The organism is Sphingobium sp. (genome assembly GCF_036170395.1).
In the GTDB taxonomy this organism is placed as follows: domain Bacteria; phylum Pseudomonadota; class Alphaproteobacteria; order Sphingomonadales; family Sphingomonadaceae; genus Sphingobium.
Window position 1 is genome coordinate 219,878 of record NZ_JAVHPD010000007.1, and the last position, 104,367, is coordinate 324,244.

Sequence of the window (104,367 nt, forward strand, 5' to 3'; positions counted from 1 at the left end):
GAGCGACGCGGAGTGGCGACGGGCGCCTTTCCGCTGCCGTTCGGATCGAGCCAGGTGCGGTGGATACCGGTCAAAGATCCGTCATCACTGCGGACTGCTGCAATCAATGCTGGGAACGCGCTCGGCGTGCCGGGTGGATCGTCTTCGTCGGCGCGATACCAGCAGCGGGGGTGGAACCGCAGCGAGCCGCACGCGCGCAGGTCGATGATGCCTCGCTGGCGCAGATAGGTCTCGGCAAGCGTGCCATGGATCGGCTGCGATATCGCCCACAGCCGTCGCGCAGCTTCCGGCGATCCGGTCGGTACGGGCGGCAGCGGTTCAAATGCCTCTGGCTCGGGTGGCGGCAGAGCGAGAAAGCGCCGCGCTTCATCGAGCGTGTCGGCGAGCGAGGCCAATCGCTGGTTGGCAGCAATGAGATCGAGCAGGTCTCCATGCTCGCCGGTGGCCGCATCGGTCCATTTGCCCGCAGCGCCCTTGCCGCCGTCGGGTCCGGTCAGTCGAACGAACAGGCTGCGCCCCGGCGTGCCTTCGATATCGCCAATGAGCCAGTAGCGGCCCTGTCGGCGGCCTTGGGGAAGGTAGTGGCGGCAGACGCTCTCGGCATTGCGAGCAAGCTGCCGTGCAAGGTCGGATGCATCGGGCATCTGATCCTCCTGAGACAAGAAGAGGGTCCGCCGGGGGAAACGACGGACCCTCAGTTGCGAGCGGGTCTGGGGAGCGCGACCTACTCGGCGGCGACGGCGAAGGGGGTGTCGCCCTCGGCCCCGGCATTGTCGTCGATCGGCGCTTCGTCCGCCACGGACCGTGCGCCGTCGTCTCCCGCCGACTGCGCTTCGCCAAGGCCATCGGCATCGACAATGGCCTCATCGATGGGCGACTCGAACGCGCTTTCGGTGGGTGTTGGTATGGCGCGACCCGGCGTGCGGAGCGGTTCGGGCAACCAGCCGCTGCCTTCGAGCAGCACAGCCGCGCGTGCCGCCATGTCGGGCTTCTTGAGGTGGGCGATGCTCTCGGCCGCCCGTTCGCCCTTTGCTTCGGCCACTGCCTGAACGATCCGCGCCTTGGTCACTCGGCCGAGGAACGTGTCGGCTGTCGGCGTCCAGCCCGCCGCCGCCATGTCGAGATCGACCGCCTTGGCGAGCATATCGGCATGGACGAGCGCACGCGGCCTGCGGTTGTAAGCCTCGAACGTGGCGTTGACCGTGCAGGCGATGCAGTGGGCGAACAGCGCCTTCTGCTGCTCGCCGTCCATGTCGCCAAGCGCATCCCACAGTGCCTCGGGCTCAGAGGGCAGCAGATCGGCAAGCGCTTGGTGCCGCGCATCGATTGCCTGTGCCGACGCCGTATCGCCAAGGCCGGGCGCTTGCTGGCCGAACCCGACATGCTTGGCGTCGAGTTCGAGGCAGCTGTCGAGCGCGTAGCGGTAGAACAGCCGCAAGACGAGCGCATGGAGGCAGGCGTGGAATGCGACCTCGGGCGACCGGGCCACGGCATCGCGCAGCGCCAGCGTGCGGTGCGCAGTCAGTTCGGACATCAGCCGGTCAGGAATCGGGCGCAGGCCTTCATCCTCTTCCGGCTCAGCTGCCACCTCGACATTGTCGCTTTCGATATCGACCTGAGCGCCTTCGTGGCTGGTGCCATTGTCGGCGTGGCTGTTATCGTCCCCGCTAACGGCGCCCTGCTCGGGCTCTATGGGCAGTTCGTCCTCGGGCCGAACGAACCCGCGTTCGATCCGCAAGCTGCCATCCGGCGCAATGCTGACGAACGCACCGGCCCGCGCAACCTCGTCGGCGTCATAGGTGAGCGGTCGCTGGTCGAGCGCCTCGATCGCAGTCTCCAGTTCGCCGAGCCGTTCGTCGACCTCGTCGGGCAGCTCGGGCAAGTCCTCGTACTCGGCGGCCAGTGCGTCATATTCGGCCTGGAGCGCGTCGCGTGTGGCTTGCTCTTCGGCAGTGATCTCCACGGGCGTACCGCGCAGCTGGCGAAGCCCATAGGTGTGCCCGTACGGGAAGTCGGGCGCAGCATCGATCCAGTGCCAGCCTTCGGCCTGCGCCTTGATCGCCTCCTCGCGCAGGCGCTCGGAGACCATCAGGTCAACGAGGCCGACATCCTGCAGCCAGCCGCCATCATCGCCCTGGAACAGGTCACGCATGACGCCGCCGCCCGCCTCGATATAGGCATCGACGTCGATGAACCGGGCGCGCTTGTCGCAGGCACGTACCGCGCCTTCGGTCAGCATGCGCCGGATGGCGTATGGCTGGCGGTCGTAGGAGCCGGCGAGCCGCTCATAGACCTGCTCCTGCCGCTCATGATCGCCATTGACGGTGAACGCCATCAGCTGGTCGAGCGTGATCTCATCCTCGGCATAGGCGTCGAGGATCTTCGGCGACACGCTGGCGAGCTTCAGGCGTTGCTTGACCACCGCGACCGATACAAACTGGTGGGCGGCGATCTCCTCCTCGGACTGGCCCTTCTCGCGGAGCGCCAGAAATGCACGGAACTGGTCGAGCGGATGTAGCGGAGCGCGCTGGATGTTCTCGGCCAGGCTGTCTTCCTCGGCATCGCCTTCGGTGCGGATGATGCACGGCACCGGCGCGTTGCGCGGCAGCTGCTTGCGCTTCACCAGCAATTCGAGCGCCCGGTAGCGGCGACCGCCCGACGGCACTTCGAACATGCCGGTCTCGTTGCCATCGGCATCGACGACGACTCGCACGGTGAGCGACTGCAACAGCGTGCGCCGAGCTATATCATCAGCGAGGTCTTCTATGCCGACGCCCGCCTTGATCCGGCGGACGTTGGCCTGCGACAGCACCAGCTTGTCAAACGGGATGTCGCGCGAAACGCTGAGCGCGAGCTTGGGATTGGACTTGGGCATGATACTTCTCCGGACAGCTCGGCCGGGAGCCACTCTCCCGACACCTCGAACCGTCACGAAGCGAAGCGCCGCCCTCTTCCTTTCGAAGAGAGCGACGCCGCGTATCGGAACGACCGTGGAGACGAAGACTTACGCCGTGACCCGGTCGAACAGCTTCTTCGCGCGACCCTCCAGATCGAGGCGCGCGTCCTGCTGCGCCTTGCCGCGCGCGAAGGCGGTGATGCCCTGAACGAAGTCGAACACGGACTCGGGCGGGCGGCCTTCTTCGGCGAGTACCGTGTCGATGATCTTCGCAGTCTCGGCCTTCCCGAACCCGCGGTTGCGCAGGAAGTCGGTGCGATCTTCGTCAGAGCGCGCGACGATGCGCTCGCGCGCCTGCCGGATGCCGTTGACGAACGGTAGCGGCGAGGAATCGGCGAACCGGGTTAGCGCTGGTGCCGCCTCATGCGCAAAGCGGTTGGCGGCGTATTTGCTATGCCGGATGCTGATCTCCTCGAAGTCTTCGACGCCCCAAAGGTTGCGGTTCTGGCAGACGGCGCGAAGGTAGAAGCTGGCGATGCCGAGTGTCTTGGCTCCCACCTCGCTGTTCCAGCAATAGAAGCCGCGGAAGTAGAGGTCGGGCGATCCATCGGGCAGCTTGCCCGCTTCGATCGGGTTGAGGTCGTCGACCAGGAAAAGGAACACGTCGCGGTCGCTGGCATAAAGCGTGGTCGTATCGTCGCTGATATCGACCATGGGGTTATAGATGCCCGTCGACCAATCGAGCACGCCAGGCACTTTCCAGCGCGTATCGCCGGTGCCGTTGCCAGCGATACGCTGCACGGCGGCAACCAGTTCATGGTCGTAGATGCGGCCATAATCTGGACCGGTGACGGCGCGCAGTTCCATGCGGCCATCGTCGGTTTCCAGCGTCTTGATTTGTTCAGCGCGGTGGTTGGTCAGGCCATATTGCAGGTTGATGCCGGCGAGCGGCGCAGGCAACTGGCGCAGATATGCCGCTGGCGCGCCGACCAAAGCTGCCAGCTGGCCGAAGCTCCAATGCGTCGGTGCAATTGGCTGTTCCGCACCCGGCAGGATCAGGTCGAGCCGTTCGGCATTGTCGCGGCTGGCTTCGACCCGGACGGCGGCGCTCTCTACCGTCCGCGTTCGGCTGCGTTCGGCGCGGCCTTTCACCGATGCCATCAGCGCATCGAGCGACATATAGCGCTCATCGGCAGGCCGGCTGAACCATTCCGATGATACCCGCCCGACCCGCTGGCCACGACCGACATCCACCTTGTAGCCACCGCTCCGATCGGGGCTCGCGTCGAGAACTTGAACTTGTGTCATGACAGGTCTCCGCGACGGCCCGGCCGGGAGCCTCTCTCCCGACACTCGAACCGTCACGGCGACAGCCGCCGACCTCTTCCTCTCAAAAGGAATTCAGCGCATCCTGCGCCACGGTGTGACACACGTCGTGCGCTCTCCTATGCTCTCGGGCACGCCAAATGCCGCCACTCGTACGGGAAACGGTGATTACCCGGTGATTACTCTCGCGAAGGCTGCTACGACAAACCAGAAGATTTGTACTGATATATCAATATCTTATGCGGAATTAGCCATTAAGGTGTGGTACTTCCGATACCGCCGCCACTGACAGCGCGGGCCTGAAGCGAACAGCGAGTGGGACAGCTGTTTGGCCTTTTTGCATGGCTTTGATGATATAGCTGCTTGATAGGACATGATCCTATGATACATCTATATCATGGAATCATCCGACCCGCCCTGGCTGGCGCTGCTTCATCAACTGCCGGCGAAGCCGCCCTATCTGCGGGTGCGGATATGGCGGCGGTTGCAGGCGATCGGCGCGGTGCCGCTCAAGAACGCTGTGCATGTCCTGCCGCCCTCGCCGGAGGCCGAGGAAGCGCTGCGTGCGCTGTTGCGGGAGATTGAGGAGAGCGGCGGCGAGGCGACGCTGATCGCGGCGCGGCTGATCGCCGGGCAGAGCGACCAGGATATGCGCCGGCTGTTCGATGCCGCGCGCGACGCCGATTATGCCGAAATAGCGCAGAACGCCCGCCGGCTGATCGATACCGGTCCGGCCAGCGGCGTGGAGATTGCGCGGCTGCGCAAGCGATTGGACGAAGTCGGGCGGATCGACTTTTTCGGCGCGCACGGCCGGCAGCAGGCGGAGGCCGCGCTCAGCGATCTCGACCGGCAGCGCTACAGCCACCCCGATGTCCGCCGCGATACGCCGGCCCCCGCCCCTGCCCCCGCCGACCTCAAGGGCCGCACCTGGGTGACGCGCAGCGGCGTGCATGTCGACCGCATCGCCTGCGCCTGGCTGATCCGCCGCTTCATCGACGGCGACGCGCGTTTCCGCTTCGTCGACAGGCGCAGCCATGATCCCGCGCCGGGCGAGCTGCGCTTCGACATGGCCGACGCGGAGTTCACCCATGAGGAGGATCGGTGCAGCTTCGAGACGCTGCTGCTGCGCGCTGGCCTGACCGACGACGCCGCTCTGGTCGCGATCGGGGAGATCATCCATGATCTCGACATCGGCGACGACTGTTTCGGCCGCCCCGAGACGGCGGGGGTCGGCGCGATGCTGTCCGGCGTGTGCGCCGCGACCGAAGACGATCTGGAGCGCATCGCCCGCGCCGGCGCGGCGCTCGACCAGTTCCATGCCCATTTCAGCCAGAAGAAGAGGGACAGATGACCGAGCTTGCCGCCGCGCCCGCAGCACCCCGCGACCATGGCATATCGCTCGCCGAAGCGACGCGCGTCTGGGCGCGGATCGCTGCGCTCAGCTTCGGCGGGCCGGCGGGGCAGATCGCGGTGATGCACCGCATCCTCGTCGAGGAGAAGAAGTGGATCGGGGAGTCGCGCTTTCTCCATGCGCTCAATTACTGCATGTTGCTGCCGGGGCCGGAGGCGCAGCAGCTCGCCGTCTATATCGGCTGGCTGCTTCATCGCACCAAGGGCGGGCTGATCGCCGGCGGGCTGTTCGTGCTGCCCGGCTTCCTCGCGATATTGGCGCTGAGCTATGTCTATGTGCTGCTGGGCCATGTGCCGCTGATCGAAGGGCTGTTCTTCGGGCTGAAGGCGGCGGTGCTGGCCGTCGTGGTGCAGGCGGTCGCTCGTGTCGGCGGGCGCGCGCTCAAGAACAATGCCATGCGCGGCATCGCGGCGGCGGCGTTCGTCGCCATCTTCTTCCTCGACGCGCCCTTCCCGCTGATCGTCATCGCCGCCGGGCTGATCGGTTATATCGGCGGGCGCAGCGGCCTGCCCCAGTTCAAGGGCGGCGGCGGGCATGGCGCGTCGGGCGGCGCGGTGGTGCAGGATCGCGACACCGCGCTCGGCGAAGCGCTGCCCGACCATGCCCGGCCCGATTATGGCTGGTCGCTGCGGATCTGTTCGGTGCTGCTGCTGCTCTGGCTGGGGCCGGTGCTGGCGCTGTTCCTGATCCTGGGGCCGGACGATGTGTTTTCCCGCATCGCCGGCTTCTTCAGCCAGATGGCGGTGGTGACCTTCGGCGGCGCTTACGCGGTGCTCGCCTATGTCGCGCAGGCGGCGGTGGACACGTTCGGCTGGCTGCGGCCGGGCGAGATGCTCGATGGCCTCGGTATGGCGGAGACGACGCCGGGGCCGCTCATCATGGTGACGCAGTTTGTGGGTTTCCTCGCCGCGTTCCGCGACGCCGGGACGCTGCCGCCGCTGGTGGCCGCGACATTGGGGGCGGTGCTGACGACCTGGGTGACATTCGTGCCTTGTTTCCTGTGGATTTTCGCGGGTGCGCCCTTCATCGAGCGGCTGCGCGGCAATCAGGCGCTGTCGGCGGCGCTGACCGCGATCACGGCGGCGGTAGTGGGGGTGATCCTGAACCTGGCGCTGTGGTTCGCGATCCATACTTTGTTCCGCCGGGTGGTGGCGGCGCCGACGCCGACCGGGGCGATCGACCTGCCTGTGCTTGCCTCGATCGACTGGCCGGCAGCCTTGCTCTCGGTCGGCGCGCTGGTCGCGGTGTTCCGCTTCAAGGTAGGGGTGCTGCCGGTGCTGGCGGCCTGCGCCGCGATCGGCGCGGTCTATGTGCTGGCGGTTTGACCTAATCGCCGCCGCCGCATCCGCCGCATCCTCCACCGCCATCGCCTGAGCCGGAGTCGCTGCTGCCGCCGCCGTCCGACCCGCTCGCGCGGCGCAAGGCGTGATAGTCCGACCAGGTGGAGCCGGCGAGGACGGCGGTGCCGTAGAGGGCGACGGCCAGCCCCATTTCCTCCGTCAAGGGCGCGCGGCGCAGGCGGCCGCTGTCCGCCTGCGCGCGGTCGAGCGCCTTGATGCCGGCCTGGGTCCGGCGGTCGAGCGCGAAGAAGCGGATCACCGCCGCCACCAACGTCAGCAGCAACAGGAAAGTGAGAATGCCCACCGGCTTGTCGCGCATCGTGCCGATGTCCCATTTGATCGCGCCGAAGAGCAGCGCGGCAAGCAGGGGCAAGGTCTGCCAGAAGCGCAGGCGCAGCGCCTCGCCGGCGTCCATCAGCAGCCCGTCGCGCGCCAGCGCGCGCTCGACCGGATCGGCATAGTCGCTGGCGGTGCGCTCGATTTCCGCCCAGCCGAACTCGCCGGGCAGCCGCAATATGGCGGTCTCCGCCGGGCTGTGGCCGCCGCCCTGCCCTTGCGCCGACAGCTTGCGGCTCGGGGAAACGGCAAGGCGCCCGGCGGTGAGCAGGCGGGTGACAAGGGCGTCCAGGAAGCGCGTGCGCCCGCCGGCGAGGTAGGCGAGCTGGTCGGGATCGGTGACGCGGCGTTCGCGCCCTTCGGGCCGCAGCCAGAAAGGCAGGCCGATGGCGGCGGTCAGCGCCAGCAGCAGCAGGCCGGAATAGAGGATGAGAAACGGTCCGCCGCTAAGGTCAAAGGGACCAAGGGGCATAAGATGCAGCCTTTCCGATGAGAGGAATGAGCAACAGCAGAAGCAGCAGGGCGGCGACGAGGACAGTCCGACGCCGGGGGAGGATGAAGGCGTCGGCGGGGTGGACCCGGCGGGCCTTGGGGTCGTGGAGCAGGCGGCGGGCGGCGGAGGGCCAGATGTCGGCGGGGGGCGGATGGCCGAACATGGCTTCGTAGCGGTGCAGCGTGCGCGCATATTGGGCGAAGAAGCGGCCGCGCTCTACCGGGCCGCCGGCGGTGGGATCATGGTGGAGGGGACGGCCCAGGACTTGCGGGCAGAAGCGGTCCCAATAATCGCGGCTGTAGGTCAGGTGGAGGTGCCAGGCCTGATCCACCGCGTCGGAAGGGGTGACGGGCTCCGCGCCGGTCGCGGCGAGGAAGCAGAAGCGGCGATATTCCTCCAGCACCCGGTCGGCGAAGGCGGCGGTCCAGCCATTTTCGCGGGCGAGCCGGGCGGCGAAGGACAGGGATGCGTCCGCCGGGCCGATCTCATAATCTGCGATCCTGGCCCAGATCGGGTGGTCCTGCGGCGGACCGGAAGGACGGGATGCGGCTTGCATCTGCTATCTCTACTAGCATGGTAGAGTAGTTTATGCAAGCAGCGTCTGGTCAGGCGTCCTCCAGTTCCTCGAAATCCTGGTCCTGGAGGAATTTTTCGACGTCGAGCGCGGCCATGCAGCCCATGCCCGCCGCCGTCACTGCCTGACGGTAGATTTTGTCGGTGACATCGCCCGCCGCGAATACGCCGGGGATGGACGTGCGGGTCGTGCCCTTTTCCACCAGCAGATAGCCTTCGTCGGTGGGGAGCTTGCCGGCGAAGAGTTCGGTCGCGGGGTGATGGCCGATAGCGACGAAGCCGCCGTCGGTCGGGATATGGCTCTTTTCGCCCGTCACCGTATCGATGAGGTCGACGCCTACCAGCCCATCGGGCGTGCCGCCGCCGACGAAGCGCTCGACCGCCTTGTTCCACACCACCTTGATATTGGGGTGGGCGAAGAGACGCTTTTGCAGGATCTTTTCGGCGCGCAGGCTGTCACGGCGGTGGATCAGGGTCACGTCATGGCTGTGGTTGGTGAGGTAGAGGGCTTCCTCCACCGCGGTGTTGCCGCCACCGATCACCACCACCTTCTTGCCGCGATAGAAGAAGCCGTCGCAGGTGGCGCAGGCGGACACGCCCTTGCCCTGGAGATGCTCCTCGCCCTCCACGCCCAGCCATTTCGCCTGCGCGCCGGTGCAGATGACCAGAGTGTCGGCGACATAGAGCGTGCCGCTGTCGCCGCGCAGGCGGAAGGGCCGCTCGGAGAGGTCCACGTCGACGATCTGGTCATACATCATCTGCGCGCCGACATGCTCGGCCTGCGCCTGCATCTGCTCCATCAGCCACGGCCCCTGGATGACATCGCGGAAACCGGGATAATTTTCGACATCGGTGGTGATGGTAAGCTGCCCGCCCGGCTGCATCCCCTGCACCACGATCGGCGCGAGGCCCGCGCGCGCGCCATAGATGGCGGCGGACAGGCCAGCGGGGCCGGAGCCCAGGATCAACATGCGGGTGGAATGGGTGGCGCTCATCTCGGGCTTTCGGTTCGTGCGATTCGGGTTGGGGATGAGAGATAGGGACCGGGGGTTAGGGTGCCAAGCGATGGATTTGCATGGGGACGGGGAAGATGGGGTTTGGTTGGGGTCCGGGGTGTGGGTGCGGGTTTCCTACGAAGTATACAGTGTCGTGGGGGTTTTTGAGGCGAAGCGGCTGCGAGGCGCTCGCGACGCGCTCGCGACGCGCCTTCTGGGTCACGGGTGGGTCATTGGTGGGTCACAATGGCGTGGCGGGTAAGTCGCGGGGGTGCGGCGGCGGGGGTGCGGGTTGGCGCGCGTGGAGGGGTATGGGCGGGTCTTCATCGGGGAGGATAGAGCATCGGAAGTCCTATTAGGGAAGAGCGGTTCGCCCGAAGGCTGATTTTAAGATACCCGATGGGCGCCCCATCTCGTCACCCCAGCGAAGGCTGGGGTCTCAGGCGTCAGGGCACAAGGTCGGAGAGATCGCGCCATTCGGGATTGCCTTCCTCGATCAGCCGAATTTCCAGCCCCGCTTCCATGCCTTCAGCGCCCTTTCCCGCGCGATGGCAGAGCCGATGTCGTCATGCTGTTCGACCAGAACCAGGCGGGTCAGATTATACCGCTTGCAGAAGGCCGATCCTGTGCCGCTGCGGTGCTGCGCGACGCGCGCGGCGACATCGGCGGTAACGCCGATATAAAGGACGCCTCTTGGCTTGTTGGCCAGGAAGTAGGTGTAGCCGCCTCGCGCCATGCCCCACCGTGGCGCGCCGCCGCCTGAGATGCCAGCCTCCGCTGGCATGACGAGCAAATTTGGGCAACGCCCATGAAGAGCGATAGGTCGGCTTGTGGTTTGCGATACGGCCAACTGGCTGGCGCTCTGCTAAGGCGGTCTCTTTCTCTTGTATCTCCCGGTCACAATGCTATCTTACCTCCGCCTTACCATTGGAGCATAGCATGGGCGTCCATGACCGCATCACCACCACCGTATCGACCAAGGGGCAGGTCATCCTGCCCAAGGCGATCCGGGACGGGAAGAATTGGGCCGCCGGGACAAAACTGTTAGTTGAAGAGACGGCGGAGGGCGTTTTGCTCAAAGCCGCGCCGCTATTCTCCGTGACCGAGATGGATGCCGTGTTTGGCTCGCTGCGGTCGGACCGGGCGGCCTTGTCGGTCGAGGAGATGGACGCCGTGATCGCGCGGGAGGCGGCGCGGCGTGCGGGGGATTGACACCAATATCGTCATCAGACTGCTGACCGCCGATGACGCGGCGCAGGCCGAAGCTGCTCGCCGCGCGATCGAGGAGGGCGAGATTTTTCTGGGGCTTACCGTCGTGCTGGAGGCGGAATGGGTGTTGCGCGCGGGATATGGCTTTGCGCCGGAGCGGATCGCGGACGCGCTGCGTGGGCTGGCGGGGTTGCGGCAGGTCCGGGTCGAGGAGCCCGCCGTTCTGGCTCAGGCGCTGGACTGGATGGAGGGCGGGATGGACTTCGCCGATGCGCTGCATCTGGCGCGGTCGGCGCATTGCAGCGCCTTTTTGACGTTCGACCGGAGGTTCAAGAAGCGGGCGGCGGGGATGGAGGCGGTTCCGGTGGAGGTGCCGGGTTGAGGGACGGTTTGATCGGTTAGACTTTGCGCGACTGGTTTTAGGTCAATCACACCCAGTTCCGTTCGACCCTTCCACAAACTCGGCGAAGCATGTTCTTCAAAGAAGGAAGAGCCCTTCGACAGGCTCAGGGCGAACGGCTCTATTGGGGCGCGATGATCTAGGTCCGTTCTGTCGGGTTACCTGGCGAAGGCCGGGGGTCCAGTCGAGAGGGCGGGACTGGGCCCCGGCTTTCGCCGGGGAACAAGGGGTGCTGTGTCGCTCCTTTCAATCCAGCACGTTGGGCAGATCCTCGAAGCCTTTGCGCAGCGCTGCGCCCCAGCTTTGGGAAATGCGGGCGAATTCTTCGTTGTCGGCTTCTATGCGGGTGCGGACGCGGAAGTCGAAGATGTCGCGTTGGATGACGGTCAGGTCCAGCGGCATCCCCACGGACAGGTTCGAGCGCAGGGTCGAGTCCATCGAGACCAGTACCGCCTTGGTCGCGTCCTCCAGGCTGGTTTCGCGCTTGATGATGCGGTCGAGGATGGGCTTGCCGTACTTGTGCTCGCCGATCTGGAAGAAGGGTGTGTCCTCGGTCGCCTCGATGAAATTGCCGGCGGAGTAGATGAGGTAGAGGCGCGGCTTGCCGCCCTTGCGCTGGCCCGCGATCATGATCGACGCGCCGGAGGAGGCGGAGCCGCCCATCTCGATATTCTCGCGATAGCGCTGCTGCATCGCCTGCATCGCCGTGCCCACGATCTGCGCAACGCGGTGCATCGTGTCGCAGTTGAGGATGGTTTCGATGCCGGGGTCAAGCGCCGACTCCTTGATCGCCTTGCTGAGCGTCGCCTTCACCCCCTGGGTGATGGAGAGGTTGCCCGAGCAGAGCATGGTGATCGCCCGGTCGCCGGGGACATGATAGGTGAAGCTCTTCCGGAACCGGGCGATATTGTCCATGCCCGCATTGGTGCGGGTGTCGGACAGCATGACCAGCCCCTGGTCCACGCGCACCGCCACACAATAGGTCATGGCCCCCCGGCCCTCCCGCAATATAGAATCACTTGTCGATCAGCGGGGTAGTCTGTTGCTGCTGGCGCTGCAACTGCCGTTCCTCGACGCCGTCCTGCGCCTCCGCGATGCGCACGTCGGCGTCGATGCTGATGTCGCCCGCGACCGTCACCGATCCCCGGATCGGCGCGGCCTCGTCCGCATCAAGGCCGCTCGCGACGCGGAGATAGCGTTCGGTCACGCAGACGCGGTTGGACGGATCGAAGCCGATCCAGCCGAGATCGGGCAGATAGGCTTCGGCCCAGCCATGGGTTTCGTGCAGCACATCGTCCCCGGCCGCGAGCAGATAGCCCGAGACGTAACGGGCGGGGATGCCCAGGCTCCGGGCGGCGGCGATGAAGATCTGGGCATGATCCTGGCAGACGCCAGCGCCCAGGGCGAAGGCCTGCGCGGCGCTGGTGTCGGCATGGGTGACGCCGGCGCGGTAGGTCACGGCGTCTATGACGGCGGCGGAAAGGGCGTGGAGGCGGGCGAGCGGGCCGCCGCTGTCGGGCTGGGCGCTGGCCATCGCTACGATCTCCGGCGAGGCGCGGGTGAGTTTGGTGTCGCGCAGAAAGTAAGCGGGCGGGACGGCGGAGCGGATATGACCGACGACCCCGTGGGTCTCGCGGGTTTCGACCAGCCCTTCGGCCACGATCACCGCATGGTCGAGCCGGTCGTGCCGGACCCAGATCGCCTCGCGCTCGCCATAGCTGTTGGGGTAAAAGCCGGGGAGCGGATCGTCATTGATGCTGACGCGCCAGTCGTGGACGGTCTGGGCGGGAGTATCGACCGGCATGAGTTTCAGGCGCATCGCGACGCGGCCGGCGGTGGCGGCGTAGCGGTAGATCGTCTGGTGGCGGACGAGCAGTTTCATCAGCTGGTCCCCTCCCCCGCCCCGCGCTCAGCCGAAATGATAGGTCTGGGCGATCTCGAAGCCCAGCTGGTTGGTCATCTTGAGGCCGTGCTGCACGGTTTCATGGAGACCGCGGCGGAAGATTTCGCCGCTGTCGAGGCTCTCCTGCTCGGTCACCATCTGCTCGATCGTGTCGTGGCAGGCGCCGCGCGCGTCGTGCCAGCCGGCAAGGCGGCCGAGGCGGTAGGACAGCTGGCCGTAGCAGAAGGCGACGCTGCGCGGGAAGAGCGTGTTGAGCATCAGGAAATCGGTGATCTGCCAGGGCGTGTAGGTGCCGCCATAGACATGATGGTAAGCGCGCGCGCCCGACAGCGCGTAGAGAACCGAGGTCCATTGATAATGGTCGCGATTGCCGCCGACCACTTCGGTTTCGGGCAGCAGGACATAATATTTGACGTCGAGCAGGCGCAGCGTCATCTGCGCGCGTTCAAGCGCCGCGCCGGTGCGGAGGAAATCATGGCCTTCGTTACGGAGCTGGCCCGAATCCGCCGCGCCGCGAAAGGTCATCACGCGGGTCTTGACCCAGTCGATCAGCGCGGGGAGCTGTTGCCGCGCTTCGGCGAGATCATAGCTGTCGAGCTTGCGCCAGCCCTCGTTCAGCGCCTCCCACATATCCTGGGTCAGCATGGTGCGGGCGGACTTGGCGTTGGCGCGGGCTTTGAGGAGGCAGGAGCGGATCGAGCTGGGATTGTCGAGATCGAGCATCAGCCAGGAGACGACGTCGCTTTCGGTGACGGTCTTGCCTTCGGGGAAGCGATGGTCCGCGCCGGTGGCGCGCGCGACCGAGCGCCATTCATCGCGATGATGCGCGCCCGGCAGGATCGCCATCCGCTGCCCCATGGTGAGCAGGCGCGCGGTGGATTCGGCGCGCTCCATATAGCGCGCCATCCAGAAGAGATTTTCGGCGGTGCGGCTTAGCATGGGAGGGGTTCCCCACACATACGTACCGTTCGGGCTGAGCGAAGTCGAAGCCCTGGTCTGAGCGGAGGCGAAGACACCTCCCTCCGGTCGGCGCAGCCCTTCGACAGGCTCAGGGCGAACGGATATTTGATCTTACAGTCCATCGCCATCAATCCTGCAACACCCAGGTGTCCTTGACCCCGCCGCCCTGGCTGGAGTTGACCACCAGCGACCCTTCGGTCAGCGCGACGCGGGTGAGGCCGCCGGGGACGAGGCGGAGCTGCTTGCCGACGAGGCAATAGGGGCGGAAATCGGCATGGCGGCCGACCACCGCCGCCGGGCCGAGCGTCGGCACGGTCGACAGGTCGAGCGTGGGCTGGGCGATGAATTCGTGGGGGTTCGCCTTGATGCGTTCGGCATAGGCGGCGACTTCGTCCTTCGTGGATTTGGGGCCGATCAACATGCCGTAGCCGCCCGACCCATGGACTTCCTTGGCGACCAGTTCGTGCAGATTTTCCAGCACATAGGCGAGTTCCTCGGGCTTGCCGCATTGCCAGGTCTGGATATTGTCGAGGATCGGCTTTTCGCCGAGGTAGAAGCGGATCATTTCCGGCACATAGATATAGACCGCCTTGTCGTCGGCGATGCCCGAGCCGGGGGCCGACGCCAGGGTGACGCCGCCGTTGCGATAGACGTTGAAGATGCCGGGGACGCCCAAGAGGCTGTCGGGGCGGAAGACGAGCGGGTCGATATATTCGTCGTCGATCCGGCGATATATGACGTCCACCGCCTTCGGCCCTAGAGTCGTCTTCATCCAGACCCGGTCATTGTCGACGAAGAGGTCGGCAGGCTCGACCAGTTCCACGCCCATCAGGTCGGCGAGGAAGCTGTGTTCATAATAAGCGCTGTTGAGCGAGCCGGGGGTGAGGACGACGACGACGGGATCGCCCTTGCACGCGGGGGGGGCGACTTCCTTAAGGGACTTGAGCAGCTCGGCGGGATAATCGTCCACCGGCGCGACCACCCCGGCGGCGAACAGCTCGGGGAACATGCGCGTCATGATCTCGCGATTTTCGAGCATGTAGGAGACGCCCGACGGGGTGCGGCAATTATCCTCCAGCACCTCGAAACTGCCGGGGCCAGTGCGGACGATGTCGATGCCGACGATATGGCTGTACACTTTGCCGGGCGGGGTGAAGTCCGCCATTTCGGCCAGATAGGCGCTGTTGCGGTAGATGATGTCGGCGGGCATGATGCCGGCCTTCACGATCTCGCCGCGATGATAGACGTCGTGGAGGAAGGCGTTCAAGGCGCGGGCGCGCTGGCGGATGCCCCGGTCGAGAACGCGCCATTCGTTCGCGGTGAAGATGCGGGGCAACAGGTCGAAGGGGATCAGCCGTTCGGGATCGCCGCCTTCGCCATAGACGGCGAAGGTGATGCCGATGCGGCGGAAAATCGCCTCGGCCTCGTCCATGCGGCGATTGAGCCCGGCGATGCCCGTCCGCTCCACCCATTTCTGCACTTCGTCATAACAGGGGCGTATCGATCCGTCAGGCTCAAACATCTCATGGAAGGGCAAGTGGACGATCCTCCCTCGGCCAGGACGGCCGGTTGTGCGTTGCAATATTCATGCGCTGCGGATTGGCGATTGCAAGCCAAATATCGCAGGCGGGGCGCTGCGTTCCGCAAGCGGTTGCGCGGGGAAGGAAAAACAGGCGGTTGTGGCGGATGGTGCGGGGCGGTTGAAAATTTTGGGCGGTCGGCGCGCGCGCCCCGTTGACCCGCCCGCCCCGCCTGCGTATAGCGCGCGCTCACCGCAGGGAACGCCCCTGACGATGCCCATGGGGCGGAGTAGCTCAGCCGGTTAGAGCAGCGGAATCATAATCCGCGTGTCGGGGGTTCGAGTCCCTCCTCCGCTACCAACCCGGATTGTCCACCAGTGACCCACTGAGGCCACTGGCAGACATTTTTCGAGGAAAATCAAATATTTTTCGCGTCCCGTTGCGTACGCCGGCGTCCCGGTGCGACCGGCTGCGGCCACCCACGGCGATTTGGATTGGGGGTATTTTGGGGGTATTTTTCGGCTGTCCCCAAAACAGGCGATACCCCCAGATGGCTTTGAAAGAACTTGAGGTCAAATACGCCACCAAGCGGCAGCGCCCCTACAAGCTGTCCGATGGAGAAGGCCTGCACCTGCTCGTCCAGCCGAACGGATCGAAGCTCTGGCGCCTGAAATACCGCTTCGACGGCAAGGAAAAACTGCTGAGCTTCGGCAAATATCCGACCGTCACGCTGGCGATCGCCCGCGAGAAGCGGACCGAAGCCAAGCGGCTGCTCGATCAGGGTGAGGACCCCGCCGAGGCCAGGAAGCGGGCGAAGAAGCAGAGGGCCGCGCTCAAGCTGTTCGAAGAGATTGCGCGGGCCTGGCACGCCAATCGTATTGAAGGGCTGGACTCGGCCCATGCCCTGCGCGTCATCAACCGGATGGAGCGCGACGTCTTTCCGGTCATCGGGAAGCGTCCGATCACGGAAATCGACCCGCCCGAGATTCTCGAGATGATCCGCGCGGTCGAAGCGCGCGGCGCCCTCGATATCGCCCGTCGCCTCAAGCAGAACGTCAGCCAGATCTATCGCTTCGCGATCGCGAGCGGCTGGGCGACCATCGATCCGACGCTCGGCCTCAACGATGCGCTCAAGCCCAAGCCGCCCGTCAGGCACATGGCGCGCGTGCCGCTCGCGGAGTTTCCGAAGCTGGTGCGAGCGATCTTCGCCTATGACGGCGAGGACACGCCGCGCCGCCGCGAGATCACCCGTGACGCGCTGCTGTTCACCTTGCTCACATGGGTCCGAACCAGCGAAACCCGCTTCGCGGCCAGGGACGAGTTCAAGGATCTCTATGGACCGAACCCGCTATGGCGTCTGTCGCCGGAGCGCATGAAGATGGAACGTGAGCATCTTGTTCCGCTGTCCCGCCAGGCCGCAATGATCGTTCAGCGCCGCTTGCAGGCGACGAACGATGCGTTCCTCTTTCCCGGAGCCAAGCCTGGAAAGTCTATTTCCGAGAACACCATGATCTATGCCTGTTATCGGATGGGGTATCTCCATCGGCAGACGGTACATGGGTTTAGGGGGCTCGGCTCGACCTGGGCGAACGAAGCCGAACGCTACAAGCCGGATTGGATCGAGATGGCGCTCGCTCACGAGGACGAGGATGAGGTGCGCGGCGCTTACAACAGTGCGCTCTATCTCACACCGCGAAGGCGGATGCTCCAAGACTGGGCCGACGTGATCGACGCGGCAACCGCAGTGTCGAATGTCGAGAAGAATCCTATCGAGTTCTCACAATTCATGCGCTGTTCCGCTCCCATCCAGCACCTGCCACCAAGCGACCAGAGACAGCCGTATTGGCAACGCCCCCTTCGGGCGGCTTCGCGATGAGCCTCAAAAGTCAGAACCGCCGATTTAGAGGCGCGGTTTTCTGCCATAGTTGTTAGAAATATCAGCTACTTAGATGCATCCGCGAATAGTAGAATGAACTCCAAGAAACCGTATCTCACTACATCTCATCATAGCTGATTCCCCTTGCAACTCGACAAGGGAAACCGCCGGGACCGCCAATTACGCCGATACATCGTCTGGAAGGGCTCGATTGGGGCGAGCAGAACGCGCGCATCCGTCCCGATGGACGCGCTCAGCGTGACTAATTCAATGAAATATATGGGGTTATTTGCGTCGCCACGAAGCGTCAGCGGTGCAGGCTCATCAGTCCTTAATCAATGAGTGGGAGGAATAGTTCGCCAACAAATTGAATTGGACGATGAGCCCCAAGGCGCGGCAAATGGCGCCAAATCAAAAAATGCCGTGGGGAGGACAGTCATGGTCACAGCCTTTAGGACAAATTTGCTTTGTGCCACCGCGCTATCGATCGCGTGTGCGCTTGCAGTGCCGGCACATGCCCAGGACGCTGCATCGCAGGGCGAAAAGCCCGAGGCGCAGGAAGGTGGCCTTGAGACAATCGTCGTCACGGCGCAGAAGCGCGAACAGAATTTGCAGGATGTTCCAGCCGCCGTTTCCGCCATAGGCGGCGAGACGCTGCGCACGCGCGGCATCACGGAGACCTCAGACTTGATGGGCGCGATCCCCAGCCTGCAAGTCACCACTCCCTATGGTCGCACCCAACCGAATTTCTCGCTGCGCGGGATTTCAGTGGCGAACGAATTTTCCGCCTCCACTGCGTCGCCGGTTGGCGTCTATGTCGATGAAGTCTATCAGAGCTTCCGGGCGAGCCATGGCCTGCAACTCTATGACATCGACCGGGTCGAGGTACTGCGCGGACCGCAAGGAACACTCTACGGTCGCAACACCACGGGTGGCGCGATCAGCTTCTTCACGCGCAAGCCGGATCTGGGAGAGGCCAATGGCTATCTGACCGCCGGCTATGCCAATTACGACACTTTCACGGTGCAGGGCGCCGCTGAAGCGACGCTGGTTCCCGACATCTTGGGCGTCCGCGTCGCCGGTACTTTTGCAAAAGGGGATGGTTGGCAGCGCAATGTACTGCCTGGGAATGAGCGCGACCTAGGGACCACCGATACGATCGGCGGTCGCATCTCGATCCGCTTCCGGCCCGATCCCGATCTCGACATCAATTTGAAGCTCTATGCCGCGAAGGACGATCCATGGGGCACCGCGCCCTATGCAGGTGGTCAACTCGCGGGCGGGCAGGATGCGCTCGGCTATTCGCGTTACGATCCGCAACCTTTCCTAGGCGGGCGGTTGCTGCGTGACAATGAGGTCGCAGTTGATCGGGTAGGTAAGAACATCAGCAAGTCGAAAGGGATAGCCCTCAACATCAAATGGGATGTCAGCGACCAATTCTCCGTCACCTCGATTACCGGCTACGACACCGGCGACTATATCAACAATCCTGATGATTGCGATGGCGGCCCAGCCGATCTCTGCTCGATCGGCTACACGTCGACGAGCAAGAATTTCAACCAGGACCTGCGTTTCAGCTATTCGAACGACCGCCTCGATATCATTGCCGGCCTTTATTATGGCAGGGACAAGGTCAAGACGGTCAACTACCCGGACTTTTTCGGGGCGCTGAGGCCGCTGCTGCTTGGCGCCGGTCTTCCGGGCAGCTACAATAACGCCGCAATCGGAACGCCCGACGCGATCCGCTATATCCCAGCCTTTGCCGCCAATCCGGCGTTGGGGCCTGGCGATGCCGGATTCTGCGACGCGATCGAGATCAATCCCAACGGCTTCCTTGATGCACGCTCGCTGATTGCACTCCAGACCGACATCGCGATCAATAATACGGGCAATGGCGGCATGGGGGGTAGCTTTTCGGCGGGCTGCGCCGGGGCAGGCGCGCCTCCGTTCACCCCGATCCTCGGCGAACAGCGTTTTGACGTGTCGCGCCCCTCGAAGGCGATCTACGGCGACGTAACCTGGAAAGCGACCGAGCGGCTGACCGTGGCGGTGGGTGCACGCTACACCCAGGATAAGGTCAATTACCTTAACGGCAGCACTTTCCTCTATGCGCTCGACGGTACGACGCCGGTTGTCAACCTGATCCCCTACAGCAATCCATACAACCCCAATCTCGCGCCGCTTGAGCAGCGCGAAAAGGCAAACAGGCTAACCGGCCGTATCAATGTCAGCTATGAGTTCGCCGATGATATCATGGGCTATCTCCAGTACAGTCGCGGTTACCGCAGCGGCAGCTTCAACGGGCTTGCCTATCAGGGCGTCAATCAAGTCTATTATATCCAGCCTGAAAAGGTGAATGCATATGAGGCGGGGCTCAAAACCCGGCTGTTCGATCGCCGCGTCCAACTTAACCTCGCGGGCTTCTACTACGAGTATTCGAATCACCAAGTAACGCAGGTGGTCGGCGCTACAACCTTCACGCGCAGCGCCAATGGTCGCCTGTTCGGTGGCGAGGCCGAACTCGCCTGGCAGGTGGCCGATACGTTGCGTTTCGATGCTTCGCTGGGCTATCTCAACAGCAAGTACAAAGGCAATGTGATCGATCCGGCAAACCCGGCCAGCCCGACATTGAACGTCAACGGCAATCCCTTCCCGAACGCGCCGGAGGTTACGTTCCAGGCCGGATTCGACTGGGATATGATCGATGACGGCACCAACAAGCTGACCTTGCGCGGTGATGCGTCCTACATGGGCAAGTACTATTTTGATCCGTTCAAGAATTATGGGCAGACACCGTGCGATACACCCCCAGCGGGATCGAACATAACGCTCGCGGGTAAGGCGATTACATGCGCAAATCCGGGCTACTGGCTCGCCAATGCGCGATTAACCTATGCGCACGACAATATGTCGGTTAGCTTGTGGGCGAAGAATCTGTTCGACAAATATTACTACACCTACGGCCTCAACCTCAACGTGTTCGGCTACGATTATCTGAACCGCGGCATGCCGCGCACTTATGGCGTCGAAGCGACAGTCAAGTTCTGATCGCTGCTGCGACGGGGGCGGCGGGCATCCTCTCCCGCCCGCTGCCCCCGATTTTTTCGACCTGACTTTCAGACCGAGGAGCATCCATGATACGTTCCACCGGCAACGGTCCCTCATTCATCGGCACGGCGTACAGAATCGAGCGCGCTGTGATCACTGAGATCGGCGCAGCTGAAAGCACCGCCCAGGCGAGCAGCGCCGAGCGGCCAGCGCGCCTCCGGACGATTTAACGTGGATGCGTCTCGGAACAGAACTGAGCTGGAACGAATTTTCGCGACCCAACGCGAAGGGACGCGTGAGCAGGTTTCGCGCAGCTACGAAGAACGCATGGACCTGCTCGGGCGCCTTGGCCGGATATTTGAGCAGCACAGAGACGAATTGGTCGATGCCGTTGCCGCCGATTTCGGCATTCGATCCCGCTACGAGACTATCCTGCTCGACCTGATGCTTGGCATATCGGAAATTAAATTTGCGCGCCGCAATCTGAAGACGTGGCTGAGGCCGCGGCGGGTGAAGACTGACATCTTCGGCCTTCCCGGTTCATCGCGCCTGGTCCCCCAGCCCCTAGGTGTGGTGGGCGTTCTCGGCACGTGGAACTATCCGCTCGGCACCATATTCGTTGGCGCGGCCGGTGCATTGGCGGCCGGCAACCGCGTGATCGCAAAGCCGAGCGAAGTTTCCGCCAACGCCGCCGAAGCCAGCGAGCGGCTTGTGCGCCGGTATTTCGCCGAAGAGGAATTCGCGATTGTCCAGGGCGGGCCCGACATGGCACAGGCGATGACGGCCCTACCTTTCGACCATATTCTCTTCACCGGTTCACCCGCGGTTGGCCGCAAAGTCTATGAAGCGGCGGCTGCCAACCTTACACCTGTTACTCTGGAACTTGGCGGCAAATGCCCTGCCATCGTGGGCAAGGGTGCATCGCTTGCACAAGTCTGTGAAAGCTTAGTGTTCGGCAAGCTGCTCAACGCCGGCCAGACCTGCATCGCCGCTGACTATGCCTTCGTCCATGTCGATCAGATGGAAAGCTTCGTCGCCGCACTCCGCGCTCAGGTTGCCAAATGCTACCCCAACGCGGCAAGCAACCCCGATTTCACCAGTATCATCAATGACCGACAGTTCGCGCGGCTCCAAGGTTTGCTCGATGATGCCGAAGCCAAGGGCGCGACGGTGCTCAACCTCTCGGACAACGGCGATGGAACGCTTCCTGAACGGCATCGGATCGTGCCGTTGGCGGTTCTCGACGTTACCGATGACATGGCGATGATGCAGGAGGAGATTTTCGGACCGATCCTGCCGATCATGCCATATCGCTCCGAAGACGAGCTCATTCGCTACGTAAACCGGCATGAGCGCCCGCTGGCGCTCTATTATTTTGGCGACGAAAGTGAGGAACGGCGCAAGATCATTTCCGAAACGCACGCTGGCGGCGTGACTCTCAACGGCACGGTCATGCACGTCTTCCAGCGCCGGCTGCCTTTCGGTGGCATCGGACAGAGCGGCATCGGTGCCTATACCGGCGTCGCCAGTTTCGAGCGCTTCACTCATTACAAGCCGGTGTTCTCTCAGCCGAAACTCAGCCTGCTTGGTCAACTTCTGCCACCCTATTCGAGCAAGACCGAAGGACTACTCAACATCTTCGAAAAGATCCTCTGACGTGGCTGCGGCGGTTGATGCTGGCATGTTGCATGACGCCGGGTCGCCAGCATGGGTCGAATGACAAGGGAAGCAAATGGCTGACTATGTAATTATTGGAGGTGGGTCGTCGGGCGGCGTTATCGCCAGCCGGTTGTCCGAGGACCCCGATGTCACCGTTTGCCTGCTCGAGGCAGGCGGCCCAGGCACCTCGCCGCTTGTGTCCACGCCCGGCGCTTTTGGGGCGCTGATCCAAGACTATCGGATCAATACGCTCAACTGGCGGTTCAACACCGACCCTTCAAAGGCGCTCAACGACCGCCGCCTCTACAATCCGCGCGGGAAGATGCTGGGTGGATCGAGCGGTATGAACGGGATGGTCTATATCCGCGGCGACCGGTCGGATTTCGACCACTGGGCCGAACTCGGCAACGACGGCTGGGGTTACAACGATGTCCTGTCCTATTTCCGCAAGGCTGAGAATAATGAGCGCGGTGAGGATGAGTTTCACGGCTCGTCGGGACCGCTTCACGTATCCAACGGCAAGCGCGAATTCGATGTCTATGATGCTTTCATCGAGGCGGCGACTGGACTGGACCATCAAGCCAATCCGGACTTCAATGGTGCCAGCCAGGAAGGTGTCGGCATCTATCAGTTTACCGTGAAGGACGGGAAGCGCGCCAGCGTGAAGGCGTGTTACCTTGATCCGGTGATGGGCAGGCGCGGCAACCTCCGCGTCGAAGTACATGCCCGCGTCCATCGTATCAGGTTTGAGGGCAACCGCGCGGTGGCAGTCGAGTATTCCCAGGACGGGCAGTTGAAGACGATCCCGTGCGAAAAGGAAGTCATTGTCAGCGGCGGCGCCTATAATTCGCCCCAACTGTTGATGCTTTCCGGTATCGGACCGCGTGATGAGTTGGAGAAGCATGGAATCGAAGTGATTCATGATATTCCCGGTGTCGGCCAGAATCTTCACGACCATCCTGACCTGATGCTGGTCTACCAGTCGAAGAAGCGGCTCGGGATCGCACTCAATGTCGTTGGCGCGCTCAAGACCGTGCGAGACCTATTCCAGTATCTCACGCAAAGGAAAAGCTGGCTGGCATCGCCGCCCACGGCTGCAGGCGGTTTCTTGCGATCCGCGCCGGGGCAGAACCGGGCGGACTGCCAGGTCCATGTCGTGCCGCTCGCCTATCGCGACCATGCGCGCGACTACAAGCTGATGACGAAATGGGGCTATACGATCATTCTCAATATTGGGCGCCCAAAGAGCCGCGGCTGGGTTGCCTTACATGACTCAAACCCCGAATCCGATCCCAAGATGGACCTCAATCTCTTGAGTCATCCCGACGACCTCAAGACGTTGCGCAATGCCTTCCGTGTCGTGCAGGAGATCCTGCATTCGGATCGCATGAAGGCGATGATGAAACGGCCTCTCTATCCTGACCGCTACCTTGAAACTGATGAAGAGATCGACGCCTATATCCGGGCAGAAGCCAATCATGCTTATCATCCGGTGGGAACATGCAAGATGGGCACCGACGAGATGGCGGTGGTCGACAACCGCCTGCGCGTTCACGGCCTCGCAAATATCCGCGTGGCCGATGCCTCGATCATGCCATCAATCGTCAACGGCAACACCAATGCAACCTGCATCATGATCGGCGAGAAAGCCGCCGACATGATCCGGCACGATAATATGAGCAGCAAGAATAGCATCGCAGAATATTGAATTGGACGATTGGATCAATGCTGCAGACACAGATGCTTACGAAAAGAAGTCCGGAGAGGCCTATCGCATGTCAGTTTATTATGTGTCGACTGCGCCATTGTGGGCGAGCGCCTTAGAGGAGCGCGGCTGATGGACGTCCGTACGCAAATACGTCGCGCCGCACGTTATTTCGCCCAGCAAGAGGCTCTCGTTCACGGCCACAGGCGGTTGACTTTCTCGGAAGCCTGGTTGCGCGGCGTGAAGCTCGCAAATGCTCTTGCGGAGTGCGGCCTTCAACCGGGTGACCGGATTGCTACGCTGGAGAAGAACTCCATCGAGGCCGCCGACATCATACTGGCGGCTGCCATTGGAAACTATACGCGTGTTCCTCTCTATGCGCGCAACCGATGTGAAGCGCACGCCCATATGATCGCGAGTACCGGATCTCGGTTGGCGCTGGTCGATGAGGCATTGGCTTCGGAGTTGGCGGGGCTGGATGCCCAAGCTCCGACGCTTGAGCGGATCATTATCCGCGATCACAACTATGAGAATTGGTTGGCGACAGCCTCGGACCGGGATCCTGATCCCGTCGTCGCGCCGGAGGACTATTGTGTCATCCGCCACACCGGCGGCACGACGGGCAAACCCAAGGGCGTTGCCTATCGGCACCGTTCATGGATGACGATCTCCGCCGCATTTTTCAGCATCGGCCCCCAAGTGGCCCCAGGGGATGCCATTCTGCATGTCGGCCCGTTGTCCCATGCATCGGGCTTCCTGTTCGTGCCGGCCTGGTATTGCGGCGCCCGCAACGTGATGATGGACGGCTTCGATCCAGCGTCCTTTCTTGACACTCTCGAGCAGGAACGGATCAGCCATGCCTTTGTAGCCCCCACCATGCTCAATGCCATAGTGCATCACGACGGGGCATATGGCCGCCACTTTCCGAATTTGAAGTTTCTGCTGAGTGCTTCAGCGCCGATCTCCGAGCCGACGCTTCGCAAGTCGTGCCAGATATTCGGGAATCATGTTCTTCATTCGGGCTATGGACAGACCGAAATCCTGCCCATCGCGTCTATGGGGCCCAACGAGTGGTTCGGCGAATTTGAAGGTTCTGCCCCAATTCGGGCGGTCGGACGTCCCATGAGTGGCGCCGATATCGAAATCCGTAACGAGGACGGAAAGGTGCTGGGACCAAACGAGCCCGGCGAGATCGTCGCACGGTTCGAAAATGGCCAGATGGAGGAATTCTGGAACGATCCGGAGGAAACCGCCCGGCGCATGGAAGATGGCTGGGTCAAAACCGGCGATGTCGGCATGATCGACACAAACGGATTTTTGTATCTGCTCGATCGCAACAACGACATGATCGTGTCAGGCGGCTTCAATATCTATCCCACCGAAATCGAAAACGTAATTGCCGACCATCCCGGTGTACTCGAGGTCGCGGTCTTTGGCGTGCCCCATGAAAAATGGGGTGAAACGCCGCTTGCAATGGTGCGTGTCAAGCCCGGAGCACAAATCACGGAGACCGAGATAATAGATTTGGTGCGCCAGCGTCTGGGCTCCGCAAAAAAGCCAAGCAAGGTCGTTTTTACCGCCGAGCCACTGCCGTTGAGCAATGTCGGAAAGGTGCTTCGTTCAAAGCTTCGAGAGCCCTATTGGGCGGGCCAGGACCGGCGCATTTCGGGGGCATGACCGACGCAGCCATCCTAGCCACATCCTCTATTCCGGTGACCGCCTGCCGGCGCGCGGGAGACTGCAATGGACTATGAATACATCCTGGTTGAGCAACGCGGCCCAGCGCTTTGGGTGACCCTCAACCGGCCGGCAGCGTTGAACAGTCTGTCGTTGGCTTTGGCCGAGGAACTCGCCGCAGCGATCGAGGCAGCGGAAGCAGATGCGACGGTGCGCGCTTGCATTCTTACCGGCGCCGGACGGGCGTTTTGCGCTGGCGCGGATCTGCTCGCAATTGGCGATGGAACAGGCGGACAAACTCTCGCCGAACGCTTAAATCTGTTTCTGCCGCCGCTCGGTCAGGCTTTTAACAGGATCGAGACGTCGCGCCTTCCGATAATTGCGGCGGTCAACGGCCTTACGCTCGCCGGCGGCTTGGAACTGGTGTTGTGCTGTGATCTCGTCATTGCCGCGCACCCGGCCAGATTTGGCGACGCCCATGCAAATTACGGCCTGTTGCCCGGCGGTGGAGGGTCGGTTCGACTCCCTAGGAAGATCGGCGAAGCGCGTGCGAAACATCTGATGATGACCGGCGGGACCATCTCGGCTGCCGAGATGAAGGAAGCCGGACTCGTGACCCAACTGGTTGCTCCCGAGGATCTCATTGCGGCAGCGCAAGCGCTGGTAGAATCTCTTGCAGAAAAGAGCCGGCCAGGGCTCGCCTACATGAAGCAGCTAGTCCGCGCTGCGCAGGATAGCTCGCTCGAAGTCGGGCTGCGTCAGGAACTCGAAACCATGGCTGCTTACGCCTTGTCCAACGACATTGTCGAAGGACTGGCGGCATTCCGGGAGAAGCGGAAGCCCGATTTTTCCGACCGGTGAGACCTGATCGGATGCGGAACACATTGGAAGAATGGATCAACGAATGACCGACATATTCGTCATGGGGGTTGGGATGACCCCGTTCGGAAAACAGTTCGACAAGAGCCTGAAAATGCTCTGCGCCGAAGCTTCGTCGCAGGCCTTTTCCGACGCAGGATGCACCGCCGGCGATGTCGAAGCCATCTTCTTCGGCAATTGCGTCCAGGGGCATATGGAGGGCCAGGACATGATCCGCGGCGAAATCGTGGCGCGAGCGATGGGCATCTCAAGCGTTCCCGTGGTGAATGTCGAAAACGCATGTGCGACGGCTTCCACGGCCTTGCACATGGCCGCCGCCTATGTTCGATCGGGGGCAGCGGATGTCGTACTCGCGCTCGGCGCGGAGAAGATGTACTCGCCCGACAAGGCGCTCATGTTCAGTGCATTCGATGGCGCTTGGGACGTGCATGAAACCGAGTCGGGCCGCGCGCAGCTGCTGGCCATGGGCAATGGCGTCGATGTTCCGGAAGGAACGACATCGAGTCAGCCTTACAGCGTTTTCATGGATGTATACGCCGCGATGGCACGCGCGCACATGAAGACCTACGGCTCGACGCAAGCGCAAATCGCGGCCGTCTCGGCGAAAAATCACATGCATTCGACGCGCAATCTGCTTGCCCAGTATCGCCTCCCATATACCGTCGAAAGTGTACTCGCTGCGCCTCCGATCGTTTACCCGTTCACACTGCCGATGTGCTCCCCGATCAGCGACGGCGCCGCCGCTGCGATCATCTGCAGCGAAGCCGGTCGGCGCAAACTGTCGGCAGCCCCGGACAGGGCGCTAAGAATCCTGGCGTCTGTGCTGCAAACCGGCGCCGCGCGCGATCCCTTTGATTATGACCACCATGTCAGCCGCCTTGCGGCGAACCGGGCCTATGCGATGGCCGGCGTGGGGCCAGAAGATATTGGCGTCGCGGAGGTGCATGACGCCACGGCGGTTGGCGAGATCATTGAAATCGAGGCGCTCGGCCTGACGCCGCCTGGCGAGGGCGGACTCGCGGCAGAGCGCGGTGAGACGGCGCTGGGTGGGCGTATTCCGGTAAACACGTCGGGCGGGCTTGAATGCAAGGGACATCCGATCGGCGCCACCGGGCTCGGCCAAATCTACGAGCTTGCGCTGCAATTGCGCGGCGAGGCGGAAGATCGACAGGTTCCGAATGCCCGGTTCGCGATCGCGCAGAACGGCGGAGGTGTCATCGGGGTGGAAGAGGCGGTGGTCGCCGTCACGATCCTGGGCCGGTAGTTGTCAGAGCGCGCCTAGGGAAACACGGGGTCACGATATGAACTTTGAGCTGTCCGATGAACAACGCATGGCGGTGGAAACCGTCCGCCGCTTTCTCGACAACAAGCTTGAGCCGGAAATCCGCCGGCATGGGGAGCGATTCATCCCCAAACCGCTCATGAAGGAATGGACTCAAGCACTGACCGGCTATGGCCATATTACCGCACCGCATCAGGAGCAATGGGGCGGGCTTGATATGGGATGGCTCACTCATCTGCTCATTTTCGAGGAGATCGCCTATTCCTCGCTCGATGTGGCCATACCCGGCTTCATCAACGCGGTTGGCGCAGAACTCATCCGCCGCTTCGCCCCGGAGACGATCAAGCAACGCTATCTTGCCGACCTCGTCGCGGCCGAGAAGTTCGTTTCGCTCGGCATCTCGGAGCCCGATGTCGGCTCGGACGTCGCCGCCATCAAGACACGCGCCGTACGAGACGGCGATTTCTGGGTCATCAATGGCGAAAAGACCTGGATCACCAACGGAGCCTACTCGGACATCTTCATCTGTACGTGCAAGACTGGCGAAAATGAAGTCACTCACATCCTGGTCGATCGTGACGAGAGTGAGTATGAGGTGCGCGATATCCAGAAGATGGCGCTCAACGGCCAATCGACTGCACAGATATTCCTGTCCGATTGCCGCGTACCGGTGGCAAACACGATCGGCCGGGTCGGCGATGGATTGCGCAATACGTTGCAAGTGTTCGAGATTGCCCGCTGCCATATGGCGATGTGGAGTATCGGCATCGCACGGCGAGCAATGGATGAGGCGATCGCGTACGCTCGCGATCGCGCGCAGCATGGCAAGAAGATCGCCGGCCATCAGCTGATCGCCGACAAGATCGCCATCATGGCGACCAAGATCGACGCAGCCCGTCTGTTGACGCACCGGGCAATATCCCTCGTCCAGGCGGGCACGCGCGCAGAGACGGAATGCTCGATGGCCAAGTGGTACGCCACCGAAATGGCGATCGAAGCGACGCGCGATGCGCTTCAGATCCATGGCGGCAACGGCGTCACCCGCGAATTCATCGTTGAGCGGCTGGTGCGTGAGGCGATCATTTGCCCCATCCCCGATGGCACGACGGAGATTCAAAAGCTTGTTGTTTCGCGCGCCCTGACCGGCATTCAAGCCTTTCGGTAAGGCTCAGACGAAAACGACAGCGTCGACGGAAATGGAGCCGCGTGCCTGACTCGCACAGGATCAAATGCGCAGATGCGTCGCTCAGGTAAAAGAGGCAGACAAGCGATGGACGAAGAGCTTCGTTTCGATGGCAGGGTAGTGGTTGTGACCGGAGCCGGAGGCGGACTTGGGCGCCAGTACGCGCTGATGTTTGGCGGGCGCGGAGCCAAGGTGGTGGTGAATGATCTGGGTGGCGACGAGAAAGGGAGCGGCAGCTGCTCCACAGCCGCTGACAATGTGGTCGACGAAATTCGAGCCACGGGCGGTCAGGCGGTGGCAAATTATGCGTCGGTCGAGGAGGGCGCGCTGATCATCCAAGCCGCGGTTGACAACTTCGGAACCGTTGACGTCGTCATCAACAATGCCGGCATCCTGCGCGATGTGAGCTTCCACAAAATGACCGACGAAGACTGGACACTGCTTCAGCGGGTCCATCTGAATGGGACGCGGGCAGTGACGCAGGCAGCATGGCCGATACTGCGCGACAAGGGCTATGGCCGCATCGTCATGACCACGTCTGCAGCCGCAATCTACGGCAACTTCGGTCAGGCCAACTATGCCGCAGCCAAGCTCGGAATATTGGGGCTTGCGAACGCGCTGGCGGAGGAGGGGCGGTCCAGAAACATCCAGGTTAATACGATCGCCCCAATCGCCGCATCGCGTATGACCGCGACTGCCTTTCCACAAGAGTTTCTCGCCAATCTCAGAGCGGAAGCGATCAGTCCATTGGTCGGTTGGCTTGCGCACGAGAATTGCAGCGAAACCAAAGGGCTTTTTGAAGTTGGAGCCGGCTATATCGCCAAGCTTAGGTGGGAGCGCGCGCTTGGGCACGCCTTCGGAGCGGACAGGGCGTTCACGCTCGATGATGTCGCCCGGCACTGGGGTAGAATTGTCGACTTCACGGATGCCGAGCACCCGCTCGGGCTGAATGACAGCCTTGAGGCGGTAGAACGGGCGCTGAGAGCGTAATCAACCCGATGAATTACCATGATATTTTTGAGCGGCCGTCGGGCTGCCGATGGCGTCGTGCTGCCGCCAGATATCGATGAGCAGCAGGAATAGTTCTGCAGCGAATTGAATTGGACGACGGCCCTCAAATGCCGCCAAACGGCATGAACTACACAATATCTCCTGGGAAGAGAGGATCAGCCATGAGAGGATGTCTATTGGCTTCTGCCGCGTTGTTGTGCTCGGGAACAGCATTTGCCCAGGAAGCAACGCCCTAGGCGAACGACCAAACCGGGAGCGCCACGGAAGCGCTGGCTGAGGACATTGTCGTTACCGCCACCAAAAAGGGCTATGGCGAAAGCGTGCAGAAAGTACCGATGGCGGTCACGGCTTTTGGTGAAGCGCAGCTGGATGCCAAGTTCGTCCAGAATCTTCAAAGTCTGAGCTACGACGTTCCCAACGTCCAGCTCGAGGATGTGGGTACGGCACCGGGCTATGCCAATTTCACTATCCGGGGCCTCGGCATCAACAGCACGATCCCATCGATCGACCCCACCGTAGGCGTTTTCACTGACGGTATTTACCTCGGCATCAACGCTGGTGTCGTGCTGGACAACTTCGACCTTGAGGGGATCGAAGTTCTGCGTGGACCGCAAGGCTTGCTTTTCGGTCGCAACGTTACCGGCGGTGCCGTGGTTGTGCGGACCACGCGGCCCAGCTTCGATTTTGGAGCCAAAGCCAAGCTATCCATTGAAACGGGACTGAAAAAGACCGTAAGCGGCACGGTTACCGGACCTATCGTCGATGACGTTTTGGCTGCCAAATTGGCCGTCTACTACAGCGACGACAATGGCTGGTTTCGCAACCGCTTCGACAATCGCAGCTTCGGTAAATCACATGACCTTATCATTCGCCCGGCACTTTCGCTCAAGGGTGGCGACCGCTTCCGAATGGATCTCCGCTATGAGCATGGCGATGTCGAAAGCGATGGAGCCCCTGTCCAGAGTCACGCGCTGTTTCCCCGCGACAGCTTCAGGTTTTCGATCAATTTCCCAGGTTTCTATGATGCCAAATGGGACCAGGCGATCGTGGAAACCAACATCGATGTTGGTCTGGGCGAAGGCGTCTTCACCAACATCGCTGGCTATCGGAAATTCCGATCCTCCGCGGGCGCTGATATCGATGGAACACCACAGTCCTTCTTTCATGCCTTTTTCGAAATCGACCAGGATCAACTCAGCGACGAACTTCGTTATGCCGGAAGGTTCGGTGACGTCGAATTGACAACCGGTCTATACTATTTTTCCCAGGATCTTCGTTACGCCGAGCTGCGGAATCTTTTGGGCGGTGCTCGGATCGTTTCCGGTGGGGGTACGCAAGACCAGACAACATGGGGCATTTTTGCTTCGACCGACTGGCATTTCACCGATACGCTGACCTTGAATCTCGGCGCGCGGTATAGTTGGGAACGCAAAGCCGTTCGGGTCTCGGCCTTACGCGCAAATGGTTGCAATCTAGACACGCTGATCTGTGCAACCAATTTCGCCGACGCGGCAAAATGGCGAGGGTTTACGCCGAAAATCGGCCTTCAGTGGAAGCCGGATGACGACACGCAGATTTATGGCCTTTACACGCGCGGGTTCCGCAGCGGCGGATATAATTTGCGCAACACCGATCCCGCTGTGCCGCCGGGGCCATTCAATCAAGAGACCCAGGACAGTTTCGAACTCGGCGCCAAGAAGCAATTCGGGCGCCACCGGATCAACCTGGCGGCCTTCTACAATCGCATGAAGGACCTGCAGCGCGAGATCAACCTGCCCGGACCGCTTGGCGTCAGCCAGGTCATACGGAACACCGCCGACGCCACAATCAAAGGCGTCGAGGCCGAGGGGCAGTTTTTTCTTTTGTCCAACCTCGTGATTTCGGGTCAGCTCGGCTACGTGAATGGCCAGTATCGCAACGTCCAGTTCGACCTCAGCGGTGATGGCGTCATCAACGATGTGGATCGTGCGCTCAAATTGCCAAGGCTGTCGCCATGGACCTATGGCGTGGGGCTGACTTATGATCAGCAGCTTGGCGAATTGGGGACAGCAACGGCGCGTGTCAGCTTCACGCATCGCGACAAGGCGGCATTCACCGACAACAACGTCGGCTTCCTTCAGGGCGCCGATATGCTCGATGCGAGCCTCACATTGGCGACCGACAACAAGCACTGGCGCTTCTCCATCTATGGCCGAAACCTCCTGAATGAGGTGACGATTGGCGGCGATACACCTTTGCCGGCGGCCTTCGGGGGCACGGGTGCAAGCCTTTCACCGCTAAACAGGGGGCGCGTCATCGGCGGAGAAGTGGCGATTAGCTTCTAGGCCATTTTCGAGGCGAGTGGAATCACCCGCCAACTCGGAAAATGCCCAAGATCAATTTGCTAGAGCATTTCCTGCCGGAAAGCCGGTTCCCACTTCTGCGCGAAATGCTCTAGCTGATCGCGACGGATGCAGCGGATTTCCGATCGCACCCCGCCCCCTTGCCGTTAATCCGATGATGCGGTGCGCCATGCCTGACGAACAAGGCTGACGAGCGCACGGCCAGCCGGTTTTACCTGCCAGCGGCTACGCACAGCATAACAAAGCGTCAATGGATCGAATAAACCGATTCCCTCCAAGGCCACGAAATTGGCGCGAAACCATGAGTTCTCGGTGAACTGTTTTGCAACCATCCCGATAGCATCGGATGTGGCAACGATCCGTCGAACCAATTGAAAATAGTCTGTCATGTGGATCCAGTCAGCGGGACGCTTACCGCTTTTTTCGTACATCTGCTGAATGATCGATGTGTAGGGTTCGGAAGATGAGGGCACTACGAATTCGAACTGGACCAGCGGCTCCTTGCTGGTCGGGTTTATCCCCAGAATGGGATGATTGTTCCGCACAAAAGGCAGTATTTCGATCGAGGCGACCCGCTCGCACTTGAATTCCGGCCAGCGTGCAAAGGCCGCTTCAAGTCCAAAGGCGACATCGATATCGCCGCGCGACAGGAGTCGCACGCCCCTTTCGCTGTTGCCCGAAACGACTTCGACGCGCACTGCCGGATGGCGCCGCAGCAAAGAAACCAGAGGTTGGGTGAGCAACCAGTCGATTGACCCTGGGAACAGTCCGATTCGAAGCGGGCCCGCATAGGCGTCGGCGCGGCGGGCTGTATCTCCGAGTAGTTCAGCTGCGTCGGCAAGCAAGCGCGCTGCGCGATCAATAAATTCGCGTCCCTCCTCTGTCGGCATCGCGCCCCGTGAGGTCCGATGGAAAAGGGAATAGCCAAGATGCCGTTCGAGTTCAGCGACACTCTTGGTCACCGCCGACTGCGTGACACCAACCGCATCCGCTGCCCTGGAGAAGGAACGAAGCTGACCAACCGCGACGGCATGCTTGAGGCGAGAATCGAGCATGGACATGCCCCACAGGAATAATTGCTCCAGAGAATGAATTAGGCGAATCAAGGTCATTTTGCCAATCTTACTTTCGACACTGCCGCCCAGCACGACTGCAACCCGTCTCGAAATCTGGAGCGGCGAAACGGCCTGGATCAAAGCGCCAAGGTCTCAGACGCAGGTATGCCTGAATGACGAAAACTGGTCCGCTTGCAGGCCTCAAAATACTCGAAATTGCGGGCATCGGCCCGGCGCCGTTTTGCGGAATGCTGTTGGCCGACCTTGGCGCCGATGTCGTCGTCATTGAACGCGTAAGCCCTAACTCCGAAAATATCGATCTTGGCAGCGGCGCCATTGTGAACCGCGGGAAACGTGTAATTGCCTTGGATCTGAAGTCCCCCGAAGGCGTCGCGCATGTCCTGGATCTCGTCCAAAGGGGCGATGTACTGATCGAAGGCATGCGGCCTGGGGTGATGGAGAGGCTCGGCCTTGGTCCCGAGGTTTGCCTAGCGCGTAACCCCCGCCTTGTATTCGGTCGCATGACGGGTTGGGGGCAGCAGGGACCTCTCGCCCAAGCGGCCGGCCATGACATCAACTATATCGCGCTGTCAGGAGCCCTTTGGTATGCTGGGCATCCCGGTGAACCGCCAATGGCGCCGCCAAGCCTGGTAGGCGATATTGGGGGTGGAGCGCTCTATTTGGCCATCGGCGTCCTCGCAGCGGCAATGCACGCGCGGGATACCGGGAATGGGCAAGTGGTTGACGCCGCGATCGTCGATGGGAGCGCTCACATGATGAACTTGCTCCTGAGCCTGAAGGCCGCCGGCCAGGTTGCCAGCATACGCGGCTGCAGCATCCTTGACGGCCCTCACTGGTACTCGACCTATCGGTGCGCCGACGGGAATTTCATCTCAGTCGGATCACTCGAGCCCAAGTTCTATGCGCTGCTTTGCAAAAAGCTGGGGTTGGCCGGCGATAGCAGTTTTGACGACGGCTATGATCGTGATGCCTGGCCCGAGCTCAAGCAGCGTTTTAGCGAGATATTCGCCATGCGGACACGGGAAGAATGGCGCACACTGCTGGAAGGCAGCGATGCCTGCTTTGCCCCCGTGCTTGATCCGGACGAAGCGGCGCGCCATCCTCATATGGCAGCGCGAGGCGTCTATCGGGAGATCGACAATATCCTCCAGGCAATGCCGGCGCCACGTTTTTCGGGCTCGTCACTACCGATCCCCGGACCGATCCCGCTGCATCATGAAGATCCGAGTACAATTCGGCGGGGCTGGAGCAAACCGGACCGCTGCGGGATTACCGCCAGAACCGACTGTTGCGAGTAGTCGGTTGGCATGGTGGGCGGCCAGCGGCCCGACACGAACGGTGATTTCATAACTATGAACCAATGCGACGCTCCGCTTCGCTGCGCTGCATTCAAATCAAAGGAGACAACGACACACAGGCACGTCAAACTATCCGATGATTCCTGTACGCCACGCCGGAACGGCGATTGCGGACGTGTCCACGGGACGTTGTTCGCATCGTGATTCGCTCGGCGCTTGAAATCAATGCTCGCCCCGGATGTGACGACGCCGATGGGATTTCCACTGCGGCGTCCACGGCCAATGTCCTGGCGTGAGGGCTTCGGTCATCGACCGATTCGACCGTCCGAATGCGGTCTTTTGGCGCGCCTGAGAATCCGCATCAGAGTTGAGTGCGCGTTGTTCGGGAATCTCATTTAAATATTTGTAAAAACGTAATAATATAGATAATAACTCCAACCTGTATCCAGTGTGGAGTAATGGTCGCAGGGCGTGAACTTACGCCCTTATGGATGCGTCGAAGTCCTTCAGTTTGAATCTCAGGAAATTGCGGCTTGCGATGCGCATCACGCAAGAAGCGCTCGCCCATGATGCGGGCACGAGCAGCTCTTATCTGAGTGCGATCGAAAATGGCCGGTCGAGCCCGACGCTGAAAGCAATGGAGCGGCTCGCGAAGGCACTCGGCGTTAATGCCGTCTATCTCTTGTCCGGCCGGATATCGATCTCGATCGTTTCGGACGACGAACTGGAAATCGGCGCGATACTGGCGCGCCCGGCGGTGACGCTCCGGCGCCATCCGCACAAGCCGACGGGGCGGCCGAGCAAGACCAAGTAAATCATCGGGGGCTGCACGCGCGTGGGCTGGAACCACGCGCCCGATAGACGCGCCCGCAACGCGCGCGTCGAAAGGAGTGCCCCTCGGTGCCGTTTCGCGACCTCGATGCCTATATTAAGCAGGCCAGGCGCGCGAACAGTGATCGCGAGCTGTTCAGTTGCAGCGAGGCCGCCGCACGCCAGCTCGGCCTCCCATGGCTCGCGATCGTCCAGAGCATGGCCTTCTTTCAGCCCGGTGGGCGATATTTCCGCATGGACAATTTCCAGAGCTGGGGCGACGTTTTCGTCGCCGAAGGCTATTACCGCGACGATCCCGCCTTGCTCGCGGCGCGCTCGACAAGCCGGGCGTTCTGCTGGCACGAAATGGAGCGACTGCTGGGCGGCTTCACGCGGCGACAGGCGCGCATCGTGCGCGAAGCCGCGCGTCATGGCCTGCGCAACGGCCTCACCGTTCCGATTGGCGTCGCCGGCGAGCCGCCCGGATGCTGTACGTTCGCAACGCGCGACGGGCAATTGCCGCCATCGCATATCTGCCGGATCGCGACGCTGATGGCGAGCGAGGCGTTTACCGAGGCGCGGCGCTTGCACGGCTTTCCGGCGCGCCCGCTGAAATTACCCCATCTCAGCCCAAAGCGGCTCGAATGCTTTCGCTTGGCGGCGATGGGCAAGAGCGACGTCGAGATCGGGATCATGATGAACATCGCCCCGACGACAGTGCGCACCTACATGCGTGACCTGCGCGAACATTTCGGAATCTATTCCCGCGCGCAGCTCCCGGCGATCGCGCTCGCCTGCGGAATCGTCTGCATCGAGGAGATCGTCCCGCGGTTCTGAGCGGGATCGCCGCATCCTCAATATTGACGACTGTTTGAGCCCTTCATCTCTGCTCCCTTCGCGACTGTTCAATTTGAACGGGAGCTACTGCCATGATCCATATTGTCAAAGGGTGCTCGCTTACCGATGCGCGCGCCGCCTCGATGTTCGAGGACCGCAAGACCCTGTTCGTCGATCTGCTGGGCTGGGATGTTCCGGTCGTCGGCGGCCGCTATGAAATCGACAGCTATGACGGCGACAAGGCGGTCTATCTGATCGCCACCGACGATGGCTGCATTCACCAGGGGTCGATGCGGCTGCTATCGACAGAGGGCGCACATCTTCTCGCCGATCGTTTCGCGTCGCTCTGCGAGTGCGATGCGCCCCGGGGGGAGCAGGTTCGCGAGATTACGCGACTTTGCCTGCCGCAACGATTGGGCGCCCCCGGACGCCTGCGTGTCCGCAACCGGCTCATCTCGGCGATGGTCGATCATGCGCTCGGCAGCGGAATCACCATGCTAACCGGCGTCGTGACCGCTGCTTTTCGCGAGGAGGTTTTGGCGATGGGCTGGCGCGCAGCGCCGCTCGGCCCCGCGCGCCGCATCGATGGCGCGTTCCTTGGAGCGTTCCGCATCGAGATCTGCGCCGGTACGCCTGCGCTGCTGGCGTCGAACGGCATCTATGTACCGGGTGCGATCACTCCCGATGCGGCGGCAAGAGCCGCGTGAAGGGAATGGCGATGCACGACCCCGCCCGCCTCGCCGCGATGCTGCTCGCCGACGGTTATGTCATTGTCGATAACGCCGTGCCGACCGAGCTAATCACCGCGCTCGAAGCCGAACTCGCACCGCGCTTCGTCGCCACGCCCTTTTGCGAAGGCGGATTCTACGGAGCCCGCACCAAGCGCTTTGGCGCGTTGTTGCGGCGTTCACGGCATATCGCCGGCCTTGTGCTGCACCCGATCATCCGCGGTATCGCCGAAACGGTGCTCGGGGAATGGTGCGATCGTATCGTTCTCAACCTCACCCAGGCGATCGAAATCCATCCCGGCGCGCTCGCGCAGGTGCCGCACCGCGACCAGGATCTCTGGGGCGGCGTCAAGACCGGGATGCACTATCAGATCAACGTCATCTGGCCGATCGATCCGTTCACGCTGGAGAGTGGCGCGACGCTGGTCTGGCCGGGCAGCCATCACGATGCGGCATCGCAACCGGGCGATGCACGTCCGGTCGCCGCCGAAATGCCACCCGGCTCCGCGCTGCTGTTCCTCGGATCGATCCTGCATGGTGCCGGCGCTAACCAGTCCGATCATGTGCGCCGCGCGGTCATCACCTCCTATTGCCTCGGATGGCTGCGGACGTTCGAGAATCAGTATCTCGTCTATCCGCCCGCCATCGCTCGAGCGTTCGATCCCGATCTGGCCGCGCTCATCGGCTATGCCCAGCATCGCCCCAATCTCGGCAATGTCGAAGGCCAGTGCCCGTCCGTGCTGCTTCACCGGGACGATATCGACGGCCTCCCTGCGATCGACGCGCTGCTCCCCGGCCAGGCCGACATGCTGGATGCCTATGTCGCCGAACAGGAAGCCGCGCGTGCGGGCCTGATCGGCGGGTAACGCGGGTTCGTCGGACCGGGCGCTGCACTCATGACACACGATCCAAACCCCGAAGCAGGCGGCGGCGCGCGAACACGGATCGAGGCGGATTCATCCGCTGTGGACGGTGGAGCCACGGCGTCGTCGGCCGCGGAGCGCGCTCGGCGGGCACGCGAGCATTGCCCGTTTCTGACAACCAAGCAGGCCGCGTTCCATCTCGGTCTCGCGGGGGACACGCTCAAGAAGATGCGCCGGGAGCGGCGCGGCCCGCCGTGCCGAAAGCATGGCACCGTCTGGCGCTACCATATCGACGATATCGAGGCCTGGTCGCGCGCGAACATGCGGGAGGGAGGCAATGGCTAGGCTGCTACCCTCCCGTCTGCCGGCTAAACCCACCGCGCTGATCGGTCTCGGCGCGGCCGCGCTGGCGACCACGATCGCGCTGCCGCCAACGCCGTGGCTGGTCTGGAACGCATCGGCCAGCGCGCCGATCGGTCTCTATGCCGTCAGCGGACGGCAGGACATCGCATCGGGCGACATGGTGCTGGTCCGGGTGCCCGACCGCTGGCGCCGGCTCGCCGCCGAGCGGCGCTACATTCCGATCAATATCCCGCTGGTCAAGCGCGTCGCGGCCGCGCCCGGCGATCGCGTCTGTGCGCGCGGGCGGGAGATCTATGTCAACGGCCACCCGGTGGCCGAACGCCGCGAAGCCGATGGCCGCGACCGTCCGATGCCGTGGTGGAATGGCTGCGTGATGTTGCGTTCGGGCGCATTGTTCCTGCTGATGGACAGCCCGGATTCGTTCGATGGGCGTTATTTCGGACCGACATCGCGCGGCGACGTCATCGGCGAGGTGCGACTGCTGTGGCTGGGCTGAGGGTCGCCATCACCGCCCTGGCGCTGCTGGCGGCGGCACCGGCTGACGCGCAGTCGGTCGTTCACTGGCGGCCCTATATCGAGGCAGCCTCGGCGCGTTTCGGCGTGCCGGTAGAATGGATCGAGCGCGTCATGCGCGCCGAGAGCGGCGGGCGCACGGTGCTGGACGGGCGCCCGATTACCAGCCACGCCGGCGCGATGGGACTGATGCAGCTCATGCCCGGCACCTGGTCCGAAATGCGCGCGCGGCTCGGGCTCGGACGTGATCCCCATAGCCCGCGCGACAACATATTGGCGGGGACGCTCTATCTTCGTCTGATGTATGACCGCTTCGGTTATCCCGGACTGTTCGCAGCCTATAACGCGGGACCGGCACGCTATGCCGAGCACGTGCGGACCGGCCGCGCGCTGCCCGGTGAGACCCGCGCCTATCTCGCGAGCGTCGCCGGAGTGCCCGTCAATTCCCGGTCGGCTGTCACGGCCGCCAGTGCAACGCCGCGTACCGTCAATGCCATCTTCTTCGCGATCGGCGACCGGCCCCCTGCCGGCCGGAGCGAAGCCGGTGCGGCCACGCTGTTCGTCGCGCTGCGATCGACGTCGCCCGAGAAGAACGCGCCAGACCGCCCATAGTGCGAGCCGATCGGGGCTTCATGCCGAATCGTGTTTCTGCTATGTTCCGAGCCTATGGAGTTGGTCGTGATGTTGCTCGGTCTGATCCTGTCCGCCACCGGCATCGTCCTCTTCGCCTGGGCGATGTTCCGGCTCGCCGTCTTCGCACTCCCGGTCGGGCTCGGTGCGGCCGCATTTCTGTGGGCGGGGGGTGGCGAACTGGGGCCGTTGCTCGGTCTGCTTCTCGGCCTCGTCGTCGGCGTCGCGGTCTTGCTGATCGGACGCATGCTCATCGCGTCGCGGTTGCCCGTTCCGCTTCGCGGAGCGATCGCGCTTCTCTTCGCCGTGCCCGCCGGGATCGCCGGCGGCAGTGTCGTCTCCAGCCTGATGCAGCTCGGCGGTGCGGGGCCGACCGCGACCGGCATCGCCGCGGCGGTCGGCGCGATCATCATCGCCGGTGCCGCCATGATGAGCCTGTTGCCCGCGATGACCGCTTGCACCGGTTCGAACGGATCCCCGCTGCACGGTTGATCTGTTGGGGCCAGTGGGCCGAGTGCTCGCTCCTCGTGTCACCGCGCGCATGGCGACCACGACGAGAGTGCTTCAAGACGGCAGGGTCTGACCTGACGCATCCGGGTTTTCAGGCGCCTCGCGCCTGCGGCGCGACCGCCGCTCTATTCCGCTAGGCTCACATCCGTTCGCCAAGCTCCACCGGGCCACGCTTCGCGCGTCCCGGCCAAAGGTGACGATCGGACTGGCGGGATGCCGGAGCCTTGCTCCGGCCTGTCGTCGCCGCGCCTGACCGGCGCGGCGGCATTTTTCGTTGGGCCTTCCCCTCGTCGCGCGGGTGGGCGGCGCTCCCTTCTGGGCCCGGCCCGGCGTCCCGCAAGCCGGCCTTCGACTGCGCTCGGGTCCGGCTCCTCCATTGCATTTCGGCCCTGCGGGTGCGGACCGCCTCCTGGCCGCGCCCGGCAGGTCGCAATTCGCCGCCCACCCCCGCTCCGGGGGAGGCCCTGGGGTTTTTGGGGCGGCATTGGAGGATAGCCATGCACCAGACCGGCAGCCAACGCGCGCGCGCAGAGGGCAGCAAACGCCAGCCCCCGGCGGAGCGCGCCAATCTTTACGACGAGGTGACGGGCCGCATTGTTTCCGAACTTGAGGCGGGCCGCTTCCCTTGGGTCCAGCCTTGGGGCCGCCCCAATGGTCAAGGCTTCTCCGCCGCCCCCGGCCTCCCGCGCAACGGGCTCACCAGCCGCAATTACAGCGGCGTCAATGTCCTGATCCTGTGGGGAGCAGTGATCGAGAACGGCTATCCGTCGCAATCGTGGCTGACCTTCCGCCAAGCCTTGGAGGCGGGCGGCAATGTCAGGAAAGGCGAGCGCGGGACAAGGGTTGTCTATGCCGACCGCTTCACCCCCGAAGCCGAGAAGGAACGCGCGCGCCAGACCGGCGGCGAAGCCCGCGCGGTGCCGTTCCTCAAACGCTTCACCGTGTTCAACGTCGCACAGTGCGAAGGCTTGCGCCCCGGCCTTGCCACCGACCCCGCACCGCTTCCCGAACGCCAAGTCGTGCCGATCGCCGAAGCGGTCATTGCGGCATCGGGCGTCGATTTCCGCATCGGTGGGGACAAGGCCTACTATGTCCCGAGCGCCGACTATGTGCAGGTGCCCCCGCAACCGGCCTTCCACGAACAGATCAATTTCTACCGGACGGCGCTGCACGAACTCTGTCATGCCAGCGGCCACCCGTCGCGCCTCAATCGCAATCTGCGCAATGCGTTCGGCAGCAAGGACTATGCGCGCGAAGAATTGATCGCCGAGATGGGATCGGCCTTCCTTTGCGCCGCGCTCGGCATCGTGCCGACCGTTCGTCACGCCGATTATCTGGCATCATGGCTCGACGTGCTGCGCGAGGACAATCGCGCGATCTTTCGCGCGGCCAGTCAGGCGAGCAAGGCCGCCGATTGGCTGCTTGCCCGCTACGCCGAGACGCAGGACGAAGGGAGGGAAGCGGCATGATTACGCTCCCCCATGCGATCCTTTCGGCGCTGCGCGCGAATGCGCGCGCCAGCCGCCTCCACGAGCAGCGCGACGAACGGTTCGACCCGTTCCCGGTGGTCAAATTCTTCAATCCGGTCGGCGCGGCGACGTGGATCGCCACCGAGCTTTACGACGATGGAGACACGCTGTTCGGCCTCGCCGACTTGGGGTTCGGATGCCCGGAAATGGGCGTGTTCTCGCTTACCGAGATTGCGGGCGTCCGCTTGCCCTTCGGCCTGTTCATCGAGCGCGACGAGCATTTCGAGCCGCTGGCCCCGCTTTCGCTATGGTCCGATACCGCGCGGCGCATGGGTGCAATCGTTCTGGCCGAAGCCGAACTTCGCCGCATCACCGATAGCCGGAACGGCAACGAGCTTCCGCCGCCTCTTGATGATCGAGGGGCCGGATGACGCGCGGCGCGTTTCGCCGCATTGAGTGCCGGTCCCGCCCATCCAGCAAGACAAACGGGACCGGCGCTCCAGAAGGAGCAGACCAATGAAACTCGACTTTATCGACCATAGCAAGCTGGTTCCGTCCAAGGTGAACATGCGGCACGGACCCAAGCCCCCGGACGTGGGCGACATTCTGCCCTCGATCCGCAAGCGCGGTGTCATCGTGCCGCTGATCGTGCGCCCGCAGGCGGGCAACGATAATGGCGTCCACGAAATCGTCGCCGGGCGGCGGCGCTGGACGGCGAACGCCATCGCGCTTGTCGAGGGCATCGACCACGGCCCGCTTCCCGTCGCCATCCTCGACGCCGGGGACGACGCCGACGCCATCGAGGCATCGCTTCTCGAGAACACCCGGCTCGATCCCGACGAGGTGACGCGATGGGAAACCTTCGCACGGCTGGTCAAGGAGGGCCGCGACATTGCGGATATCTCCGCGACGTTCGGCATTCCCGAGCTTGGCGTGAAGCGTATCCTAGCGCTCGGCAACCTGCTTCCGCGCATCCGCGATCTTTACCGCAAGGAGAAGATCAACGCGGCGACCGTCCGGCATCTGACGCTGGCGAGCAAGCAGCAGCAGAAGGCATGGCTGGCGCTCTACGACGATGACGACGCCTATTGCCCGACCGGCCAGCAATTGAAGGCATGGCTGTTCGGCGGGCAGTCGATCAAGGTCGAACATGCCCTGTTCGACGTCGATGCGAGCGGCCTTGCGATCGTCGCCGATCTGTTCGGCGAAGACCGCTATTTTGCAGATGCCGACGCGTTCTGGACCGCGCAGAACGCCGTAATCGACGCGCGCAAGGAGGACTATCTGGATGCCGGATGGTTCGACGTGGTGATCGTCCCGCCCGGCGAATATTTCTACCGCTATGAGTTCGCCAAGGCACCCAAGCGCAAGGGCGGGCGCGTGTATATAGATGTGCGCGAAAGCGGCGAGGTCGAGGTCCACGAAGGCTATGTGACGAGCAAGGAGGCCAAGCGGCTCGAACGCGGCGAGGCAATCGAAACCGGCCCCAAAGTGCCGCGCCCCGAAGTGACGAGCACGATGCAGACCTATATCAACCTGCACCGTCATGCCGCTGTCCGCGCCTCGCTGACCCGTCATCCCAAGGTCGCGCTGCGCTTGATGGTCGCCCATGTCATCGTCGGGTCGCCACTGTGGACGGTCAAGCCCGAGCCGCAGACCGCGCGCAACGACGATGTGCGCGAAAGCGTCGAAACTTGCCGCGCGGAAACCGACTTCGACGCGAAGCGCCGCGCCGTATTGGACCTTCTCGGCTTCTCGCCCGAGGAACCGACCGTCACAGGCGGCAACGGCGACGACTTCGGACTGGTCGGCGTGTTCCTGCGCTTGCTCGACGTGCCCGACCGCGCCGTAATGGACGTGATCGTCATCGTCATGGGCGAAACGCTCGCCAGCGGCAGCGCCGCCATCGAGGCGGTCGGCGGCGAGATCGGCGTCGATATGGCCCGCTACTGGCAGGCCGACGACGCCTTTTTCGAGTGTGTCCGCGACAAGGAGGTGCTGACCCGCATCGTCGCCGAGGTGGCGGGCGAACCTGTCGCCGCCGCCAATGCGAAGGAACCGGGCAAGGTCTTGAAGCGCATCGTCCGCGACCATCTGGAGGGTGCGAACGGGCGGCCCAAGGTCGAGGGTTGGGTGCCGAAATGGATGGCGTTCCCGCCCGCTACCTATACGGCGCGCGGCGGCGTCGGCACCGTCGCGGCTCATGCCAAGGTGCTCGCGGCGCGCCCCGACCGCGAGCCGGAACCGACCGGCCCCGGCGCGGTGATTGCGCTTCCGGCCCCTGCCAAGGCCGAGCCGCAGGAACAGCCCGAGCGCGAAGCCGCATGAAACTGGACGGGCGGCGGCGCACCCGCCGCCCGTTCCGTCCCCCATAAAATCGCCGCGCCGCTCGGCCGCAAGCGGCCCTCGCGGCGCGGATTTCAGACAGGAGACTTGTCATGGCCGACCGTGTTTCGGCATCCATCACCATCGGCGGGACGCTCCCCGCCAGCCAGCTTCCCGCCTTCGCCGAGGCCATCGCGAACGAAGGGCTGTCCACCGAATGGGACGGCGAACCCTTCGCGCTCGGCGATCTGCCCGAGGGCGAGCCCTTGGCGCTCATGGCGCACGAGGTCGCCTGGGGGCGGTTCGAGGGACTCGAAGCCTTCTGCATCGCGCATGGGCTTTTCTTCGCGCGCTGGTCGGGCGCCTATGCCTGCCAGTGGGGTGCGGAACGCACCGTGTTCACCGGCAGCGGCGAACCGCAAAGCTACGCTGCCGACGAGGACGACTATATCCTCATGGGGCGCTGCACCGCCGAGCGATTGGGCAGCTATGCGGCGATCATCGCGCATTTCGATGCGGCCGACTTCGCGGTGCCCCCGCTTGTCATCACGCCCGAACGGGAGGAGGCGAGCAATGGCTGACATCTGGATTCAGGGCAGCTTCGCCTTTCGCTGCACCGCCGCCGAGTGCGCGCTGATCGAGGAAGTCGCAAACGCTGGCTACGCGCTAGCGAATGACGACGCGCCCGATCCGCCGAGCGCGGCGCTGCTCGCAGCCTTTCCGCCGGACGATGCGAACGCGCGGTGGAGCGGGTTTCGCGAGGCGTTCAACGATCCCGAATTTCCCACCATCGGAGCCGATTTCATCGCTGAAACCTGCCCCGACGATCCATCCGCGCGGATCGTGTGTTTCGCCAGCATGGACGATTTCGATGCCGCTGCCATCGCGGTGGTGATCCAGCGATGTTGCCCCGAAACGCTCGCCAAGGGGCCGATCGGCTTTGAATGGGCCATGACCTGTTCCAAGCCCCGCATCGGGGAGTTCGGTGGCGGCTGGTGCGCGATTTTCGCAGACCGCATCGAGATCGACGCGACCAACGAGGCGCTGTCGCGCGCGCTCGCGGGCGACGGCAACTAGCCCAAATCGCGCCGCACTGCGCGCTCGCGTGCCGAAAACCCCTGCCGCCTGACCTACCGGGCGGTGCGGCGGATCACCGTCCGGGCGCTTCCGCATAACGTGCATTCGTCCTTCTGCCGCTCGAATCCGCGCGTGCCGCCGAGCGCGCAGGTGACGACATTGGCCTGTGCGGTAACCGACAGGTTGAGCCGGTCAGTCACGCAGGCATCGCACACCGCCGCGCCGTCCAGCCGCACGATCAGCCGTTCGATCTGCCCCGCAATCGTCGTTCCTTCGTTCATCGCCGTGAGGCTATAGCCGCGGCCTCGTGGCCGCGAAAGCAATCATGGCTTCCCGGAAAGACGCCGGACTGGGCTTCCTGTCCGCGCGCGCATCTCGTCCTTTCGTGTCTCACCAACCCGTCGCCGGCTCCTTGGGCGCATGACCTGGGACGGCCGCGCGCCTCGCGAAACCATCGCGCGGAACTGATTTCCCCGCGCCGCTTTGGCGGCGCTCCTCGCGGCCGCTTCGCTCCAAATCAGCCCCGCGCTTCCGGTCCTCCGCTTCGCTTCGGCCTGCGGTTCGCAGCGCGCTCAAGGGCCGTCCCTTCGGTCCGCCCATCGCCCGGCATCGGGTCGGGCGAATGTGCAAGGAGACGAGAAATGCCCTCAATCGGTCATGTCCAGCGCCAGAACGACGGTTCGTTCCGGGGCGCCTTGAAGACGCTTTCGGTCAATGCCGAGATCGCCATCATCCCCAACCGCAGTAAGACCGGGGACCAGCCCGACTACCGCGTGCTGTCGAACGGCGTCGAACTGGGCGGCGGCTGGATCCGCACCGGCGAGGTGAGCCAGCGCGAATATGTCCGCCTCGCCATGTCGGCCCCCGAACTTGGCGGCCGCACCCTCTACGCCAATCTCGGCCGCGCCGCCGGGCAGGACGACGACGACGCGTTCGCCGTTATCTGGAACCCCGGCGACTGAGCCGGATCGGCCCCGCGCCGGTCACCCGGCGCGGGGCTTTCCTCATGCCTTGAGGGCTTGGCGTGGGCCTTTTCCTGCACCGGAACGCGCTTGCGGGCCTGCAGAGAGGAAGAAATCCGCTCAGCAAGCACCGAGTATCCGGCGGCGAACGGACCGCCTCAACCATCGACGGTTCCCCCAATTTTCACGCCACCTGCGTTCCGCTTCGCTCCACTCCGGCGACGAGAAAATCGGCTCCCCCGTCGCCCGCTTCGCGGCCGCTGCGCGGTGGTTGACCCCGCCCGCTCCCCGCCGGGCGATGGCTCATCTTTCGCTTGTATCAGGAGGATGAGATGTCGGTTGAACAACAGATCGAGGAGCTTCGCGCGGAGCTTTCATGGTGCGATGACGCGGGAGAACGGCGGCAGATCGAAGCCGAATTAAGGGCCGCTGAGAAGAGGCTGAAGCGGTGCAATCGGGCGCTGCGTCAGGCCGAACAGGCAGGCTGGCAATAAGGCGATGCGCTGTTGAAGGGGCAGGTTCGCGGGAGTGGTGCCGCATGGCGCCGCTCCCCTTTTTTGATCGGGAAGGCGGGAAGGCAAAGCGGGCGTCTGGGGCGGCAGGTGGCAGTCGGGCTCGATGGCAAGATAGAGGCAAAATCTCGCGATTTTGTAAGTGTTTGTCTGCACATCGTTTTTTGAAGGCTTTTGCGAGACTCGCCCTTTGAGTGCGAGACAGGGTTACCAGGAGTGGCGGTTTTCTGGGCTTTTCCGATCCCAATCGCGAGACTCCTTGCGCTCTGGCGAGGACGCGCCATTCTTATCGGCGGGGAGCGTCATTCCGGCATGGAAGGACGCCGCTATGCGCGATGATGAGTTCGAACCGCAGCTGGGCCGGATGCGCGGCCGGGGCAAGGAGCAGCGCTACCTGAGCCGCGTCGTGAAAGCGGCAAAGCGGGCCGGCATGAAAACGGGCAGGCGCGGCCGTTTCGACGGCAGCCGGATCGGGCGCGGCGCGAGTGTTGCGCGGGTGCTCAGATCGCGCGACCGATTGGGCGCGTTCCGGTCGCGCCGCGTGATCGTCAAGATACGGCCTGTCGGCCTTGGCGGGAAAGGCATGGGCGGTGCGAAGGCGCACCTTCGCTATATTCAGCGCGACGGCGTGACCCGTGAGGGCGAGGCTGGTGCGCTCTACTCGCCCGACAGCGACGTCGCCGATGGCAAGGCGTTCCTCGAACGGTGTGACGGCGACCGCCGCCAGTTCCGGTTCATCGTGTCGGCCGAGGACGCCGACCAGTATCCCGACTTGAAGCCGTTCGTGCGCCGGCTGATGACGCAGATGGAGCAGGATCTTGGGACAAAGCTCGATTGGGTGGCGGTCGACCATTTCAATACCGGCCATCCGCACACGCATATCGTGGTGCGCGGCGTAAACGATCGGGGTGAGAATCTGCTGATCGCGCGCGAGTATATCTCGCACGGGAGCCGGCAGCGGGCGATCGAGATCGTCAACCTCGACCTGGGGCCGCGCACCGACCTTGAAATCGAAGAGCGGCTTCGCAGCGATACGGGTGCCGAGCGGCTGACCGCGATCGACAGACGGCTGATCCGCGACATGGATACCGCGCGGCTGGTCAGCGCGAGCGATGGCGATCCCTTCCAGCAATCGCTTCGCGTCGGTCGCCTGCAGAAACTCGGGCGCATGGGACTCGCCTCGCATGTCGGCAACGGCACCTGGCGGCTTGAGCCCGACCTTGCGAACACACTGCGCCAGATCGGCGAGCGCGGCGACATCATCCGCACCATGCAGCGCGAGCTGACCGCGCGGAAGCTCGATCGTGCTGCGGTCGATCGCGTCATCTACGACCCGGTCGCGAAGGAGGCGACGCCGATCATCGGCCGCGTCGTGATGCGCGGGCTCGCCGACGAACATGAAGACCGTCATTATCTGCTGGTCGACGGCATCGACGGGCGCACCCATTATGCCGAGATCGGCAAGGGCGAGCTGGTCGACACGATCCCCGAAAATGCCATCGTCCGGATCGCGCCACGCGAGGGCGGCATTCGCGCCGTCGATCGGACGATCGACGAGATCGCGGCGGCGAACGGCGGGCGCTATTCGATCGACGCCCATCTGAAGCACGATCCGACCGCCAGCGAACGCTTCGCCGAAACGCATGTCCGGCGGCTTGAAGCGATGCGAAAAATCTCGGGCGTCGTCGAGCGCGAGCCCGACGGAAGCTGGATCATCGCGCCGGACCATCTCGCCAGGGTCGAGAGGTTCGAAGCCATGCAGTTCCGCGACCACCCCGTTGCCATTGAAACCCTGTCGGCGATCCCGCTCGACAAATTACCGGGAACCGATGCCGCGACCTGGCTCGATCGCGAGCTGGTCGCCGAAGCGCCGGTGCCAGTGCGCGATGCTGGGTTCGGGCACGAGGTTCGTTCAGCGCAGGCGATGCGACGGCAATGGCTGATCACCGAACAGCTTGCAGACGAACAGGATGGGCAGACGGTCTATCGGCGAGGGATGCTCGCCGCGCTCCAGCGGCGAGAATTGCTGCGTGTCGCCCGCCAGCTCTCCGACAAGTTAGGCGTTCCGTTCGCCGAGGCCAGAGAGGGGGAGGCTGTTCAAGGCAGGCTCGTGCGCGCAGTCGAGATGACGAGTGGTCGCCATGCGCTCATCGAACGGTCGCGCGATTTCACGCTGGTGCCGTGGCGCTCTGTTCTCGATCGCCATGTCGGTAAATCGGTCTCGGGCATCATGCGCGACGGCGGGATCAACTGGACACTCGGGCGGCAGCGCAGCGGGCCGAGCGTCTCCTGATCCGGAGGATTCGGGCTTTCTATTTTCATGAAATTATGTTTTCATGGATTCATGAAAAATATCGCAGCGCAAACCGATGTCGGCGACGAGCATCTTCAGGTGCAGATTCCTGCCGTTACGAAACGCGATCTCGGTCAACGGTCGCTCGATTCCCGCGAGCCGATCCGGATGATCGTACTGCGGGCACTTGAAGCCTATGGCGTGAGCGTCCCCGCAGACGCGATATCGGATCGCCGGAAGGGCAGGCGATGAGCGAGGATTTCGAAGCTCTCACTGTTGCGGATTATGCGAAGCAGGCCGCGCGGACTGATCAACGCAGCGGTGGCCGCGCACTGGGCTTCTCGATGCTTGGCCTTTTCGGCGAAGTCGGCAGCTTGCTCAGTGAGGCCAAGAAAAAGCAGCGCGACGATGCCTCCTACCTGGGTTACGCTCACGCCGTCGCGGAAGAGCTTGGTGACGTCCTTTGGTATCTGGCGGCGATCGCACGGCGCAGCCGCATGGCGCTCAGCGACATCGCTGCCGCCGCGGCGACAAACGGCGGACAATGGCAGACGGGCGGCAACGAAACGCTCAGTTTCCATGCGCTGCAGCCGCAGCACATTCCGCTTGCCAAGGCACCGATGCCGCAGTTCGAGCATAGCCTGCTCGCGCTGGCAGGCGACGTTGGGCTGCTCATCAACGATTTCCAGGCGGGCGGTCTTGCGAAGGACCGCGAAGCACTCGCGGGCCGGCTGGTCGCGGTCATGCGCCGGTTGATCCAGGCGGCAAACGAATCCGGTGTTACCATCGAGGCTGCCGCCGTGAAGAATCTTCACAAGATCTTCGATCGCTGGCCGCGCGAGCGCATCTATCCGGCGCCGACCGATGCGGCGCTCGACCCAGAAGAGCAATTGCCGCGGCGGATGGCGATCGACGTCTATGAACGCACCGTTCGCGGGCAGACATTCGTGTATCAACGCTCAAGCGGTGTGTATGTCGGCGACCGGCTCACCGACAACGCGCTCGAACCCGACGACTATCGTTTCCACGATGTCTTTCACTACGCTTATGTCGCGGTGCTTGGCTGGTCGCCAGTGCTGCGTGCGCTGCTCCGTCTCAAGCGCAAGAGCGATCCGAAACTCGACGACGCCGAAGACGGTGCTCGGGCGATTCTCATCGAAGAGGGCATAACTTCCTGGATTTTCGGACAAGCGCAGCAACTCCGGTACTTTGAAAACGTGAAGCGCGGTGGCCTTCCGCTGGACATGCTGAAGCATGTCCGCCAGTTCGTCGCCGGCTACGAATCAGAACGCTGTCCGCTGTGGCTTTGGGAGGAAGCGATCCTCCAGGGCTATACGGCTTTCCGCTTCCTTCAGGAGCATCGGCGCGGCCGCGTCCTGATCGACTTCGCCAATCGCCGCCTGCGTATCAAGGAATTGCCGTCATGACCCCGAAATCCTTTGTGTCCACCCTGGCGGCGACCGAACTTCCCTCAGTGTTCAATCCCTGGCGCGATCGCTGCACGGTCCATGACCGCAGCGACGCCGCCGCCCGGCGCCGCGACAATCTCGAAATGCTGCTCACCGCGGCGCTTGATCATCGCGTCGAAACGATCTGGATCGCGCGTGATCTCGGCTATCGCGGGGGGCGGCGTACGGGCGTACCGCTGACCGACGAAATTCACCTCGGACATGCCGGCACGCTGATGGGCGGCATCGCATTTGAACGTGCGACGCAGGGACCCGCCGTGGCGGAGCGCACCGCGGCGATCGTCTGGCGTGTGCTAGAGCGGATCGGTCAGCCTGTCATGCTCTGGAACGTTTTCCCGTTCCATCCCCATGAAGCGGATGATCCGATGTCGAACCGATGCCACACGCGAAGCGAGCGCGAGGCGACCTGGCCGATATTGCAAGCCCTCGTGTCAATGATCCGGCCCCGCCAGATCGTCGCGATCGGGCGCGACGCTCACCTGGCGCTGGACGGTCTCGACATTCCGACCACCGCGGTCCGCCATCCGAGCTACGGCGGGCAGCGCGAGTTCATCGAGGGCATGTTCAGCCTGTACGGTGTCGCGGATGACAACGATGAGCCGCTAGAACTGCCGTTGGGCGCGCCTCACGCCGCAGCACGGAGATGTGCGCTCGCCTGATCGCAGCGTTCAAAGAGTTGCTTAAGATCGCCGCGGTTCCAGTTGGCGGTGTCGACCGTGGCGTTGGTCGAGACGATCGTGAGCGGACCCAGCGCGACCCCGCCTTCCTTGGCGATGAATTCGAGCAGACGGCCGAGGCCGATCAGATTGCCGAGCAGTTTTTCGATATAGTAGTGATTGCGGTAGAGCGCGGTCATGCCGAGGCGACGATCGTCGCCCTTGCCGATCAGCTTGAGACTGGCAAAGCTCAGGCACTGACCGCCGTAGGGCGAGTCATTCACGTCGCGGGCGGGGTCGAAGATCAGCAGTTCGAATTTGTTGAGCGCTCGGACGTTCGGGTTGCGCAGGCGCTCGACGATGCCCCAGATTTGATTGATTGGCTGGCCGTCGGCGCGGGGCAATTCCATCATCCGTTCGAAATAATAGCCCGACCAAGCGCCCGACCTCCGGACCTTCGGCAGCACGTTGTCGCGAAACCGGTCGAAGAATTGCGGCGCGCCGTAGCGCCTGTACAGCGCTGCCGGAAAAATCGTGTTGGCGACCGTCTCGATGGGCTTCTTGCCATGGCCCGAAAGGAAGGCATCGACTTCCGCCACGACGGGATCGGCGAGTGTTGCGCGCGCAGTCGGCTCGGCCACGGAGATGACGACATTCTGCGCCTGGTGTCCGGTGGCGAGGTCGACGAGCCGGACCGCCTCGCGCCAGCCAGCAACGCAGTCAGGCTGCGGCGGTATGGGAAGATACATCGACTTCCTCCGTCAAATTTGCCGTGGCGAAAAGGCGCGGCGCTAGAAAGCGCTCAGTAAGCCAGGCGTGGCCTTCCAAGCCCCAACCTGGTCCCCAGCTGTTGCGGATGAGAATGGCCGGGGTGCCGTCCACGGTTCCATGCCCGACCGCGACGACCGCGTGCCGTTGCGCTGGCTCGGGGAGTTCGTCGTTCGCCGGATCGACGACGCCATCACCGCGCGGCTGGAAGAAAGACCGTGACAGCATCGTCAGCATGAGCACCGGCGTGTCACGATCCAGCGCGGCAAGGATGGATGACAGGTCGGTTCCATCCCTCTGTCCGTTGCGGCCATAGAGCGGGCCAACGGTCGCCGGCGGCGTCCACAGTCGATGATCGGCTGGAACCGCTGCCAGATACGGCCAGCCTTTCTCGTCGGGTTGGCCATCGAGCCGTAGCGCGTCCAGCATTGTGGATAGCAGTGCGCCGCTCGTCGGCGGTCTGCCCGCCCGTTTCTGCGCGGCATAAAAGGCGAATTCACACGACAGCGGTGCCCAGCCGTCGCGAAGCCCGGCGTGGGTGTCGCTCGCGGCGAATGCGAGGCATGTCGGCCGCGCGCCTTGATCGCGCGCAGGCCCGAACAGCGGCCGAAGGTCACGGACGATATCGATCATGGGGCGTCAGGCGGCCTCGAGCAGGTGCCGCCGTTCGGCGCGCGACAGGCCCGTCTGTTCCGGGCCGGTGAGGTCGAAATCGAGCGTCAGGCTGGTGAGGGCCGGCGCAGGCTGCCACGGCCGCCGCTCGTCGAGCGACATGCGGCCGCGCCGCGGCGCATCGGGCGCCGCGGTGACACGGCGGACAACGGGACCACCGATGCCATCGCCGTCGATTGCCTCACGCTCGTCTCGAACGACGGCGAAGCCGCTGGCGATCAGTTGGTCGAGATCCCAGAGATACCCACCGCCGCTATGTTCTTCGAGCTGCAGCACGAAAAGATCATTGCGACTGCCATCGATCCGCGAGCCGGCATCGCGCTCGGTCAGCAGCCAGACGTCGCCGCGATAGTTGTCGGGCCGATAGTCCTTGAGGAGATCGACCTTCAGGCTGCGCGGCTGCGTCCGGAGCAGGTCGGTCATCACCGATGGCGAAATCAGATTGTAGCGAACCAGGGTGCGGCACGTCGCCTCATAGCTGGCGCCGATCCGCAGCGAGAGCTGATAGACGACATTGGGGCGCCGGAAATGATCGATCTGCCATCCTTGTCGCGCGCTGTGCGCGAGCACCAGCCATTTCGGCATCATGAAGGCGATCGCAAAGGCGTCGGCTTCGGTTTCCTCGAAGTTGTTTCCCGGTTCGGGCGACATCGGCATCCGGCGCAGGATGCTCTCATCGTCGAGGCTCGGCTCGTGTCGCATCGAAAAATGCCCGAGTTCGTGCGCGGCCGTGAAGCGCTGGATGCTCATCGGTCGTTCCGTCGTGACGAGAACGCCAGGAGCAGGTGCGCTGAGATAGGCGCCGAGCAGGCCTTTCAGAGGACGAAGCAGCAAGGGTAGACCCACGGCATGGATCGCGCCGAAGACATCGACGCTGCCGCCTTGGGTCTCGATCAGTGCGCGCGTATCGAGTTCGCGATGCAGGCGGCCCGCTGCCATCGTACCAGCGCGAACCGCGCTCGCATAATCCGACGCCATCGATCAGCTCCGTTCGCCGCCAGACCGCGAGCGGAGATATTCGGCAAACCGGCTCAGCTCGGCCCGGTCCTCAGTCGACAAGGCCGCAACGCGTCGCGCCAGATGGGCGACATCGGCGGGAAGGCTCGCGGAGGCCTCGTCTTCGCCGGTAAAATAGGCCACCGACTGGCGGTAAAGACGGGCAAGCCGCGTCAGTTCGATCGCTTCAACGCGGCGCTGGCCATTCTCGATATCGGTAAGCGCGGTCCGGGGAATCTTGAGATAGGCAGCAACTTCTTCCTGCTTGAGGCCGAGATATTTCCGTGCTTCGCGCAGACGGTCGCCCAAGCGCCGCCGCTCCTGCTCGTCGCCTTCCTGGCGGAGTGCGAGATTGGTCATGGCTTCGACCCTTTCTTCTTAACCCAGACGCGTTCGATCTTAGGGAGGAGGTCGTCAATCGCCTTCTCGATCGAATTGTAGCCGCCGGTGCGGACGATGCTGTCGCGAAGCTCGATGTCGAGGACCTGCTCCACCGCGCAAAGCGTGTCGACCACGGACAAGGAGTCGAGTGGCACGGGCGCCTGGATGATCTTCGGGTTTTCCGGAGGCAGGGCAATTCCGCGCACCTGTGCCTCAGCCCTGGCCACTTGCAGCAGTTCGTCGACCAACGCCCTAATGGCGTCGGCTTTGGGAAACGCGGTTGCCGCGGGCTGCGGAGGAGCGATTGTCGCCATGCATGCCTCGCACGATTTCACTACATTAAATGCGATATAATGTCTGATAATCCGACACGCAAGCCCGAATTTGCAGCTCGGATTTTTGCAGGGTGTAGCGGGTCATCGGCGGTGCGGTGTGGTGGTCAGTGCCACCTCGAGGGACAACGACAGGGCAGAATCATCAACTCGGGTCATAGCTCGATCAAAAGAACAGAGCTGGAATATTGAGTCAGTCGCCGACGAGTGATCTCCTTCGGTCACCCACCAGCCCCCAGCGGCTCCGTTCATTTCGGGCGGCCCATAGCCGAGTCTTGAAGCCGCGCCCCGACCGCATCCGGCGGTATGGGCGGGAGCTTCAACGTGACCCCGACCAAATTGCTCATCGGCCAGATCCTTGTCGTGTTCGCAATCGTGATCGCGGGCCTCTGGGCGGCGACCCAATGGGCGGCGGCGATGCTCGCCTACCAGCCCGAACTTGGTCCGGCCTGGTTCATGGCTGGAAGCACGCCGGTCTATCGTCCCTGGGCGCTCTTCCCCTGGTGGTATCACTACGATGCCTATGCGCCGCATGTTTTCGACAAGGCCGGCGCGCTCGCCGGCGCGAGCGGTTTCATCGGCTGCGGCGCGGCGATCGCAGGCTCGCTCTGGCGCGCGCGGCAGTCGCGTCACGTCACCACCTATGGTTCGGCGCGCTGGGCCAGGCCGAACGAGATCGAGCGGGCCGGCCTTTACGGTGATGCCGGCGTATTCCTGGGCCGCTCGCGCGGCCGCTATCTCCGGCATGACGGCCCCGAACATATCATGGCGTTCGCGCCAACCCGTTCGGGCAAGGGCGTCGGGCTGGTCATACCGACACTGCTTGGCTGGACCGGCAGCGCCGTGGTTCACGACATCAAGGGCGAGAACTGGCAGCTCACCGCCGGCTGGCGCGCGCGCTTCTCCCACGTCCTGCTGTTCAATCCGACCGATCCCGCTTCCGCCAAATACAACCCGCTGCTGGAGGTCCGGCGCGGCGAGCATGAGGTCCGCGACGTCCAGAACATCGCCGACATCCTGGTCGATCCCGAAGGCGCGCTCGAACGGCGCAACCACTGGGAGAAAACCTCCCATTCGCTCCTGGTCGGCGCGATCCTCCACGTCCTTTATGCGGAGGAAGAAAAGACGCTCGCACGGGTAGCCACATTCCTGTCGGACCCGCAGCGGCCGTTCACCGCCACGCTCCGGCGGATGATGACCACCAATCACCTCGGCACGAAGGATGCGCCGCAGATCCATCCCGTCGTCGCCTCGGCGGCGCGCGAGGTGCTCAACAAGAGCGAGAACGAGCGCAGCGGCGTCCTCTCCACCGCAATGTCGTTTCTCGGGCTCTATCGCGACCCGACCGTCGCCGCGGTGACATCGCGCTGCGACTGGCGGATCGCCGATCTCGTCGAGGCCGGCCATCCGGTCTCGCTCTACCTTGTCATCCCGCCATCGGACATCAGCCGCACCAAGCCGCTGGTGCGGTTGGTGCTCAACCAGATCGGCCGCCGCCTCACCGAAAAGCTCGATGCCGATCCCGCCAGGGCGGGCAAGCACAAGCTCCTGATGATGCTCGACGAGTTCCCGGCATTGGGGCGGCTCGACTTCTTCGAGACCAGTCTTGCCTTTCTCGCGGGCTATGGAGTGCGCGCCTTCCTGATCGCGCAGTCCTTGAACCAGATCGAGAAGGCTTATGGCGAGCACAACTCGATCCTCGACAACTGCCATGTCCGCGTCGCGTTTGCGACCAACGACGAGCGCACGGCGCGGCGGATTTCGGACGCGCTCGGCATCGCCACCGAACAGCGCGCGATGCGCAACTATGCCGGCCACCGGCTCGCGCCCTGGCTGGCGCACGTCATGGTCAGCCGGCAGGAGACCGCCCGGCCACTCCTGACCACCGGCGAGGTGATGCAGCTCCCGCCCAAGGATGAGCTTGTCCTTGTCTCCGGCATGGCCCCGATCCGCGCGAGGAAGCTGCGCTATTACGAGGACCGCAATTTCCGCGAGCGGATCGCACCGCCGCCGCAGCCCGCGCCCGGAGACTATCCCGACCGGCCGCAGGCACGCCCCAACGACTGGAGCGGACTGGTCCGCGCGCCCGATACCCGGCTCGGCAAGCCCGATGACGATGCGAAGGCGGATGAGGACGGCGGCTTGCAACAGCAGCGCCACCCCGGCCTCGGCGAAGAACCCGCCAAAAAACCCGAGCCGCCAAAGCAGCTCGACCTGCTCGGCCTGGACAGCGACGACACCGACACGATCGCCGACAAGCACGCGATGGACCGCGCCGGCGCCACCGGCACGCTGATCCGCGCTCACGCGATCAATCAGGGTCGCAGCGCCGACATGCTGCCGGACTTCTGACAATGGCCGCGATCAAACCCAACCGCGTCCGCTACCAGCTCTTCCTGCCCGAAGATCTGAGCCACCGCTTCGAGGCGCTGGCGAGCCAGCCCGGCGCGTCCAAATCGGCGATCCTCACCGACGCGCTCACCGCCTGGCTCAACCGGCAGGCGGCGAGCGAGCTGGAGAACAAGTTCAGCCAGCGGCTCGATCGCATGTCGCTCGCGCTGGGGCGTGTCGAGCGTGACGGGCATGTGCTGCTCGAGAGCCTGGCGCTGTTCATCCGCTATGAACTGATGGTGCAGGCCCCTTTGGCCGAAGCCGACGAAGCGGCGCGTGCGATCGGCCGAGACCGCTTCGAGGCGTTCATTGCCCGCGTCGGCGAAGCGCTCGCCAGCGGCCAGCGCACGCTTGCTGCCTCCGCGAAAGACAATGGAGGTGGGCGATGAGCGACACGCTTTTCGGCTCCGATAATTCCGCAGGGCGTCGGCGCGCGATGCTGCGCACCGCGATGGGGCCGACCATCGCCGCAGCGCTGGCCGATCCGGTGGTCATCGAGATCATGGTGAACCCGGACGGCGTGTTGCGCCTTGATCGACTCGGCGAAGGCCGGATCGATACCGGCACCAAATATGAGCCCGCGCAGGTCGAGCGGATCATCCGCCTGGTTGCCAGCCACGCACGGACAGAGGTTCATGGCAATGCGCCGATCGTGTCAGCCGAGCTGCCACCGCACGGCGAAGGCGCGGGCGAGCGGTTCGAGGGTATCCTGCCGCCGGTCAGCCTCGCGCCGTGCTTCTCGATCCGCAAGCCCGCGGCGCGCATCTACACTTTGCTCGACTATGTGCGGGACGGCATCATGCCCGCCGACACGGCGCGACTGCTGTCGATGGCCGTGGTCGAGCGCAAGAACATCCTGGTCGCGGGTGGCACCAGTTCGGGCAAGACGACGCTTGCCAACGCGCTGCTCGCCGAGATGGCGCACCTCGACGAACGCGTCATCATCATTGAAGACACGCGTGAGTTGCAATGCGCCGCGCCCGACGTGGTGGGGCTGCGCACGCGTACGATTGGCACTGCCGGAGCCGGCGGCGTCACGATGGCTGATCTTGTCCGCTCGACATTGCGGCTCCGCCCCGATCGCATCGTCGTTGGCGAGGTGCGCGGGCGCGAAGCGCTCGACATGCTCAAAGCCTGGAACACCGGGCATCCGGGCGGCATCGCAACCGTCCACGCCAATTCGGCAGTGTCGGCGCTCTACCGGCTCGAGCAGCTCGTGCAGGAAAGCGTCGTCACCGTTCCGCGCCGGCTGATCGCCGACGCCATCGACATGATCGTGTTCATCGCCGGGCGCGGCCTCGCGCGCCGCGTCGACACGATCGCGCGCGTCGCCGGCCTCGATCCCGACGGCGGCTACGCCGTCCTCGACCTTACTCCCGACCACGCCCTCGAACCCCAAGGAGAATGACCATGCGCTTGTCCCGTATTCCTGCCCGTATTCCCGATCGTCGGAGCATCTTCCTCACCGGCGCCGCCATCGGCCTCGGGCTTGCGCTCGCCGCCACCGCGCAGGCCGCCGGCTCGGGCATGCCGTGGGAGGAACCGCTTCAGCAGGTCCTCGAATCGGTCCAGGGTCCTGTCGCCAAGATCGTCGCGGTGATCATCATCATCGTCACCGGTTTGACGCTCGCGTTCGGCGAGACGGCAGGCGGGTTCCGGCGCCTCATCCAGATCATCTTCGGCCTGTCGATCGCGTTTGCGGCGTCGAGCTTCTTCCTCAGCTTCTTCAGCTTCGGCGGCGGGGCGCTCATCTCGTGAACGCGCCAAATTCCTATGGCGCCAGCCATATCGAGGGGTTCGAGGCGCCGATGCACCGCGCGCTTGCCGAGCCGATCCTGCTTGGCGGGGCGCCGCGAGCGATCGCGATCGTCAATGGTACGATCGCGGCCGCGCTCGGACTCGGTCTCCAGCAGTGGATCGCCGGGCTGGCCATGTGGGCGTTCGGGCACACTCTCGCGGTGTTCGCCGCCAAGCGCGATCCCGACTTCGCCCCGGTCCTTGTCCGCCACCTTCGCCAGAAGGGGCATCTGTCATGCTGAATCTGCGCGAATACCGTCAGAAGGCCGACCGGCTCGCCGATCATCTTCCATGGGCGGCGCTTGTCGCGCCCGGCGTGGTGCTCAACAAGGACGGCAGCTTTTTGCGCGTCCTCAGGTTCCGCGGCCCCGATCTAGAATCCGCCACCGAAGCCGAGCTTGTCGCCGCCTGCGCGCGGGCGAACAATGTCCTGAAGCGCTTCGGCTCGGGCTGGGCACTCCATTTCGAGGCCGAGCGGCGCGAAGCGCTGGGTTATCCCGACAGCAGCTTTCCCGATGCGGCGTCGTGGCTGGTCGATGAGGAACGGCGCGCGGCGTTCGAAAGCGCGGGCGCGCATTTCGAGAGCCGCTATTATCTGACGCTCACCCTCCTGCCTCCGCCCGATCAGGCGGACACGGCGGGCCGAGCGCTGATCGAGCGCAGCGACGACGCGAAGGGCCGCGACTGGCGACAAGCGCTTGCCGGCTTCATCGCCGAGACGGATCGTGCGCTTGACCTGTTCAGAGGCTTCATGCCCGAGGTGCGCGCGCTCGGCGACAGCGAAATGCTGACCTTTCTCCACGGTGCGATCTCCGCGCGCCGCCATGTCGTCGCCGTGCCCGAAACGCCCATCTATCTGGACGGGCTGCTCGCCGACACGCCGCTGACCGGCGGGCTCGAACCGATGCTCGGCGACGAGCATCTGCGGACGCTCACCATCCTCGGATTTCCGAACGCGAGCCGTCCCGGCATCCTCGACGGACTCAACCATGAGGATTTTGGCTATCGCTGGGTGACGCGCTTCATTGCGCTCGACAAGACCGACGCAACCAAAGCGCTCACTCGCCTGCGGCGGCAGTGGTTCAACAAGCGCAAGTCGATCACCGCGCTGCTGCGCGAAGTCATCTACAACCAGCCGGTCCAGCTTCTCGACAGCGATGCCGACAACAAGGTGGTCGATGCCGACCTCGCCTTGCAGGCGCTCGGCGGCGATCATGTCGCGTTCGGCTATCTGACGACGACGATCACCGTTGCCGATATCGACCGCGCCCGCGTCGAGGAAAAGGTCCGCGCGGTCGAGCGCATCGTCAACGGGCTCGGCTTCACCTGCATCCGCGAGGGCATGAATGTGGTCGAGGCGTGGCTGTCGAGCCTGCCGGGCCATGTCTATGCGAACGTCCGGCAACCGATCGTCCACACCCTGAATCTCGCGCATCTCATGCCGCTGTCCTCGGTATGGGCAGGACCGGCGCGTAATCCGCACCTCGACGGTCCGCCGCTGCTTTATGCGGAAACCAGCGGCTCGACGCCGTTCCGTCTCAGCACGCATGTCGGCGACGTCGGTCATATGCTGATCGTCGGACCCACCGGGGCCGGAAAGTCGGTGCTGCTCGCAATGCTCGCGCTTCAGTTCCGGCGATATCCAGACTCCCAGGTCTATGTCTTCGACAAGGGATTTTCGGCGCGCGCGGCCGTGCTGGCGATGGGCGGCGCGCATCACGCGCTCGGGCTTGGCGGTGAGAGCGGTCATGCCGATGACGTGGGCGGGCGAACGATCGCCTTCCAGCCGCTGCGCCACATCGATCGCTCCAACGCACGCGCCTGGGCGACCGAATGGATCGGCGCGCTGCTCGCCCATGAGAAAGTACTGGTCACACCCGAGATCAAGGAGGCCGTCTGGTCGGCGCTCACCAATCTCGCGACCGCCCCGATCGAGGAACGCACGCTCACCGGCCTGTCGCTGCTGCTGCAATCGGCACCGCTGCGATCGGCGCTCGCGCCCTATACGCTCGAAGGATCGTTCGGCCGCCTGCTCGACGCCGCCGAAGACGATCTAGCGATCGCCGACGTGCAGTGCTTCGAGACTGAAGCGCTGATGGGGCAGGCGGGCGTCGTTGCGCCCGTGCTGACCTACCTGTTCCATCGTCTCGAGGAGCGCTTCACCGGGCGGCCGACGCTTCTCGTACTGGATGAAGCCTGGGTGTTCCTCGACCACCCGCTGTTCGCCGCGCGCATCCGTGAGTGGCTGAAGGTGCTGCGCAAGAAGAACGTCAGCGTCGTGTTCGCGACACAGAGCCTAGCCGATATCGCCGACAGCACGATCGCGCCGGCCATCATCGAAAGCTGTCCGCAGCGCATCTTGCTGCCCAATGATCGGGCGATCGAGCCGCAGGGCCAGACGGTCTACGTCCGCTTCGGTCTCAACGCGCGCCAGATCGAACTGGTCAGCCGCGCGACGCCCAAGCGGCAATATTATCTGCAATCAGCGCGCGGCAACCGGCTGTTCGAGCTTGGGCTAGGCCCGATCGCGCTGGCGTTGTGCGGCGCGTCCGATCCCGACAGCCAGAAGCGCATAGACGCGGTGCTGGCCGAAAAGGGCCAGGCCGACTTCGCCGCGACCTTTCTCTCCCAAGCCGGCCTCGATTGGGCGGCCGACCTGCTTGGGCGTCACCCTGCCGCCCGCCCCCCAGAAGACAAGGAGTAATTTCCCGTGCCCCGTATCCCTATCCGCAAATATGCGTGCCTCTCCGCTCTCGCGCTCGGCGCCGTCGGCTCGCTCGGTATCGGCATCGCGTTGACCTCGACGCCCGTCGCGGCCCAGCTCAGTGTGTTCGATCCATCGAACTATTCGCAAAACCTGCTCACCGCCGCGCGCACGCTTGCCCAGATCAACAACCAGATCCAGAGTCTCCAGAACGAAGCGCAGATGCTGATCAACCAGGGCAAGAACCTGTCCCGGATCGATTTCCCGCAACTTCAGGAGCTTCGCCAGCGCCTCCAGCAGATCGACCAGCTCATGGGCCAGGCGCAGGGCGTCGACTTCCGCATCGATCAGCTCGACGAGCGCTTCCGCCAGCTCTACCCGCAGGAGTTCGATCAGGTGTTCCGCCGCGATCAGCGTGTGGCTCGCGCACGCGATCAACTCGATACCGCGATGTCCGCGTTTCGCCAGACGATGGGGGTCCAGAACCGCATCGTCGACAACGTACGGAGCGACACGCAGGCGCTCGCCGACATCGTCGCGCGCAGCCAGGGCGCGGAAGGCTCGCTTCAGGCGCAGCAGGCCACGAACCAGCTTCTCGCGCTCACCGCCAAGCAGCAGCTCCAGCTTCAGCAAATGATGGCGGCGCAGTTCCGGGCGGAATCGGTCGAGCAGGCGCAGCGGGGCCAGATCGCGCGCGAGGCACGCGAGTCGACGCGCCGCTTCCTCGGCGACGGCAAGGCTTACACGCCACGCCAATGAGCTGAGGCAGGCGAGGACCGCGCCCCCAGCTCCCCCCGGGTCCGAACCTGTCTCGTCGCGGGGGCCGTAGGGCTTGCCCCTCTCATGGCCGCCGGTCCCCGCGACACCTTTCAACTTCAAGCAGGAACCCGCCCATATGGATGACCTGAATGTCATCGATCAGTTCATGGAGGCCTTCGCCTCCTACATCGACAGCGGGTTCGGCCTGTTGGGCGGTGACGTCGGTTTCCTGACCACGATCCTGATCGGCATCGACATCACGCTCGCCGGGCTGTTCTGGGCGCTCGGCGGCGAAGACGACGTCATCGCCAAGTTCCTCAAAAAGATCCTCTATGTCGGCGTCTTCGCCCTGATCCTCAACAGCTTCTCGACACTGTCCGATATCATCTTTCGCAGCTTCGCCGGCCTCGGCCTCACCGCAGGGGGCAGCGCGATTACGGCTGACGATTTATTGCGACCCGGCAAGCTGGCCGGGACCGGCTTCGAGGCAGCATGGCCGCTCCTCGAGCAGGCGAAGGAGTTGGTTGGCCCGATCGCCTTCTTCGACAATTTCATCGAGATCGCCGTGCTGGTGATCGCCTGGGTCGTCGTCATCGCCGCCTTTTTCATCCTCGCGATCCAGCTTTTCATCACAATCCTCGAATTCAAGCTTACTTCGCTCGCCGGCTTCGTGCTCGTGCCCTTTGCGCTGTGGAACCGCACGTCGTTCCTCGCCGAACGGGTGCTCGGGAACGTCGTCAGTTCGGGCATCAAGGTCATGGTGCTCGCGGTCATCGTCGGCATCGGCTCTAACTATTTCGCCGACTTCACCAGTGCGATCACCGGCGACGAGGTGTCGATCGAACAGGCCGTGTCGCTGATGCTCGCGAGCCTCGCGATCTTTGGCCTCTCCATCTTCGGCCCGGGAATCGCATCCGGCCTCGTCGCCGGCGCGCCGCAGCTCGGCGCCGGATCGGTGATCGCCACTACCGTGCTTGCCGGCGGAGGTCTTGCGATGGCAGGCGCTGGCGCCGTCGGCGCGGCACGCGGTCTCGCGGGGGCCGGTCTCGGCGCGATCCGCGCCGGTACATCGATGGGGTCTGCCGCATCCACTGCCTACAAGCTCGGGCAGGAAACCTCGGGCTCGACCAGCGTCGGCGCGGGCCTCGGCGGCGTTGCGACCGCCATGCGCGGCGCGGCTGCCAACCGGATGAGCGGCGGTCTCGGCGTTAGCGCTGCCGCCGATCGTGGGCAGCGCGCCGCATGGGAAGCAGGAAGCACCCGTGCCGGCGGCGCCGCCCCCGCAGCCGCGCCGATAGGCGCAGCTGAAGGAACACCCGCCTGGGCGCAGAAGCTTCATGCCAGCCAGAATGCTCGCCACCGCCGCCAGATGGCGATCCACGCAATCCAGGGCGGCGACCGCGGCGGCGCTGGCGCCACTCCAGACATCAAGGAAAGGGACTGAGCGATGAAATTTCGACGCGCATTGCAGCGCTATGGGCGAACGCCCGAACCCGAGACACCCTACCAACGAGCGGGCCAGCTTTGGGATGAGCGTATCGGCTCGGCTCGCGCACAGGCGAAGAACTGGCGGCTGATGGCCTTCGGCGGCCTGTTCCTGACCACTGGTCTGTCGGGCGCGCTGGTCTGGCAATCGATGCAAAGCCGCGTCGTGCCCTATGTGGTCGAGGTCGATGCACTCGGGCAAGCACAGGCCGTCGCGCCTGCCGCCAAGGACTATCGGCCGACCGATCCGCAGATCGCATGGTTCCTCGGCCGGTTCATCACCGGCGTTCGAGCGCGCTCGCTCGATCCGGTATTGATGCGTGAAAACTGGCTATCAGCCTATGATTTCGCGACCGAACGTGCGTCACTGTTCCTCGGCGAATATGCCCGCACCTCCAATCCGTTCGCCGATGTCGGGCGCAAGACGGTTTCGGTGCAGGTGACGAGCGTCGTCCGCGCGTCGGATACGAGCTTCCAGGTCAAATGGACCGAGCAGCAATATGAGCGGGGAAGCCTCGCCAGCACGTCACGCTGGACGGCGATGCTCACGGTGAAGATCAAGCCGCCGCGCTTGGCCGATGTGCTCCGAAAAAACCCGCTCGGTCTCTATGTTGACGCGATCGACTGGAGCCGCGAACTGGAAACGCCTCAGGACCGGCCGCCTTCGCCGCAACCATCGGCCGTGCCCGATCCCGCACAATCACTCCCGGTCGCGCCGCCCACCGACATTCCGCTGGGCTCGCCGCTCGATCCGACCCTTGCTCAACCCGCAGCCGCACCATCCCCCGAAAGGACCGACCAATGATCCGTGCCCTCATCCTGGCGGCGAGCGCGATGGCGCTTGCCATGGGCGTCGCTGCGCAGAGCCGCGAACCCGCGTCACCCACCGCGCGCGTCACTGCCGCCAACCGGGCGGCACTGCGCGAGCCGTCGAGCGCGGGATATATATATGCCGTCCAGGTCTATCCCTGGGCGGAAGGCGTGCTCTACCGGCTCTATGCCGCGCCCGAGCGCATCACCGACATTGCCTTGCAGCCGGGCGAAACGATTGTGTCCGTCGCCGCCGGCGACACCGTGCGCTGGACTGTCGGCGATACCACCAGCGGCATCGGCGAAAGCAAGCGCGTGCACATCCTCGTCAAGCCGTTTTCGGCGGGCCTACGCACAAACCTTGTCATTGCTACCGATCGCCGGACCTACCATCTCCAGCTCGAAAGCACGCCCGCGACCGCGATGGCGGCGATCTCCTGGACCTATCCACATGACGAGCTGATCGCGCTCCGGCGTCAGCGCGATGCAGCCGTGGCGGCGACGCCGATCGCGTCGGGCCTCTCGGTCGAAAGCCTCAACTTCAACTATGCGATCTCGGGCGACAAGCCGGCCTGGCGGCCGCTGCGCGCGTTCGACGATGGGCGGCAGACCTACATCGAGTTCTCGCCTGCGATCGCCGTGGGTGAGGCGCCCCCGCTGTTCGTGATTGGCGAGGATGGCGAGGCCCAGCTCGTCAACTATCGCGTCGCCGGCCGCTATTATGTGGTCGACCGCCTGTTCGGTGTCGCCGAGCTGCGCCTTGGCGGCAAGAAACAGCAGATTGTCCGTATCACCGCCGCCCAGCCGAAGAGCCGGCAGCGCAAGGCCGGGAGGGGCGCGTGACCGATCCAACCGCTTCTTCCGCGCCGATCGCGGCGCCCAAAGCCGACCCCGAAACGCTCGTTCTGCGCGCGGCGCCGGGCCGCGTCACCCGTTTTCGCCGCGGTGCGATCGTCGCCATCGCTGCCGCCGGCTCGACCGCGATCATCGGCGTCGCCTGGCTGGCGCTCAAGCCCGCGACCCTGAGCCTGATCGCACGAAGCGATGAAAAGCTGGTTGGCGCGAAGGCGCCGCCTGATGCGCTCGCGGGCGCGCCGACGAGCTATGGCGACGTGCCGAAGCTCGGGCTACCGCTTCCCGGTGATCTCGGGCGGCCGATCCTCGAGCGCCAGCGGCAGCTTGGCGGGATGGTTCCCCCTGACCCCGCTGCCGATGCGGTGAGCCGGGCCGCGCAGGAAGCCGAAGCCGAGCGCCAGCGCATCGCCGCTGAGCAGAAGGCCGCACGCGAGTCTGGCGTCATGCTGCAATTGGCGGGCGGCGGTCGCGCCGCCGCCCCTGCACCGGTGACTACCGATGCAAGTGTTCCGCCAGCATCGGCCGAGACTGCCAAGCCGCTCCTCGACCCTGACCGAGATCCTAACGCCCAGGGGCGCAAGAACGAATTGGTCGGCCACGCCAATCGCGACGACGACATCAATCCGCACGCGCTGGCGCAGTCCGTATCGCCTTGGACCTTGCAGGCCGGCAGCATCATTGCCGCGAGCCTCATAACCGGGCTCAACTCGGATCTTCCCGGGCTCGTCACCGCGCAGATCACGGAGAACGTCTATGACAGTGTGACCGGGCGCGGTCTGCTCATTCCGCAAGGATCGCGGCTGATCGGCAGCTACGACAGCGTTGTAGCGTTTGGGCAGAGCCGTGCGCTGGTCGTCTGGCAGCGGATTATCCTGCCCGACGGCTCGTCGATTCGTATCGACAATGTGCCGGCGACCGATACGCAGGGCTATGCGGGTCTGTCCGACCGGATCGACCGGCATACTTGGCAACTTCTGAAGGGCGTCGCCCTGTCGACACTGCTGGGCGTCGGCACTGAATTGAGCTTCGGCAGCACCGAAAGCGACCTTGTCCGGGCGATCCGCGAGTCAGCGCAGCAGAGCGGCGCGCGCGCCGGCGATCAGCTCGTCACGCGCAATCTCAATATCCAGCCGACCTTGCGCGTGCGTCCCGGCTGGCCGCTACGGGTGGTCGTGCACAAAGACATCATATTGCCCGGACCCTGGGGAGGCCGTCATGGCTGATTTGAAGCTGCCAAGGCTGCCCGATCGGACGCCGGCTAAGATCACGATCAACGTCATGCCGGATCTCATCGAAGCGCTGAACGACTACGCCGAGGCCTATGAGGCGGCCTACGGCCGACGCGAGTCCGTACCGGACCTCATTCCATTCATGCTTAGCGGCTTCCTGGCGAGCGACCGCTCGTTCAGCCGGGCACGTAAGAAATAGTCCGATGTCGGCCCGGCAGCCTGCAACGAATGGCGACGACGCGCCCCCGATTGGGCCGATAAGCGTTCGCATTCCCGACGCAGTACGGATGACGGGGCTCAGCAAATCCAAGATCTACCAGCTCATCGCTTCCGGCGACATCGAGGCAGCCAAGGTCGGCCGTGCAACCGTGGTGTTTGTCGATAGTCTGCGGTCCTTTCTGCGATCACACTGTAAACAGCCGCGTTCTCGGGCGTAGCAGGGATCGCGCATGTCGGCCTGTCGATATTTCGGCACGGCCTGTCGCGAAGGGGTAAAATTGGGGGTGGATTGAGCGGAATTATCGGCACGACGATCAAGAACGTTGTTATAAATCAGTATCTTATGTTTTTCGTGTGAATCCCTCCTCCGCTACCACTTCAATCATCCGGGACGTCTCGGGCTTTTGGGCTATCAATATCGCTATAGACGCTGGCGAAGCATTAAGCGATCTCCAGCGCCTGTATGAGGTCCAACTCATCAGCCATCGCTTTTTTTTCGACCGCGATGTCGTAGGCCGCCTGCATATTGGTCCAAAACTCAGGGCTATTACCTAGCAGCTTGGACAAACGTAAAGCCATTTGCGGCGTCACCGGCTTTTCCTCATTCATGATGTCGTACAGATGCTGGCGGGAAATGCGTAGCAGCTTTGCCACAGCGACCTTCGACAGACGGAGACTAGGAAGAATGTCTTCCCGCAGAATCTCACCGGGATGGGTGGGCGGAAGCCCTTCAAGAACAACGCTCATCTATAATCTCCTGACATGTGAATTCAGTGGTAATCCTCGAGATCGACATCAATGGCATGCTGTCCCTGCCAGCCCCATGTGACGCGGTAATTTCCGCTTGCATCCACCGCATAACGCTTCGGCTTGCCCTGTAGGCTGTGGAACCGATAGCCCGGCAGGTTCATATCCTCCGGCAGGGTTGCCGCATTCAAGGCAGCCAGGATACGCCGAACGCGACCGGAATTCTGGACCGGCAGTTTTGATGCATCACCTCTTTCGGCGAAGAGCCTGAGCGCCTTTGAACGGAACGACCTGATCATCGCCCTATCTGTAAGCTAATGGCTTTCATATGTCAACTGTTGGCTTACGAGTTATGTATCGTCTCGAGGGAGCAAAGCGCCCCCCGATTCATACGCAAACACTACGCCCCTTCCCCGCTCCCTCTCTCGCATTCCAACGGCGGGCGGGACTAATGGGCTGACCGTGGACGGACCGGGGCGCAGGGGCGTGGCCGGGGTTTCGCGGGAGTTTCATCATGCAGGATCTTGTCTGGATCGGCGTCATCGTGGGCCTGTTCGCGGCCAGCGTCGCCTATGCGCGCCTGTGCGGCCGGGCGTGAGGGAGGCGGCGCGATGACCATCGACCTCTGGCTGGCGGCGCTGACCGCGACGGGCCTTCTTCTCTATCTCGTCGCCGTGCTCGCGCGGCCCGAGCGCTTCTAAGAAAGGGGCGCATCATGACAATTCAGGGATGGCTGCTGATCGCGGCCTTTGTCGGCATCCTGCTGGCGATCACCAAGCCTGTGGGGCTGTGGCTGTTCGCGCTCTATGAGGGGCGCGCGACGCCGCTGCATCGCGTGCTGGGGCCGGTCGAGCGCGGTTTCTACCGGCTGTCGGGGATCGACCCCAAGGAGGAGCAGGGATGGCGGCGTTATGCGCTGCACATGCTGGTGTTCAACCTCGCGTTGCTGCTGCTGACCTACGCCGTGTTGCGGTTGCAGGGGCTGCTGCCGCTCAACGCCGGCGGGCTTCCTGGGGCGAGCGCGGACCTGGCGTTCAATACGGCGGTGAGCTTCACCACCAACACCAACTGGCAGAGCTATGGCGGGGAATCGACCATGTCGAACCTCAGTCAGATGCTGGGCCTTGCCATCCATAATTTCCTGTCGGCGGCGACCGGGATCGCGCTCGCCTTCGCGCTGTTCCGGGGCTTTGCGCGCCGGAGCGCGGGCGGGATCGGCAATTTCTGGACCGATGTGACGCGGGTGACGCTCTATCTGCTGCTGCCGGTCTGCATCGTCTATGCACTGTTCCTGATCGCGAGCGGGGTGCCGCAGACGCTGGCAAGCTCGGTCGATCTGACTACGCTGGAGGGGGCGCGGCAGACGCTGACCCTGGGCCCAGTGGCGAGCCAGGAGGCGATCAAGATGCTGGGCACCAATGGCGGCGGCTTCTTCAACGCCAACAGCGCGCATCCGTTCGAGAACCCCACGGCGCTGACCAATTTCGTGCAGATGCTCTCGATCTTCGCGATCGGCATGGGGCTGACCTGGACCTTCGGCAAGGCGGTGGGCAATCCCCGCCAGGGCTGGGCGATCCTGGCGGCGATGATGACCCTGTTCCTGATCGGCGTCACTGTCGCCTACGCGCAGGAAGCGGCGGGCAACCCCGTGCTGCATCAGCTGGGCGCGATGGGCGGCAATATGGAGGGCAAGGAGGTGCGCTTCGGCATCGCCGCCTCCGCGCTGTTCGCGACCGTCACCACGGCGGCGAGCTGCGGCGCGGTCAATGCGATGCATGACAGTTTCACCGCGCTGGGCGGCATGATCCCGCTGTTCAACATCCAGCTGGGCGAAGTGGTGGTCGGCGGCGTGGGTGCGGGCATCTACGGCTTCCTGCTGTTCGCGATCCTGGCGGTATTCGTCGCCGGCCTTATGGTCGGGCGGACGCCCGAATATGTCGGCAAGAAGATCGAGAGCCGCGAGGTGAAGCTCGCCGTGCTGGCGATCGCGGTGCTGCCGCTCACCATCCTTGGCCTGACCGCTGTCGCCACCGTCACGCAGGCGGGGCTGGCCGGGCCGCTCAACAAGGGGCCGCACGGGTTCAGCGAAATCCTCTACGCCTTCACGAGCGCGGTCGGGAATAACGGGTCGGCCTTTGCCGGGCTCACCGCCAACACGCCCTTCTACAATGGCTTGCTGGGGGTGGCGATGTGGATCGGGCGTTTCTTCGTCATCATTCCGATGCTGGCGATCGCGGGCGGGCTGGCGGCGAAACGCTACACGCCGGAGACGGCGGGCAGCTTCCCCACGACAGGGCCGCTGTGGACGGGCCTCTTGATCGGCATCGTGCTGATCGTGGGCGGCCTCACCTTCCTGCCCAGCCTCGCGCTTGGTCCGATCGCCGATCATCTGGCTATGGTCAACGGCCAGCTTTTCTGAGGCGATCACATGCTTTGCGATCGTCATGCGAAAATCCTCCCCTGTAAGGGGAGGTGGATGGCCGCAGGCCAGACGGAGGGGTGTCCAGCTATCGAGGGGGTGACACCCCTCCACCACCGCTTCGCGGCGGTCCCCCTCCCCCTATGGGGGAGGATGGGCGCCACATCGGGTTTGCACATCCCGTCATCGCCTTTTCTGAACACAGAGATTGGAGCATAATATGGCACGCACGGCGTCCAAATCGCTCTTTACCGCCGACCTGATCGTTCCCGCGATCGGCGAGGCATTTCGCAAACTTAACCCATCGCAGCTGATCCGCAATCCGGTGATGTTCGTGACCGCCGTCGTCGCGGTGCTGCTGACCGTCCTGCTGGCGGTGGGGCAGGATGGGTTGGCCACTGGCTTCAAGCTGCAACTGATCGTCTGGCTGTGGCTGACGGTGTTGTTCGGCACCTTTGCCGAGGCGCTGGCCGAAGGGCGCGGCAAGGCGCAGGCGGCGTCGCTGCGCGCGGCCAAGGCGGAGCTGACCGCCAAGCGGCTGAAAGGCGACGGCCCGGCTTATGAGACGGTGGCGGCGAGCGCGCTGCGGGTCGGCGACATCGTGCTGGTCGAAACCGGCGACCTGATCCCGTCCGACGGCGAGGTGATCGCCGGCGTGGCCTCGGTCAACGAGGCCGCCATCACCGGCGAGAGCGCGCCCGTGATCCGCGAGGCGGGCGGCGACCGGTCGGCGGTGACGGCGGGCACGCGGGTCATTTCCGACGAGATCAGGGTCAGGGTGACGGTCAATCCGGGTCAGGGCTTCCTCGACCGGATGATCGCGCTGGTCGAAGGCGCGCAGCGGCAGAAGACGCCCAACGAGATCGCGCTGACGCTGCTGCTGGTGGGCCTCACCATCATCTTCCTAATCGCGGTGGCGACGATCCCGAGCTTCGCCAGCTATGCCGGGGGCAAAGTGCCCGTCGCGATCCTGGCGGCTTTGCTCATCACCCTCATTCCGACAACGATCGCGGCCTTGCTGTCGGCGATCGGCATTGCGGGCATGGACCGGCTGGTGCGCTTCAACGTGCTCGCCAAGTCGGGCCGCGCGGTCGAGGCGGCGGGCGATATCGACACGCTGCTGCTCGACAAGACCGGCACCATCACCATCGGCGACCGGCAGGCGAGCGAGTTCCGGCCGGTGGACGGCGCGTCCTTGAGCGAACTGGCGGAGGCGGCGCTGCTGGCGAGCCTGGCGGACGAGACGCCCGAGGGCCGGTCGATCGTGGTGCTGGCGCGGGAGAAGGCGGGCGCGGCGACGCAGGGACTGCCCGAGGGGGCGGAGGTCATCCCCTTCACCGCGCAGACGCGGATTTCGGGGGTGCGGATCGCGGGCAGCGTGATCCAGAAGGGCGCGGTGGATTCGGTGCTGCGCGCCAATCCGGGCGCGGGCGAGACGGCGGCGGCGACCGAGCTGCGCCGCATCACCGACGAGATCGCGCGCGCGGGCGGCACGCCGCTCGCCGTGGCGAAGGACGGGCGGTTACTGGGCGCGATCTTCCTGAAAGACGTGGTCAAGGCCGGCATTCGCGAGCGGTTCGGCGAGCTCAGGGCAATGGGCATCCGCACGGTGATGATTACCGGCGACAATCCGCTGACCGCCGCCGCCATCGCCGCCGAGGCCGGGGTCGACGATTTCCTGGCGCAGGCGACGCCCGAGGACAAGCTGGCGCTGATCCGCAAGGAACAGGAAGGCGGGCGGCTGGTCGCGATGTGCGGCGACGGCACCAACGACGCCCCTGCCCTGGCGCAAGCGGACGTTGGCGTGGCGATGAACACCGGCACGCAGGCCGCGCGCGAGGCGGGTAACATGGTCGACCTGGACAGCGACCCGACCAAGCTGATCGAGGTGGTGGGCCTCGGCAAGCAATTGCTGATGACGCGCGGGGCGCTGACGACCTTTTCGGTCGCGAACGATGTCGCCAAATATTTCGCGATCATTCCCGCGATGTTCGTGGCGCTCTATCCGGGGCTCGGCGTACTCAACGTCATGGGGCTGGCGACGCCGGAAAGCGCGATCCTCTCCGCCATCATCTTCAACGCGCTCATCATTCCGTGCCTCGTGCCGCTGGCGCTGAAAGGCGTGACCTATCGCCCGATCGGGGCGGGGCCGCTGCTGGCGCGGAACCTCGCCATCTATGGCCTGGGTGGGCTGATCGCGCCGTTCGCGGGGATCAAGCTGATTGATCTCCTTGTGAATGGGATGGGGCTGGCGTGAGCAATGTAAAACTTCCTGTTCCCCAGCGAAAGCCGGGGTCCAGTCCAGAGCGTCGAACTGGACCCCGGCCTTCGCCGGGGAACACCAAAATCGGGCCTGTGCGCCCCGCCGCATCAGCAGATGTTTGTGACGAACGGCACGTGAGGACTTTCCAATGAACCAAGACCTGAAATCCGCCCTTCGGCCCGCGATCATGATGACGATCCTGTTCGCGTTGTTGCTGGGGATCGCCTATCCGCTGGCGCTGACGGGCGTGGGGCAATTGCTCTTCCCCGCCCAGGCCAATGGCAGCCTGGTGCGCGAAGGCGACCGCGTGGTCGGCTCCGCGCTGATCGGCCAGTCCTTTACCTCCGACCGCTATTTCAACGGCCGGCCCTCCGCCGCCGGCAAGGGCTATGACGGGCAGGCTTCGTCCGGCTCCAACCTTGGCCCGACCTCCAAGGCACTGGCCGAGCGGGTCGCTGCCGACATTCAGAAATTCAAGGCTGCTGCACCCGATCGCCCCGTTCCGTCCGATCTGGTGACCGCCTCCGCTTCGGGGCTCGACCCCCATATCAGCCCCGAGGCGGCTTTTTATCAGGTCGACCGCGTCGCCGCCGCGCGCGGGATCGACGAGGGGGCGGTGCGCGCGTTGGTAAGCGAGAGCGTCAAGCGGCCGCTGCTGGGGTTCATCGGCGAGCCGCGCGTCAATCTGCTCGAACTCAATCGACGGCTGGACGCGATTGGCGCTAAGCAGGCCGAGTGAACGAGCCCGACCGCCCTGCCCCCGAAGCCTTTCTGCGCGCCGCCGCGCAGGAAGGGCGTGGCCGCCTCAAGGTCTTTCTGGGGGCCGCGCCGGGGGTGGGCAAGACATATGAAATGCTGACGGACGGGCGGCAGCGGCGCGAGGAAGGCGTCGATGTCGTCGTTGGCGTGGTCGAGACCCATGGCCGGCGCGAGACGCAGGCGCTGGTGGCGGGGCATGAACTGATCCCGCGCAAGGAGATCGCGCATCAGGGGCATGTGCTGGCGGAGATGGACATCGACGCGATCCTCGCGCGCCGGCCGCAACTGGTGCTGGTGGACGAACTGGCGCACACGAACGCGCCCGGAAGCCGGCACCCCAAGCGCTATCAGGATGTCGAGGAGCTGCTGGACGCGGGGATCGACGTCTATTCGACGGTCAATATCCAGCATGTCGAGAGTTTGAACGATGTCGTCGCCTCCTTCACGCGGGTGCGGGTGCGCGAGACGGTGCCCGACAGCATCCTGGAGCAGGCCGAGATCGAGGTGGTGGACATACCGCCCGACGAGCTGATCGAGCGGCTGAAAGCGGGCAAGGTCTATATCCCGCAGGAAGCGACGCGGGCGCTGACCCACTTCTTTTCCAAGTCCAACCTGACCGCGCTGCGCGAACTGGCGCTGCGGCGGGCGGCGCAGGCGGTGGACGCGCAGATGCTGGAGCATGTGCGGGCGCACGCGCTGGCGGGCAATTTCGCGGCGGGCGAGCGGATCGTGGTGGCGGTGAGCGAGCAGCCCCATGCGGCGGGTCTGGTGCGCGCAGGCAAAAGGCTGGCGGACGCGCTCAAAGCGCCATGGACGGCGGTGCATATCGAAACGCAGCGCGACCGGGGGTTTAGCGAGGCGGAGCGCGCGCAGCTGGCCGAGACGCTGGCGCTGGCGTCGCGGCTGGGGGCGGACACCGTCAGCATCCCCGCGACCCATGCGGTCGAGGGGCTGCGCCGTTTCGCGCTGGAGGCGCGAGCGACGCAGATCATCGTCGGCAAATCGGCGCGATCCTGGTGGTTCGAGCTGCGCCACGGGTCGATCGTCGACCGGCTGGTGCGCGGCGCGGGGCAGATGGCGGTGCATGTGCTGCCGGCCGAAACGGCAGCGCGCCCTGCCGCCCGCGCGCGCCTCCTGTCCGGCCATTGGGGGCGACCGACCGATTATCTCTGGGCGGCGCTGATGGTCGCGGCGATGACGGTGGTCGGGCGGCTGGCGCTGGCGATCATCGACCTCGGCAACATCGCCCTCCTTTATCTGGTGCCGGTGATGTTCGCCGCCGCCTCCTTCGGCCTGCGCGCCGGATTGTTCGCGGGGCTGCTGTCGAGCCTGGCCTATAATTTCTTCTTCCTGCCGCCGACCGGCACGCTGACGGTCAGCAACCCGGAAAATGTCGTCAGCATCATCGTGCTGCTGGGCGTCGCGATCGTCACCAGCCAGTTCGGCGCGCGGGTGCGGGCGCAGGCGGACCTCGCCTCCTCCAGCGCGCGGCAGAATGCGGCACTGGCGAGCTTTTCGCGGCAATTAACGGCGGCGGCGAGCCGCGAGGCGCTGATGCAGGCGATCTGCGCCGAAGTCGCGCGGCTGCTGGACGTGAACACGGTGCTGCTGCTCCCCTCCCCCGACGGTCCGACACTGGGCGCAGCCTATCCGCCCGACGACCGGATGGACCAGATCGAGAAGGCGGCGGCGCAATGGGCGATGGACAATGGCCAGCCGGCCGGGCGCGGCTCCTCGACGCTGACCGCGTCCGACTGGCTGTTCCATCCGCTCGGCACCGGGCGCGGGGTGCTGGGCGCCTTGGGCATCGCGCGCGAGGATGCGGGGCCGGCGCTGCGGTCCGATCAGGGATCGCTGCTCGCGAGCCTGATCGACCAGGCGTCGATCGCGATGGACCGGATGGCGCTGGAGGAGGAGAATGCCAAGGCGCAGCAGATCAGCGAGCGCGACCGGCTGCGCTCCGCGCTGCTGTCCTCGGTGAGCCATGATCTGCGGACGCCGCTCACGACCATCTTGTCCGCCGCGCAGGAATTGCAGCGCGCCCCCTCCCCCGATCTGGCGGCGACGGTGGAGAGCGAAGCGCGGCGATTGAATCGCTTCGTCGCCAATCTGCTCGACATGGCGCGGGTGGAGGCGGGCGCGCTGCCGATGAAGCCCGAGGCGACCGACCTGTTCGACGCGGTGGCGGGCGCGGTGCATGATACGCGCGGGTCGCTGGAGGGGCATGAGGTGGAGGTGGATATTCCGCCCGACATCCCGCTGGTGCGGGTCGATCCGGTGCTGCTCCACCATATCCTCATCAACCTGCTCGACAATGCCGGGCGCTATGCCGATCCGGGGACGCCGATCATCGTGCGCTGCCGCAGCCGGCCCGACGCGCTGCTGCTGTCGGTGATCGACCAGGGACCGGGCATCCCGCCGGGGCAGGAGGCGCGCGTGTTCGAGACCTTCACCCGGCTGGAGGGGTCGGACCGGGCGCGCCACGGCACCGGCCTTGGCCTTGCCATCGTCAAGGGCTTCGCGCAGGCGATGGGGCTGGGCGTCGAGGCCGGGAATGAGGGCGAGCCGCCGGGCGCCTGCTTCACCATCCGCATACCGCGCGCATTGATGATCGCTGACGGGGGAGCCCCATGAAAATCCGCCATAAAGTGTTGATCGTGGACGACGAGCCGCCGATCCGCCGGCTGATCCAGACGGCGCTGGCGCGCGCCGACTATGCGACGGCGGAGGCGGCGGACGCGCGGGCAGCGATGGCGCTGCTCGCCAGCGAAACGCCCGACATCGTGCTGCTGGACCTGGGGCTGCCCGACCGCGACGGGCTGGAGCTGGTGCCGCTCATCAAGCGGCAGTCGGACGCGACGCTGATCGTCGTATCGGCGCGCGAGGCGACCGACGAGAAGGTGGCGGCGCTGGACCTGGGCGCGGACGATTATCTGACCAAGCCGTTCGACACCGACGAGCTGCTGGCGCGGGTGCGGGTGGCGCTGCGCAACCGGGTCGCGCGCGAGGGCGGGGCGGCGGCGATCCAAGTGGGCGACGTGACCATCGACCTGCTCGCCCATATCGTCACGCGCCGGGGCGAGGAGGTCCACCTGACCCCCAAGGAGTTCGCGGTGCTGGCGCAACTGGCGCGCTTTCCGGGGCGGGTCATCACCCATCGCCAGATCATGGCGCAGGTCTGGCCGCACGAAGCCGAGCATCATGTCGAATATCTGCGCGTGCTGGTGCGGGGGCTGCGGCAGAAGCTGGAGGACGACCCGCAACGCCCAGTGCTGATCACGAACGAACTGGGGATCGGCTATCGGTTGAAGGGGTGAGGGGCCGTTAGAGTTCCCCCCGCGCCCGCCTGATCTCGAACCATTTGCGCACATTTTCATTATGCTGCTGGTAGGTGTCGGCGAAGATGTGGCCGCCCTTGCCGTCGGCGACGAAGTAGAGCGCTTTCGTCTGCGCGGGGTGCAGCACGGCGAGGATCGAGAGGCGGCCGGGGTTGGCGATCGGCCCCTTGGGCAGGCCCACCATCGCATAGGTGTTATAGTCGTTCACCGCCGCGATTTCCGATTTGCGGATGCGGCGGCCGAGCGGCTTGCCCTTGGTGATGGGGTAGATGATCGTCGGGTCGGCCTGAAGCATCATCCCCGTCCGCAGGCGGTTGGCATAGACGCCCGCGACCATCGGCCGCTCGGCGGGCACGCCCGTTTCCTTCTCCACGATGCTGGCGAGGATGATCGCCTCGCGCGGGGTCTTAACGACGAGGTTCGCGGCGCGTTCGGCCCAGAGCTTGGCGAGCGCCTTGTCCATCGCGTCCTGCATCCGTTTCAGCACGGCGGCGCGGCTTTCGCCCTTGTCGAATGCGTAGCTGTCGGGAAGGACGCTGCCTTCCTCCGGCACTTTGATCGGCCCGGTGAGCTGGTCGTTCGCCATCAGCCGTTCATAGACGAGGATCGAGGGCATGCCTTCGGGAATGGTGACGAGGCGGGTGAGCGTCTTGCCGCCCTGGAGGATGGAGAGGATGTCGCTGTTGCTGGCGCCGGCGGGGATTTCGAACTCGCCGGCCTTGATCGGTTTTGATCCGCCGAAGACCTTGGCGCGGGTGAGAAAGGCGTCGGCCGAGCGCACCGCGCCCGCCTGCTTCAGCAACACGGCGGCGTCGGACAGGGTCGCGCCTTCGGGCACGGTGATGCTGACGTCCTGCGTCGCGGGGCCTTGCTCGGTCCAGCCGGCGACAAAGCGGAAAGCGACGAAGGCCGCGACCGCAAGGCCGAGGAGGAGGATGACGCAGCCGATGCGGCGGGTCGGGGTGGCGCGGGATCGTCTTGGCATGGATGTCGGTCCGTCCCGCTGTTTGTTACCTCATCCTCCCCTTTAAGGGGAGGTGGCAGTCGCGTAGCGACTGACGGAGGGGTGTCACCCTATCGAGACGGGGACACCCCTCCGTCTGGCCTGCGGCCAGCCACCTCCCCTTGCAGGGGAGGATGTTTGGTTAGATCGCCTTCATGATGAGGGACGCGTTGGTGCCGCCGAAGCCGAAGCTGTTGTTGAGCACGGCGCGGACCTTCCGCTCCTTGGCGACATGGGGGACGAGATCGACGCCCTTGCAGCTTTCGCTCGGCTCGTCGAGGTTGAGCGTGGGCGGCACGATCTGGTCGCGGATGGCGAGGATGCAGAAGATGCTTTCCACCGCGCCCGCGCCGCCCAGCAGATGGCCGATGGCGGACTTGGTCGAGGACATCGACATGGTCGACAGATGGTCGCCGAACAGCCGCTTGACCGCGCCCAGTTCCAGCTCGTCGCCGAGTGGGGTCGAGGTGCCATGGGCGTTCACATAGTCGATGTCGGCAAGGGAAAGGCCGCTCTTCTTGAGCGCCATTTCCATCGAGCGATAGCCGCCGCTGCCTTCGGGGTGGGGGGCGGTGACATGATAGGCGTCGCCCGACAGGCCATAGCCTACGACCTCGGCATAGATTTTCGCGCCGCGCGCCTTCGCGCGCTCATATTCCTCCAGCACGACGACACCGGCGCCCTCGCCCATGACGAAGCCGTCGCGGTTGACGTCATAGGGGCGGCTCGCCTTTTCGGGCGTGTCGTTGAAATTGGTGCTGAGCGCGCGCGCCTGGGCGAAACCCGCAATGCCGATCGGGCAGATCGCGCTTTCCGCGCCGCCGGCCAGCATCACGTCGGCGTCATCCATCGCGATCATGCGCGCGGCGTCGCCGATCGAGTGCGCGCCGGTCGAACAGGCGGTGACGACGGCGTGGTTCGGCCCCATGAGGCCATATTTGATCGAGACCTGGCCGGAGATGAGGTTGATGAGGCGGCCATGGACGAAATGCGGCGACACGCGGCCCGGCCCCTTGTTCGCCAGCACCAGCGATTCGCTCTCGATGCCCGGCAGCCCGCCGATGCCCGACCCGATCGAGCAGCCGGCGCGCAGCCTTTCCTCCTCGGTCATATTGTCGAGGCCAGCGTCGCGCAGCGCCTGACTGGCGGCGGAGATGCCGAAGACGATGAAGGGATCGACCTGGCGCTGGATCTTGTGATCGACATCGATCGAGGCGTCATAGCCATATTCGTGATCCGCCGGCTTCACCTCGCAGGCGATGCGGCATTTATAATCGGTCGCGTCGAAGCGCGTGATCGTGGCCGCGCCGGACCTGGCGGCGATGATGTTCTTCCAGCTGGTCTCCACATCCCCGCCGAGCGGGCTGACCATGCCAAGGCCGGTGACGACGACACGACGCATATTCTAGCTCCGAAATTCCTCTGGGCTGTTGCCGCCCATGTAGCCATTGCCGGCGCGGTTTCAAATGCGCGCCAGATACGAAAAGGCTCCCCACATTCCGGGCGGGCCGGACAGGAGGAGCCGTCTCTTCCACACATGCCTGGCCCTTCCCCGACGGGGCAAGGGCCGGCCTGCGCCTTACTGCTTGCTGTCGATATAGTCGATCGCGTCCTTGACGGTGGCGATCTTCTCGGCAGCGTCGTCCGGGATTTCGACGCCGAATTCTTCCTCGAACGCCATCACCAGCTCAACGATGTCCAGGCTGTCTGCGCCCAGATCGTCGATGAAGCTGGCGTCCTCGGTCACCTTCTCGGCTTCCACGCCCAGATGCTCGACGACGATTTTCTTTACGCGATCCGCGGTCTCACTCATGAGTGGTCCTTCTTGACTGGTATCGTTGGTGGTCTGAACAACCGTTAAGCCTGCCCTAAAGCCAAGCCCCGATAGAGGCAAGAGGCAAGGCGGGGAAGGGGTTTGATTGGGGGGCGGCAACGAAATGGCAATGATCGCGCCGGCATCGGGGCGCGATAACCGGCCATTTACCAAAATTTCAGGCGCTTCTGCGACAGATGCGGCATGAGCCCCCTGCCCTGCCCCGACCGCTTCATGACGCGCGCGCGCGCGCGGGCGAGCGCCTTCATCCTGCTCGCGGCGACGATCATCGGGCTTGGCTATCTGTTCGCGACCTCGCACGGCACGGTGGATTCGCTGGGACGGCCGCTCGGCACCGACTTTTCCAACGTCTGGACGGCGGGGCATATGGCCGATCAGGGCCGCGCGGCGCAGGCATGGGACTGGCCGACGCAGCATCAGGTGCAGAAGGCCGTTCATCATGACGCGGACATCCCCTTCTATGGCTGGCATTATCCGCCGCCCTTCCTGATCCTCGCGACGCTGCTGGCGCAGCTGCCCTATGTCGCGGCTTTGCTGGTCTGGCAGGGGGCGACGCTTGGGCTGGCGCTGCTTCTGGTGAAGCGCATCCTGCCGGACGAGCCGGACGCGATGCTCGTGGCGATCGGGGCGCCGGTGGTGATGGTGTGCCTGGGCCATGGGCAGAACGCTTTCCTGACCGCCACCCTGCTGGGCGCGGGGATGCTGCTGCTCGACCGGCGGCCCTGGGTCGCCGGGATGCTGCTGGGGGCGCTGGTCTACAAGCCGCAATTCGCGGTGCTGATCCCGGTGCTGATCCTGGCGCGGGGCAATGTCCGTGCGTTCATCAGCGCGGGAGCGACCGTAACGGCTTTGTGCCTGCTGACCTGGGTCATCTGGGGCTGGGCCGTGTGGCAGGCGTTCCTCGATTCCCTGCCGCTGACGCGCCACATCATCATCGAAGCCGGCGCGACCGGGTGGGAGAAGATCCAGAGCCCGTTCGCCGCGATCCGCCAATGGGGCGGGTCGATCGCGCTTGGCTATACGGTTCAGGGGATCGTCACGGCGCTGGCGATCGGCGCGGCGGGGGTGGCGGCGTGGCGCGGGTCGACGGCGGTGCGCGGCGCTGCGGCGCTGAGCGCGGCGTTGCTCTGCACCCCCTATGTGCTCGACTATGACTATGTGCTGCTGGGGGTCGCCATCGCCTTCATCGTGGCGGACATGCGGGCACGGGGAGCGCTGGCGTGGGAGGCGACATGGCTCGCCTTCGCCTGGAGCGCGCCTTTGTTCGGGCGGGCGGTGTCGGAGCTGACGCATGTCCCGCTGAACCTGATCGCCGCCATCGCGGTGCTGGCGCTCGCCGGCCGGCGCGCCATCCTGCTGGACGGCGCGCTCATGGGCTTCAGATCATCGCCATCCCGCCATTCACATGCAGCGTCTGGCCGGTGACGTAGCCGGCTTCGCGGCTAGCGAGATAGACCACCGCCGCGCCGATATCATCCCCGCTGCCAAGGTCGCCGGCGGGGATTTTTGCGAGGATGCCGCCCTTCTGCGCGTCGGTCAGCGCGTCGGTCATCGCTGAGCGGATGAAGCCGGGGGCGACGCAGTTCACCGTGATGCCACGGCTGGCGAGTTCCTGGCCCAATGACTTGGACATGCCGATGATCCCGGCCTTCGACGCGCAATAGTTCGCCTGCCCCGGATTGCCGGTGACGCCGACGACCGAGGTGATCGAGATGATCCGGCCGAAGCGCGCCTTCATCATCGGCTTGGCGGCGGCGCGGACGAGGCGGAAGGCGGCCTCCAGATTGACCTGGATGACCTGGCTCCACTCCTCGTCCTTCATGCGGAGAATGAGGTTGTCGCGGGTGATGCCGGCATTGTTGACGAGGATGTCGAGCCTCCCGCCGAGCGCCTCCACCGCCTGCGGCACGAGCGCATCGACGGACGCCGGATCGGAAAGATTGCAGACGATGCTTTTGTGATCGCCGCCAAGATCGGCCGCGAACGCCTTGAGCTTGTCCTCATTGCTGCCCGAGAGCGCAAGGGTCGCCCCTTGGGCCGCGAGCGATCTAGCGATGGAGGAACCGATGCCCCCGGAAGCGCCGGTCACCAGCGCGGTCATGCCTGTCAGGTCGAACATATTATCCCTCAATAACTTAACTCGTATATCGCAGACGTCAGCCGCCGCAGTGCCGATCTACGATTTTGAAAATTCCTTAGCCAATGCAGCGATGAACCCTTGTTCGTAAAGCCAAATATCCAGATTGATAGGATCGTCATTCTCGCGTGAAATTTTTGCTTCCTTAATCATCCCGCGGAAGCCGCTGAACATCCCATCCGCAGGCGGTGGAGGGACGTCATTGCCAACGACGGCATCAACAGAGGGCTGGAAGAGAGCAATTAGCCTATCCCGCCGTGGAGACAGCGCCGCATTGAGGCGAACAACCTCTTCATCTGTGTAGTGAGAAAATCGCTTTAATGCCCTATTTTGAATTTGGAGCCATTGGTAATGAGCCGCAAGCTTAGCCGCTCGAGCAGACCAGTTGTAAAGATAGGAACACACTTTAGCGCGAGACTGAAGCATAATGGATATTGTTTCATTCCTCCGATCCTCACCCCGGTTTGCCGCATAATGCCGATTTGTCAGTTCTTGCTCGGCCTCGCCCATAGGCAAGCTCATGCAATCCAGACGATCTGCTGCCAAAGATTGTCCAGCGAAAGTGAGAGCGATCGCCGTCGAAATAGTTTTGATAAAACAGCGTAACATGTCTCACATTCCTCCCAAAGCCGCCTCGATATCGTCCATCGTCACCACACTGCGGACCGTCGCGTCCGGCGCTATGCGTTTGACCATGGGGGCGAGGACTTTGCCGCCCAGTTCCACATAGTCGGTCACGCCTGCGTCCCACATGGCGGCGATGGATTCGCGCCAGCGGACGCGGCCTGTCACCTGTTCGACCAGGCGCGTCTTGATGTCTTCCGGGTCGGCGATCGGGGCGGCGAGGACATTGGCATAGACGGGGAGCAGGGGCGCGGCGATCGTCGCCTTGGCAAGCGCCGCCTCCATCGCGTCCGCCGCCGGCTGCATCAGCGGGCAGTGAAAGGGGGCGGAGACGGGGAGCAGCACGCCGCGCTTGATGCCATGATCCTTGACTTGTCCGACCGCGCGCTCGATCGCGCCGCGATGGCCGGAGATCACGACCTGGGTCGGGTCATTGTCGTTGGCGACGGCGCAGACCTCCCCCTCAGCCGCCGCGTCGGCCAGCGCCTGCGCCTTCTCTATGTCAGCGCCGAGCAGCGCGGCCATCGCGCCCTCCCCCACCGGCACGGCGGCCTGCATCGCTTGCCCGCGCAGCTTCAGCAGCCGCGCGGTGGTGCCGATGTCGAAGGCTTGGGCCGCGCAGAGCGCGCTATATTCGCCCAGGCTGTGGCCAGCGACATAATCGCCCATTTCGGCGAGGCGGAAGCCGCCTTCCTTCTCCATCACCCGCAGCGTCGCCAGCGCATTCGCCATGATCGCGGGCTGGGCATTTTCGGTGAGGGTGAGGTCGCCGTCCGGCCCCTCCACCATGATGCGGAACAAATTTTGCGACAGGGCGTCATCGACCTCCTGAAACAATTCCCGCGCCGCGGGGCTGGCATCCGCCAACGCCTTGCCCATGCCGACCGCCTGGCTGCCCTGCCCCGGAAAGATAAATGCCCGCATCCTCAAATCCTTATACCCGGCGCCTTCGGAAAAGCGCAGCTCGCCAACATCGTTACACTTTGAGACATATTTGTCGTTGAGACGTACATATGCCTGCGGCAGTCAGAGACCGAGAGAGCCCGCCCGTTGCCAGGCGAAAGTGAGGCGGCCCCTTTAACGATGACGGAGTGCAAGGAAAAGGTGCGATATCGCTTAGCCTTGATGAGCGTCAGCATGACCATGCTGTCCGCCTGCGCCGTGGGGCCGGACTATCGCCCGCCGCAGACCGGCGCGCTGGGCGTGCCGGCGGCCTATAGCCAGGCGGCGGTCGCGCCGATCGATGAGGCGGCGCTCGCGACCTGGTGGACGCGGCTCCGCGATCCGACGCTCAGCGGGCTGATCGACCGGGCGGTCGCCAGCAACCTCGACATCGTGCAGGCGCAGGCGCGGCTGCGTCAGGCGCGCGAGAGCCTGATCCAGACCAACGCCGATTTCCTGCCGCAGGTGAGCGGCACCGCGACGGGCGGCCGCAATTACAGCAGCCAGGATGCGGGCGGCCGGCTGGACGCCAACGGCAATCCGATCAGCGGCGGCGGCCGCAACTGGTCGAGCAGCTACTCGATCCGCGCCAATGCCAGCTGGCAGCTCGATCTGTTCGGCGAACTCTCCCGCAACCGGGAGGCTGCGCGTGCCGATCTCGCCGCGTCGGGATATGACCTCGCCAATGTGCGGATGACGATCATCGCCGAGCTGGTCACCAACTATGTGCAGGCGCGCCAGACTCAGGAGCAGCTTCGCATCGCGCGCGAAAGCCAGGCGATCCAGCAGGACAATTTCCAGATCGCGCAGTGGCGGTTGCAGGCGGGGCTGGTCTCCTCGCTGGACGAGCGGCAGGCGCAGGCGCAGCTGGCGCAGACCAATGCCACCATCCCGCAACTGGAGGCGAGCCTGCGCGGGAGCCTCAACCGGATCGCGGTGCTGACGGGGCAAGCGCCGGGCGAAGCGACGCGGACGCTGGAGACCCCTGCCCCGCTGCCTGCGCCCTCGACGCAGATCGCGGCCGGCATCCCCGCCGATACGCTGCGCCAGCGGCCTGATGTGCGTAGCGCTGAGCGCGCTCTGGCGGCGGCGACGGCGCGGATCGGCGTGGCCGAGGCGCAACTCTATCCGGCGCTCAGCATCAGCGGCAATATCGGCACCACCTCCAATGCGTTCAGCGACCTGTTCACCCTGGTGACCGGCGGCATTTTCGGCAATCTCCAGCAGGTCATCTTCGACGGCGGGCGGCTCCGGTCGCAGCTGCGGTCCCAGCGCGCGGCGACCGACGCCGCCTTCGCCGCCTACAAGCAGAGCGTGCTGACCGCGCTGGAGGATGTCGAGAACGCCATGGCGCAGCTGACGAGCGCACGGGCGCGCAAGGCCGAGTTCAGCGTCGCCTTTCAGGCTTCGAACGACGCCGCGATCCTGGCGCGCAGCCAATATCAGGCCGGCCTGATCGACTTCCAGACATTGTCGAACACCGAAACCACCCTGTTGAACGCCCGCAACAGCCTCGCCACCGCGCAGGGCGACGAAGTCCGCGCGGTCGCCCAGCTTTACAATGCGCTGGGCGGCGGCTGGCAGAGCATGGATGACCGCCCCGATGAGCAATGACGTGACGACCGACCAGCCTCTGGACGATTTCCTGGGCGCCAAGCCGCATAAGCCCTGGCGCAAATGGGCGGTGCGTGGCGCGATCGGCGTCGTGCTGCTGATCCTGATCCTGCTGGTCGCGCGCTGCTTTTCCGGCGACGACAAGCCTAATTATGCGACGCGCGAGGTGCGCAAGGGCGACCTGACCGTCAGCGTCAGCGCGACCGGCAATCTGAAGCCGGTCAACCAGGTCGATGTCGGGTCCGAGCAATCGGGCAAGATCACCCAGGTCTATGTCGATGTGAACGATCGGGTGACGCGCGGGCAGCGGCTGGCCGAGCTGGACACAAGGCGGCTGGTCGACACGGTGAACCAGAACCGGGCGCAGGTCGCATCGTCCCAGGCGAGCGTCGCGCAGGCGCAGGCGCAGGTCGCCCTGGCGAAGGCGACGCTCGACCGGCAGGAAAATGTGTTCCGCCTGTCGGGCGGGCGGGTGCCGGCGCGGACCGAGTTGGACTCGGCGCGGGCGGATTACCAGTCGGCGCTGGGATCGCTGCGCGCGGCGCAGGCGCAGGTCAGCGTATCGCGCGCGCAGCTGTCGAGCGCGCAGACCAACCTGTCGATCGCGCAGATCGTCTCGCCGGTAACGGGCGTGGTCCTCTCCCGCGACATCGAGCCGGGACAGACAGTCGCAGCGTCGCTCAACGCGCCGGTGCTGTTCACCATCGCCGAGGATCTGACCAAGATGGAGGTCGAGGTGTCGGTGGACGAGGCCGATGTCGGCCAGGTGAAGGAAGGCCAGAGCGCGACCTTCGCCGTCGATGCCTTTCCGGGGCGCAGCTTTCCCGCGCGGGTGACGCGGGTCAATGTCGGCTCCAATGCGTCGAGCAGCAGCAGTTCCTCGACGTCTGGGACCAGCGCGACCGCCACGACCGGCACGGTGGTCGCCTATACGGCGGTGCTGGCGGTGGACAATAAGGACGAGATATTGCGGCCGGGGATGACCGCGACCGCGGACATCGTGACGCAGGAGCTGCGCGACGTTTTGCTGGTGCCCAACAGCGCGCTGCGCTTCAAGCCGAGCGCGCAAAAGCAGGGGGGCGGCATCACCAGCGTGCTGCCGGGGCCGGGGCGGATGCGGCGCGGCGGCGGCGGCAACCGTCAGGTGAGCTTCGGCGCGGGCAGCAGCCAGACCGTCTATATACTGGGCGAGGACGGCGCACCCAAGGCGGTGCAGGTGGTGGTGGGCGCAAGCGACGGCGCGCGCACGGTCATCACCGGCGGCGACCTCAAGCCCGGAATGCGGGTCATCACCGGGCAGCTCGCGGCGGGCCAGCAGGCGCCGGCGGAGGACCAGCGCGGAGAAGGCGGCGGCGACCGGCGCGATCGGGCGCCGGGCGAGCGGCGGCGGAGCGGCGCGACCGACGGCAGCCCCGCGACGGTCGGCGCGCTCGGCAATTCGGGCGACCGTGCGCCAGAGACCGCGCCGGTCGCGCCCGCCGAGCCGCGCGGCACCGGACGGCCGAGCGGAACTTGATCCGATGGCCGACACCATCATCGCGCTGCGCGGCGTCACCAAAATCTATGGCGAGGGGCCGACCGCCTTTCAGGCATTGAAGGGCATCGACCTCGACATTGCGGCGGGCGATTTCGTCGCGGTCATGGGGCCATCGGGGTCGGGCAAATCGACGACGATGAACATTTTGGGCTGCCTCGACGTGCCTTCGGGCGGCGAGTTCCTGTTCAAGGGGCGGCATGTCGAGCGGCTGGACCGCGACCAGCGCGCGCTGCTGCGGCGGCGTTATCTCGGCTTCGTGTTCCAGGGCTTCAACCTCTTGTCGCGCACCACCGCGCTGGAGAATGTCGAACTGCCCCTGCTCTATCGCGGCGAGGATAAGAAGAAACGCTATGAGATGGGCATGGCGGCGCTCGACAAGGTGGGCCTCAAGGACTGGTGGGATCATACGCCGGCGGAACTGTCGGGCGGCCAGCAGCAGCGCGTCGCCATCGCCCGCGCGATCGTGACCCAGCCCGACGTGCTGCTGGCCGACGAGCCGACCGGCAATCTCGATTCGGAGCGGTCGGTAGAGATCATGGAATTGCTGACCGACCTCAACCGCAACAGCGGCATCACCGTGCTGATGGTGACCCACGAGCCGGACATGGCGGCCTATGCGCGCACGATCGTGCATTTCAAGGATGGCTTGGTCGAGCGGATCGAGGCGGGGGTGGCAGCGTGAGGGGCGCGCACGCACCTTCTCCCCATGGGGGAGAAGGATACGCAGCCTTGGCGACGAAGGAGCCTAGGCGGAGTTGGATGAGGGGGACTCGCGCTATCGAGAGCGTCCAGCCCCCTCACCCAGCTCCGACTAGGCAGCGAGCTGCCAAGTCTGCGCATCCCTCTCCCTCAAGGGAGAGGGGAGTCTGAGATGCTAGGCACGACCATCATCCTCGCTTTCCGGGCGATCAACCGGCACAAGCTGCGCAGTTTCCTGACGACGCTCGGCATCATCATCGGCGTTGCGGCGGTGGTGACGATGGTGACGCTGGGCAATGGCGCCACCGCCGCCGTGCGCGAGCAGATCAGTTCGCTCGGCGCCAATGTACTGCAATTGCGGCCGGGTCAGGGCTTCGGCCGCGGCGGCGGCGGGCCGCGTCCGCCCGACTTCAAGGAAGCGGACCTGACCGCGATCGAGAATCAGCTGACCGGCGTGCGCGCGGTCGCGCCGGTGGTGCAGTCGAGCGGGACGGCGATCTACGAGGGCAATAACTGGTCCACCACTGTCTATGGCACCACGTCGGCCTATTCGCAGGTCCAGCAATGGAATGTCGCGGACGGGCGGCTGTTCATGCCGCAGGAGGAGGAAGCGGGCAACGCAGTCTGCATCATCGGCAATACGGTGCGCACCAACCTGTTCCAGGGCAATGATCCGGTCGGCAAGCGGATGCGGATCAAGGGCGTGTCGTGCCAGGTGGTGGGCGTTCTCACTACGCGGGGCCAGGGCGGCTTTGGCGACCAGGACGATGTCGTCGTCATGCCGATCAAGTTCGTGCAGCGCCGCTTTACCGGCGACCGCGACATCAGCCAGATCATGGTCGCGGTCGACGACGCCTATGACAGCGCAACCGTCCAGAACAGTCTGGAGGAGCTGATGCGCGAGCGGCGCAAGGTGAAGCCGGGCGATCAGGACAATTTCAACGTGTTCGACACCAAGCAGATCAGCGACACGCTGACGGGCACCACGACGATCCTGACCCAGATCGTGGGCGCGGTGGCGGCGATCTCGCTGCTCGTCGGCGGCATCGGCATCATGAACATCATGCTGGTCAGCGTGACCGAGCGGACGCGCGAGATCGGCATCCGCCTCGCCATCGGCGCGGTCGCGCGCGAGGTGCTGATGCAGTTTCTGGTGGAGGCGATCGTGCTATCGTGCCTCGGCGGTCTTATCGGGCTGTTCCTAGCGCTGGTCGCATCGGTCGCCATCGCGCCGCTGATGAAGGTGCCCTTCCTGTTCGACCCGCAGGTGAACCTCATCGCCTTCCTCTTTTCGGCAGCGATCGGGGTAGTGTTCGGCTATTTCCCGGCCCGGCGGGCGGCGAGCCTCAACCCGATCGATGCGCTAAGGCACGAGTGATCCCGAAGCGCGCTGGTCGACACTGACAGTTCCCCGGCGAAGGCCGGGGTCCAGTTCCACGCTCTGAACTGGGCCCCGGCCTTCGCCGGGGAACAATCATTTTGGTTGCGGCGCTATATTGTGGTCGGAGCGGCGATTTCTGAACTTTCGTTCAGACTAAATCCCCGATTGATACAATTTCCGACACTTATCCCGTCGGCGTGGGACATGCCTGCGACAAGCCTGCCCTATCTCTGTCTTCGACGCCGGGGAACGGCGCCTGACACAAGGTAAGGAGCAAGACATTGTTCAAGAAGATCCTGATGAGCCTGGCCGCCACCACCATGGTCGCGAGCCCGATGATCGCCAGCCAGGCGCAGGCCGCGCCGCATCGCGAGAATGTCCGCATCGTGGAGCGTGGACCGCATGCCCGCACCGTGGTCAAGCAGAAGACGGTCGTGCGCAACAACTATCGCGCCTACAACAACCGCAGCTATGGCAACGGCCATCGCTGGGCCAAGGGCCAGCGCTTCGACCGGCGCTATGCGACCAACTATCGCGTAATCAACAATTATCGCGATTATCGCCTGGCGGCCCCGCCGCGTGGTTATCAGTATGTGCGCTCCGGCAATGACGCGGTGCTGGTCGCCATCACCAGCGGCATCATCGGCGCGGTGATCGGCAGCGCGATCCGCTAACGCCTTCCCGCGAGGAGCGGCAGATGCCCCGGGATTCTCTCCCCCGGGGCATTTTGCTTGCCCTATGTTAAACACCTGATTTTAAGGGGTTGGGCGTAGATGCCGATGCTGGCCGGGGGGCCAAGAAACAGGAAGCATCATGTCCGTCCACCAGATCATGTATATCAGCAGCGTCACCGATGCGATGAGCCCGGCCGAGTGCGCCGCCATCGCGCGGCGCTCCGCAGAGCGCAATGCGGCGGACGATGTGACCGGGCTGCTGCTGTTCAACAGCCGGCGCTTCCTTCAGGTGCTGGAAGGGCCGAAAGAAGCGGTCGAGCGTATCTATGCCCGCATTTCGCGCGACGGCCGGCACGGCGCGATCGTCAAGCTGCGCGAACAGAGCGTCGCCGCGCGCGAGTTCGGCGCGTGGGGCATGGCCTATGACGATCCGGCCCGCCCGTCCGAGGCACTGAAGGACAAGGTCGCGGCGCTGCTGGAGCAGGCGGGCGCTTCGACCCGCGCCCACTTCCTCGGCACGGCGGAGATGCACCGGGGCTAGACAAGTCCCGTCAGATAATAGACGGCGATCACGATGAACACCGTCAGCGTCTTGATGAGGGTCAGCGCGAAAATATCCTTGTAGGCCTGCCGGTGGGTCAGGCCCGTCACCGCCAGCAGGGTGATGACCGCGCCATTATGCGGCAGGCTGTCCATGCCCCCGGACGCCATGGAGGCGACGCGGTGCAGCACCTCGCGCGGGATGCCGGCGGCGTCCCCGGCGGCGGCGAACTGTTCCGCCATCGCCGCGAGCGCGATCGAGAGGCCGCCCGAGGCCGAGCCGGTGATGCCGGCGAGCGAGGTGACGGTGACGGCTTCGTTGACGAGCGGATTGGGAATGGCCTTGAGCGCTTCCTTGACCATCAGGAAGCCCGGCAGCGCGGCGATCACCGCGCCGAACCCATATTCGACCGCCGTGTTCATGCCCGCGAGCAAAGCGCCGCCGACCGCTGCCTTCGATCCTTCGGCAAAGCGCTTTGCCACGGGGCGAAAGGCGAAGATCAGGATGGTGGCGATGCCCGCGAGAAGGGCTCCCTCGACCGCCCAGAGCGCGGCCATCTGCCCTACCTTGAGCGTGATCGGCTCGGGCAAACCGGACAGCGAGTGGGACACCTCTTCGCCCGGCATCCAGCGCGGAATGGCGAAGGTGAGCGCGAGATTGCCGAGGCCCACGACCAGCAGCGGCAGCAGCGCGATCAGGGGGTGAACGCGGACTTCCTCCGGCGCAGGTTCCGGCTCGTTCACCAGCGTTCCAGGCGCGCCATAGCCCTCCCCCGCCGCCATCAGCGATCGCCTTCGCCAGCCAAGATAGGCGAGGCCCATGCCCGCGATGCAGGCCGATCCGATCAGCCCCAGCACCGGCGCGGCCCAGGCGGTGGTGCCGAAGAAGCTGGTCGGGATGATATTCTGGATCTGCGGCGTGCCGGGCATCGCATCCATGGTGAAGGTGATCGCGCCGAGGCCGATCGTGGCCGGGACAAGGCGCTTGGGGATGTCGGCCCGGCGGAACATTTCGGCCGCGAAAGGATAGACGGCGAACACCGCGACGAACACCGACACGCCGCCATAGGTCAGCAGCGCCGTCACGATCATGATCGCGGGAATGGCGCGGGCTGCGCCGACGAGGCCGATGACGGCAGTGACGATCGCGCGGGAGAAGCCGGAAATCTCCACCAGCTTGCCAAACAAGGCGCCCAGGAGGAATACGGGGAAATAGAGTTTGAGGAAGCTCGCCGCCTTGTCCATGAACAGGCCGGAGAAGGCGACCGGGACGGCGGCGGGATCGGTGAGGAACACCGCCAGCATCGCGAGCAGCGGAGCCATGAGGATGACGCTCATACCGCGATAGGCGGCGATCATCAGGAGGATCAGGGACAGGGCGGCTATTACGATTGGCATAGGACTGCTCCTCCTCCTTGTTCCCCGGCGAAGTTGATGGGAGGCGCGTGACTCCCATCAAGGGTCCAGTCGAGAGGGTGGAACTGGGCCCCGGCCTTCGCCGGGGAACAACTTGTCCGCTGGGGCCGTCGCTGGCAATGCCGCACAAACGCACCTTGCCTTTCCCCCGCCTTTCCGCCATAGGCGCGCCTTCGCTTGGGGCGTCGGGGTGACTCGCCGCCTGTGCGAAGCATTTGAGACGACAGCCGGAGGGGCGCACCACATGGGGTGGGCGTCAGCGATCGGCCAACAGAGAAGGCTTGAAGCATGGCTCTTTACGAGCATGTGTTCCTTGCGCGCCAGGATCTGGCACAGGCGCAGGTGGACGCTCTGGCGGAAACCGCCACCAAGATTGTCGAGGACAATGAAGGCAAGGTCACCAAGGTCGAGACCTGGGGCCTGCGCAGCCTCGCCTACAAGATCGCCAAGAACCGCAAGGCGCATTATGTGATGCTGAACATCGACGCCCCCGCCGGCGTCGTCGCGGAACTGGAGCGCCAGACCCAGATCAACGAAGACATCATCCGCTACATGACCGTCAAGGTCGATGCGCTGGAAACCGGCCCGTCGGTGATGATGCGCAAGCAGGAACGCGCCGAGCGTGGCGACCGCGGCGATCGTGGTCCGCGCGGCGACCGTGGTGATCGTGGCGACCGTGGCCCCCGTCGCGACCGCGACGAAGCCGGCGAATAAGGAGACCCGACACAATGGCACGCCCGTTTTTCCGCCGCCGCAAGAGCTGCCCCTTCGCCGCCAAGGATGCGCCGAAGATCGATTACAAGGACGTCCGTCTGCTCCAGGGCTTCGTGTCCGAGCGTGGCAAGATCGTCCCCAGCCGCATCACGGCCGTTTCGGCCAAGAAGCAGCGCGAGCTGGCCCAGGCCATCAAGCGCGCCCGTCACCTGGGCCTGCTGCCCTACATCGTGAAGTAAGGGAGAAAGACCCATGGAAATCATTCTCCTGGAACGCATCGAGAAGCTGGGCGCGATCGGCGACGTCGTCACTGTGAAGGACGGCTACGCGCGCAACTTCCTGCTGCCCAACAAGAAGGCGCTGCGCTCCAACGCCGCCAACAAGAAGCTGTTCGAGGCCAACCGCGCGAAGATCGAGGCCGATAACGCCGCCCGCCGTTCGGATGCCGAGAAGGCCGCCGAGGGCGTCAACGGCAAGCAGATCGTCCTCATCCGCCAGTCGTCCAACGCCGGCCAGCTCTATGGTTCGGTCGCGGTGCGCGACGTGGTCGAGGCGCTGGAAGCCGATGGCGTCAAGGGCGTGACCAAGGCGATGGTCGTGCTGGAACGCCCGATCAAGACGCTGGGCGTGTTCGACGTGAAGGTCGCGCTGCACCCCGAAGTCGTGACCACCATCACCGTGAACGTCGCCCGCTCGCCCGAGGAAGCCGAGCTTCAGTCGCAGGGCGTCGACGTGATGGCCGAAATGTTCGAGAAGGACGAAGCCGGCTTCACCGAAGACTATGACCCCAACGCGGAACCCGGCGACATCGCCGCCGCGACCGAAGAAGCGAGCGCCGACGAGGCCTGAGCTGTTCGGAACGGATCGAACGAAGGAGCCGCCCTGTAATGGGGCGGCTTTTTTGTTGGGGGAATGGGCGTGGAAAAATCATCCTCCCCTTGCAGGGGAGGTGGCAGGGCGAAGCCCTGACGGAGGGGTGTCCCGCTATCGAGAGGGCGACACCCCTCCACCACGCCCTATGGGCGCGGTCCCCCTCCCCTTACAGGGGAGGATGGCGTTAGTGTGGTTCTCGATAGCAAGGGTATCCCTCTTTCGATAAGATGCGCCAATGCGCGCGATCTCGATATTCTTGCTTGGGCTGGCGCTCGGCGGTTGTGACGGACTGAGGGATGATATCCCCAAAGGTCCGGACACGGGCTTCCGGAACGGTGACCGTGTTGAAGTCACCAAAGCGGGAACTATCAAGTGGAACAATATGGTCGTCACTGACGCCGAATTGACGACGTTCGTCAGGCAGTATGCTGCCTTGCCAAAAGGCGCCGGTCCTCTCTGGGCAGAGTTTGAACCTGGAGCGCCGTTGGACCGGGCGATGTTTGTTCGGAAGCAAATCGTGGGTAGCGGCCTGTGTCGCCAGAGACGATGTGTCGAGGGCACGTGGGGTGTAGAACGACCCGTCGTCAACTGACCTTGCAAGATGGCGACGACACAGCCCACCCTTCTCCCTTGAGGGAGAAGGATACGGAGCCTTGCCGCGTAGCGGCTAGGCGGAGTTGGATGAGGGGGATTGGGGCGGCGTTGGCGCGTTTATGCGACGTTGCTGCCCCCTCACCCAGCTTCGACTAGGCAGCAAGCTGCCAAGTCTTCGCATCCCTCTCCCTCTAGGGAGAGGGTTATGACTACCTTCGTCCCGCTCACCGCGTCACCCTCCCGAACAGCAGTTGGTATGAGTCCCGCCCCCCCGCAGCATCATACGCGGCCATCACGGCGCGCAGGTCGCGCGGCGCCAGCGGCGCGCGGCCCGCGTCGGGGACGACGGCGCCTATGCCCTTGAGGTGCGCCAGGAGCGCGCGGGCGCCCTCTCCCTCCAGCGGGACCAGTTCGTCGAAGGCGAAGGCGTCGTCATAATCCGCAAGCAAGGCTTGCAAGCCGGCGAGCGAGGGATAGGCCGGAATGCCCGCCGCCAGACCGCAAGCCTTGTGCGCCGCGCGCCAGGCGGCGAAGCTGTCCTGCCCCATGGTCGAGAAGAACAGGCTCCCCCCCGGCGTCAGCAGCCGCGCCAGCCGCGCGATCGCGCCCGCAAGGTCATCGAACCACTGGAAGGCGAGACTGGAGAGGATGAGGTCGAACCAGGGGCCGTCGAACGCGGGCGCTTCGCCGTCCATGGTGAGGAAGGTGCCGGCGACGAGGCCGCCCGCCGCCGCGCGCTCCACCATGCGTGGCGACAGGTCGGTGACGACCAGTTCCGCGCCGGGCCAGCGCGCCTGGATGTCGCGGGTGAGGAAGCCGGTGCCGCAGCCGATCTCCAGGATGCGGCGCACGCCCGCCGGCTTCTGCCGCTGCGCGAGGTCCGCGACCAGCGCCGCGGCGAAGCGCTGCGGCCCGGCATGATCGTCATAGCGGTCCGCCGCCGCGCCGAAGGCGTCGCTGATGCGTTGCTTGCGGGGTTCCTTCATGGCGCATCGCATGGCAAAGCAGCGCGCGCCTGACCAGCCCCCTTCAAGGACACCGCCGCATGATATCGTCCCGACTGCCCGCCATGGACATATTGCGCGGCTGCGCGGTGCTGGGGATATTGTGGATGAACATCACCACCTTCGCGCTGCCGCAGAACGCCTATTTCGATCCGGCGGTGGCAGGGCCGTTGGGGGCCGGGGATGTGGCCTTCTGGGCAGTCAGCCTGATCTTCATCGATGGCAAGATGCGCGCGCTCTTCGCGATGCTGTTCGGCGCGTCGATGCTGCTGCTGATCGACAAGGAGGAAATGGCCGGGCGGAACGGGATGCGAGCGCAGACGATCCGCAACCTGTGGCTCTTCGCCATCGGCCTTGCCCATTATCTGCTGCTCTGGTGGGGCGACATATTGATGGTCTATGCGCTGGTCGGCCTTGTCGCGCTGCGCTTCGCGCAGGGGCAGCCAATGGCGCTGGTGAAGGCGGCCTTCCTCTGCTTCCTGCTGCATTTCCTGCTGCTGGCGGGCTTCATCGGGCTGATCTACGCCTGGAGCCGCGCGCCCGGCGAAGCGGCGAACTACAGCGCCTTCATCACCTCGCTGTCCGATCCGGCGAGCGCCACGGTGCGGGACGAGATCAGCCTCTATCGCAGCGGCTTCGCCATGATCCTCGCGCACAAGCTGGCGCATTTTCCCGGCGAGTGGCTGTGGAGCCTGATGTTCACCGGGCTGGAGACGTTGGGCTTCATGCTGCTGGGGATGGCGATGCTGAAAAGCGGGTTCCTGACCGGCAATTGGCAGGCGGAGCAATATCGGCGGACGGCGCGCCATTGCTTCCTGATCGGACTGCCGCCGATGATCGCGCTGGCGGCCTGGGTGTGGGCGAGCGGCTTCGCGCCGCTGCCGGCGTTCGGGACTGCGCTGGCCTGGGCCTTCCCCTTCCGCATTCCGTTGGCGGTGGGATGGGCGGCGCTGATCCTGTGGCTGGCGGCGCGGCATAAGGGGCACTGGCTGGCCGCCAGGCTGGCGGCGGCGGGGCGGATGGCGCTGACCAATTATCTGGGGACAAGCCTCATCATGACGGCGATCTTCTATGGCTGGGGGCTGGGGCTGTTCGCGTCGGTCCGCCCTGCCCTGCTGCCGGTATTTGTCCTCGCCGGCTGGGCGGCGATGCTGCTCTGGTCGAAGCCCTGGGCCAACCGATTCGCGCTCGGCCCGGTCGAATGGCTGTGGCGCAGCCTGAGCGCGGGCAAGGTGCAAAAGATTCGCAGGAGCAGCTGAAACACTATTGCGACTTATTATCAGGGGCGCTATTTCTCTCCCCACACGGAGAGTCGGTCATGGTCGTTTGCGTCTGTAATGCCATCAGGGAAAAGGATCTGCGCGAAGCGGCGCGCAAGGGCGCGGATACGCCGTGCAGCGCCTATGCCCAATTCGGCCGCCGCCCCAAATGCGGTCAATGCGTCTCCTTCGCCCGCACGATCATCGCCGCCGAACGCGCCGCGGCCTGACACGACTGCAAATCATCCGCAGTTCAGAATCGCGATCCGCTCGCATTAGCGGCTGAAAAAATGGCGGATTTCCAAGACTTTCCAGCTTAACATCGCGAAGCCGCAACGATATAGTCCGGGGGCTTTTCCAGTCCGTCGGAGTATAACGCCATGAAGGGCGACGCCAAGGTCATCGAATATTTGAACGAGGTGCTCAAGAATGAGCTGACCGCGATCAACCAATATTTTCTCCATTACCGGATGCTCAATCACTGGGGCGTCGCGAAGCTCGCCAAGTTCGAATATGAGGAATCGATCGACGAGATGAAGCATGCCGACAAGCTGGCGGAGCGGATTCTCTTCCTCGACGGCCTGCCTAATTTCCAGCTGCTGGGACGCCTCAAGATCGGCGAGACGGTCGAGGAGATATTGAAGGCGGACCTGGAACTGGAATATGAAGCGCTGCCGCCGCTCAAGGACGCCATCGCCTATTGCGAGTCCATCCGCGACTATGTGAGCCGCGACCTCTTCCAATATATATTGGAGAGCGAGGAAGAGCATATCGACACGCTGGAAACCCAGTTCGAGATGATCGAGCGCATGGGCATCCACAATTATATCCAGTTGCAGAGCAAGCCGGCGGAGGAATAAGAGCATAAAGCCTCCAGCCTGTTCCCCGGCGCAGTTGATGGGAGGCGCGTGACTCCCATCAAGGGTCCAGGATTCCAGGCGCTGCGCGTGGGGTTCTGGACCCCGGCCTGCGCCGGGGACCAAGAGTTCCTCGCTTCGCTACAGCAATGCCTCCAGCAGCCCGATCAGCGGCAGGTCGGCCGGCGGCATGGGCAGGCCATACATCTGCGCCGGGCGCACCCATGTGAGCGCGGTCGCGTGGCGCGCCTCCGCCATGCCGCGCCATTTGCGGCAGACATAGAGCAGCATCAGCAGATGCCGGTCGCCCAGCGGCTCGCTGGCGAAGGTCGCGGGCGCGAGGCAGCTTTCATGCGTCGCGATCCCCAGCTCCTCCTCCAGCTCGCGCACCAGCGCCGCCTCGGGCGTTTCGCCCGGCTCCACCTTCCCGCCCGGAAATTCCCACAGCCCCGCCATCGACTTGCCGGGCGGCCGCTGTTGCAGCAGCACGCGGCCGTCAGGGTCGATCAACGCGACGGCGACGACGAATAACGGGGATAATGGCGGCATAACGGTCCTGTTGAGAGGGTTTGTTAACCCTGCCTGCTTTACAAGGTCTGCGGGGACTGTCTGTAGCGAACTGGGGACCATCATGCGCGGGCTTTGGAACAAAATCGCCCGATCGGGGCTCGGGCGGTGCGAACGCGGCGCGACGGCGGTCGAATATGCGCTGATTATCGCGATGATCGTGCTGGTGATGGTCGCGGCGCTGACCAGTGTCGCCAACAAGACGATCGGCATGTGGAACAATGTCGCAAACGAAGTAAGCAGTCGTTAACCATCAAAATCTGACAAGTTCGTTTGGGTCATTAAGTCTTTTTCAACTGACCTGCTTTAATCCCACCCTTGCTGACCACGAATTATCCAAGCGGGGGCGGCCGGGTAGTTTAACGTAGTAGATCCTATCAGGAGACAGAAAATGCAGTATATCCGCAAGATCATGAAGAACGACAAGGGCGCCACCGCGATCGAATACGGCCTCATCGCCGCTCTGATCGCCGTCGCCGCCATCGCCGCGATGTCGACGCTGGGCACCAAGCTCGGCAGCACCTTCAACAACGTCTCGAACAAGCTCTAATAGCTTCGACACGCTGTAAGATGCGGGGGCGGCGAACTCGAACGAGTTCGCCGCCCCTTCTCGTTTGGTGATGATGTGCTTTGCAGACCCAGAACGAAAATCCTCCCCCTGTAAGGGGAGGGGGACCGCCAGCGTAGCTGGTGGTGAAGGGGTGTCGCCCTATCGAGAGCGGGACACCCCTCCGTCATCGCTTTGCGATGCCACCTCCCCTTACAGGGGAGGATTTTCGCCTTATGTCTCTAAAGGACACAATCGCCTTCCTTTTGCCTCACCATGTCACGATCTTCACCCGTTGCCCCGGCCGCAGGCTGGCGTTGGTGGCGAGCGCGTTGATCGTCAGGAAGCGTTCGAGCGGATAGTCGCTATAGGCCATGCGCTTGGCGAGCGACTGGACGGTGTCGCCCGCCTTTACAGTGACCACGCTCACCCGGCGCGGCCTGATGCCCGCGGCCTCCTGCGCGGAGAGGCGCTGGACCGACTGGACCATCGGCACGAACGGCCCGACGCCCCGGCCTGCCGGGGCCAGCAGCAGGAAATGATAGGCTTTGCCGCCGCCGAAGTCATAAGCGAAAACGGTGGCGTCCACCTGGCTCTGCTGGCTGGTCGCGCGGACGGTGCGCCAGGCGGCGGGGATGCCATTGATCGTGGTGCGGGTGACCTCTCCGGCGGGAACGCCGCCATTGCCGCCACCGAGCTTCGCAAAAACGCTATCTACATAGGCAGCGAGATTGCCCGAATAGGGGGCCGCGCCGAACTGCGCCTGCCCGCCCGATCCGGTGATGGAGACGGCATCCGTGCCATTTTCGATGCCGAAGCCGCTGGGCGCGGTGAAGGTCAGGCGCAGGTCGGGATGGCGGAAGCGATTGCCGTCGATCACGCCCTGTTTGGGATCATCGCCATAGAGCACGCCGTCGAGTGCGTTGAGGAAGGCGTCGCGATTGCGCGCCGTGCCGACCGCCCGCGTTTTGGCGGCGGCATCGGCGGCGCGCTTGACGCGCGAGGCGGGATCGGGGTGGGTGCTCGCCCATTCGGGCATGGACCGGGCGCTGCCGCTCGTGCGCGCATCGAGATTGCTCTGCGCCGCGAGCGAGGCGAGCATTCCCGATAAAGCGCGCGGATCATAGCCGCCCGAGGCGAGATAGCGGATGCCAAGATCGTCCGCCTCATATTCCTGCGTGCGGGAAAAGCGCAGCGTCAGAAGCTGGCTGCCGGTGCCGATGCCCTTCTGGATCAGGCCGGCGAAGCCCGAATCGCCCAATAGCGCGCCGGTCAGCACCTGAAGCAGCGCGCCGCCAATCGCGTTGCGCTGCGCCGCCTGCTGCCGGCGCTGGCCGTGCTGGGCGGCCACATGACCGACCTCATGCCCCAAGACGCCGGCCAGTTCGGCCTCGTCATTCATCAGCGCCATGAGCTGGCGCGTCACATAGACATAGCCGCCGGGGATGGCGAAGGCGTTGTTGACCGGCGAGTTGAGCAGGGTGACGGTGAAGTCGCTCTGTGCATTGGACAGGCCCGATTGCACCGCGATCCGCCGGCCGACGGCCTCGACGTAACGGGACTGCGGCCCGGCATAGGCGCCGCCAAATTCCTTGAGCAATTCGGGGTGCTGCTTCGCGCCGCTCGCCTTGTCCTGCTGGCTGATCGAGGAGACGGTGCGGATTGCGCGCTGCTGCCCTGTCACCGCCGGCGCGCCGAGGACCAGCGCCAGCGCCGCGCCTGCGCTGCCGACCATTGCGAATTTCCGGTTCATGCCTCTCCCCATTTGCCGTTACCCCCACGTAACGAGCATCATGGCGGCACGTTCCACGGAAAGCGAGAGGGGCGTGGCGTGGGCTATCGTATCAATGGCTGTTAAGAGGGCTTTTCTAACGCACTCATTGTTCCCCCGCGCAGGCCGGGGAACAAGTCGCTGAAGGTTCCGGTCACTGCTCGCCGCCGGCAAAGCCATCCTGATATTCGGTCTTGATGGCCCGGCGCATCGCCGCATCGACCGGCACCGGCACCTCATATGTCCCCTCGGCATAGGGGCCGGCGCTGTAGGGGCCGACGACCACGGTTATCGCGTCGATCGCCTTGCCGTCGCGGGAGGTGGGGACCAGCGCCTGCTCCATCGGGTCTATACATTGGGTGAAATCATCGTCGCCGCGCACCACCGGCGCGCCGCGCTTTTCGGCGCGCTGCGCGTCGAGCGTGGCGCAGAAGCGGTCGCGAATCGCAGCGGCGAAGGCTTGCGGCGACGTCATCAGCGCCTTGACGCTGGTCTCGCGCTGGCGCGGCTTGTCCCACAGGATCACGTCATAGGCGGTCATCCCGTGCGCGCCGCCGGTATAGACATAGGTTTCCGATTTGAGCGCCAGGAAGCGCGGCGTGTCGGCCGCGACCGCCCATTTGGTGTCGAGGCTGTGCGCGCGGAAGGGATAGCCCGATTGCTTGGCAGAGGCGCTGTCCTCTTTCGCCATTTTGAGCGCATCGGCCTTCGACGCCGCCATCGCCTTCTCGAACTTCGCGACCAGGAAGGGGATGGCGGCGGCCTGCGCCGGATAGGCATAGCCATAGTCGAGAAAGTCGGTCTTCTCGCTGGTGGCGAAGGGCTTGGCGGGGGGCGCGGGCGGCGGCGTGCCGGCCATGCGGTCGGCGAAGCGGCTGGCCGCCGCGTTCGCCGTCGCATTGCCGGCCGGCTGCTCTGCCGACGGCGCGCAGGCGGCGAGGCCAAGCGCCGCCGCGCCGAGCGCGATTCCCCCGCCCCGCATCAATGCGCCGTCGCCAGCGGCCGAGCCGCGCGGCAGCGTTCGCCGATCGCCTGGCGCGCATAGGCGCTTTCGAGCGCGCGGGCGGCGTTGGACCAGCCTTCCGCGATCAGCGCCTGCTCGACGGCATGGCTGTTGGCGAATTCACCGCTCTCGGCGAGCGCATAGGCGCGCGCGCGGGCGGCTTGAAGGCTGCGATCGTCACCTTGGGTCATCGTCCTGCTCCTTCTCTGTTGCTTATGGGTCGAATCTAGGCTGCTCGCGCAGCTTGTGCAAAGGAAGAAAGGGCCGGTCGTGCGGCGACGGCGACGAACAAATAGGACTTTCCTCGGGTGTCCGCTTGTCGCTAGATCGCCCGCATGACCGACCTTCCCGACCTCCTCAAAGCCGACAACCAGCAGCCCGCGCGGACGATCCATCTGGTCGATGCGGAAAGCCATGACGCTTGGCTGGCGGCGCAGCCCGCGCCGTTGCGGGCGATGGTTGCGGCGCAGAAGTTCAAGGGCAAGGCGCATGAGTTCGCGATCCTGCCGGGTGGCGGCGCGGACGACTGGTGGGTCGTGGCGGGCGTGGCGGACCGGGCGGCGCTTGGCCCCTGGTGCCTCGCAAAGCTGGCCGAGGCGCTGCCCGAGGGGAGCTATCGCCTTGCCGACAGCGCGGCGGGCGCGGCGGCGCTGGGCTGGCTGACGGCGCAATATCGGTTCGACCGCTATCGCAAGGAGGACAGCGCCCCCGCGCCGCGTGTGCTGCTGACCGGGGATGTCGCGCGGATCGAGGCGACGGTCCAGCTCGCGCAGGCGGTCGCGCTTGTGCGCGACCTCGTCAACACGCCCGCCGCCGACATGGGCCCCCCCGATCTGGAGGCGGCGGCGCTGGCGGTGGGGAAAGCGCATGGCGCGAGCGTCAGCGTGACGAAGGGCGATGCGCTCGAACAGGGCTATCCGATGATCCATGCGGTCGGCAAAGCGGCCGACAAGGGCTTCGCGCCGCGCCTGATCGAGCTGGTCTGGGGCGATCCGGCCCATCCGCGCATCGCCATTATCGGCAAGGGCATCTGCTTTGACAGCGGCGGACTGGACATCAAGCCTTCGTCGGGTATGCGCCTGATGAAGAAGGATATGGGCGGCGCGGCGCACGCGCTGGCGCTGGCGCAGCTCATCATGGGAGCGCGGCTGCCGGTGCGGCTGCACCTGCTGATCCCGGCGGCGGAAAATGCGATCAGCGGCAACGCCTTCCGCCCCGGCGACATATTGCGCACGCGGCAGGGGCTGACGGTCGAGATCGGCAATACCGACGCGGAAGGGCGGCTCGTGCTGGGCGATGCGCTGACCCGCGCAGTCGAGGAGACGCCCGAGCTGATCGTGGATTTTGCGACGCTGACCGGCGCGGCGCGGGTGGCGCTGGGGCCGGACCTCCCTGCCCTCTTCGCCAATGACGATGTGCTGGCGACGGACGCGGCGGCGGCGGCTATGGAGGTGGACGATCCGCTGTGGCGGCTCCCTTTATGGGACGGCTATGCCGACATGCTCAAGTCCGACATCGCCGACATCAACAATGCCGGCGAAGGCGGCTTTGCGGGTGCAATCACAGCGGCTTTGTTCCTCAAGCGCTTCGTGCCGGAGGGGACGCCCTGGCTGCATCTCGACACCTTCGCCTGGCGGCCGTCCGCCAAGCCGGGGCGGCCCAAGGGCGGCGAGGCGCTGGGGCTGAGAGCCATGTTTCGCCTGCTCCAGCAGCGTTACGGGCGCGGCGGATAGCGCGGCGAGCGGCGCTCAGCTCTCGCCCAGCGCCTTCACCGCGCCCTTGTGCGCCTTCCCATTGTGGACATAATGATCGACGCCTTCGCGCATGTCGATCAGCGCCGCGTCGCTCAGGTCGCGCATATATTTGGCGGGACGCCCGGCCCAGAGCTGGCGGTGCGCCACGGTCTTGCCCGACGTCAGCATCGCGCCCGCCGCCAGCATCGCGTCGCTCTCGACCGTGCAGCCGCTCATCACGATCGCGCCCAGCCCAACGAACGCGCGGTCGCCCAGCACGCAGCCATGGACCATCGCCATATGGCCGATCAGCACATCGTCGCCGATGATCGTCGGCCAGCCATCCAGCGGACGCCCGTCGTCGCGCTCGCCCGCGCTGTCGCAATGGATGACGGTGCCGTCCTGGATGTTGGTGCGCGCGCCGATGCGGATGCGGTTCACGTCGGCGCGGATCACGCAATTATACCAGATGCTCGCATCCGCCCCGATCTCCACGTCGCCGATGATGCGGCATCCCGGCGCGATGAAGGCGCTGGGGTGGATCACCGGCGTCTTGCCGCGGAACGCGATGATGCTGACGTCGGGATAGTCCGGGTGCGACACGTCTCTCTCCTTGTTATGGTCGTATCTTGAGCGCGGGCAGGATGCTGGCATGGTCGTCGGTCCAGAGCGGGAAGCCGGGGCTTGGGCGCAGCGGCCGCCAAGCGCCCAGCGGGCTGGAGGCGGCGAGCAGGTCGAGTTGCTTAGGATCGCGCGACAGCGCAACCCACACCGACGCCGCATAATGGCGCGGCGCGTCGCGCTTGTCGGGCGTGTAATGCCGCCACCGCGCCTTCCACCCGCCCGCCGCCGCTTGCGCCGCGATCGCCGGGCGCAGGTCGAGATAGCGGTTGGAAATGTGGATCAGCAGGACGCCCTTGGGCGACAGCCGGTCGGCATAGATGGCGAACGCCTCGCGCGTCAGCAGGTGCAGCGGAATGCTGTCCGACGAAAACGCGTCGATCACCAGCAGGTCGAGGCTGCCAGCCGGCTCCCGCGCCAGGGTCAGGCGCGCGTCGCCGATCACGATGCCGGCGCGGGGCTGGCAGCGCGAGAGGAAGCTGAACCGCGCGGGATCGCGCGCGATGGCGGCCATCGCAGGGTCGATCTCGTAGAAGCGCCAGCTCTGGCCGGGCGCGGCATAGCAGGCGAGCGTGCCGGCCCCCAGCCCCACCACGCCGATCCGCGCGCGCGGCCCGACCAGGGCGGGCGCTTGGCGCAGCGCCAGACCGACGCCCGAATCGGGCGCATAGTAACTGGTCGGCGTCCGCTCCCAGCCGGCGCGGCGCAGCTGGATGCCGTGCAGCGTCGTGCCGTGGAACAGGATGCGCCGGTCGTTCTTGTCGGCCACGCCATAGACGCCGAAATAGCTGCGGGTCAGCATCCCCGACGCGGACTGGGACAGCTTCTCCCAACCGCTCAGGCACAGCATCAGATAGACCAGCATCCCGGCGGTCAGCGTCCGGTGACCGAGCGCCAGCACGCCCATCGCGATGATCGTCAGGAAGGCGACGGTCTTGGCCCATTGCGGCGTCGGGTCCGGCCCGATCAGCCCGCCGCCGATCATCGACAGCAAAAGCCCGATGACCAGCATCAGCGCGGCGAGCCAGTGCCGGCGGCGCGGATGGTCCCAGATCAGGCGCGGCAGCCGCAATATCGCGTCGCGCGCCGGCATCAGCGAAGCGGCGGCGATCAGCAGGATCGGATATTCATATGTCCAGTCGAAGATCAGCGGCGCAACCAGCGCGCAGAACAGCCCGCCCAGCATCCCGCCGACCGACATGACCAGATAGAAGCGCGTGAGTTGCGCCGGCGCGGGCCGCAGATCGTAGAGCCGGCCATGGAGCGCGATTGCCGTCACGAACAGCACGGTCAGGATGCCGATCGCGATGAAGACCGGGAAATGGATCGTGCCGGTAAAAGCGATGCACGCGCCGATCAGCAGGACCAAAGGCGCGACCTGCCCGCAAATATCCGCCAGTTTCCGGTTCTGCGCGAACCCGATCGAAAAGCTCAGCAGATAGAGGCCGAGCGGCAGCACCCAGAGCAGCGGCATGGCGACGATGTCAGTGGTGAGATAGAGGCTGGTCGCCAGCATCAGCCCCGACGGCACGGCTGCGAGCGCCAGCCACAGCGCCATGGTCCCCCAAGGCGGCGGCGGCGCGTCCGAGGCGGCGACCGGCGCTTCGCCCGGACTGCCCGCCGGCAACCGCCGCGCGCTCGCATAGACCAGGAAGAAAAGCGCGCCATAGCCGAGCGACCAGAGCAGGCTCTGCGCCTTCAATGTCAGCAGCGGCTCGACCAGCAGCGGATAGGCGAGCAGCCCGGCAAAGCTGCCGAGGTTGGACGCGGCATAGAGCGGATAGGGATCGCTATCCTCCGACAGCGCGAACCAGCGCTGGAGCAGCGGCGCTTGCGCGGCAACCACGAAGAAAAGCGGCCCGATCGACGCAGCCAGCAGCCACAGCACCCAGAGCGCCGGTGCGATCCTTGTGGACGGTTCCCAGCCCGCCAGGCCGATCGGCAGGAAGATGGCGCTCGCGAGGAACAGGACAAGGTGGATCGCCGCCTGCCGCCGCGCCGGGAAGCGGCCGAGCCAATGAGCATAGGCATAGCCGGCGAGCAGCAGCGCCTGATAGACGAGCATCGCGCTGTTCCATACCGCCGGCGCGCCGCCAAGGCGCGGCAACGCCATGCGCGCGATCATCGGCTGGACGAGGAACAGCAGGAACGACCCCGCGCAGATCGTCAGCACGAAGCGCGGACGGGTTCCAAATGTCATCATGCCGATTCCTCCAGCGCATAGACGATATGCCGGCTGAGCGGATGACCCACCGGATAATCAGGATGATCGAAATCCATATCTTCCCGCCGGCGCATGGCCAGGCCGATCATCAGGCCCCATGACGCGCTGTTCTGCGGCACGGTATAGGCAATGATCCGCCTGTCATCCGGCCGATTCAGGCGACACCAGTCGATCGCTGCGCGCGCCGCTTCCTTGGCATAGCCGTGCCCCCAATGGCTTGCCGCCAGACGCCAGCCCAGTTCCAGCTCGCCCAGAACCGGCGTGCCCGTATGTCGGCCGCGTCGAGGGCCGCATATGCCCAGGATGCCGCCGTCGGCCCTGGCTTCCATGATCCAGTAGCAATGCCCCATGTCGCGCTGGGCGGCGGCCATGCGCTGATACAGATCGACATAATAAGCCCGGGGCCGACGGCCGCCGAGCCAGCGGGCCACATCCTCCGTATCGAGCGCCTGCATCAGGGGATCGATATCCGCTTCCCGCCACGCGCGAAGGATCAGCCGATCGGTCTCGATACGGAGTTCACCCATTCAGCAGCCGTGCGGCATGGAGCGCATGATAGGTGAGCACGCCCGAACAGCCCGCCCGCTTGAACGCCATCAGCGTTTCGAGCACCAGCGCGTCCCGGTCCCCCGCGCCGGCCGCGGCGGCATGTTCGATCATCGCATATTCCCCCGACACCTGATAGGCGAACACCGGCACGGCGAAGCGGTCGCGCACCCGCGCCACGATGTCCAGATAGGGCAGCCCCGGCTTCACCATCACGCTGTCCGCGCCCTCGGCCAGGTCCAGCGCCACCTCGCGCAGCGCCTCCTCGCCATTGGCCGGGTCCATCTGGTAATTTTTCTTGTCGCCCTTCAGCA

103 protein-coding genes, 1 tRNA gene and 2 pseudogenes (1 of these 106 running past the window's edge) are annotated in these 104,367 nt (G+C 64.6%); 70 read left to right on the plus strand and 36 right to left on the minus strand.

What is annotated here, in order from left to right; all coding sequences use genetic code 11:
* The 3 genes from V2B31_RS02705 to V2B31_RS02715 form a co-directional block, all read right to left on the minus strand.
* A protein-coding gene (locus tag V2B31_RS02705) for a DUF7146 domain-containing protein (protein WP_328275062.1) crosses the window boundary here: on the minus strand, positions 1-644 show its 5' portion. Its footprint begins 388 nt before the window's first position; the window shows 644 of its 1,032 coding nt (coding positions 1-644); it begins with the start codon at positions 642-644; the stop codon falls past the left edge of the window.
* Between the two features lie 80 nt (positions 645-724).
* The gene (locus V2B31_RS02710) at positions 725-2,875 is read right to left on the minus strand and encodes a ParB/RepB/Spo0J family partition protein (protein WP_328275064.1); all 2,151 of its coding nucleotides are present in this window, start codon (positions 2,873-2,875) and stop codon (positions 725-727) included.
* 129 nt (positions 2,876-3,004) lie between these two features.
* Complete coding sequence (locus tag V2B31_RS02715; protein WP_328275066.1) at positions 3,005-4,204, minus strand: DUF932 domain-containing protein; 1,200 nt, start codon at positions 4,202-4,204, stop codon at positions 3,005-3,007.
* Between the two features lie 415 nt (positions 4,205-4,619).
* Here V2B31_RS02715 and V2B31_RS02720 point away from each other — a divergent pair, with 415 nt between their 5' ends.
* Positions 4,620-5,573, plus strand: a complete 954-nt coding sequence (locus V2B31_RS02720) for a chromate resistance protein ChrB domain-containing protein (RefSeq protein WP_328275068.1) — start codon at positions 4,620-4,622, stop codon at positions 5,571-5,573.
* Entirely contained in the window at positions 5,570-6,958 is a 1,389-nt protein-coding gene (gene chrA, locus V2B31_RS02725; RefSeq protein ID WP_328275070.1) for a chromate efflux transporter, read from the plus strand. Before V2B31_RS02720 ends, chrA begins: the two co-directional genes overlap by 4 nt.
* 1 nt (position 6,959) lies before the next feature.
* Here the strand turns inward: chrA and V2B31_RS02730 are convergent, their stop codons facing one another.
* The 4 genes and pseudogenes from V2B31_RS02730 to V2B31_RS02745 all read right to left on the minus strand — a co-directional run bounded on the left by V2B31_RS02730 (position 6,960) and on the right by V2B31_RS02745 (position 10,106).
* Positions 6,960-7,781, minus strand: a complete 822-nt coding sequence (locus tag V2B31_RS02730; RefSeq protein WP_328275072.1) for a TIGR04222 domain-containing membrane protein — start codon at positions 7,779-7,781, stop codon at positions 6,960-6,962.
* On the minus strand, positions 7,762-8,358 hold the full coding sequence (locus V2B31_RS02735; protein WP_328275074.1) for a glycine-rich domain-containing protein: 597 nt from the start codon (positions 8,356-8,358) through the stop codon (positions 7,762-7,764). Before V2B31_RS02735 ends, V2B31_RS02730 begins: the two co-directional genes overlap by 20 nt.
* Positions 8,359-8,407: 49 nt before the next feature.
* The gene (trxB, locus tag V2B31_RS02740) at positions 8,408-9,370 is read right to left on the minus strand and encodes a thioredoxin-disulfide reductase (protein WP_328275076.1); all 963 of its coding nucleotides are present in this window, start codon (positions 9,368-9,370) and stop codon (positions 8,408-8,410) included.
* A 446-nt stretch (positions 9,371-9,816) separates the two neighbouring features.
* Positions 9,817-10,106, minus strand: a pseudogene (locus V2B31_RS02745) (GIY-YIG nuclease family protein).
* Between the two features lie 203 nt (positions 10,107-10,309).
* On the opposite strand from V2B31_RS02745, the gene V2B31_RS02750 reads away from it, so the two are divergent.
* Complete coding sequence (locus tag V2B31_RS02750; RefSeq protein ID WP_328275078.1) at positions 10,310-10,582, plus strand: AbrB/MazE/SpoVT family DNA-binding domain-containing protein; 273 nt, start codon at positions 10,310-10,312, stop codon at positions 10,580-10,582.
* On the plus strand, positions 10,569-10,961 hold the full coding sequence (locus tag V2B31_RS02755) for a type II toxin-antitoxin system VapC family toxin (RefSeq protein WP_328275080.1): 393 nt from the start codon (positions 10,569-10,571) through the stop codon (positions 10,959-10,961). Before V2B31_RS02750 ends, V2B31_RS02755 begins: the two co-directional genes overlap by 14 nt.
* A gap of 264 nt (positions 10,962-11,225) precedes the next feature.
* Here V2B31_RS02755 and V2B31_RS02760 read toward each other — a convergent pair whose 3' ends face one another.
* The 4 genes from V2B31_RS02760 to V2B31_RS02775 all read right to left on the minus strand — a co-directional run bounded on the left by V2B31_RS02760 (position 11,226) and on the right by V2B31_RS02775 (position 15,379).
* Positions 11,226-11,966 carry a peptidase gene (locus V2B31_RS02760; protein ID WP_328275082.1) on the minus strand — a complete coding sequence of 247 codons (741 nt, stop codon included), beginning with the start codon at positions 11,964-11,966 and terminating at the stop codon, positions 11,226-11,228.
* A 28-nt stretch (positions 11,967-11,994) separates the two neighbouring features.
* Entirely contained in the window at positions 11,995-12,861 is an 867-nt protein-coding gene (locus V2B31_RS02765) for a transglutaminase family protein (protein WP_328275083.1), read from the minus strand.
* Positions 12,862-12,888: 27 nt separating this feature from the next.
* Positions 12,889-13,821: an alpha-E domain-containing protein gene (locus tag V2B31_RS02770; RefSeq protein WP_328275084.1), complete on the minus strand. Its 933-nt coding sequence runs from the start codon at positions 13,819-13,821 to the stop codon at positions 12,889-12,891.
* Between the two features lie 148 nt (positions 13,822-13,969).
* Positions 13,970-15,379, minus strand: a complete 1,410-nt coding sequence (locus V2B31_RS02775; protein ID WP_328275086.1) for a circularly permuted type 2 ATP-grasp protein — start codon at positions 15,377-15,379, stop codon at positions 13,970-13,972.
* A 266-nt stretch (positions 15,380-15,645) separates the two neighbouring features.
* On the opposite strand from V2B31_RS02775, the gene V2B31_RS02780 reads away from it, so the two are divergent.
* From V2B31_RS02780 to V2B31_RS02830, 11 genes are all read left to right on the plus strand, one after another.
* Positions 15,646-15,722: transfer RNA gene (locus V2B31_RS02780), tRNA-Met, on the plus strand.
* A 190-nt stretch (positions 15,723-15,912) separates the two neighbouring features.
* Positions 15,913-17,238, plus strand: a complete 1,326-nt coding sequence (locus V2B31_RS02785) for a tyrosine-type recombinase/integrase (protein WP_328275087.1) — start codon at positions 15,913-15,915, stop codon at positions 17,236-17,238.
* Positions 17,239-17,742: 504 nt separating this feature from the next.
* Complete coding sequence (locus V2B31_RS02790; RefSeq protein ID WP_136176541.1) at positions 17,743-20,286, plus strand: TonB-dependent receptor; 2,544 nt, start codon at positions 17,743-17,745, stop codon at positions 20,284-20,286.
* Positions 20,287-20,517: 231 nt separating this feature from the next.
* Complete coding sequence (locus tag V2B31_RS02795) at positions 20,518-21,942, plus strand: aldehyde dehydrogenase family protein (protein WP_157228455.1); 1,425 nt, start codon at positions 20,518-20,520, stop codon at positions 21,940-21,942.
* A gap of 76 nt (positions 21,943-22,018) precedes the next feature.
* The gene (locus V2B31_RS02800; RefSeq protein ID WP_328275091.1) at positions 22,019-23,653 is read left to right on the plus strand and encodes a GMC family oxidoreductase; all 1,635 of its coding nucleotides are present in this window, start codon (positions 22,019-22,021) and stop codon (positions 23,651-23,653) included.
* 129 nt (positions 23,654-23,782) lie between these two features.
* Positions 23,783-25,327, plus strand: coding sequence for a class I adenylate-forming enzyme family protein (locus tag V2B31_RS02805; protein WP_026108915.1), 1,545 nt, complete (start codon positions 23,783-23,785; stop codon positions 25,325-25,327).
* 66 nt (positions 25,328-25,393) lie between these two features.
* Positions 25,394-26,188 (plus strand): enoyl-CoA hydratase/isomerase family protein, encoded by a 795-nt coding sequence (locus V2B31_RS02810; protein ID WP_011415062.1) that lies wholly within the window; start codon positions 25,394-25,396, stop codon positions 26,186-26,188.
* Between the two features lie 43 nt (positions 26,189-26,231).
* Positions 26,232-27,470 carry a thiolase family protein gene (locus V2B31_RS02815; protein ID WP_011415063.1) on the plus strand — a complete coding sequence of 413 codons (1,239 nt, stop codon included), beginning with the start codon at positions 26,232-26,234 and terminating at the stop codon, positions 27,468-27,470.
* Positions 27,471-27,507: 37 nt separating this feature from the next.
* Complete coding sequence (locus V2B31_RS02820; protein WP_017499968.1) at positions 27,508-28,653, plus strand: acyl-CoA dehydrogenase family protein; 1,146 nt, start codon at positions 27,508-27,510, stop codon at positions 28,651-28,653.
* 105 nt (positions 28,654-28,758) lie between these two features.
* Positions 28,759-29,661: an SDR family oxidoreductase gene (locus tag V2B31_RS02825; protein ID WP_011415065.1), complete on the plus strand. Its 903-nt coding sequence runs from the start codon at positions 28,759-28,761 to the stop codon at positions 29,659-29,661.
* Between the two features lie 341 nt (positions 29,662-30,002).
* Positions 30,003-32,006, plus strand: coding sequence for a TonB-dependent receptor (locus tag V2B31_RS02830; protein ID WP_231735665.1), 2,004 nt, complete (start codon positions 30,003-30,005; stop codon positions 32,004-32,006).
* Between the two features lie 164 nt (positions 32,007-32,170).
* On the opposite strand, the gene V2B31_RS02835 is transcribed toward V2B31_RS02830, so the two are convergent.
* Complete coding sequence (locus tag V2B31_RS02835; RefSeq protein ID WP_026108914.1) at positions 32,171-33,220, minus strand: LysR family transcriptional regulator; 1,050 nt, start codon at positions 33,218-33,220, stop codon at positions 32,171-32,173.
* Between the two features lie 32 nt (positions 33,221-33,252).
* Between V2B31_RS02835 and V2B31_RS02840 the strand changes: the two genes are divergently transcribed.
* The 14 genes from V2B31_RS02840 to V2B31_RS02905 all read left to right on the plus strand — a co-directional run bounded on the left by V2B31_RS02840 (position 33,253) and on the right by V2B31_RS02905 (position 44,523).
* On the plus strand, positions 33,253-34,398 hold the full coding sequence (locus V2B31_RS02840) for a CaiB/BaiF CoA transferase family protein (RefSeq protein ID WP_026108913.1): 1,146 nt from the start codon (positions 33,253-33,255) through the stop codon (positions 34,396-34,398).
* 487 nt (positions 34,399-34,885) lie between these two features.
* Positions 34,886-35,212, plus strand: coding sequence for a helix-turn-helix domain-containing protein (locus V2B31_RS02845; RefSeq protein ID WP_017499963.1), 327 nt, complete (start codon positions 34,886-34,888; stop codon positions 35,210-35,212).
* An 86-nt stretch (positions 35,213-35,298) separates the two neighbouring features.
* Positions 35,299-36,045, plus strand: a complete 747-nt coding sequence (locus V2B31_RS02850) for a LuxR family transcriptional regulator (RefSeq protein ID WP_017499962.1) — start codon at positions 35,299-35,301, stop codon at positions 36,043-36,045.
* A 92-nt stretch (positions 36,046-36,137) separates the two neighbouring features.
* Positions 36,138-36,752: an acyl-homoserine-lactone synthase gene (locus tag V2B31_RS02855; RefSeq protein WP_017499961.1), complete on the plus strand. Its 615-nt coding sequence runs from the start codon at positions 36,138-36,140 to the stop codon at positions 36,750-36,752.
* A gap of 5 nt (positions 36,753-36,757) precedes the next feature.
* On the plus strand, positions 36,758-37,639 hold the full coding sequence (locus V2B31_RS02860; protein ID WP_017499960.1) for a phytanoyl-CoA dioxygenase family protein: 882 nt from the start codon (positions 36,758-36,760) through the stop codon (positions 37,637-37,639).
* A 30-nt stretch (positions 37,640-37,669) separates the two neighbouring features.
* A complete protein-coding gene (locus V2B31_RS02865) occupies positions 37,670-37,981 on the plus strand; it encodes a helix-turn-helix domain-containing protein (protein WP_081095412.1) in 312 nt (103 codons plus the stop codon).
* Positions 37,974-38,495: a S26 family signal peptidase gene (locus V2B31_RS02870; protein WP_017499958.1), complete on the plus strand. Its 522-nt coding sequence runs from the start codon at positions 37,974-37,976 to the stop codon at positions 38,493-38,495. Before V2B31_RS02865 ends, V2B31_RS02870 begins: the two co-directional genes overlap by 8 nt.
* The gene (locus tag V2B31_RS02875; protein WP_017499957.1) at positions 38,483-39,124 is read left to right on the plus strand and encodes a lytic transglycosylase domain-containing protein; all 642 of its coding nucleotides are present in this window, start codon (positions 38,483-38,485) and stop codon (positions 39,122-39,124) included. Before V2B31_RS02870 ends, V2B31_RS02875 begins: the two co-directional genes overlap by 13 nt.
* 54 nt (positions 39,125-39,178) lie before the next feature.
* Positions 39,179-39,634, plus strand: a complete 456-nt coding sequence (locus V2B31_RS02880) for a hypothetical protein (RefSeq protein ID WP_017499956.1) — start codon at positions 39,179-39,181, stop codon at positions 39,632-39,634.
* 515 nt (positions 39,635-40,149) lie between these two features.
* A complete protein-coding gene (locus tag V2B31_RS02885) occupies positions 40,150-41,121 on the plus strand; it encodes an ArdC family protein (RefSeq protein ID WP_017499955.1) in 972 nt (323 codons plus the stop codon).
* Positions 41,118-41,552: a DUF2958 domain-containing protein gene (locus V2B31_RS02890; RefSeq protein WP_017499954.1), complete on the plus strand. Its 435-nt coding sequence runs from the start codon at positions 41,118-41,120 to the stop codon at positions 41,550-41,552. The genes V2B31_RS02885 and V2B31_RS02890 overlap by 4 nt, the downstream gene beginning before the upstream one ends.
* A gap of 85 nt (positions 41,553-41,637) precedes the next feature.
* The gene (locus tag V2B31_RS02895; protein ID WP_017499953.1) at positions 41,638-43,449 is read left to right on the plus strand and encodes a ParB/RepB/Spo0J family partition protein; all 1,812 of its coding nucleotides are present in this window, start codon (positions 41,638-41,640) and stop codon (positions 43,447-43,449) included.
* Between the two features lie 110 nt (positions 43,450-43,559).
* The gene (locus V2B31_RS02900) at positions 43,560-44,027 is read left to right on the plus strand and encodes a hypothetical protein (RefSeq protein ID WP_017499952.1); all 468 of its coding nucleotides are present in this window, start codon (positions 43,560-43,562) and stop codon (positions 44,025-44,027) included.
* Entirely contained in the window at positions 44,020-44,523 is a 504-nt protein-coding gene (locus V2B31_RS02905) for a hypothetical protein (protein ID WP_017499951.1), read from the plus strand. Before V2B31_RS02900 ends, V2B31_RS02905 begins: the two co-directional genes overlap by 8 nt.
* Positions 44,524-44,576: 53 nt before the next feature.
* Here V2B31_RS02905 and V2B31_RS02910 read toward each other — a convergent pair whose 3' ends face one another.
* Positions 44,577-44,804, minus strand: a complete 228-nt coding sequence (locus tag V2B31_RS02910; RefSeq protein WP_017499950.1) for a hypothetical protein — start codon at positions 44,802-44,804, stop codon at positions 44,577-44,579.
* 360 nt (positions 44,805-45,164) lie between these two features.
* On the opposite strand from V2B31_RS02910, the gene V2B31_RS02915 reads away from it, so the two are divergent.
* The 6 genes from V2B31_RS02915 to V2B31_RS02940 all read left to right on the plus strand — a co-directional run bounded on the left by V2B31_RS02915 (position 45,165) and on the right by V2B31_RS02940 (position 50,418).
* The gene (locus V2B31_RS02915) at positions 45,165-45,485 is read left to right on the plus strand and encodes a DUF736 domain-containing protein (protein ID WP_017499949.1); all 321 of its coding nucleotides are present in this window, start codon (positions 45,165-45,167) and stop codon (positions 45,483-45,485) included.
* Between the two features lie 332 nt (positions 45,486-45,817).
* Positions 45,818-45,979 carry a hypothetical protein gene (locus V2B31_RS02920; RefSeq protein ID WP_168196079.1) on the plus strand — a complete coding sequence of 54 codons (162 nt, stop codon included), beginning with the start codon at positions 45,818-45,820 and terminating at the stop codon, positions 45,977-45,979.
* Between the two features lie 346 nt (positions 45,980-46,325).
* Positions 46,326-48,290 (plus strand): relaxase/mobilization nuclease RlxS, encoded by a 1,965-nt coding sequence (gene rlxS, locus V2B31_RS02925; protein ID WP_017499947.1) that lies wholly within the window; start codon positions 46,326-46,328, stop codon positions 48,288-48,290.
* Between the two features lie 51 nt (positions 48,291-48,341).
* On the plus strand, positions 48,342-48,542 hold the full coding sequence (locus tag V2B31_RS02930; RefSeq protein WP_017499946.1) for a hypothetical protein: 201 nt from the start codon (positions 48,342-48,344) through the stop codon (positions 48,540-48,542).
* Complete coding sequence (locus tag V2B31_RS02935) at positions 48,539-49,717, plus strand: nucleoside triphosphate pyrophosphohydrolase family protein (RefSeq protein ID WP_017499945.1); 1,179 nt, start codon at positions 48,539-48,541, stop codon at positions 49,715-49,717. The genes V2B31_RS02930 and V2B31_RS02935 overlap by 4 nt, the downstream gene beginning before the upstream one ends.
* Positions 49,714-50,418, plus strand: a complete 705-nt coding sequence (locus tag V2B31_RS02940; RefSeq protein ID WP_017499944.1) for a uracil-DNA glycosylase — start codon at positions 49,714-49,716, stop codon at positions 50,416-50,418. Before V2B31_RS02935 ends, V2B31_RS02940 begins: the two co-directional genes overlap by 4 nt.
* On the opposite strand, the gene V2B31_RS02945 is transcribed toward V2B31_RS02940, so the two are convergent.
* The 5 genes from V2B31_RS02945 to V2B31_RS02965 all read right to left on the minus strand — a co-directional run bounded on the left by V2B31_RS02945 (position 50,385) and on the right by V2B31_RS02965 (position 53,546).
* Positions 50,385-51,056: a hypothetical protein gene (locus tag V2B31_RS02945; protein ID WP_328275111.1), complete on the minus strand. Its 672-nt coding sequence runs from the start codon at positions 51,054-51,056 to the stop codon at positions 50,385-50,387. The genes V2B31_RS02940 and V2B31_RS02945 overlap by 34 nt on opposite strands.
* Positions 51,057-51,135: 79 nt before the next feature.
* Positions 51,136-51,816, minus strand: a complete 681-nt coding sequence (locus V2B31_RS02950) for a C1 family peptidase (RefSeq protein ID WP_017499942.1) — start codon at positions 51,814-51,816, stop codon at positions 51,136-51,138.
* A gap of 6 nt (positions 51,817-51,822) precedes the next feature.
* A complete protein-coding gene (locus V2B31_RS02955) occupies positions 51,823-52,833 on the minus strand; it encodes an ImmA/IrrE family metallo-endopeptidase (protein WP_017499941.1) in 1,011 nt (336 codons plus the stop codon).
* Between the two features lie 3 nt (positions 52,834-52,836).
* Complete coding sequence (locus tag V2B31_RS02960) at positions 52,837-53,211, minus strand: helix-turn-helix domain-containing protein (protein ID WP_017499940.1); 375 nt, start codon at positions 53,209-53,211, stop codon at positions 52,837-52,839.
* Positions 53,208-53,546, minus strand: a complete 339-nt coding sequence (locus V2B31_RS02965) for a hypothetical protein (RefSeq protein ID WP_017499939.1) — start codon at positions 53,544-53,546, stop codon at positions 53,208-53,210. The genes V2B31_RS02960 and V2B31_RS02965 overlap by 4 nt, the downstream gene beginning before the upstream one ends.
* 342 nt (positions 53,547-53,888) lie before the next feature.
* On the opposite strand from V2B31_RS02965, the gene V2B31_RS02970 reads away from it, so the two are divergent.
* The 13 genes from V2B31_RS02970 to V2B31_RS03030 all read left to right on the plus strand — a co-directional run bounded on the left by V2B31_RS02970 (position 53,889) and on the right by V2B31_RS03030 (position 66,031).
* The gene (locus V2B31_RS02970; protein WP_038292469.1) at positions 53,889-55,916 is read left to right on the plus strand and encodes a conjugal transfer protein TraG; all 2,028 of its coding nucleotides are present in this window, start codon (positions 53,889-53,891) and stop codon (positions 55,914-55,916) included.
* Between the two features lie 2 nt (positions 55,917-55,918).
* Positions 55,919-56,344, plus strand: coding sequence for a hypothetical protein (locus V2B31_RS02975; RefSeq protein WP_017499937.1), 426 nt, complete (start codon positions 55,919-55,921; stop codon positions 56,342-56,344).
* Entirely contained in the window at positions 56,341-57,363 is a 1,023-nt protein-coding gene (trbB, locus tag V2B31_RS02980; protein ID WP_017499936.1) for a P-type conjugative transfer ATPase TrbB, read from the plus strand. The genes V2B31_RS02975 and trbB overlap by 4 nt, the downstream gene beginning before the upstream one ends.
* Complete coding sequence (locus V2B31_RS02985; protein WP_017499935.1) at positions 57,360-57,713, plus strand: TrbC/VirB2 family protein; 354 nt, start codon at positions 57,360-57,362, stop codon at positions 57,711-57,713. Before trbB ends, V2B31_RS02985 begins: the two co-directional genes overlap by 4 nt.
* Before the next feature lie 50 nt (positions 57,714-57,763).
* Positions 57,764-57,994 carry a VirB3 family type IV secretion system protein gene (locus V2B31_RS02990; protein ID WP_051035683.1) on the plus strand — a complete coding sequence of 77 codons (231 nt, stop codon included), beginning with the start codon at positions 57,764-57,766 and terminating at the stop codon, positions 57,992-57,994.
* Entirely contained in the window at positions 57,988-60,456 is a 2,469-nt protein-coding gene (gene trbE, locus V2B31_RS02995) for a conjugal transfer protein TrbE (protein WP_017499933.1), read from the plus strand. Before V2B31_RS02990 ends, trbE begins: the two co-directional genes overlap by 7 nt.
* Positions 60,457-60,462: 6 nt before the next feature.
* Positions 60,463-61,215 (plus strand): P-type conjugative transfer protein TrbJ, encoded by a 753-nt coding sequence (gene trbJ / locus V2B31_RS03000; protein WP_017499932.1) that lies wholly within the window; start codon positions 60,463-60,465, stop codon positions 61,213-61,215.
* Between the two features lie 136 nt (positions 61,216-61,351).
* Positions 61,352-62,659: a P-type conjugative transfer protein TrbL gene (gene trbL / locus V2B31_RS03005; protein WP_017499931.1), complete on the plus strand. Its 1,308-nt coding sequence runs from the start codon at positions 61,352-61,354 to the stop codon at positions 62,657-62,659.
* A gap of 3 nt (positions 62,660-62,662) precedes the next feature.
* Complete coding sequence (gene trbF, locus V2B31_RS03010) at positions 62,663-63,505, plus strand: conjugal transfer protein TrbF (protein WP_026108910.1); 843 nt, start codon at positions 62,663-62,665, stop codon at positions 63,503-63,505.
* Complete coding sequence (gene trbG, locus V2B31_RS03015) at positions 63,502-64,353, plus strand: P-type conjugative transfer protein TrbG (protein WP_006635655.1); 852 nt, start codon at positions 63,502-63,504, stop codon at positions 64,351-64,353. The genes trbF and trbG overlap by 4 nt, the downstream gene beginning before the upstream one ends.
* Positions 64,350-65,588, plus strand: a complete 1,239-nt coding sequence (locus V2B31_RS03020) for a TrbI/VirB10 family protein (protein ID WP_017499929.1) — start codon at positions 64,350-64,352, stop codon at positions 65,586-65,588. The genes trbG and V2B31_RS03020 overlap by 4 nt, the downstream gene beginning before the upstream one ends.
* Positions 65,581-65,793 (plus strand): DUF2274 domain-containing protein, encoded by a 213-nt coding sequence (locus tag V2B31_RS03025; RefSeq protein ID WP_017499928.1) that lies wholly within the window; start codon positions 65,581-65,583, stop codon positions 65,791-65,793. The genes V2B31_RS03020 and V2B31_RS03025 overlap by 8 nt, the downstream gene beginning before the upstream one ends.
* Positions 65,794-65,797: 4 nt before the next feature.
* Positions 65,798-66,031, plus strand: a complete 234-nt coding sequence (locus tag V2B31_RS03030; protein WP_051035681.1) for a helix-turn-helix domain-containing protein — start codon at positions 65,798-65,800, stop codon at positions 66,029-66,031.
* Between the two features lie 223 nt (positions 66,032-66,254).
* Here V2B31_RS03030 and V2B31_RS03035 read toward each other — a convergent pair whose 3' ends face one another.
* Both V2B31_RS03035 and V2B31_RS03040 read right to left on the minus strand, forming a co-directional pair.
* The gene (locus V2B31_RS03035; protein ID WP_328275125.1) at positions 66,255-66,560 is read right to left on the minus strand and encodes a HigA family addiction module antitoxin; all 306 of its coding nucleotides are present in this window, start codon (positions 66,558-66,560) and stop codon (positions 66,255-66,257) included.
* 23 nt (positions 66,561-66,583) lie between these two features.
* Positions 66,584-66,859, minus strand: coding sequence for a type II toxin-antitoxin system RelE/ParE family toxin (locus V2B31_RS03040; RefSeq protein ID WP_328275126.1), 276 nt, complete (start codon positions 66,857-66,859; stop codon positions 66,584-66,586).
* A gap of 312 nt (positions 66,860-67,171) precedes the next feature.
* Here V2B31_RS03040 and kdpF point away from each other — a divergent pair, with 312 nt between their 5' ends.
* The 6 genes from kdpF (at position 67,172) to V2B31_RS03070 (ending at position 75,318) form a co-directional block, all read left to right on the plus strand.
* On the plus strand, positions 67,172-67,261 hold the full coding sequence (kdpF, locus tag V2B31_RS03045) for a K(+)-transporting ATPase subunit F (RefSeq protein WP_328275128.1): 90 nt from the start codon (positions 67,172-67,174) through the stop codon (positions 67,259-67,261).
* 14 nt (positions 67,262-67,275) lie between these two features.
* Complete coding sequence (gene kdpA / locus V2B31_RS03050) at positions 67,276-68,979, plus strand: potassium-transporting ATPase subunit KdpA (RefSeq protein ID WP_328275130.1); 1,704 nt, start codon at positions 67,276-67,278, stop codon at positions 68,977-68,979.
* 220 nt (positions 68,980-69,199) lie between these two features.
* A complete protein-coding gene (gene kdpB / locus V2B31_RS03055; RefSeq protein WP_328275132.1) occupies positions 69,200-71,236 on the plus strand; it encodes a potassium-transporting ATPase subunit KdpB in 2,037 nt (678 codons plus the stop codon).
* A gap of 154 nt (positions 71,237-71,390) precedes the next feature.
* Positions 71,391-71,981 carry a potassium-transporting ATPase subunit KdpC gene (kdpC, locus tag V2B31_RS03060; RefSeq protein ID WP_328275134.1) on the plus strand — a complete coding sequence of 197 codons (591 nt, stop codon included), beginning with the start codon at positions 71,391-71,393 and terminating at the stop codon, positions 71,979-71,981.
* Complete coding sequence (locus V2B31_RS03065; RefSeq protein ID WP_328275136.1) at positions 71,978-74,635, plus strand: sensor histidine kinase KdpD; 2,658 nt, start codon at positions 71,978-71,980, stop codon at positions 74,633-74,635. The genes kdpC and V2B31_RS03065 overlap by 4 nt, the downstream gene beginning before the upstream one ends.
* Positions 74,632-75,318, plus strand: coding sequence for a response regulator transcription factor (locus V2B31_RS03070; protein ID WP_328275138.1), 687 nt, complete (start codon positions 74,632-74,634; stop codon positions 75,316-75,318). Before V2B31_RS03065 ends, V2B31_RS03070 begins: the two co-directional genes overlap by 4 nt.
* Before the next feature lie 7 nt (positions 75,319-75,325).
* Here V2B31_RS03070 and mltG read toward each other — a convergent pair whose 3' ends face one another.
* The 3 genes from mltG to V2B31_RS03085 all read right to left on the minus strand — a co-directional run bounded on the left by mltG (position 75,326) and on the right by V2B31_RS03085 (position 78,155).
* Positions 75,326-76,324, minus strand: coding sequence for an endolytic transglycosylase MltG (mltG, locus tag V2B31_RS03075; protein ID WP_328275140.1), 999 nt, complete (start codon positions 76,322-76,324; stop codon positions 75,326-75,328).
* Positions 76,325-76,484: 160 nt separating this feature from the next.
* Positions 76,485-77,744, minus strand: a complete 1,260-nt coding sequence (fabF, locus tag V2B31_RS03080; protein WP_328275142.1) for a beta-ketoacyl-ACP synthase II — start codon at positions 77,742-77,744, stop codon at positions 76,485-76,487.
* Between the two features lie 177 nt (positions 77,745-77,921).
* On the minus strand, positions 77,922-78,155 hold the full coding sequence (locus V2B31_RS03085) for an acyl carrier protein (protein WP_007689016.1): 234 nt from the start codon (positions 78,153-78,155) through the stop codon (positions 77,922-77,924).
* 204 nt (positions 78,156-78,359) lie between these two features.
* On the opposite strand from V2B31_RS03085, the gene V2B31_RS03090 reads away from it, so the two are divergent.
* Entirely contained in the window at positions 78,360-79,601 is a 1,242-nt protein-coding gene (locus V2B31_RS03090; RefSeq protein ID WP_328275144.1) for a glycosyltransferase family 87 protein, read from the plus strand.
* Here the strand turns inward: V2B31_RS03090 and fabG are convergent.
* The 3 genes from fabG to fabD are packed head-to-tail and all read right to left on the minus strand — an operon-like array spanning position 79,555 to position 81,861.
* The gene (gene fabG, locus V2B31_RS03095) at positions 79,555-80,295 is read right to left on the minus strand and encodes a 3-oxoacyl-[acyl-carrier-protein] reductase (protein ID WP_328275146.1); all 741 of its coding nucleotides are present in this window, start codon (positions 80,293-80,295) and stop codon (positions 79,555-79,557) included. The genes V2B31_RS03090 and fabG overlap by 47 nt on opposite strands.
* Before the next feature lie 57 nt (positions 80,296-80,352).
* Entirely contained in the window at positions 80,353-80,922 is a 570-nt protein-coding gene (locus V2B31_RS03100) for a hypothetical protein (RefSeq protein WP_328275148.1), read from the minus strand.
* A 3-nt stretch (positions 80,923-80,925) separates the two neighbouring features.
* Entirely contained in the window at positions 80,926-81,861 is a 936-nt protein-coding gene (gene fabD, locus V2B31_RS03105) for an ACP S-malonyltransferase (protein WP_328275150.1), read from the minus strand.
* Positions 81,862-82,020: 159 nt separating this feature from the next.
* Here fabD and V2B31_RS03110 point away from each other — a divergent pair, with 159 nt between their 5' ends.
* From V2B31_RS03110 to V2B31_RS03135, 6 genes are all read left to right on the plus strand, one after another.
* Positions 82,021-83,493: an efflux transporter outer membrane subunit gene (locus tag V2B31_RS03110; protein ID WP_328275152.1), complete on the plus strand. Its 1,473-nt coding sequence runs from the start codon at positions 82,021-82,023 to the stop codon at positions 83,491-83,493.
* On the plus strand, positions 83,483-85,009 hold the full coding sequence (locus tag V2B31_RS03115; RefSeq protein WP_328275154.1) for an efflux RND transporter periplasmic adaptor subunit: 1,527 nt from the start codon (positions 83,483-83,485) through the stop codon (positions 85,007-85,009). The genes V2B31_RS03110 and V2B31_RS03115 overlap by 11 nt, the downstream gene beginning before the upstream one ends.
* Before the next feature lie 4 nt (positions 85,010-85,013).
* The gene (locus V2B31_RS03120; RefSeq protein WP_328275156.1) at positions 85,014-85,712 is read left to right on the plus strand and encodes an ABC transporter ATP-binding protein; all 699 of its coding nucleotides are present in this window, start codon (positions 85,014-85,016) and stop codon (positions 85,710-85,712) included.
* Between the two features lie 189 nt (positions 85,713-85,901).
* The gene (locus tag V2B31_RS03125) at positions 85,902-87,107 is read left to right on the plus strand and encodes an ABC transporter permease (RefSeq protein WP_328275157.1); all 1,206 of its coding nucleotides are present in this window, start codon (positions 85,902-85,904) and stop codon (positions 87,105-87,107) included.
* Between the two features lie 284 nt (positions 87,108-87,391).
* The gene (locus tag V2B31_RS03130) at positions 87,392-87,784 is read left to right on the plus strand and encodes an RcnB family protein (protein ID WP_328275159.1); all 393 of its coding nucleotides are present in this window, start codon (positions 87,392-87,394) and stop codon (positions 87,782-87,784) included.
* A gap of 139 nt (positions 87,785-87,923) precedes the next feature.
* Complete coding sequence (locus V2B31_RS03135; protein ID WP_328275160.1) at positions 87,924-88,325, plus strand: BLUF domain-containing protein; 402 nt, start codon at positions 87,924-87,926, stop codon at positions 88,323-88,325.
* Here the strand turns inward: V2B31_RS03135 and V2B31_RS03140 are convergent.
* Positions 88,322-89,722: a GntP family permease gene (locus V2B31_RS03140; RefSeq protein ID WP_328275161.1), complete on the minus strand. Its 1,401-nt coding sequence runs from the start codon at positions 89,720-89,722 to the stop codon at positions 88,322-88,324. The genes V2B31_RS03135 and V2B31_RS03140 overlap by 4 nt on opposite strands.
* 306 nt (positions 89,723-90,028) lie before the next feature.
* On the opposite strand from V2B31_RS03140, the gene rpsF reads away from it, so the two are divergent.
* The 3 genes from rpsF to rplI are packed head-to-tail and all read left to right on the plus strand — an operon-like array spanning position 90,029 to position 91,303.
* Positions 90,029-90,454 (plus strand): 30S ribosomal protein S6, encoded by a 426-nt coding sequence (rpsF, locus tag V2B31_RS03145; protein ID WP_328275162.1) that lies wholly within the window; start codon positions 90,029-90,031, stop codon positions 90,452-90,454.
* A gap of 14 nt (positions 90,455-90,468) precedes the next feature.
* Positions 90,469-90,693 (plus strand): 30S ribosomal protein S18, encoded by a 225-nt coding sequence (gene rpsR / locus V2B31_RS03150; protein WP_004212076.1) that lies wholly within the window; start codon positions 90,469-90,471, stop codon positions 90,691-90,693.
* 13 nt (positions 90,694-90,706) lie between these two features.
* On the plus strand, positions 90,707-91,303 hold the full coding sequence (gene rplI, locus V2B31_RS03155; protein ID WP_328275163.1) for a 50S ribosomal protein L9: 597 nt from the start codon (positions 90,707-90,709) through the stop codon (positions 91,301-91,303).
* 842 nt (positions 91,304-92,145) lie between these two features.
* On the opposite strand, the gene V2B31_RS03160 is transcribed toward rplI, so the two are convergent.
* The gene (locus V2B31_RS03160) at positions 92,146-92,907 is read right to left on the minus strand and encodes a methyltransferase domain-containing protein (protein WP_328275164.1); all 762 of its coding nucleotides are present in this window, start codon (positions 92,905-92,907) and stop codon (positions 92,146-92,148) included.
* Positions 92,908-92,966: 59 nt separating this feature from the next.
* On the opposite strand from V2B31_RS03160, the gene V2B31_RS03165 reads away from it, so the two are divergent.
* The 3 genes from V2B31_RS03165 (at position 92,967) to bfr (ending at position 95,044) form a co-directional block, all read left to right on the plus strand.
* Complete coding sequence (locus V2B31_RS03165; protein ID WP_328275165.1) at positions 92,967-94,184, plus strand: DUF418 domain-containing protein; 1,218 nt, start codon at positions 92,967-92,969, stop codon at positions 94,182-94,184.
* 59 nt (positions 94,185-94,243) lie between these two features.
* Complete coding sequence (locus V2B31_RS03170) at positions 94,244-94,414, plus strand: (2Fe-2S)-binding protein (RefSeq protein ID WP_328275167.1); 171 nt, start codon at positions 94,244-94,246, stop codon at positions 94,412-94,414.
* A gap of 150 nt (positions 94,415-94,564) precedes the next feature.
* Entirely contained in the window at positions 94,565-95,044 is a 480-nt protein-coding gene (gene bfr / locus V2B31_RS03175) for a bacterioferritin (protein ID WP_328275168.1), read from the plus strand.
* Between the two features lie 138 nt (positions 95,045-95,182).
* Here the strand turns inward: bfr and V2B31_RS03180 are convergent, their stop codons facing one another.
* On the minus strand, positions 95,183-95,590 hold the full coding sequence (locus V2B31_RS03180) for a (deoxy)nucleoside triphosphate pyrophosphohydrolase (protein WP_328275170.1): 408 nt from the start codon (positions 95,588-95,590) through the stop codon (positions 95,183-95,185).
* An 82-nt stretch (positions 95,591-95,672) separates the two neighbouring features.
* Here V2B31_RS03180 and V2B31_RS03185 point away from each other — a divergent pair, with 82 nt between their 5' ends.
* Positions 95,673-95,858 (plus strand): Flp family type IVb pilin, encoded by a 186-nt coding sequence (locus V2B31_RS03185; RefSeq protein WP_328275171.1) that lies wholly within the window; start codon positions 95,673-95,675, stop codon positions 95,856-95,858.
* A gap of 141 nt (positions 95,859-95,999) precedes the next feature.
* Positions 96,000-96,158, plus strand: a complete 159-nt coding sequence (locus V2B31_RS03190) for a Flp family type IVb pilin (RefSeq protein ID WP_328275172.1) — start codon at positions 96,000-96,002, stop codon at positions 96,156-96,158.
* 268 nt (positions 96,159-96,426) lie between these two features.
* On the opposite strand, the gene V2B31_RS03195 is transcribed toward V2B31_RS03190, so the two are convergent.
* The 3 genes from V2B31_RS03195 to V2B31_RS03205 all read right to left on the minus strand — a co-directional run bounded on the left by V2B31_RS03195 (position 96,427) and on the right by V2B31_RS03205 (position 99,120).
* Positions 96,427-97,908, minus strand: a complete 1,482-nt coding sequence (locus V2B31_RS03195; protein WP_328275173.1) for a M48 family metalloprotease — start codon at positions 97,906-97,908, stop codon at positions 96,427-96,429.
* A gap of 172 nt (positions 97,909-98,080) precedes the next feature.
* Complete coding sequence (locus V2B31_RS03200; RefSeq protein WP_328275175.1) at positions 98,081-98,908, minus strand: DUF4163 domain-containing protein; 828 nt, start codon at positions 98,906-98,908, stop codon at positions 98,081-98,083.
* Positions 98,908-99,120: a hypothetical protein gene (locus tag V2B31_RS03205; protein WP_328275177.1), complete on the minus strand. Its 213-nt coding sequence runs from the start codon at positions 99,118-99,120 to the stop codon at positions 98,908-98,910. The genes V2B31_RS03200 and V2B31_RS03205 overlap by 1 nt, the downstream gene beginning before the upstream one ends.
* 144 nt (positions 99,121-99,264) lie before the next feature.
* Here V2B31_RS03205 and V2B31_RS03210 point away from each other — a divergent pair, with 144 nt between their 5' ends.
* Positions 99,265-100,662: a leucyl aminopeptidase family protein gene (locus V2B31_RS03210; RefSeq protein WP_328275179.1), complete on the plus strand. Its 1,398-nt coding sequence runs from the start codon at positions 99,265-99,267 to the stop codon at positions 100,660-100,662.
* A 15-nt stretch (positions 100,663-100,677) separates the two neighbouring features.
* Here the strand turns inward: V2B31_RS03210 and V2B31_RS03215 are convergent, their stop codons facing one another.
* The 4 genes and pseudogenes from V2B31_RS03215 to V2B31_RS03230 all read right to left on the minus strand — a co-directional run.
* Positions 100,678-101,265: a gamma carbonic anhydrase family protein gene (locus tag V2B31_RS03215; protein ID WP_328275182.1), complete on the minus strand. Its 588-nt coding sequence runs from the start codon at positions 101,263-101,265 to the stop codon at positions 100,678-100,680.
* A gap of 13 nt (positions 101,266-101,278) precedes the next feature.
* On the minus strand, positions 101,279-103,486 hold the full coding sequence (locus V2B31_RS03220) for a spermidine synthase (RefSeq protein ID WP_422247862.1): 2,208 nt from the start codon (positions 103,484-103,486) through the stop codon (positions 101,279-101,281).
* Complete coding sequence (locus tag V2B31_RS03225; RefSeq protein ID WP_328275184.1) at positions 103,483-104,034, minus strand: GNAT family N-acetyltransferase; 552 nt, start codon at positions 104,032-104,034, stop codon at positions 103,483-103,485. The genes V2B31_RS03220 and V2B31_RS03225 overlap by 4 nt, the downstream gene beginning before the upstream one ends.
* Positions 104,027-104,367 (minus strand): annotated as a pseudogene (locus V2B31_RS03230) (porphobilinogen synthase); the annotation flags it as partial. The gene V2B31_RS03225 and the pseudogene V2B31_RS03230, both read right to left, overlap by 8 nt.

What these genes read in the sequence shown, in the direction of transcription:
- V2B31_RS02710 (WP_328275064.1), bottom strand. Translation starts at nt 2,875, where the DNA reads ATGCCCAAGTCCAATCCCAAGCTCGCGCTCAGCGTTTCGCGCGACATC.
- V2B31_RS02715 (WP_328275066.1), bottom strand. Translation starts at nt 4,204, where the DNA reads ATGACACAAGTTCAAGTTCTCGACGCGAGCCCCGATCGGAGCGGTGGC.
- V2B31_RS02720 (WP_328275068.1), top strand. Translation starts at nt 4,620, where the DNA reads ATGGAATCATCCGACCCGCCCTGGCTGGCGCTGCTTCATCAACTGCCG.
- chrA (WP_328275070.1), top strand. Translation starts at nt 5,570, where the DNA reads ATGACCGAGCTTGCCGCCGCGCCCGCAGCACCCCGCGACCATGGCATA.
- V2B31_RS02730 (WP_328275072.1), bottom strand. Translation starts at nt 7,781, where the DNA reads ATGCCCCTTGGTCCCTTTGACCTTAGCGGCGGACCGTTTCTCATCCTC.
- V2B31_RS02735 (WP_328275074.1), bottom strand. Translation starts at nt 8,358, where the DNA reads ATGCAAGCCGCATCCCGTCCTTCCGGTCCGCCGCAGGACCACCCGATC.
- trxB (WP_328275076.1), bottom strand. Translation starts at nt 9,370, where the DNA reads ATGAGCGCCACCCATTCCACCCGCATGTTGATCCTGGGCTCCGGCCCC.
- V2B31_RS02750 (WP_328275078.1), top strand. Translation starts at nt 10,310, where the DNA reads ATGGGCGTCCATGACCGCATCACCACCACCGTATCGACCAAGGGGCAG.
- V2B31_RS02760 (WP_328275082.1), bottom strand. Translation starts at nt 11,966, where the DNA reads ATGACCTATTGTGTGGCGGTGCGCGTGGACCAGGGGCTGGTCATGCTG.
- V2B31_RS02765 (WP_328275083.1), bottom strand. Translation starts at nt 12,861, where the DNA reads ATGAAACTGCTCGTCCGCCACCAGACGATCTACCGCTACGCCGCCACC.
- V2B31_RS02770 (WP_328275084.1), bottom strand. Translation starts at nt 13,821, where the DNA reads ATGCTAAGCCGCACCGCCGAAAATCTCTTCTGGATGGCGCGCTATATG.
- V2B31_RS02785 (WP_328275087.1), top strand. Translation starts at nt 15,913, where the DNA reads ATGGCTTTGAAAGAACTTGAGGTCAAATACGCCACCAAGCGGCAGCGC.
- V2B31_RS02800 (WP_328275091.1), top strand. Translation starts at nt 22,019, where the DNA reads ATGGCTGACTATGTAATTATTGGAGGTGGGTCGTCGGGCGGCGTTATC.
- V2B31_RS02805 (WP_026108915.1), top strand. Translation starts at nt 23,783, where the DNA reads ATGGACGTCCGTACGCAAATACGTCGCGCCGCACGTTATTTCGCCCAG.
- V2B31_RS02810 (WP_011415062.1), top strand. Translation starts at nt 25,394, where the DNA reads ATGGACTATGAATACATCCTGGTTGAGCAACGCGGCCCAGCGCTTTGG.
- V2B31_RS02815 (WP_011415063.1), top strand. Translation starts at nt 26,232, where the DNA reads ATGACCGACATATTCGTCATGGGGGTTGGGATGACCCCGTTCGGAAAA.
- V2B31_RS02820 (WP_017499968.1), top strand. Translation starts at nt 27,508, where the DNA reads ATGAACTTTGAGCTGTCCGATGAACAACGCATGGCGGTGGAAACCGTC.
- V2B31_RS02825 (WP_011415065.1), top strand. Translation starts at nt 28,759, where the DNA reads ATGGACGAAGAGCTTCGTTTCGATGGCAGGGTAGTGGTTGTGACCGGA.
- V2B31_RS02840 (WP_026108913.1), top strand. Translation starts at nt 33,253, where the DNA reads ATGACGAAAACTGGTCCGCTTGCAGGCCTCAAAATACTCGAAATTGCG.
- V2B31_RS02845 (WP_017499963.1), top strand. Translation starts at nt 34,886, where the DNA reads ATGGATGCGTCGAAGTCCTTCAGTTTGAATCTCAGGAAATTGCGGCTT.
- V2B31_RS02855 (WP_017499961.1), top strand. Translation starts at nt 36,138, where the DNA reads ATGATCCATATTGTCAAAGGGTGCTCGCTTACCGATGCGCGCGCCGCC.
- V2B31_RS02860 (WP_017499960.1), top strand. Translation starts at nt 36,758, where the DNA reads ATGGCGATGCACGACCCCGCCCGCCTCGCCGCGATGCTGCTCGCCGAC.
- V2B31_RS02865 (WP_081095412.1), top strand. Translation starts at nt 37,670, where the DNA reads ATGACACACGATCCAAACCCCGAAGCAGGCGGCGGCGCGCGAACACGG.
- V2B31_RS02870 (WP_017499958.1), top strand. Translation starts at nt 37,974, where the DNA reads ATGGCTAGGCTGCTACCCTCCCGTCTGCCGGCTAAACCCACCGCGCTG.
- V2B31_RS02880 (WP_017499956.1), top strand. Translation starts at nt 39,179, where the DNA reads ATGGAGTTGGTCGTGATGTTGCTCGGTCTGATCCTGTCCGCCACCGGC.
- V2B31_RS02885 (WP_017499955.1), top strand. Translation starts at nt 40,150, where the DNA reads ATGCACCAGACCGGCAGCCAACGCGCGCGCGCAGAGGGCAGCAAACGC.
- V2B31_RS02890 (WP_017499954.1), top strand. Translation starts at nt 41,118, where the DNA reads ATGATTACGCTCCCCCATGCGATCCTTTCGGCGCTGCGCGCGAATGCG.
- V2B31_RS02895 (WP_017499953.1), top strand. Translation starts at nt 41,638, where the DNA reads ATGAAACTCGACTTTATCGACCATAGCAAGCTGGTTCCGTCCAAGGTG.
- V2B31_RS02900 (WP_017499952.1), top strand. Translation starts at nt 43,560, where the DNA reads ATGGCCGACCGTGTTTCGGCATCCATCACCATCGGCGGGACGCTCCCC.
- V2B31_RS02905 (WP_017499951.1), top strand. Translation starts at nt 44,020, where the DNA reads ATGGCTGACATCTGGATTCAGGGCAGCTTCGCCTTTCGCTGCACCGCC.
- V2B31_RS02910 (WP_017499950.1), bottom strand. Translation starts at nt 44,804, where the DNA reads ATGAACGAAGGAACGACGATTGCGGGGCAGATCGAACGGCTGATCGTG.
- V2B31_RS02915 (WP_017499949.1), top strand. Translation starts at nt 45,165, where the DNA reads ATGCCCTCAATCGGTCATGTCCAGCGCCAGAACGACGGTTCGTTCCGG.
- V2B31_RS02920 (WP_168196079.1), top strand. Translation starts at nt 45,818, where the DNA reads ATGTCGGTTGAACAACAGATCGAGGAGCTTCGCGCGGAGCTTTCATGG.
- rlxS (WP_017499947.1), top strand. Translation starts at nt 46,326, where the DNA reads ATGCGCGATGATGAGTTCGAACCGCAGCTGGGCCGGATGCGCGGCCGG.
- V2B31_RS02930 (WP_017499946.1), top strand. Translation starts at nt 48,342, where the DNA reads ATGAAAAATATCGCAGCGCAAACCGATGTCGGCGACGAGCATCTTCAG.
- V2B31_RS02935 (WP_017499945.1), top strand. Translation starts at nt 48,539, where the DNA reads ATGAGCGAGGATTTCGAAGCTCTCACTGTTGCGGATTATGCGAAGCAG.
- V2B31_RS02940 (WP_017499944.1), top strand. Translation starts at nt 49,714, where the DNA reads ATGACCCCGAAATCCTTTGTGTCCACCCTGGCGGCGACCGAACTTCCC.
- V2B31_RS02950 (WP_017499942.1), bottom strand. Translation starts at nt 51,816, where the DNA reads ATGATCGATATCGTCCGTGACCTTCGGCCGCTGTTCGGGCCTGCGCGC.
- V2B31_RS02955 (WP_017499941.1), bottom strand. Translation starts at nt 52,833, where the DNA reads ATGGCGTCGGATTATGCGAGCGCGGTTCGCGCTGGTACGATGGCAGCG.
- V2B31_RS02960 (WP_017499940.1), bottom strand. Translation starts at nt 53,211, where the DNA reads ATGACCAATCTCGCACTCCGCCAGGAAGGCGACGAGCAGGAGCGGCGG.
- V2B31_RS02965 (WP_017499939.1), bottom strand. Translation starts at nt 53,546, where the DNA reads ATGGCGACAATCGCTCCTCCGCAGCCCGCGGCAACCGCGTTTCCCAAA.
- V2B31_RS02975 (WP_017499937.1), top strand. Translation starts at nt 55,919, where the DNA reads ATGGCCGCGATCAAACCCAACCGCGTCCGCTACCAGCTCTTCCTGCCC.
- trbB (WP_017499936.1), top strand. Translation starts at nt 56,341, where the DNA reads ATGAGCGACACGCTTTTCGGCTCCGATAATTCCGCAGGGCGTCGGCGC.
- V2B31_RS02985 (WP_017499935.1), top strand. Translation starts at nt 57,360, where the DNA reads ATGACCATGCGCTTGTCCCGTATTCCTGCCCGTATTCCCGATCGTCGG.
- V2B31_RS02990 (WP_051035683.1), top strand. Translation starts at nt 57,764, where the DNA reads ATGCACCGCGCGCTTGCCGAGCCGATCCTGCTTGGCGGGGCGCCGCGA.
- trbE (WP_017499933.1), top strand. Translation starts at nt 57,988, where the DNA reads ATGCTGAATCTGCGCGAATACCGTCAGAAGGCCGACCGGCTCGCCGAT.
- trbL (WP_017499931.1), top strand. Translation starts at nt 61,352, where the DNA reads ATGGATGACCTGAATGTCATCGATCAGTTCATGGAGGCCTTCGCCTCC.
- trbF (WP_026108910.1), top strand. Translation starts at nt 62,663, where the DNA reads ATGAAATTTCGACGCGCATTGCAGCGCTATGGGCGAACGCCCGAACCC.
- trbG (WP_006635655.1), top strand. Translation starts at nt 63,502, where the DNA reads ATGATCCGTGCCCTCATCCTGGCGGCGAGCGCGATGGCGCTTGCCATG.
- V2B31_RS03025 (WP_017499928.1), top strand. Translation starts at nt 65,581, where the DNA reads ATGGCTGATTTGAAGCTGCCAAGGCTGCCCGATCGGACGCCGGCTAAG.
- V2B31_RS03030 (WP_051035681.1), top strand. Translation starts at nt 65,798, where the DNA reads ATGTCGGCCCGGCAGCCTGCAACGAATGGCGACGACGCGCCCCCGATT.
- V2B31_RS03035 (WP_328275125.1), bottom strand. Translation starts at nt 66,560, where the DNA reads ATGAGCGTTGTTCTTGAAGGGCTTCCGCCCACCCATCCCGGTGAGATT.
- V2B31_RS03040 (WP_328275126.1), bottom strand. Translation starts at nt 66,859, where the DNA reads ATGATCAGGTCGTTCCGTTCAAAGGCGCTCAGGCTCTTCGCCGAAAGA.
- kdpF (WP_328275128.1), top strand. Translation starts at nt 67,172, where the DNA reads ATGACCATCGACCTCTGGCTGGCGGCGCTGACCGCGACGGGCCTTCTT.
- kdpA (WP_328275130.1), top strand. Translation starts at nt 67,276, where the DNA reads ATGACAATTCAGGGATGGCTGCTGATCGCGGCCTTTGTCGGCATCCTG.
- kdpB (WP_328275132.1), top strand. Translation starts at nt 69,200, where the DNA reads ATGGCACGCACGGCGTCCAAATCGCTCTTTACCGCCGACCTGATCGTT.
- kdpC (WP_328275134.1), top strand. Translation starts at nt 71,391, where the DNA reads ATGAACCAAGACCTGAAATCCGCCCTTCGGCCCGCGATCATGATGACG.
- V2B31_RS03070 (WP_328275138.1), top strand. Translation starts at nt 74,632, where the DNA reads ATGAAAATCCGCCATAAAGTGTTGATCGTGGACGACGAGCCGCCGATC.
- mltG (WP_328275140.1), bottom strand. Translation starts at nt 76,324, where the DNA reads ATGCCAAGACGATCCCGCGCCACCCCGACCCGCCGCATCGGCTGCGTC.
- fabF (WP_328275142.1), bottom strand. Translation starts at nt 77,744, where the DNA reads ATGCGTCGTGTCGTCGTCACCGGCCTTGGCATGGTCAGCCCGCTCGGC.
- V2B31_RS03085 (WP_007689016.1), bottom strand. Translation starts at nt 78,155, where the DNA reads ATGAGTGAGACCGCGGATCGCGTAAAGAAAATCGTCGTCGAGCATCTG.
- V2B31_RS03090 (WP_328275144.1), top strand. Translation starts at nt 78,360, where the DNA reads ATGAGCCCCCTGCCCTGCCCCGACCGCTTCATGACGCGCGCGCGCGCG.
- fabG (WP_328275146.1), bottom strand. Translation starts at nt 80,295, where the DNA reads ATGTTCGACCTGACAGGCATGACCGCGCTGGTGACCGGCGCTTCCGGG.
- V2B31_RS03100 (WP_328275148.1), bottom strand. Translation starts at nt 80,922, where the DNA reads ATGTTACGCTGTTTTATCAAAACTATTTCGACGGCGATCGCTCTCACT.
- fabD (WP_328275150.1), bottom strand. Translation starts at nt 81,861, where the DNA reads ATGCGGGCATTTATCTTTCCGGGGCAGGGCAGCCAGGCGGTCGGCATG.
- V2B31_RS03110 (WP_328275152.1), top strand. Translation starts at nt 82,021, where the DNA reads ATGACGGAGTGCAAGGAAAAGGTGCGATATCGCTTAGCCTTGATGAGC.
- V2B31_RS03115 (WP_328275154.1), top strand. Translation starts at nt 83,483, where the DNA reads ATGAGCAATGACGTGACGACCGACCAGCCTCTGGACGATTTCCTGGGC.
- V2B31_RS03120 (WP_328275156.1), top strand. Translation starts at nt 85,014, where the DNA reads ATGGCCGACACCATCATCGCGCTGCGCGGCGTCACCAAAATCTATGGC.
- V2B31_RS03125 (WP_328275157.1), top strand. Translation starts at nt 85,902, where the DNA reads ATGCTAGGCACGACCATCATCCTCGCTTTCCGGGCGATCAACCGGCAC.
- V2B31_RS03135 (WP_328275160.1), top strand. Translation starts at nt 87,924, where the DNA reads ATGTCCGTCCACCAGATCATGTATATCAGCAGCGTCACCGATGCGATG.
- V2B31_RS03140 (WP_328275161.1), bottom strand. Translation starts at nt 89,722, where the DNA reads ATGCCAATCGTAATAGCCGCCCTGTCCCTGATCCTCCTGATGATCGCC.
- rpsF (WP_328275162.1), top strand. Translation starts at nt 90,029, where the DNA reads ATGGCTCTTTACGAGCATGTGTTCCTTGCGCGCCAGGATCTGGCACAG.
- rpsR (WP_004212076.1), top strand. Translation starts at nt 90,469, where the DNA reads ATGGCACGCCCGTTTTTCCGCCGCCGCAAGAGCTGCCCCTTCGCCGCC.
- rplI (WP_328275163.1), top strand. Translation starts at nt 90,707, where the DNA reads ATGGAAATCATTCTCCTGGAACGCATCGAGAAGCTGGGCGCGATCGGC.
- V2B31_RS03160 (WP_328275164.1), bottom strand. Translation starts at nt 92,907, where the DNA reads ATGAAGGAACCCCGCAAGCAACGCATCAGCGACGCCTTCGGCGCGGCG.
- V2B31_RS03165 (WP_328275165.1), top strand. Translation starts at nt 92,967, where the DNA reads ATGATATCGTCCCGACTGCCCGCCATGGACATATTGCGCGGCTGCGCG.
- V2B31_RS03170 (WP_328275167.1), top strand. Translation starts at nt 94,244, where the DNA reads ATGGTCGTTTGCGTCTGTAATGCCATCAGGGAAAAGGATCTGCGCGAA.
- bfr (WP_328275168.1), top strand. Translation starts at nt 94,565, where the DNA reads ATGAAGGGCGACGCCAAGGTCATCGAATATTTGAACGAGGTGCTCAAG.
- V2B31_RS03180 (WP_328275170.1), bottom strand. Translation starts at nt 95,590, where the DNA reads ATGCCGCCATTATCCCCGTTATTCGTCGTCGCCGTCGCGTTGATCGAC.
- V2B31_RS03185 (WP_328275171.1), top strand. Translation starts at nt 95,673, where the DNA reads ATGCGCGGGCTTTGGAACAAAATCGCCCGATCGGGGCTCGGGCGGTGC.
- V2B31_RS03190 (WP_328275172.1), top strand. Translation starts at nt 96,000, where the DNA reads ATGCAGTATATCCGCAAGATCATGAAGAACGACAAGGGCGCCACCGCG.
- V2B31_RS03195 (WP_328275173.1), bottom strand. Translation starts at nt 97,908, where the DNA reads ATGAACCGGAAATTCGCAATGGTCGGCAGCGCAGGCGCGGCGCTGGCG.
- V2B31_RS03200 (WP_328275175.1), bottom strand. Translation starts at nt 98,908, where the DNA reads ATGCGGGGCGGGGGAATCGCGCTCGGCGCGGCGGCGCTTGGCCTCGCC.
- V2B31_RS03205 (WP_328275177.1), bottom strand. Translation starts at nt 99,120, where the DNA reads ATGACCCAAGGTGACGATCGCAGCCTTCAAGCCGCCCGCGCGCGCGCC.
- V2B31_RS03210 (WP_328275179.1), top strand. Translation starts at nt 99,265, where the DNA reads ATGACCGACCTTCCCGACCTCCTCAAAGCCGACAACCAGCAGCCCGCG.
- V2B31_RS03220 (WP_422247862.1), bottom strand. Translation starts at nt 103,486, where the DNA reads ATGATGACATTTGGAACCCGTCCGCGCTTCGTGCTGACGATCTGCGCG.
- V2B31_RS03225 (WP_328275184.1), bottom strand. Translation starts at nt 104,034, where the DNA reads ATGGGTGAACTCCGTATCGAGACCGATCGGCTGATCCTTCGCGCGTGG.